Source organism: Streptomyces speibonae (assembly GCF_984686075.1).
On record NZ_OZ480260.1, the window covers coordinates 2,268,034 to 2,381,380 of the forward strand.

General features: G+C 72.1%; 104 protein-coding genes, 1 pseudogene and 1 riboswitch (2 of these 106 running past the window's edge). Of the genes and pseudogenes, 25 read left to right on the forward strand and 80 right to left on the reverse strand.

Translation table 11 applies throughout. From position 1 onward, the window contains the following. Window positions 1-123 carry the 5' end (the start) of a transcription termination factor NusA gene (nusA, locus tag AC5L3C_RS09855; protein ID WP_493648473.1) on the reverse strand. 888 nt of this gene lie to the left of the window's left edge, so 123 of the gene's 1,011 nt are visible here — the first part of the coding sequence; its start codon is at window positions 121-123; its stop codon lies off the left edge, out of view. A gap of 2 nt (window positions 124-125) precedes the next feature. After that, window positions 126-647, reverse strand: coding sequence for a ribosome maturation factor RimP (gene rimP / locus AC5L3C_RS09860; RefSeq protein ID WP_493648475.1), 522 nt, complete (start codon window positions 645-647; stop codon window positions 126-128). Window positions 648-858: 211 nt separating this feature from the next. Here rimP and AC5L3C_RS09865 point away from each other — a divergent pair, with 211 nt between their 5' ends. From AC5L3C_RS09865 to AC5L3C_RS09875, 3 genes are all read left to right on the forward strand, one after another. Next, a complete protein-coding gene (locus AC5L3C_RS09865; protein WP_493648477.1) occupies window positions 859-1,419 on the forward strand; it encodes a hypothetical protein in 561 nt (186 codons plus the stop codon). Then, window positions 1,416-1,889, forward strand: coding sequence for a ferritin-like domain-containing protein (locus tag AC5L3C_RS09870; protein ID WP_493648479.1), 474 nt, complete (start codon window positions 1,416-1,418; stop codon window positions 1,887-1,889). The genes AC5L3C_RS09865 and AC5L3C_RS09870 overlap by 4 nt, the downstream gene beginning before the upstream one ends. Window positions 1,890-1,957: 68 nt before the next feature. Next, a complete protein-coding gene (locus AC5L3C_RS09875) occupies window positions 1,958-2,863 on the forward strand; it encodes an aminoglycoside phosphotransferase family protein (RefSeq protein ID WP_493648481.1) in 906 nt (301 codons plus the stop codon). A gap of 394 nt (window positions 2,864-3,257) precedes the next feature. On the opposite strand, the gene AC5L3C_RS09880 is transcribed toward AC5L3C_RS09875, so the two are convergent. The 3 genes from AC5L3C_RS09880 to AC5L3C_RS09890 are packed head-to-tail and all read right to left on the reverse strand — an operon-like array spanning window position 3,258 to window position 4,989. Next, window positions 3,258-3,749, reverse strand: a complete 492-nt coding sequence (locus tag AC5L3C_RS09880; protein WP_493648482.1) for a hypothetical protein — start codon at window positions 3,747-3,749, stop codon at window positions 3,258-3,260. Further along, window positions 3,746-4,402, reverse strand: coding sequence for a BN159_2729 family protein (locus AC5L3C_RS09885; protein ID WP_493648484.1), 657 nt, complete (start codon window positions 4,400-4,402; stop codon window positions 3,746-3,748). The genes AC5L3C_RS09880 and AC5L3C_RS09885 overlap by 4 nt, the downstream gene beginning before the upstream one ends. Then, complete coding sequence (locus AC5L3C_RS09890) at window positions 4,399-4,989, reverse strand: RNA polymerase sigma factor (protein WP_493648486.1); 591 nt, start codon at window positions 4,987-4,989, stop codon at window positions 4,399-4,401. The genes AC5L3C_RS09885 and AC5L3C_RS09890 overlap by 4 nt, the downstream gene beginning before the upstream one ends. 336 nt (window positions 4,990-5,325) lie before the next feature. Between AC5L3C_RS09890 and AC5L3C_RS09895 the strand changes: the two genes are divergently transcribed. Together AC5L3C_RS09895 and AC5L3C_RS09900 are read left to right on the forward strand one after the other, a co-directional pair. Continuing rightward, the gene (locus AC5L3C_RS09895) at window positions 5,326-5,748 is read left to right on the forward strand and encodes a helix-turn-helix domain-containing protein (protein ID WP_125503950.1); all 423 of its coding nucleotides are present in this window, start codon (window positions 5,326-5,328) and stop codon (window positions 5,746-5,748) included. Window positions 5,749-5,893: 145 nt separating this feature from the next. After that, window positions 5,894-6,139 (forward strand): hypothetical protein, encoded by a 246-nt coding sequence (locus AC5L3C_RS09900; protein WP_493648488.1) that lies wholly within the window; start codon window positions 5,894-5,896, stop codon window positions 6,137-6,139. 103 nt (window positions 6,140-6,242) lie between these two features. Here the strand turns inward: AC5L3C_RS09900 and AC5L3C_RS09905 are convergent, their stop codons facing one another. The 11 genes from AC5L3C_RS09905 to AC5L3C_RS09955 form a co-directional block, all read right to left on the reverse strand. Next, window positions 6,243-7,946, reverse strand: a complete 1,704-nt coding sequence (locus tag AC5L3C_RS09905) for a proline--tRNA ligase (protein WP_493648489.1) — start codon at window positions 7,944-7,946, stop codon at window positions 6,243-6,245. A gap of 78 nt (window positions 7,947-8,024) precedes the next feature. Further along, on the reverse strand, window positions 8,025-8,591 hold the full coding sequence (locus tag AC5L3C_RS09910; RefSeq protein WP_125503953.1) for a GNAT family N-acetyltransferase: 567 nt from the start codon (window positions 8,589-8,591) through the stop codon (window positions 8,025-8,027). 27 nt (window positions 8,592-8,618) lie between these two features. Beyond that, window positions 8,619-9,467: a GNAT family N-acetyltransferase gene (locus AC5L3C_RS09915; protein WP_493653801.1), complete on the reverse strand. Its 849-nt coding sequence runs from the start codon at window positions 9,465-9,467 to the stop codon at window positions 8,619-8,621. A gap of 178 nt (window positions 9,468-9,645) precedes the next feature. Next, window positions 9,646-10,803: a flavodoxin-dependent (E)-4-hydroxy-3-methylbut-2-enyl-diphosphate synthase gene (gene ispG / locus AC5L3C_RS09920; RefSeq protein WP_493648491.1), complete on the reverse strand. Its 1,158-nt coding sequence runs from the start codon at window positions 10,801-10,803 to the stop codon at window positions 9,646-9,648. A 181-nt stretch (window positions 10,804-10,984) separates the two neighbouring features. Continuing rightward, entirely contained in the window at window positions 10,985-12,277 is a 1,293-nt protein-coding gene (locus AC5L3C_RS09925; protein WP_493653802.1) for a M50 family metallopeptidase, read from the reverse strand. Window positions 12,278-12,285: 8 nt separating this feature from the next. Next, window positions 12,286-13,548, reverse strand: coding sequence for a 1-deoxy-D-xylulose-5-phosphate reductoisomerase (gene dxr / locus AC5L3C_RS09930; protein WP_493648492.1), 1,263 nt, complete (start codon window positions 13,546-13,548; stop codon window positions 12,286-12,288). Between the two features lie 120 nt (window positions 13,549-13,668). After that, the gene (locus AC5L3C_RS09935) at window positions 13,669-15,618 is read right to left on the reverse strand and encodes an acyl-CoA dehydrogenase family protein (RefSeq protein ID WP_493648493.1); all 1,950 of its coding nucleotides are present in this window, start codon (window positions 15,616-15,618) and stop codon (window positions 13,669-13,671) included. A 346-nt stretch (window positions 15,619-15,964) separates the two neighbouring features. Next, complete coding sequence (locus AC5L3C_RS09940; protein WP_493648495.1) at window positions 15,965-17,410, reverse strand: aldehyde dehydrogenase family protein; 1,446 nt, start codon at window positions 17,408-17,410, stop codon at window positions 15,965-15,967. A gap of 169 nt (window positions 17,411-17,579) precedes the next feature. Beyond that, window positions 17,580-18,554: an alpha/beta fold hydrolase gene (locus AC5L3C_RS09945; RefSeq protein ID WP_493653803.1), complete on the reverse strand. Its 975-nt coding sequence runs from the start codon at window positions 18,552-18,554 to the stop codon at window positions 17,580-17,582. 190 nt (window positions 18,555-18,744) lie between these two features. Beyond that, entirely contained in the window at window positions 18,745-20,310 is a 1,566-nt protein-coding gene (locus tag AC5L3C_RS09950) for a PucR family transcriptional regulator (protein WP_493648496.1), read from the reverse strand. Between the two features lie 143 nt (window positions 20,311-20,453). Then, window positions 20,454-22,859, reverse strand: a complete 2,406-nt coding sequence (locus tag AC5L3C_RS09955; protein WP_493648497.1) for a type IV secretory system conjugative DNA transfer family protein — start codon at window positions 22,857-22,859, stop codon at window positions 20,454-20,456. A 238-nt stretch (window positions 22,860-23,097) separates the two neighbouring features. Between AC5L3C_RS09955 and gabT the strand changes: the two genes are divergently transcribed. Then, complete coding sequence (gene gabT, locus AC5L3C_RS09960; protein WP_493648498.1) at window positions 23,098-24,432, forward strand: 4-aminobutyrate--2-oxoglutarate transaminase; 1,335 nt, start codon at window positions 23,098-23,100, stop codon at window positions 24,430-24,432. Window positions 24,433-24,792: 360 nt separating this feature from the next. Here the strand turns inward: gabT and AC5L3C_RS09965 are convergent, their stop codons facing one another. Further along, window positions 24,793-25,605: a tetratricopeptide repeat protein gene (locus AC5L3C_RS09965; RefSeq protein ID WP_493648500.1), complete on the reverse strand. Its 813-nt coding sequence runs from the start codon at window positions 25,603-25,605 to the stop codon at window positions 24,793-24,795. Window positions 25,606-25,650: 45 nt separating this feature from the next. On the opposite strand from AC5L3C_RS09965, the gene AC5L3C_RS09970 reads away from it, so the two are divergent. Next, window positions 25,651-26,289, forward strand: coding sequence for a phosphatase PAP2 family protein (locus AC5L3C_RS09970; RefSeq protein ID WP_493648501.1), 639 nt, complete (start codon window positions 25,651-25,653; stop codon window positions 26,287-26,289). Here the strand turns inward: AC5L3C_RS09970 and AC5L3C_RS09975 are convergent. The 7 genes from AC5L3C_RS09975 to AC5L3C_RS10005 all read right to left on the reverse strand — a co-directional run bounded on the left by AC5L3C_RS09975 (window position 26,228) and on the right by AC5L3C_RS10005 (window position 35,323). Continuing rightward, the gene (locus tag AC5L3C_RS09975; RefSeq protein ID WP_493648503.1) at window positions 26,228-28,042 is read right to left on the reverse strand and encodes a chitinase; all 1,815 of its coding nucleotides are present in this window, start codon (window positions 28,040-28,042) and stop codon (window positions 26,228-26,230) included. The two genes, AC5L3C_RS09970 and AC5L3C_RS09975, sit on opposite strands and share 62 nt — an antisense overlap. An 84-nt stretch (window positions 28,043-28,126) precedes the next feature. Further along, window positions 28,127-29,545 carry an NAD(P)/FAD-dependent oxidoreductase gene (locus tag AC5L3C_RS09980; protein ID WP_493648504.1) on the reverse strand — a complete coding sequence of 473 codons (1,419 nt, stop codon included), beginning with the start codon at window positions 29,543-29,545 and terminating at the stop codon, window positions 28,127-28,129. 36 nt (window positions 29,546-29,581) lie between these two features. Beyond that, window positions 29,582-30,382: an ABC transporter permease gene (locus AC5L3C_RS09985; RefSeq protein WP_493648505.1), complete on the reverse strand. Its 801-nt coding sequence runs from the start codon at window positions 30,380-30,382 to the stop codon at window positions 29,582-29,584. Further along, window positions 30,383-31,315, reverse strand: a complete 933-nt coding sequence (locus tag AC5L3C_RS09990; protein WP_493648506.1) for an ABC transporter permease — start codon at window positions 31,313-31,315, stop codon at window positions 30,383-30,385. Beyond that, entirely contained in the window at window positions 31,315-32,487 is a 1,173-nt protein-coding gene (locus AC5L3C_RS09995; protein ID WP_493648508.1) for an ABC transporter ATP-binding protein, read from the reverse strand. Before AC5L3C_RS09995 ends, AC5L3C_RS09990 begins: the two co-directional genes overlap by 1 nt. A 4-nt stretch (window positions 32,488-32,491) precedes the next feature. After that, window positions 32,492-33,739 carry a polyamine ABC transporter substrate-binding protein gene (locus tag AC5L3C_RS10000; RefSeq protein WP_125503971.1) on the reverse strand — a complete coding sequence of 416 codons (1,248 nt, stop codon included), beginning with the start codon at window positions 33,737-33,739 and terminating at the stop codon, window positions 32,492-32,494. A 48-nt stretch (window positions 33,740-33,787) separates the two neighbouring features. After that, window positions 33,788-35,323: a gamma-aminobutyraldehyde dehydrogenase gene (locus AC5L3C_RS10005; protein WP_493648510.1), complete on the reverse strand. Its 1,536-nt coding sequence runs from the start codon at window positions 35,321-35,323 to the stop codon at window positions 33,788-33,790. A 221-nt stretch (window positions 35,324-35,544) separates the two neighbouring features. On the opposite strand from AC5L3C_RS10005, the gene ybiA reads away from it, so the two are divergent. Beyond that, the gene (ybiA, locus tag AC5L3C_RS10010; protein WP_493648514.1) at window positions 35,545-36,126 is read left to right on the forward strand and encodes a riboflavin biosynthesis intermediates N-glycosidase; all 582 of its coding nucleotides are present in this window, start codon (window positions 35,545-35,547) and stop codon (window positions 36,124-36,126) included. Here ybiA and AC5L3C_RS10015 read toward each other — a convergent pair whose 3' ends face one another. Further along, window positions 36,127-37,032 (reverse strand): hypothetical protein, encoded by a 906-nt coding sequence (locus AC5L3C_RS10015; protein ID WP_493648516.1) that lies wholly within the window; start codon window positions 37,030-37,032, stop codon window positions 36,127-36,129. Between the two features lie 121 nt (window positions 37,033-37,153). Between AC5L3C_RS10015 and AC5L3C_RS10020 the strand changes: the two genes are divergently transcribed. Both AC5L3C_RS10020 and AC5L3C_RS10025 read left to right on the forward strand, forming a co-directional pair. Then, entirely contained in the window at window positions 37,154-38,221 is a 1,068-nt protein-coding gene (locus tag AC5L3C_RS10020; RefSeq protein ID WP_493648518.1) for an adenosine deaminase, read from the forward strand. A gap of 20 nt (window positions 38,222-38,241) precedes the next feature. Then, window positions 38,242-38,961 carry a glycerophosphodiester phosphodiesterase gene (locus tag AC5L3C_RS10025; RefSeq protein ID WP_493648520.1) on the forward strand — a complete coding sequence of 240 codons (720 nt, stop codon included), beginning with the start codon at window positions 38,242-38,244 and terminating at the stop codon, window positions 38,959-38,961. A 284-nt stretch (window positions 38,962-39,245) separates the two neighbouring features. Here the strand turns inward: AC5L3C_RS10025 and AC5L3C_RS10030 are convergent, their stop codons facing one another. After that, window positions 39,246-40,139 carry an IS982 family transposase gene (locus tag AC5L3C_RS10030; RefSeq protein ID WP_493648522.1) on the reverse strand — a complete coding sequence of 298 codons (894 nt, stop codon included), beginning with the start codon at window positions 40,137-40,139 and terminating at the stop codon, window positions 39,246-39,248. A gap of 63 nt (window positions 40,140-40,202) precedes the next feature. After that, window positions 40,203-41,084, reverse strand: coding sequence for an alpha/beta fold hydrolase (locus AC5L3C_RS10035; RefSeq protein WP_493648523.1), 882 nt, complete (start codon window positions 41,082-41,084; stop codon window positions 40,203-40,205). A 135-nt stretch (window positions 41,085-41,219) separates the two neighbouring features. Here AC5L3C_RS10035 and AC5L3C_RS10040 point away from each other — a divergent pair, with 135 nt between their 5' ends. Next, a complete protein-coding gene (locus AC5L3C_RS10040) occupies window positions 41,220-43,205 on the forward strand; it encodes an AfsR/SARP family transcriptional regulator (protein ID WP_493653805.1) in 1,986 nt (661 codons plus the stop codon). Here AC5L3C_RS10040 and AC5L3C_RS10045 read toward each other — a convergent pair. Both AC5L3C_RS10045 and AC5L3C_RS10050 read right to left on the reverse strand, forming a co-directional pair. Continuing rightward, complete coding sequence (locus AC5L3C_RS10045; protein WP_493654201.1) at window positions 43,162-43,383, reverse strand: hypothetical protein; 222 nt, start codon at window positions 43,381-43,383, stop codon at window positions 43,162-43,164. The two genes, AC5L3C_RS10040 and AC5L3C_RS10045, sit on opposite strands and share 44 nt — an antisense overlap. Before the next feature lie 111 nt (window positions 43,384-43,494). After that, a complete protein-coding gene (locus tag AC5L3C_RS10050; RefSeq protein WP_493648525.1) occupies window positions 43,495-44,934 on the reverse strand; it encodes a gamma-aminobutyraldehyde dehydrogenase in 1,440 nt (479 codons plus the stop codon). Between the two features lie 203 nt (window positions 44,935-45,137). Between AC5L3C_RS10050 and AC5L3C_RS10055 the strand changes: the two genes are divergently transcribed. From AC5L3C_RS10055 to AC5L3C_RS10085, 7 genes are all read left to right on the forward strand, one after another. Next, window positions 45,138-45,656, forward strand: coding sequence for an Lrp/AsnC family transcriptional regulator (locus AC5L3C_RS10055; protein WP_493648527.1), 519 nt, complete (start codon window positions 45,138-45,140; stop codon window positions 45,654-45,656). A gap of 2 nt (window positions 45,657-45,658) precedes the next feature. Continuing rightward, entirely contained in the window at window positions 45,659-47,032 is a 1,374-nt protein-coding gene (locus AC5L3C_RS10060; protein ID WP_493648528.1) for an aspartate aminotransferase family protein, read from the forward strand. 225 nt (window positions 47,033-47,257) lie between these two features. Further along, window positions 47,258-48,007 carry an ABC transporter ATP-binding protein gene (locus AC5L3C_RS10065; RefSeq protein WP_125503980.1) on the forward strand — a complete coding sequence of 250 codons (750 nt, stop codon included), beginning with the start codon at window positions 47,258-47,260 and terminating at the stop codon, window positions 48,005-48,007. Next, on the forward strand, window positions 47,989-49,575 hold the full coding sequence (locus tag AC5L3C_RS10070; RefSeq protein WP_493648531.1) for a hypothetical protein: 1,587 nt from the start codon (window positions 47,989-47,991) through the stop codon (window positions 49,573-49,575). The genes AC5L3C_RS10065 and AC5L3C_RS10070 overlap by 19 nt, the downstream gene beginning before the upstream one ends. A 112-nt stretch (window positions 49,576-49,687) precedes the next feature. Continuing rightward, the gene (locus AC5L3C_RS10075) at window positions 49,688-50,095 is read left to right on the forward strand and encodes a VOC family protein (RefSeq protein ID WP_125503982.1); all 408 of its coding nucleotides are present in this window, start codon (window positions 49,688-49,690) and stop codon (window positions 50,093-50,095) included. A gap of 188 nt (window positions 50,096-50,283) precedes the next feature. Continuing rightward, window positions 50,284-51,405: an LOG family protein gene (locus AC5L3C_RS10080; protein ID WP_493648533.1), complete on the forward strand. Its 1,122-nt coding sequence runs from the start codon at window positions 50,284-50,286 to the stop codon at window positions 51,403-51,405. 158 nt (window positions 51,406-51,563) lie between these two features. Next, window positions 51,564-52,268: an LAETG motif-containing sortase-dependent surface protein gene (locus AC5L3C_RS10085; protein WP_493653807.1), complete on the forward strand. Its 705-nt coding sequence runs from the start codon at window positions 51,564-51,566 to the stop codon at window positions 52,266-52,268. A 65-nt stretch (window positions 52,269-52,333) separates the two neighbouring features. On the opposite strand, the gene AC5L3C_RS10090 is transcribed toward AC5L3C_RS10085, so the two are convergent. The 10 genes from AC5L3C_RS10090 to rpsB form a co-directional block, all read right to left on the reverse strand. Next, on the reverse strand, window positions 52,334-53,131 hold the full coding sequence (locus tag AC5L3C_RS10090; RefSeq protein ID WP_493648535.1) for a maleylpyruvate isomerase family mycothiol-dependent enzyme: 798 nt from the start codon (window positions 53,129-53,131) through the stop codon (window positions 52,334-52,336). Between the two features lie 24 nt (window positions 53,132-53,155). Beyond that, on the reverse strand, window positions 53,156-54,175 hold the full coding sequence (locus AC5L3C_RS10095; protein ID WP_493648537.1) for an ABC transporter ATP-binding protein: 1,020 nt from the start codon (window positions 54,173-54,175) through the stop codon (window positions 53,156-53,158). Further along, on the reverse strand, window positions 54,176-55,777 hold the full coding sequence (locus AC5L3C_RS10100; protein ID WP_493653809.1) for an ABC transporter permease: 1,602 nt from the start codon (window positions 55,775-55,777) through the stop codon (window positions 54,176-54,178). It lies immediately after the preceding gene. A gap of 47 nt (window positions 55,778-55,824) precedes the next feature. Continuing rightward, window positions 55,825-56,910: a thiamine ABC transporter substrate-binding protein gene (locus AC5L3C_RS10105; protein ID WP_493648538.1), complete on the reverse strand. Its 1,086-nt coding sequence runs from the start codon at window positions 56,908-56,910 to the stop codon at window positions 55,825-55,827. A gap of 81 nt (window positions 56,911-56,991) precedes the next feature. After that, window positions 56,992-57,097, reverse strand: a riboswitch (TPP riboswitch). 35 nt (window positions 57,098-57,132) lie between these two features. Beyond that, the gene (gene rlmN, locus AC5L3C_RS10110) at window positions 57,133-58,245 is read right to left on the reverse strand and encodes a dual-specificity RNA methyltransferase RlmN (protein WP_125503987.1); all 1,113 of its coding nucleotides are present in this window, start codon (window positions 58,243-58,245) and stop codon (window positions 57,133-57,135) included. A 163-nt stretch (window positions 58,246-58,408) separates the two neighbouring features. Further along, window positions 58,409-59,533 (reverse strand): phosphatidate cytidylyltransferase, encoded by a 1,125-nt coding sequence (locus AC5L3C_RS10115; protein WP_493648540.1) that lies wholly within the window; start codon window positions 59,531-59,533, stop codon window positions 58,409-58,411. Beyond that, on the reverse strand, window positions 59,533-60,090 hold the full coding sequence (frr, locus tag AC5L3C_RS10120; RefSeq protein ID WP_125503989.1) for a ribosome recycling factor: 558 nt from the start codon (window positions 60,088-60,090) through the stop codon (window positions 59,533-59,535). Before frr ends, AC5L3C_RS10115 begins: the two co-directional genes overlap by 1 nt. Before the next feature lie 121 nt (window positions 60,091-60,211). Continuing rightward, the gene (pyrH, locus tag AC5L3C_RS10125) at window positions 60,212-60,970 is read right to left on the reverse strand and encodes a UMP kinase (protein WP_125503990.1); all 759 of its coding nucleotides are present in this window, start codon (window positions 60,968-60,970) and stop codon (window positions 60,212-60,214) included. 189 nt (window positions 60,971-61,159) lie between these two features. Then, window positions 61,160-61,996: a translation elongation factor Ts gene (tsf, locus tag AC5L3C_RS10130; protein WP_493648543.1), complete on the reverse strand. Its 837-nt coding sequence runs from the start codon at window positions 61,994-61,996 to the stop codon at window positions 61,160-61,162. Window positions 61,997-62,149: 153 nt separating this feature from the next. Next, the gene (rpsB, locus tag AC5L3C_RS10135; protein ID WP_493648545.1) at window positions 62,150-63,034 is read right to left on the reverse strand and encodes a 30S ribosomal protein S2; all 885 of its coding nucleotides are present in this window, start codon (window positions 63,032-63,034) and stop codon (window positions 62,150-62,152) included. 281 nt (window positions 63,035-63,315) lie between these two features. Between rpsB and AC5L3C_RS10140 the strand changes: the two genes are divergently transcribed. Further along, window positions 63,316-63,915: a murein hydrolase activator EnvC family protein gene (locus tag AC5L3C_RS10140; protein ID WP_493648547.1), complete on the forward strand. Its 600-nt coding sequence runs from the start codon at window positions 63,316-63,318 to the stop codon at window positions 63,913-63,915. A gap of 482 nt (window positions 63,916-64,397) precedes the next feature. On the opposite strand, the gene AC5L3C_RS10145 is transcribed toward AC5L3C_RS10140, so the two are convergent. From AC5L3C_RS10145 to AC5L3C_RS10225, 17 genes and pseudogenes are all read right to left on the reverse strand, one after another. Then, entirely contained in the window at window positions 64,398-64,955 is a 558-nt protein-coding gene (locus tag AC5L3C_RS10145) for a TetR/AcrR family transcriptional regulator (RefSeq protein ID WP_493653810.1), read from the reverse strand. Window positions 64,956-65,046: 91 nt separating this feature from the next. Continuing rightward, window positions 65,047-65,889, reverse strand: coding sequence for an RNA polymerase sigma factor WhiG (gene whiG / locus AC5L3C_RS10150; RefSeq protein WP_125503994.1), 843 nt, complete (start codon window positions 65,887-65,889; stop codon window positions 65,047-65,049). Window positions 65,890-66,162: 273 nt separating this feature from the next. Further along, window positions 66,163-67,323: a DNA-processing protein DprA gene (gene dprA, locus AC5L3C_RS10155; RefSeq protein WP_493648549.1), complete on the reverse strand. Its 1,161-nt coding sequence runs from the start codon at window positions 67,321-67,323 to the stop codon at window positions 66,163-66,165. Continuing rightward, window positions 67,320-68,945, reverse strand: a complete 1,626-nt coding sequence (locus tag AC5L3C_RS10160; protein WP_493648550.1) for a YifB family Mg chelatase-like AAA ATPase — start codon at window positions 68,943-68,945, stop codon at window positions 67,320-67,322. Before AC5L3C_RS10160 ends, dprA begins: the two co-directional genes overlap by 4 nt. Before the next feature lies 1 nt (window position 68,946). Next, entirely contained in the window at window positions 68,947-69,318 is a 372-nt protein-coding gene (locus AC5L3C_RS10165; protein WP_493648552.1) for a YraN family protein, read from the reverse strand. 119 nt (window positions 69,319-69,437) lie between these two features. After that, a complete protein-coding gene (locus AC5L3C_RS10170; protein WP_003993268.1) occupies window positions 69,438-69,746 on the reverse strand; it encodes a DUF2469 domain-containing protein in 309 nt (102 codons plus the stop codon). A 53-nt stretch (window positions 69,747-69,799) separates the two neighbouring features. Beyond that, entirely contained in the window at window positions 69,800-70,327 is a 528-nt protein-coding gene (locus AC5L3C_RS10175) for an NUDIX hydrolase (protein WP_493648554.1), read from the reverse strand. Continuing rightward, complete coding sequence (lepB, locus tag AC5L3C_RS10180) at window positions 70,317-71,090, reverse strand: signal peptidase I (protein ID WP_493648555.1); 774 nt, start codon at window positions 71,088-71,090, stop codon at window positions 70,317-70,319. Before lepB (AC5L3C_RS10180) ends, AC5L3C_RS10175 begins: the two co-directional genes overlap by 11 nt. A gap of 33 nt (window positions 71,091-71,123) precedes the next feature. Further along, window positions 71,124-72,113 (reverse strand): signal peptidase I, encoded by a 990-nt coding sequence (gene lepB / locus AC5L3C_RS10185; RefSeq protein WP_493648557.1) that lies wholly within the window; start codon window positions 72,111-72,113, stop codon window positions 71,124-71,126. After that, window positions 72,004-73,092, reverse strand: a pseudogene (gene lepB, locus AC5L3C_RS10190) (signal peptidase I); the annotation flags it as partial. The pseudogene lepB (AC5L3C_RS10190) and the gene lepB (AC5L3C_RS10185), both read right to left, overlap by 110 nt. Further along, window positions 73,085-73,825 (reverse strand): signal peptidase I, encoded by a 741-nt coding sequence (lepB, locus tag AC5L3C_RS10195; RefSeq protein WP_493648558.1) that lies wholly within the window; start codon window positions 73,823-73,825, stop codon window positions 73,085-73,087. The gene lepB (AC5L3C_RS10195) and the pseudogene lepB (AC5L3C_RS10190), both read right to left, overlap by 8 nt. Before the next feature lie 45 nt (window positions 73,826-73,870). Further along, complete coding sequence (gene rplS / locus AC5L3C_RS10200; RefSeq protein ID WP_190098062.1) at window positions 73,871-74,221, reverse strand: 50S ribosomal protein L19; 351 nt, start codon at window positions 74,219-74,221, stop codon at window positions 73,871-73,873. 129 nt (window positions 74,222-74,350) lie between these two features. Then, window positions 74,351-75,184: a tRNA (guanosine(37)-N1)-methyltransferase TrmD gene (gene trmD, locus AC5L3C_RS10205; protein WP_493653811.1), complete on the reverse strand. Its 834-nt coding sequence runs from the start codon at window positions 75,182-75,184 to the stop codon at window positions 74,351-74,353. Beyond that, complete coding sequence (gene rimM / locus AC5L3C_RS10210) at window positions 75,184-75,762, reverse strand: ribosome maturation factor RimM (protein WP_493648560.1); 579 nt, start codon at window positions 75,760-75,762, stop codon at window positions 75,184-75,186. Before rimM ends, trmD begins: the two co-directional genes overlap by 1 nt. A 109-nt stretch (window positions 75,763-75,871) precedes the next feature. After that, entirely contained in the window at window positions 75,872-76,111 is a 240-nt protein-coding gene (locus AC5L3C_RS10215) for an RNA-binding protein (RefSeq protein ID WP_003973401.1), read from the reverse strand. A gap of 2 nt (window positions 76,112-76,113) precedes the next feature. Further along, window positions 76,114-76,542: a 30S ribosomal protein S16 gene (gene rpsP, locus AC5L3C_RS10220; RefSeq protein ID WP_493648563.1), complete on the reverse strand. Its 429-nt coding sequence runs from the start codon at window positions 76,540-76,542 to the stop codon at window positions 76,114-76,116. 286 nt (window positions 76,543-76,828) lie between these two features. After that, window positions 76,829-77,425 carry a hypothetical protein gene (locus AC5L3C_RS10225; RefSeq protein ID WP_037933313.1) on the reverse strand — a complete coding sequence of 199 codons (597 nt, stop codon included), beginning with the start codon at window positions 77,423-77,425 and terminating at the stop codon, window positions 76,829-76,831. Between the two features lie 637 nt (window positions 77,426-78,062). On the opposite strand from AC5L3C_RS10225, the gene AC5L3C_RS10230 reads away from it, so the two are divergent. Continuing rightward, window positions 78,063-78,914: a methyltransferase domain-containing protein gene (locus AC5L3C_RS10230; RefSeq protein WP_493648564.1), complete on the forward strand. Its 852-nt coding sequence runs from the start codon at window positions 78,063-78,065 to the stop codon at window positions 78,912-78,914. A gap of 60 nt (window positions 78,915-78,974) precedes the next feature. Here the strand turns inward: AC5L3C_RS10230 and ffh are convergent, their stop codons facing one another. From ffh to nsdA, 5 genes are all read right to left on the reverse strand, one after another. Further along, entirely contained in the window at window positions 78,975-80,522 is a 1,548-nt protein-coding gene (ffh, locus tag AC5L3C_RS10235) for a signal recognition particle protein (RefSeq protein ID WP_493648565.1), read from the reverse strand. A gap of 105 nt (window positions 80,523-80,627) precedes the next feature. Beyond that, entirely contained in the window at window positions 80,628-83,069 is a 2,442-nt protein-coding gene (locus tag AC5L3C_RS10240; protein WP_493648567.1) for a [protein-PII] uridylyltransferase, read from the reverse strand. Between the two features lie 29 nt (window positions 83,070-83,098). Further along, complete coding sequence (locus AC5L3C_RS10245; protein WP_030231663.1) at window positions 83,099-83,437, reverse strand: P-II family nitrogen regulator; 339 nt, start codon at window positions 83,435-83,437, stop codon at window positions 83,099-83,101. Then, the gene (locus tag AC5L3C_RS10250) at window positions 83,434-84,774 is read right to left on the reverse strand and encodes an ammonium transporter (protein WP_493648569.1); all 1,341 of its coding nucleotides are present in this window, start codon (window positions 84,772-84,774) and stop codon (window positions 83,434-83,436) included. Before AC5L3C_RS10250 ends, AC5L3C_RS10245 begins: the two co-directional genes overlap by 4 nt. A 344-nt stretch (window positions 84,775-85,118) precedes the next feature. Further along, on the reverse strand, window positions 85,119-86,615 hold the full coding sequence (gene nsdA / locus AC5L3C_RS10255; RefSeq protein WP_493648571.1) for a transcriptional repressor NsdA: 1,497 nt from the start codon (window positions 86,613-86,615) through the stop codon (window positions 85,119-85,121). Between the two features lie 446 nt (window positions 86,616-87,061). On the opposite strand from nsdA, the gene AC5L3C_RS10260 reads away from it, so the two are divergent. Next, window positions 87,062-87,727: a bifunctional DNA primase/polymerase gene (locus AC5L3C_RS10260; protein ID WP_493648573.1), complete on the forward strand. Its 666-nt coding sequence runs from the start codon at window positions 87,062-87,064 to the stop codon at window positions 87,725-87,727. A 190-nt stretch (window positions 87,728-87,917) separates the two neighbouring features. Here AC5L3C_RS10260 and ftsY read toward each other — a convergent pair whose 3' ends face one another. From ftsY to AC5L3C_RS10285, 5 genes are all read right to left on the reverse strand, one after another. Continuing rightward, window positions 87,918-89,120: a signal recognition particle-docking protein FtsY gene (ftsY, locus tag AC5L3C_RS10265; RefSeq protein WP_493648575.1), complete on the reverse strand. Its 1,203-nt coding sequence runs from the start codon at window positions 89,118-89,120 to the stop codon at window positions 87,918-87,920. Between the two features lie 332 nt (window positions 89,121-89,452). Continuing rightward, window positions 89,453-90,871, reverse strand: coding sequence for a sugar porter family MFS transporter (locus AC5L3C_RS10270; RefSeq protein WP_493648577.1), 1,419 nt, complete (start codon window positions 90,869-90,871; stop codon window positions 89,453-89,455). Between the two features lie 215 nt (window positions 90,872-91,086). After that, the gene (locus AC5L3C_RS10275; RefSeq protein ID WP_493648579.1) at window positions 91,087-94,800 is read right to left on the reverse strand and encodes an AAA family ATPase; all 3,714 of its coding nucleotides are present in this window, start codon (window positions 94,798-94,800) and stop codon (window positions 91,087-91,089) included. A gap of 266 nt (window positions 94,801-95,066) precedes the next feature. Next, window positions 95,067-95,270 (reverse strand): hypothetical protein, encoded by a 204-nt coding sequence (locus AC5L3C_RS10280; protein WP_030824772.1) that lies wholly within the window; start codon window positions 95,268-95,270, stop codon window positions 95,067-95,069. 377 nt (window positions 95,271-95,647) lie between these two features. Further along, window positions 95,648-95,929 (reverse strand): acylphosphatase, encoded by a 282-nt coding sequence (locus tag AC5L3C_RS10285; protein WP_493648581.1) that lies wholly within the window; start codon window positions 95,927-95,929, stop codon window positions 95,648-95,650. Between the two features lie 176 nt (window positions 95,930-96,105). Between AC5L3C_RS10285 and AC5L3C_RS10290 the strand changes: the two genes are divergently transcribed. Both AC5L3C_RS10290 and AC5L3C_RS10295 read left to right on the forward strand, forming a co-directional pair. Continuing rightward, the gene (locus tag AC5L3C_RS10290) at window positions 96,106-97,425 is read left to right on the forward strand and encodes a CAP domain-containing protein (RefSeq protein ID WP_493648582.1); all 1,320 of its coding nucleotides are present in this window, start codon (window positions 96,106-96,108) and stop codon (window positions 97,423-97,425) included. 60 nt (window positions 97,426-97,485) lie between these two features. Beyond that, on the forward strand, window positions 97,486-97,887 hold the full coding sequence (locus AC5L3C_RS10295; RefSeq protein WP_493648584.1) for a winged helix-turn-helix transcriptional regulator: 402 nt from the start codon (window positions 97,486-97,488) through the stop codon (window positions 97,885-97,887). On the opposite strand, the gene mutM is transcribed toward AC5L3C_RS10295, so the two are convergent. The 9 genes from mutM to AC5L3C_RS10340 form a co-directional block, all read right to left on the reverse strand. Next, a complete protein-coding gene (gene mutM, locus AC5L3C_RS10300) occupies window positions 97,860-98,720 on the reverse strand; it encodes a bifunctional DNA-formamidopyrimidine glycosylase/DNA-(apurinic or apyrimidinic site) lyase (RefSeq protein ID WP_493648586.1) in 861 nt (286 codons plus the stop codon). The genes AC5L3C_RS10295 and mutM overlap by 28 nt on opposite strands. A 66-nt stretch (window positions 98,721-98,786) precedes the next feature. Continuing rightward, on the reverse strand, window positions 98,787-99,605 hold the full coding sequence (gene rnc / locus AC5L3C_RS10305) for a ribonuclease III (protein WP_125510029.1): 819 nt from the start codon (window positions 99,603-99,605) through the stop codon (window positions 98,787-98,789). Between the two features lie 19 nt (window positions 99,606-99,624). Further along, window positions 99,625-99,798, reverse strand: coding sequence for a 50S ribosomal protein L32 (rpmF, locus tag AC5L3C_RS10310; RefSeq protein ID WP_003951102.1), 174 nt, complete (start codon window positions 99,796-99,798; stop codon window positions 99,625-99,627). A gap of 2 nt (window positions 99,799-99,800) precedes the next feature. After that, window positions 99,801-100,445 carry a YceD family protein gene (locus AC5L3C_RS10315; protein ID WP_493648587.1) on the reverse strand — a complete coding sequence of 215 codons (645 nt, stop codon included), beginning with the start codon at window positions 100,443-100,445 and terminating at the stop codon, window positions 99,801-99,803. Between the two features lie 149 nt (window positions 100,446-100,594). Continuing rightward, window positions 100,595-101,710, reverse strand: coding sequence for a F0F1 ATP synthase subunit B (locus AC5L3C_RS10320; protein WP_493648589.1), 1,116 nt, complete (start codon window positions 101,708-101,710; stop codon window positions 100,595-100,597). Window positions 101,711-101,820: 110 nt separating this feature from the next. After that, the gene (gene coaD, locus AC5L3C_RS10325; protein ID WP_493653812.1) at window positions 101,821-102,300 is read right to left on the reverse strand and encodes a pantetheine-phosphate adenylyltransferase; all 480 of its coding nucleotides are present in this window, start codon (window positions 102,298-102,300) and stop codon (window positions 101,821-101,823) included. A gap of 26 nt (window positions 102,301-102,326) precedes the next feature. Then, window positions 102,327-102,914 carry a 16S rRNA (guanine(966)-N(2))-methyltransferase RsmD gene (gene rsmD, locus AC5L3C_RS10330; protein WP_493648591.1) on the reverse strand — a complete coding sequence of 196 codons (588 nt, stop codon included), beginning with the start codon at window positions 102,912-102,914 and terminating at the stop codon, window positions 102,327-102,329. A gap of 49 nt (window positions 102,915-102,963) precedes the next feature. Continuing rightward, on the reverse strand, window positions 102,964-105,180 hold the full coding sequence (recG, locus tag AC5L3C_RS10335; RefSeq protein WP_493648593.1) for an ATP-dependent DNA helicase RecG: 2,217 nt from the start codon (window positions 105,178-105,180) through the stop codon (window positions 102,964-102,966). A gap of 97 nt (window positions 105,181-105,277) precedes the next feature. Beyond that, a complete protein-coding gene (locus AC5L3C_RS10340; protein WP_493648595.1) occupies window positions 105,278-106,987 on the reverse strand; it encodes a DAK2 domain-containing protein in 1,710 nt (569 codons plus the stop codon). Window positions 106,988-107,255: 268 nt separating this feature from the next. Here AC5L3C_RS10340 and rpmB point away from each other — a divergent pair, with 268 nt between their 5' ends. Then, on the forward strand, window positions 107,256-107,441 hold the full coding sequence (gene rpmB, locus AC5L3C_RS10345; RefSeq protein ID WP_003993230.1) for a 50S ribosomal protein L28: 186 nt from the start codon (window positions 107,256-107,258) through the stop codon (window positions 107,439-107,441). A 330-nt stretch (window positions 107,442-107,771) separates the two neighbouring features. On the opposite strand, the gene thiD is transcribed toward rpmB, so the two are convergent. Together thiD and AC5L3C_RS10355 are read right to left on the reverse strand one after the other, a co-directional pair. Then, the gene (gene thiD / locus AC5L3C_RS10350; protein WP_493653814.1) at window positions 107,772-108,569 is read right to left on the reverse strand and encodes a bifunctional hydroxymethylpyrimidine kinase/phosphomethylpyrimidine kinase; all 798 of its coding nucleotides are present in this window, start codon (window positions 108,567-108,569) and stop codon (window positions 107,772-107,774) included. A 14-nt stretch (window positions 108,570-108,583) separates the two neighbouring features. Continuing rightward, window positions 108,584-109,549: a thiamine-phosphate kinase gene (locus AC5L3C_RS10355; protein ID WP_125504027.1), complete on the reverse strand. Its 966-nt coding sequence runs from the start codon at window positions 109,547-109,549 to the stop codon at window positions 108,584-108,586. A gap of 206 nt (window positions 109,550-109,755) precedes the next feature. On the opposite strand from AC5L3C_RS10355, the gene AC5L3C_RS10360 reads away from it, so the two are divergent. After that, window positions 109,756-109,989 carry an Lrp/AsnC family transcriptional regulator gene (locus tag AC5L3C_RS10360; RefSeq protein ID WP_103543226.1) on the forward strand — a complete coding sequence of 78 codons (234 nt, stop codon included), beginning with the start codon at window positions 109,756-109,758 and terminating at the stop codon, window positions 109,987-109,989. Between the two features lie 383 nt (window positions 109,990-110,372). On the opposite strand, the gene AC5L3C_RS10365 is transcribed toward AC5L3C_RS10360, so the two are convergent. From AC5L3C_RS10365 to AC5L3C_RS10375, 3 genes are all read right to left on the reverse strand, one after another. Then, window positions 110,373-111,530, reverse strand: a complete 1,158-nt coding sequence (locus AC5L3C_RS10365; RefSeq protein WP_493648598.1) for a D-alanine--D-alanine ligase family protein — start codon at window positions 111,528-111,530, stop codon at window positions 110,373-110,375. Window positions 111,531-111,612: 82 nt separating this feature from the next. Continuing rightward, a complete protein-coding gene (locus AC5L3C_RS10370; RefSeq protein WP_493648600.1) occupies window positions 111,613-112,623 on the reverse strand; it encodes an NAD(P)H-dependent glycerol-3-phosphate dehydrogenase in 1,011 nt (336 codons plus the stop codon). Next, on the reverse strand, window positions 112,620-113,347 hold the 3' portion of the coding sequence (locus AC5L3C_RS10375; RefSeq protein ID WP_493648601.1) for a lysophospholipid acyltransferase family protein. Its footprint extends 70 nt past the window's final position; only the last 728 of its 798 coding nucleotides appear in the window; its start codon lies beyond the right edge, outside the window; the stop codon is at window positions 112,620-112,622. Before AC5L3C_RS10375 ends, AC5L3C_RS10370 begins: the two co-directional genes overlap by 4 nt.

Genomic DNA, 113,347 nt, shown 5'->3' on the forward strand with positions numbered 1-113,347 from the left:
GCGGCTTCCCTCGGTGCGGTGGTAGGCGATGAGGAGGGCCGACTCGATCGCCTCGACCAGCAGGTCGAAGGAGATCTCCTTCTCCCGTACCAAGCCCCGCAGGGCGCTCATGTCGATGTCCACGGCTACGCCTCCTCTTCCTTCTTGTCGTCCTTCTTCTCGGACGCGTCGTCCTTGCGGTTGAACTCGACCTGGACGCGCGCCCTGGTGATGTCGTCGAAGGCGAGCCTGCGCGCGGTGGCCTTGCGGCCCTTGACCCCGGGCACCTCGAGATCGAGGCCCTCGTCGTCGGCCTTGAGGATCCGGGCGACCAGTTCGCCGCCCTCGGCGAGCTGGAAGAGCACCAGGCGGCCGGTGGCGCGCACATAGTGGCGGTGCTCGGTGAGGAGGCGCTCCGCGCCCGGGGTGCCGACCTCGAGGGTGTACTCGGCACTGCCCATCGCGTCCGTGTCGTCGAGCTTCGCCGAGAGCGCGCGGCTCACATCGGCGATCCGGTCGAGGTCCGCTCCGGTGTCGGAGTCGACGACGACGCGCAGCACACGCCTGCGGCCGACCGAGTCCACGGCGATCTCCTCGAGATCCAGGCCCTGGGAGCTGACGAGCGGTTCCAGAAGTTCTCGAAGCCTCTCGCTCTGGGTGGTGCTCATCCGGGTGACTCCTCGGCCGCGTGTGCTGTTGTGGGACGGTGCGCGTGTCTGTACAAAGCGTATCCGGTCGCGGAGGGTGGTGCCGTCCACCCCGGTCACGGGGTGGGTGCCGCTGACGGTCACGGGGGATACTCCCGGGTACGGTGATCGCGGGCCATCGGCCCGCGTCGCTCCCGTAGCCCCGTCCGTACGAGCCCCGAGGACGTCTGCCGTGTCGTTTCCCTCGTCTCCGCGTGCCCGTTCGGGGCCGCACAGAAGGAGCCTGCTCGCCGTCGCCGCCCCGGCCCTGCTGGCGACGGGCTGTTCCGCCGGTTCCGCCGGTTCCGGCACGTCCGACGGCGGCGCCGGGCGTCCCTCCGCCGCCGACCGGGCACGCGCGCGTGCGGCCCGGGACAGTGCGGCGCTGGCCGCGCGGTACGACGCGGTCGTCGCCGGGCATCCGAAGCTCGCGGAGCGGCTGGGGCCGCTGCGTGCGGAGGTCCTGCGGCACGCGGAGGCGTTCGGGGGTGCGGGGAAGGGCTCGCCGTCCTCGTCGCCGTCGCCGTCGCCCTCGCCGTCGGGTTCCGGGGCGGCGGCCTCGGGGCCCACCCCTCGCCCGGTGCCCGCGAAGGCGCAGGACGCCCTCGCCGAACTCGCCGCCGCCGAGCGGGAGCTCGCCGACCGGCGGACGGAGGCGCTGCTGGACGTGCCGGGTGAGCTGGCCCGGCTGCTGGCCTCGGTGGCGGCGGCGGGAGCGGCCCATGTGTATCTGCTGACGGAGGCGGGACGGTGACGCGGGCGCGCGAGGCGGAGAACAAGGAGCTGCGGGCCCTGCAGGGGGCGCTGGCCGCGGAGCACGCGGCGGTCTACGGCTACGGGGTGGTCGGCGGCCGGATCGGCAAGGAGCGGCGCGCCGAGGCACGCACGGCGTACGACGCGCACCGGGCGCGCAGGGACGCACTGGTGCGGGCGGTGAAGGACGCGGGGGGCGCGCCGGTCGCCGCCGCGGCGGGTTACGCGCTGCCGTTCCCGGTGCCGGACGCGGCCGCGGCGGTCCGGCTGGCGGCCGAGCTGGAGGCCCGGGTGGCCGGGGTGTACGGCGACCTGGTGCGCGCGAGCTCCGGCGGCCGGCGCCGGGGGGCCGCCGAGGCGATGCGGGAGGCGGCGGTGCGGTCGGTGCGCTGGAGTGGGGAGAGCGTAGCCTTCCCTGGGCTCGCCGAGCGGGGCGGTACGGCGTCACGGACCCCGGCGCCGTCCGCGTGAGGTGACGTCCCGGGCACGCGTGACGGGGCGGCAGGCACCGCGTACAGCAGGAAGGGAACGACTCGCGCATGGTTTTCGAACCGCCCAAGCGCCTGGTGCGGGCGCTCGGTGAGACGGCGCCCGAGGGTGACGACTGGCTGGAGAAGCTGCCGGAGACGGCGCACGAGGCGGTCGCACGGCGCGAGTTGACCGTGGAGCGGATGCAGGTGCCGGGCGGGCGCAGCAGCCTGGTCGTGCTCGTGCGGACGGCCGACGGCACTCCCGCGGTGCTGAAGCTGGCGCCGCGCCGGGCGCGCCCGGAGAGCGAACGGGCCGCGCTGGCGCACTGGGGCGGGCTGGGAGCGGTACGGCTGCTGGAACCGGTCCCGGACGCGACGCAGGGGGTGCTGTTGCTGGAGCGGCTGCATCCGGACGTGTCGGTGCGGTCGCTGCCGGAGGCGAAGGCACTGCTGGAGGCGGCGGGGACGCTGCGCAGGCTGTGGGTGGATCCGCCCGAGGGGCACGGCTTCGAGACGGTGGCCGAGCGCACGGAGCGGCAGGCGCGGGCGATGCGGGCGAGTGCGGCGGCCGACACGGAGCTGGCCGCGCTGGTGGGCGCGGCGCTGGCGGTGCGCGAGGAGCTGCTGGCGGCTCCGCCCGAGCACCGGCTGCTGCACGGGACGTTCCGGCAGAGCAAGGTGCTGGCCGGGGAGCGCATGCCGTGGCTGGCGGTGGGACCGGACCCGGTGGTCGGCGAGCAGGCGTTCGACCTGGCCCGGCTGGTCCGTGACCGGGTGGAGGACCTCATCGCCCAGGCGTCCGGCGCCGCGACCACCCGCCGGCGGGTGAAGCGGCTGGCGGAGTCCCTGGAGGTCGACCGCGAACGCCTTCGGGGGTGGACCCTGTTCCGCGCGGTGGAGTCGGGCGTCCGCGCGCGCCGCGTGGGCCGCGAACAGGACGCGGAACTCCTCCTGGAATTCGCCAGCTGGCTGTAGCTCCGCCGGCAGCTTCCGTGAGCCGACGGGGGCGGGCGGGCGTCGCCGCCCCGGTACCCGACCACGGCAGCCCGAACACCGGCCCCGGCCCGCGCATGCAGGGTGCCTTCCGCACTCTCGGCTTCGCTCGAGCGGGAGGCACGACTGCCCGCGGCCGCGTACCCGGGGCAGCGCCCCCGGCTTGCCCGGCCCGCCACCCGGACACCACGCCCCCGCCCGCCAGGGACCGGAGTGCGGGGGTGGGCCGGTGCGGGTGGGTGTGGCTCGCGGGTCGGCGGCGTGGTGAAGGGCTCCGGCTGGGTGGAAGGGCGGGTGCGCCCCCCTGCGCGCGGGTGGGTGCAGGGGGGCGCTGGGGGTCCGGTCGGCGTGCCTCCCGAGCTTGCTGACCGGAGTTTCACGGGCCCGCCGGAGGAGCCGCTCCGGCGGGCCCGTGATGTGCGGTGGCTTCACAGGCCAGCAGCCATGTGTGCCGGCGAATGAGCGACCCCTGGTCGGGGCCGTCGTCGAGGTCGGTCGCGTCGTGCGCGGCGGAGTGCTCCGGGTAGGAGGGCACGTGCGTGAAGAGGGCGAGGTCGCCGGGCGGCACGCGCCACGACAGATGCCATCCGCCGGCCACCAGGCACAGGCGCTGCGTCCCTTCGGCGTCGAGCGGGCTGAGGACGGCACTGGCCGGATGCAGCGCCGCGAGCCAGGCCAGGAGGTGCGCCCGCTCCCGGTGCGTCCGGACCGCCTGGCGTTCGTAGGAGTCGGCGTGCTGCTGCCAGCGCGCCAGCCGCTGTCTGCTCACGGCGAGTTCGTGTTCCAGGCGCAGCCTGTCCTCGGCCTCCCGCGCCCGGGCGGCGGCCCGGCGCGGCAGGAACCTGCGCAGCACGGTCGGCGGATTCATCCGGACTCCTCCGACGCGGACGGGGGCAGGGGGGTCAGCGGGCCCGCGTACTCGGCCACGTTGGCGAGGGAACAGCGCTCCGCGCGGCCGTCCACCGACATCAGGGGCATTCCGTCGTCGGCCCGCTGTCCCTGGAAGTACCAGATGACGCCGTGCGCGTCGCGGTACGGGACCGCGAGGTCGTAGAGGGTGTCGCCGAGCCGGAAGGGCCGCGCCGCTGCGGCCGCCTGCCGGACGAGGACGCTCATCCGGACTCCGGCACGCCGCCCTTCACCGGCCGGTGTGCCGTCTCCGGCCGGCTCGTCGGCCACGGTGATGCCGAAGTACTCGCACCAGCCGGCCCATCGCGCGAACGGGGGCGCGAGTTCGAGGAGGACGCGCACCGCGTCGCCGTCGGCCCACACCTTGCGCACGTCCGGGTGGGTTCCCACCTCCCTCTCGACCGCCCGGGCCACGATCCTGGCGTGCTCGCGGGCGGCGTCCCAGGCGAGTGCCTCTTGTTCGAGTTCGGTCGGCGGGGGTGCGCCGGGCGACGGCACGGGGGCGTCCGGTTCGGCCGGCGCGGGGAGCGTCGTGGCGGCGGGCTGGTCGCGGTGGGGTGCCACGACGGTCACGCGGACGAAGGACGGCGCACGTACGACGGGTCCGTTCACGCGGCCATCGCCCCCGCCGCCCAGCGCAGCTTGCACATGGCACGGTGCGTCAGGGCTTTGACGGCACCGACGGTGCGGCCCATGGCGGAGGCCGTCTGCTCGATCGACAGCCCTCCGATGAACCGCAGTTCGACGCAGTGCCGCTGGGAGGGGGCCAGCGCGCACAGGGCGCGGTGCACCGTCTCGCTGGCCTCGATGACGTCCAGTTCCCGCAGCACCAGGGACTCGGTGCCGGGACCGGGCTGCTCCGGGTCCCCGAAATCGGAGACCAGCGTCTCCCGCCGGGTACGGCTGCGGCCCAGTTCGTCCAGGTGCAGGTTCTTGGCGATGGTGGTCAGCCAGGCGGCCGGGTCGGTGCCCCGCCAGGCGAAGCCGCCGATGCTCCGCAGGGCACGCGTGAAGACCTCCTGGGTCAGGTCCTCGGCCAGGTGCCGGTCGTGGGTGCGGCTCAGCAGGTAGCCGTGCACGAGCCGGTAGTGCTCGCGGTAGAGGAGGCCGAACGCCTCCCGGTCCCCGTTGCGGGCACGGGCGAGCCACTCCGGCTCCGGGGCGTACGGGGCGGTTCTCGTGGGGGTGGGTAAGGACACGCTCGGTACTCCTTCGATCTCGTCCGCGTCGGTGCGCAGGTGCGGGTCCGGGTGTCGTCGGGGGCCGGTGCCCCACCCTGTGCGGGCGGGTCGCCGACAGCGGAAGCATCTTGTATCTACATGTAGATGTAGATACCTGGACGCGACAGCTCCGCTCAACCCACCACCGGGGGCCGCCTCCCGAGGACATACACAGTCTGCATGTAGATGTAGATCGCGTCAAGGGGCGCGAGTTGTGCGGCGACCGTACGAACGCTCCGGCGCACACCACCCGATCCCCGCCTCGATCTGCAATCTACTTGCGCTTGTAGATGGGCATGGCACATCCTCTGACGCGTGACGAACCGACAGACGCCCCCTCCCGCACCGGACGCCGGTGACGATCCGGAGCGCCCGGGCGAGGATCTGGCGGCGCTCCTCGAGCGCCTCCTCGCGCTGCCCCAGAGCGGGACCCAGAAGGACCTGGCCAAAGAGGCGGGCATCTCCTACCAGACGCTCAACGCCTGGATGAACCGCACCCGCGGCACCTCCCGGATCGCGCCGGAGAAGCTGCGTGCCATGGTCGAGGTGTTCCGGCGGTGGGGTGTGCGGACGACACCCAAGGAGTTCTTCGAGGCCGTCGGGCGCCCCGTGCCGGGGCCCAGCAAGGACGAGCGCGAGGCGCGGCTGCTGAAGCTCTACCGCCAGCTGCCGGAGGCCCGGCAGCGCGCCCTGATCAAGGACGCGGAAGCGATGCTTCAGGTCAGCAGGATCACCTGAACGACCGCGCACCGAGGACTGCCGATCCGCCGTCACGGAATGCACAGAAAGCCTCACAGGTACTCACAGGCATCGATACCATCGGGAAGCCGCTGGCCTCCCGAAGCGGAACATCATGCCGTAGTGCATCCCTGGGGAGACAGTCATGTGCATCCACGTCGCCGTTGCGGACGATCTGCCGGACATCGTCGTATGGGATCCGAACGAAGTCAGCATCCTCGTCGCGAGGGGTTCCCACCTACTTGAAGTGGTCCGGGAACTGCATGCCCTCCTGACGGTCGACCTTGGAGCACCCGGGGGGACCGGCTGCACGTTGCTGTGCTTCTGCGGCGCGCGGCTGGAGCTGCCCGCCGAACTGATCGGCCACCCTGTGACGGCTCAGGCCTGCTGACGCCGTCACGCACGCCGGTCCGCCCCGCCGCCTCCGGGTACGTACCGTCCGGGGCAGGCCGCGGGCCCGCCCCGGGCGGTGGTGCCGTACTCCCAGCCGCCGGTCAGCGGCCGGTGAGACGGGTGATCGCCTCGTCGACGGTCACTTCCTCGCGCTCTCCGGTCCTGCGGTCCTTCAGCTCCACCACGCCCTCGCCGGCGCGGCGGCCCGCGACCAGGATCCGCGGCACGCCGATCAGCTCCGAGTCGGTGAACTTCACGCCCGGGGAGACACCCGCGCGGTCGTCGACCAGGACGCGGACGCCGGCGGCGGACAGCTTCTCGGAGACGTCGAGGGCGAGCTCGGTCTGCAGGGCCTTGCCCGCGGCGACCACGTGGACGTCGGCCGGAGCGACCTCCGCGGGCCAGCACAGGCCCTTGTCGTCGGCGGTCTGCTCGGCGAGGGCGGCCACCGCGCGGGAGACACCGACGCCGTAGGAACCCATGGTGACGCGGACGGGCTTGCCGTTCTGGCCGAGGACGTCGAGCTTGAGGGCGTCGGTGTACTTGCGGCCCAGCTGGAAGATGTGGCCGATCTCGATGGCGCGGTCCAGGCGCAGCCCGGTGCCGCACTTCGGGCAGGGGTCGCCCTCCTGCACCACCACGACGTCCACGTACGCGTCGACCTCGAAGTCACGGCCGACGACCACGTTCTTGGCGTGCGTGTCCGACTTGTTGGCGCCCGTGATCCAGGCGGTGCCGGGCGCGACCCGCGGGTCGGCCAGGTACCGGACCTTGTCCAGGCCCTGCGGTCCGACGTAGCCGCGCACCAGGTCGGGGCGGGCGATGAAGTCGGCCTCGGTGACCATCTCCACCGCGGCCGGGGCGAAGTGCGCCTCGAGCTTGCCCATGTCGACCTCGCGGTCACCGGGCACGCCCACGGCGACGATCTCACCGTCCACCTTGACCAACAGGTTCTTCAGCGTGGCCGAGGCGGGCACGCCCAGCGAGTCGGCGAGCGTCTCGATGGTCGGGGTGTCGGGGGTGGGGATGTCCTCCGCGGCCGGGACACCGGTGGCGTCGACCGGCTTCAACTCGTAGGAGATCGCCTCCGTGTTCGCGGCGAAGTCGCAGTTCGGGCAGTCCGCGAAGGTGTCCTCGCCGGCCTCGGCCGGGGCAAGGAACTCCTCCGACCTGGAGCCGCCCATGGCGCCCGCGGTGGCCGCGCAGATCCGGTGGTCGAGGCCGAGGCGCTCGAAGATCCTCTGGTACGCCTGGCGGTGCAGGGCGTAGGACCGCGCCAGGCCCTCGTCCTCCAGATCGAAGGAGTAGGAGTCCTTCATGAGGAACTCGCGGCCGCGCAGGATGCCGGCCCGCGGGCGGGCCTCGTCGCGGAACTTGGTCTGGATCTGGTAGAGGATCACCGGCAGGTCCTTGTAGGAGGACGCCTGGTCCTTCACCATCAGGGTGAAGATCTCCTCGTGGGTGGGGCCGAGGAGGTAGTCGCCGCCCTTGCGGTCCTTCAGCCGGAACAGCTCGGCGCCGTACTCGTCCCAGCGGCCGGTCGCCTCGTAGGGCTCACGCGGCAGCAGCGCGGGCAGCAGGACCTCCTGGGCGCCGATGGCGTCCATCTCCTCGCGGACGATCCGCTCGACGTTGGCCAGGACCTTCTTGCCCAGGGGCAGCCAGGTCCAGATGCCGGCGGCGGTGCGGCGCACGTAGCCGGCCCGGACCAGCAGCTTGTGGCTGAGGACCTCGGCGTCCGCCGGGTCGTCGCGCAGCGTCTTCGCCATCAACTGGGACATGCGCTGGACCGGTGCGTTCGCCATGGTTCTCGTACTCCTGCTGCGTCTCGGTGATGACAGGAGGTTAGCCGGGCGGGCGGGGGCGGCGGAAATCGGTTGTCCCTACCGGCGCCGGAGGGGCAGCGGCGCGCCCATGACGGCGTACGGCCTGGGGGCGCTGGGGAAGTGGACCTGGCGGGCGAGGTCCTGGTAGCCGAGCGAGCGGTACAGCCGGCGGGCGGGGCTCTCCACGTCGATCGCGGAGAGGATCGAACGGGGCTGTTCGGCGCCGTCGGTGATGGTGGTGATCAGGGCCCGGCCGATGCCGCGCTGCTGGTGCCGGGGGTGGACGTGCAACTCGGTGATGACGAAGGAGTCGTCGAGCCAGTCGTCGTGGCCCCGGGCGCGCAGATAGGGCTCCACGACGGTGGACCACCAGTGGGCGCGGTCGTTGGGCATGCCGTAGACGAAGCCGGCCAGGCGGCCCCGGGTGGTCGCGCCGAAGGCCCGGGCACCGGGAAAGCTCATGTGGCGCAGCACGATCTGCCGGCGCACCGCCACCTCGTCGGGTCCGAGACCGAACGCCACCGCCTGCACCGCCAGCGCCTCGTCGACGTGGCCGGGGAGGTCGAGGGGGCCGATCACGATGTCGTCGGGCTGTGAGCGGCCGTGACCGGGAAAGCGCAGCATGCCGGGGAGACTACAGGGCGGTGCCGGTCAGAACAGCACGCTCATGAAGGCCCCGACCTCCTGGAAGCCGACCCGTTCGTACGTCCTGCGGGCGGGGAGGTTGAAGTCGTTGACGTAGAGGCTGACCACGGGGGCGATGTCCGCCAGGGCGTAGCGCAGGACGGCCGCCATGCCGGGGGCGGCGACCCCTTTGCCGCGGTGCTCGGGGGCGACCCAGACACCCTGGATCTGGCAGGCCCGGTCGGTCGCGGCACCGATCTCGGCCTTGAAGACGACCTTGCCCTCGTCGTCGAAGCGGGCGAAGGAACGGCCGGCGCCTACGAGCTCGGCGACCCGTGCCTGGTAGAGCAGTCCCCCGTCGCCGGCCAGCGGGGAGACGCCGACCTCCTCGGTGAACATCGCCACGCACGCCGGCATGATCGTCTCGAGTTCGTCCTTGCGGACGCGGCGTACGTACGGGTCCGGGGCGACGGTGCCGGGCATGCGGTCGGTGACCATCAGCGGCTGGTGGGAACGGACCTCGCGGGCCGGGCCCCACTGGGGTTCCAGCAGCCGCCACAGATCGGCGGTGGGACCGGCCTGGCCGACGATGGAGGAGCAGCGGCGGCCGGCCCGCCGGGCGCGGTCGGCGAAGGCGCGCACGGCCCGGGGGGTGGCGCAGATGGGCACCAGGTTGGCCCCCGCGTAGCACAGGGAGGTCAGGACGCCGCCCTCGTACCAGCCCCACATCTCGCCGCCGAGCCGCCAGGGGTCGAGGCCGGCGATCCGGACCCGGGCCGCCACGAAGACGTTCGCGACCGGCTCGCGGTCGAGTACGGCGAGCGCGGCGTCCAGGTCGCTCGGTTCGAGGACCCGGGAAGTGGTCTGCGTCAACAAATGCGGGGGCCTCACACAATGGGGTCTGCCTGATTTCCGCACTGTACCCGCGCGGGCCCCGAGGTGCCGCCCCGGTCCGGGCCCGGACGTCCCGCGTGCGGCGCCGGTCCGGGCCCGGACGTCCCGCGTGCGGCGCCGTACGGGCCGGGTCGTCCCGTACGGCGCCCGGGGCGTCGCGTCAGCCGGCGACGGAGACCTCGGGCTCGCCCGAGGCCACGCCGTCCTTCTCCATGTCCTCGGCGATCTTCATCGCCTCTTCGATCAGCGTCTCGACGATCTTCGACTCGGGGACGGTCTTGATGACCTCGCCCTTGACGAAGATCTGGCCCTTGCCGTTGCCCGAGGCGACGCCGAGGTCGGCCTCGCGGGCCTCGCCGGGGCCGTTGACGACGCAGCCCATGACGGCGACGCGCAGCGGGACGTCCATGCCGGTGAGGCCGGCGGTGACCTCCTCGGCGAGCTTGTACACATCGACCTGGGCGCGGCCGCAGGACGGGCAGGAGACGATCTCCAGGCCGCGCTGGCGCAGGTTGAGCGACTCCAGGATCTGGATGCCGACCTTGATCTCCTCGACCGGCGGGGCGGACAGGGAGACGCGGATGGTGTCGCCGATGCCCTGGGAGAGCAGCGCGCCGAAGGCGACGGCGGACTTGATGGTGCCCTGGAAGGCGGGGCCTGCCTCGGTGACGCCGAGGTGGAGCGGGTAGTCGCACTGGGCGGCGAGTTGGCGGTACGCCTCGACCATGACGACCGGGTCGTTGTGCTTGACGGAGATCTTGATGTCGCGGAAGTCGTGCTCCTCGAAGAGGGACGCCTCCCACAGGGCGGACTCGGCCAGCGCCTCGGGGGTCGCCTTGCCGTACTTCTGGAGCAGGCGCCGGTCCAGCGAGCCGGCGTTCACGCCGATGCGGATCGGGGTGCCGTGGTCCTTGGCCGCCTTGGCGATCTCCTTGACCTGGTCGTCGAACTTCTTGATGTTGCCCGGGTTGACGCGGACCGCCGCGCAGCCCGCCTCGATCGCGGCGAAGACGTACTTGGGCTGGAAGTGGATGTCGGCGATGACCGGGATCTGCGACTTCTTGGCGATCACCGGGAGGGCGTCGGCGTCCTCCTGGGTGGGGCAGGCGACGCGGACGATCTGGCAGCCGGACGCGGTGAGTTCGGCGATCTGCTGGAGGGTCGCACCGATGTCGGACGTCCGCGTGGTCGTCATCGACTGCACGGAGACGGGTGCGTCGCCGCCGACGGCCACCGACCCGACCTGGATCTGCCGGCTCCTCCGGCGTTCGGCGAGCCTGGTCGGAACGGACGGCATGCCGAGAGAAATCGCAGTCATCTGCTGTGCAACCCCAAGTCGTGGATCAAGGTCCGGTTCCCCGTGAACGGCGGGCTCCGGGGTCCGAGATTACGGCAATGGCCCACGCCCGGGCACATCGCGTCGGTAACCCACCCAAAGGACGGCCCGGAACGAAAGGGTTCCGGGCCGTCGTGCACGGCGGATGCCGAGGCGGGAACCTCTAGGAGATCCGTACCGGGTTCACCACGTCCGCGATCAGGACGAGGATGGTGAAGCAGACGAAGATCCCGGCCACCACGTAGGCCACGGGCATCAGTTTCGCCACGTCGAACGGGCCCGGGTCGGGCCGGCGCAGCACTCTGGCGAGGTTGCGGCGCAGCGACTCCCACAGCGCGCCCGCGATGTGTCCGCCGTCGAGCGGCAGCAGCGGCAGCATGTTGAACAGGAACAGGGAGAGGTTGAAGCCGGCCAGCAGCATCACGAACATGGCGAGCTGCTGCGAGGCGGGGATGTCGAGCGTGGCGATCTCACCGCCGACCCGGGCCGCGCCGACGACGCCCATCGGGGAGTCGGGTTCTCGCGGGCCGTCGCCGAAGGCGGCGTCCCACAGGGCGGGGATCTTGGAGGGCAGGGCGGCGAGGGAGTCGACGGCGTCGCCGACCCGGTCGGTCATCCAGGTCACGGAGTCGTCGAAGTCCTGTTTGACGACTCCGGTGGCGGCACTGAAGCCGAGGAAGCCGGCCTTGACGTACTCGCCCTCGACGTAGGCGCCGCTGCCGTCCTTCTTGGCGACCAGGTTGGTGGCGATCGTCGCCTGGAGGGTGACCTCCTTGCCGTCGCGGTCGACGACGATCGGCACGCTCTTGCCGGCGCTGTCGCGGATGAGGTCGGACAGGGTGCCCCAGTCCTCGGTGCGCACGCCGTCGAAGGCGACGATCCGGTCGCCGGCCTTCATGCCGGCGGCCTCGGCCGGGGACCGGGGGTCGGACGCCTTGCACTCGTCGCGGTTCTCGCTCTGCGAGATGACGCAGGGGGAGACGGAGCTCACGGTCGTGGTCTGCTGCTGGATGCCGAAGCCCATCAGCACGATGAGGAAGAGCACGACGGCGAGGATCAGGTTCATGAACGGGCCGGCGAACATCACGACGACCCGTTTCCACGGCTTGCGCTTGTAGAACAGGCGCTTCTCGTCGCCGGGCCTGAGCTCCTCGAAGGCGGCGGAGCGGGCGTCCTCGATCATGCCGCGCCACGGGGAGGTGGAGCGGGCCTCGAGGCGTCCGTCGGGGCCGGGCGGGAACATGCCGATCATGCGGATGTAGCCGCCGAACGGGATCGCCTTGATGCCGTACTCGGTCTCGCCCTTGTTCCGCGACCAGAGGGTCGGGCCGAAGCCGACCATGTACTGCGGCACGCGGATGCCGAACATCTTGGCGGTGGACAGGTGGCCCAGCTCGTGCCAGGCGATCGAGAACAGCAGGCCGGCCGCGAAGACGACTATGCCGAGGATGAACATCAGGGTCGTCATGCACGCGCCTCCGCGCTCGCCGTCCGGACTGTCAGTTCCCGGGCCCTCTCGCGGGCCCAGGTCTCCGCTTCGAGGACGTCCGGCACGGTCAGTGAGGTTCCCTTCGCCGGGGTGCCGTGTTCCTCGACCACCCGGGTCACGGTCTCCATGATCCCGTTGAACGGCAGCGCGCCGGCGCGGAAGGCCTCGACGCACTCCTCGTTCGCGGCATTGAACACCGCCGGGGCCGTTCCCGCGAGTTCGCCGACGTGCCGGGCGAGGTTCACCGAGGGGAAGGCCTCGTTGTCGAGGGGGAAGAACTCCCAGGTGGACGCCTTGCTCCAGTCGAAGACCGGGGCGGCGTCGGGGACCCTCTCGGGCCAGCCGAGGCCGATGGCGATGGGCCCGCGCATGTCGGGGGGCGTCGCCTGGGCCAGTGTCGATCCGTCCGTGAACTCAACCATCGAGTGGACATACGACTGCGGGTGCACGACGACCTCAATGCGGTCGAAGGGAATGTCGTACAGCAGGTGCGCCTCGATGACCTCCAGGCCCTTGTTGACGAGGGTCGCGGAGTTGATCGTGATCACCGGGCCCATGGCCCAGGTGGGGTGGGCGAGGGCGTCCTCGACGGTGACGTCGGCCAGCTGCGCCCTGGTGCGGCCGCGGAAGGGGCCGCCGGAGGCGGTGACGACGAGCTTGCGCACATCGGCGCGGGTGCCGGCGGCCAGCGCCTGGAAGAGGGCGGCGTGCTCGGAGTCCACCGGGATGATCTGTCCCGGCGCGGCGAGCGCCTTGACCAGCGGGCCGCCGACGATGAGCGACTCCTTGTTGGCGAGCGCGAGGGTGCGGCCCGCCTCCAGGGCGGCGAGGGTCGGGGCGAGTCCGATGGAGCCGGTGATGCCGTTGAGGACGGTGTGGCAGTCGGAGGCGGCGAGCCGGGTGGCCGCGTCGGGTCCGGCCAGGATCTCGGGCAGCGGCTCCCCCGCGCCGTACTGCGCGGACAGGGCCTCGCGCAGCGCCGGTACGACGTCCGCGCGGGCGACGGCGACCGTGCGCACCCGCAGACGGCGGGCCTGCTCGGCGAGGAGCGCGACCCGGCCGCCGTTGGCGGACAGGGCCGTGACCCGGAACCGGTCGGGGTTGCGCAGTACGAGGTCGATGGCCTGGGTGCCGATCGACCCGGTGGAGCCGAGGATCACCACGTCCTTCGGGCCGTCTCCCACCACGGGGTCGTACACCAGGTGCGGATCGGCGAGCGGGGCTGGAGCGTCGGTCATGGACCCCATTGTGTCGGGTCCCGCCCGCCGTCGGGGCCCCGCCCCGGCGGCCGGTACGTGTGGAGTTCCGCGCGCGGGGGCGTGTCCGGCGGCCGGTCACGCCCCCTTGGGCCGGGCGGGTCAGCGGATGGGGCGGTGCACGTTCTCCCGCCGGGTGGGTCCCGGGGTGGCGTCGGCGATCCACGGGCCGTCGTCCGAGGGGTCGATGACGCCCTGCTCGAGCCACTCGTAGGTACCGGAGAGCACGCCCTTGACGACCTTGCGGTCGAGGTCGTCGGTGTTGGTCCACAGCCGGCCGAAGAGCTCCTCGACGCGGATGCGGGCCTGGCGGCAGAAGGCGTCGGCGAGCTGGTAGGCCTCGCGGCCGTTCTCGCCGCGGCCGCGCAGCAGTTCGGCGCGGACGCAGGCGGCGCTCATCGCGAACAGTTCGGCCCCGATGTCGACGATCCGGCCGAGGAAGCCCTGCTTGGTCTCCATCTTCCCCTGCCAGCGGGACATGGCGTAGAAGGTGGAGCGGGCCAGCTTGCGCGAGGTGCGCTCGACGTAGCGCAGGTGCGGGGACAGGTCGATGCCGTGTTTGAACTCGTGGTACGAGCCGGGCAGCTGCCCCGGTCCGGCGACGAGCTTCGGCAGCCACTTGGCGTAGAACACACCGGCGTTGGCGCCCGCCCTGGCCTTGTCGCCGAGGGACTTCTCCGGGTCGATCAGGTCGCCCGCGACCGAGAGGTGGGCGTCGACGGCCTCGCGCGCGATCAGCAGGTGCATGATCTCGGTGGAGCCCTCGAAGATCCGGTTGATGCGCAGGTCGCGCAGCATCTGCTCGGCGGGGACCGCGCGTTCGCCGCGCGCGCGGAGGGAGTCGGCGGTCTCGAAGCCGCGTCCGCCGCGGATCTGCACCAGTTCGTCGGCCATCAGCCAGGCCATCTCGGAGCCGTACAGCTTGGCGAGGGCGGCCTCGATGCGGATGTCGTTGCGGTCCTCGTCGGCCATCTGGGAGGACAGGTCGAGCACGGCCTCCAGGGCGAAGGTGGTCGCCGCGATGAACGCGATCTTGGAGCCGACGGCCTCGTGCAGTGCCACCGGCCTGCCCCACTGCTCACGGGCCGCCGACCACTCGCGCGCGATCTTCAGACACCACTTGCCGGAGCCGACGCACATCGCGGGCAGCGACAGCCGTCCGGTGTTGAGCGTGGTGAGGGCGATCTTGAGCCCCTGGCCCTCCTCGCCGATGCGGTGGGCGGCGGGGACGCGGACCCGGTGGAAGCGGGTGACGCCGTTCTCGAGGCCGCGCAGACCCATGAAGGCGTTGCGGTTCTCGACGGTGACGCCCTCGGAGGAGGCCTCCACGACGAACGCGGTGATGCCGCCCCGGTGGCCCTCGGACTTCGGGACCCGCGCCATGACCACGAGCAGGTCGGCGACCACGCCGTTGGTGGTCCACAGCTTCACGCCGTCGAGGACGTAGTCGTCGCCGTCCGGGACGGCCGTGGTGGCGAGCCGGGCGGGGTCGGAGCCGACGTCCGGCTCGGTGAGCAGGAAGGCGGAGATGTCGGTGCGGGCGCAGCGCGGCAGGAACGACTCCTGCTGCTCCCGGGTGCCGAAGATCTTCAGCGGCTGCGGGACGCCGATCGACTGGTGCGCGGAGAGCAGCGCGCCGATCGCCGGGCTGGCGGAGCCGACCAGGGCGAGGGCCTTGTTGTAGTAGACCTGGGTGAGGCCGAGGCCGCCGTACTTGGTGTCGATCTTCATACCGAGGGCGCCGAGCTCCTTGAGCCCGGTGATCACCTCGTCGGGGATGCGCGCCTCGCGTTCGATCGCGGCTCCGTCGATCTGTGTCTCGCAGAAGTCGCGGAGCTTGGCGAGGAACTCCTCACCGCGCTGGACGTCCTCGTCCGCGGGGAGAGGGTGGGGGTGGATCAGGTCGAGCCGGAAGCGGCCGAGGAACAGTTCCTTGGCGAAGCTGGGCTTGCGCCAGTCCTGCTCCCGGGCGGCCTCCGCGACCTGACGGGCCTCCCGTTCGGTGACGGTGGGCCGAGACGGGAACGGGGGTGTCTCGGGTACTGCGGACATGAGGCTCACCTCGCCGCGAATCGGTGGGAGTCGTTCGTTACTGACGGGTGCTACCCGTTCGTATCTACCCGATTCGTAGCGACCCCACCACCCTTTGTGCGGCCGTTGGGACGACGCCGCGTACTCCGGGGCCCGGCACCGGGCGCAGCGGTGCCGGGCCCCGCCTCGTACCGGCCGCCCCCTAGTGCCGCGGCAGGCAACGTTTGCCCGTCAAGGAGCGGCGTCCGGTGCGTGCTCTCGGCGTGCCGGCCGGAAGTCCTCGTACTGGACGTACTTGGGCTTTCGGCCGGTGCGGCGAGAGTGCGTGCCGGGCGTCGCGACGGGGCGAACGTTGCCTGTCGGGGCACTAGAGGGCGAGGCCGGTGAGGACCATGACGCGTTCGTAGGTGTAGTCCTCCATGGCGAACCGCACGCCCTCGCGGCCCACGCCGGACTGCTTGGCGCCGCCGTAGGGCATCTGGTCGGCGCGGTAGGAGGGCACGTCGCCGACGACCACGCCGCCGACCTCCAGGGCGCGGTGGGCCCGGAAGGCGGTCTGCAGGTCGTGGGTGAACACCCCTGCCTGGAGGCCGTACTTGGAGTCGTTGACGGCGGCGAAGGCCTCGGCCTCGCCGTCCACCTTCCGCACGGTCAGCACGGGCCCGAAGACCTCCTCGCAGGAGAGCGTCACATCGGCGGGTACGCCGGTGAGCACCGTCGGCGCGTAGGAGGCGCCGTCGCGCTTGCCGCCGGTGAGGAGGGTGGCGCCCGCGTCGACGGCCTCCCGCACCCATGCCTCGACGCGCTGCGCGGCCTCCTCGCTGACCAGCGGGCCGACGTCGGTGGCGTCGTCACCGGGGTCGCCGGTGACCTGTGCCTCGACGGCGGCGACGATGCGCGGCAGCAGCCGGTCGTACACCGACGCGTCGGCGATCACGCGCTGCACCGAGATGCAGGACTGGCCGCCCTGGTAGTTGGAGAAGGTCGCGATGCGCTGCGCGGCCCAGTCCAGGTCCTCCTCGCTCGCGTAGTCGGCGAGGACGACGGCCGCGCCGTTGCCGCCCAGCTCCAGGGTGCAGTGCTTGCGCGGCACCGAGTCCATGATCGCGTAGCCGACCTTCTCGGAGCCGGTGAAGGAGATCACCGGCAGCCGCTCGTCCTGCACGAGGGCGGGCATGCGGTCGTTGGGGACCGGGAGGATGCTCCAGGAACCGGCGGGCAGTTCGGTCTCGGCGAGCAGTTCACCGAGGATCAGCCCGGACAGGGGCGTGGCGGGCGCCGGCTTCAGGACGATCGGGGCGCCGGCGGCGATCGCCGGGGCGATCTTGTGGGCGCACAGGTTCAGCGGGAAGTTGAACGGCGCGATGCCGAGCACGACGCCCTTGGGGAAGCGGCGGGTGAACGCGAGCCGTCCCTGGCCGCCGGCGTCGGTGTCCAGCCGCTGTGCCTCCCCGCCGTTGAAGCGGCGGGCCTCCTCGGAGGCGAAGCGGAAGACGGAGACGGCCCTTGCGACCTCGCCGCGGGCCCACTTCATCGGCTTGCCGTTCTCGGCGGAGATCAGCCGGGCGATCTCCTCGGTGCGCTCCGCGAGTCGCCGGCTGACGTGGTCCAGTGCGGCGGCCCGCACGTGGGCGGGGGTGGCGGCGAACTCGTCCCGTACGGCGTACGCGGCGGCCACGGCCTCCTCGACCTGGGCGTCGGTCGGCACGCTCACCGCGCCGACCACCCGGCCGTCCCAGGGGGAGGTGACGTCGAAGGCGGCCTCGCCGGTGGCCTGGCGGCCGGCGAGCCAGAAGGCGTGGGTGGAAGTCATGTGGAGTCCCGGCCCTTCCGCGTAGGGGGTGTCCATGGGTTTCTGGCTCCCACGGTAGGGGCGCCCCACCGGGCGGGCGTTTGTCCGGCGCGTACGGGTGCCGTACGGCAGTGTGCCGCTTCGGCGCAAAGAGCCGCCCCGTGTTCGCCGGGCGTCGTCCCGCCGTCCGTCAGGAGCCCGCTTCCACGGTGGGGGTCGGCTGCGGGGACTGTGCGGAGGCGCCGCCCGCGGCCTGCTCGGTGACGCGCTCGATCGCCTGGACGGCGAGGTCGGGCTGCTTCACATAGATCTCGTGGTCGCTCTTCTCGGCGGTGCGCAGCGTGCTGTTGCTGGAGACCTTGAGCCACTTGCGCTGGCCGTCGGCCCATCCCTGCTCCAGGTCGGGACCGTACTCGGGGACGGCGGCGAGGTACTTGACCCCGTGCTGGATGACCTCCACGGGGATGTCCCCGGCGGAGCGGACCTCGCCGTCGGTGACGGTCAGCTTCTCGTCGTTCTGGCCCTTGTTCACCGCGACGACCCCTGCCCGCACCTGGGCGCCCGGGCCGGTGGCCGACTCGGGGATCACCTCGGTGACGTCGGCGGTCGTCGTGGGCGAGGTGGCGTCCATCAGCACCAGCCCCTTGACCCGGTCCTGGTGGTCGGGGGCGTACCGGGCGGCGATGAGTCCGCCGAGGGAGTGACCGGCCAGCACCACGGGGGCGTCGCCGGCGACCCGGTCGATCACGGCGGTCAGGACCTCGCCGCTGTCGGCCACGGTCTGCGGACCGGCCGGCTTGTCGCTCGCGCCCTCGCCGAGCCGGTCGTAGGAGCAGACCCGGCCGTTCTCGCTCAGCGTCTTCTGGATGCCGGCCAGTTTGTCCAGGCCGTCGCCCAGACCGGCCATCAGGACGACGACCGGCCTGCCGTCCACCGCGTCGCCGGAGCAGGAGACGTTCACCGACTGGCCCCCGACGGGGATCTTCTGGGTGCCGGTGACCGGCTTCTCGCTGCCCTTGTCCGCCGAGTCCGCCTTCCCCGACCCTTCCGACGCGGCGGGCTCCGGGTCCGACTGCGTGTCGGTCTCGCAGCCGACGAGCCCTGCGGTCAGCGCGGCACAGCACAGCGCGGCCACAGCGGTCGCCCGGATCGTGCGCTTCACAATGTCCTCCAGAAGTGGGATTCGTGGAGGGGAGACGGCCGGCGTCGCCGGTGTCTCCCCTCCCCCGCGACCGGGGGTGCCGCGGTGTCCCGAACGCTACGGAGGCGGCCGTCCGGAATCGTCACCTCACGGTGGACACCCTCGCGTAGCTCGCATGGGGGACAGGCCCGGCGCTTGTAGTTCTCGGCGGCACTCAGCCGTTCTCGGTCGCCGTGGCCTTGAGGGCGAGCCACAGCTCCATGCGCACGTCCGGGTCGTCCAGGGAGCGGCCGAGGATCTCCTCGACCCGGCGCATCCGGTAGCGCAGGGTGTGGCGGTGGACGCCGAGGTCGGCGGCCGCGGCGTCCCACTGGCCGTGCCGGGAGAGCCAGGCGCGCAGGGAGGCCACGAGGTCGCCGCGGCCGGTGGCGTCGTGTTCGCGCAGCGCGCGCAGCAGCCCGTCGGCGAACGCCCGGACCGCGTCGTCGGCGAGCAGCGGCAGCACGGATCCGGCGGCCATGTGTTCGTGCTCGACCAGCACCCGGCCCCGCCGCCGGGCCACCGAGAGCGCCTGTTCGGCCTGTTTGTAGGCGGCGGACGCGGCGATCGGCCCGGCGGGCGCGGACAGACCGATCACCAGGCCGTCCTCGTCAGCCTTGCGGGCCGCCTCCCGCGCGGCGGCGTGGTCGCAGCAGGCGGCCACGGCGGCACCGCCGTCGGCGGCCAGGACGACCAGCCGGTCGCCCTCCGGCACGATCAGCACGGCCTCACCGGCGCGGGCGGCGGCGGACTCGGCGGCCTCGGCGAGTGCCCCGAGGGCGTCACCGTCCGCCTCTGCGCTCGCGACGGCGACGATGACGCGGAAGGGCGCGTCCAGGAGGGTGCCGTACAGGTCCCCGGCCACCGCGCGGGCGTGGTCCGGCTCGCCGGCGAGCAGCATGCGCAGGACGGCGGCGCCGATGCGCTGCTCGGCGGCGTGCAGGGAGCGGGAGCGTTCGGTGGTGAGGGTGAGCAGGGCGATGGCGGAGTGGACGGCGTACCGCTCGGCGGTGCCGAGGGCCGCCGCGGTGCCGACGGCGAGCGCCGCGCGGGGGCGCCGGCCGGTGCCCAGGGAGTGCAGTTCGACCCGGTCCTCGTGCTCCGGTCCGGCCACGACCGAGGAGGCGGGCGCGGGGCGTTCCCGCAGCCGGGTCACGTCCGGGGTGAACCGCGCGGCCCGCCGGACGGCCCAGTCCGGTGCGGTGGCGACGACGGCGCCCGAGGCGTCGTAGAGCGCGGCCCACCCGTCGACCTGCGCGGCGAGCACGGTCAGCAGCCCCTCCGGGCCGGCGGCCAGGGCCTGCCGGGTCAGTTCCCGCTGGGCGGCGAAGCCCGCGGTCACCGCGCGGTACTGGTCGGCGGCGATGGCGGCGGACACGGCCTTGCTGATGGCGAGGAACGGGGTGCGGCGCGGCACCTCCAGCAGCGGCAGGCCCTCCGCGCGGGCGGCGTCGACGAGGGCGTCGGGGATGTCGTCGTAGTGCACCCCGACGGCGAAGCCGAGCCCGACCACCCCGGCGCCGGCCAGCCGCTTCACATAGCGGCGCATCGCCTCCCGGTCCTCCGCGTCGAGCTTGAGCGCGGTGATCAGCAGCAGCTCCCCGCCCTCCATGTAGGGCACGGGGTCGGCGAGCTCACTGGCGTGCGCCCAGCGGACGGGCACGTCGAGGCGGTCCTCGCCCGCGCGCACGGTCAGTCTGAGCGCGGAGTGATGGACGAGCGAGGCGAGCGTCGGGGGCATCGGGGCCTTGAGCCTTCGGTCTGCGACGGGTGTGCGAGAGAACGGTGATCATTTGGCCGCGACGTATGAACGGCCTGTGTCAATTCTGCCTCACTGTACGGTCACCGGGACTGTACGGTCACCGGGGCGGCGACGGGGGTGACTCACCCCCGCAGGTCCACCAGCATCGGGGGCGCCTGCTCGCCCTCGACGGTCGTCAGCGACAGCACCGCGTGCCCGGGCGGCACCGCGTGCGCCAGCTGGGAGGCGGACCAGCGCTCCCGCTCGACCTGGCGGACGGTGACCGCCTCCGTCGTCACGGCCTCGCCCGTCACCCGCTTGCGCACCGCGTGGAAGAACCGCGTCATCGGCTGGTCGGCGAAGACGGTGTGGTGGGCCACCTCCGTGGTCTCCACCCACTCGGTGCCCCAGGCCTGCGCGAACCGGCTGCCGTCCCAGGTGGTGACGCCGCAGAAGGCCATACGGCAGCCCACCGCCCCGTAGAGCGGGCCGTGCAGCGCCTCGGGGACGTCGCCGATGGTCCGCAGGGTGAGCAGCACGCCCGCGTTGTGCGTCCGCAGCCGCTGGACGCGGCGCACGGACTCCGCGGTGACCGTGCCGGTGGCGTCGTCCAGGACCAGGCCGGCGAAGTGGGCGCGCCCGCTCACCCGGACCACGGCGTGGAACTGGGCGAGCACCAGCCGCGTGATCAGCCGGCCGGCCTCCTCGTGCCCGTGCTCGGGCAGGTCGACCCGGACCCGCACGGGGTGGTGGGCGACGGCACGCAGGGAGAAGGGGCGGGCCGGTCCGCCCCGGCCGAGGAAGCCCGCGAACACCGGCCGGTCCAGCAGCGCCAGCCGGCCGGCCAGGGCCCGGCCCGCGTCGCCCGGCGTGCCCGTCTGCCGGGCGCGCGCCTGAAGCTCACGGCGCATGAGCTCGTCGCCGGTCGGGGCCAGCGCCTCCCACAGGGTCTTCAGCGCCCCCTCGTCGCCCTCCAGCAGGGCGCGCAGCTCCGACAGGTCCGGGAAGCGTCCGTGCGCCGCCCGGTAGGGTCCGAGCAGCTGCGCGAGCGTGGTGGCGGCGCTCTGCGTGCCGACCGTGTCCAGGTCGCCCACCAGCGCCTCGGCGAGGATCTCGGCCGCCTCGTCCGGGTCCTCGGACTCGGCGTACGGGTCGAGGTCGTGCACCGAGGAGGGGTCGCCGATCCGCACGATCACGTCGAAGGAGTCGTCCGCGCCGAGCGGGCTCCCGGCGGCGGAGACGGCCACGACGGCACAGCCGTTGGTGAGCGCCTGGAGGGCGAGCGCCTCGGTGACCGGCTCGACGAGGGTGCGGGTCTTGCCGGACCCGGAGGGGCCGACGGCGAGCAGCGAGGTGCCGAGCACGTCGGGGCCGAGGGCCGCCCCGGCGCTGCGGTACGGCCGCGGCGCGTGCTCGTGCTCCGCCCAGCGGCCGATGCGCACCTGCCCGGCGAGCAGGTCGTGGCGGGCCGTGCGGCGCGGCAGGTCCCGCTTGCCGGAGGGGTGCGTCCAGGCCGCGCCGCCCTGGCTCCGGACGGTGTCGCGGAAGGCGCCCAGCGCGGCGGTGCGGCGGGCGGCGCCGAACGCGCGCTCGAGGCGGGCGCAGTCGACGTCGTTCATGCGTCCGCCGGCGACCTCGGCGGTGAGCAGGTCCGCGGGCTCGTACTGTCCGGCGTCGCGCAGGGCGGGCCACTGGGAACGGGGCAGCTCGGGAGCCTTCGGGGCGGCGGCCGGCTCGCGCGGGGCGAACAGCTTGCGCACGTAGGGCACCCAGCCGCCGAGACGGGCGAACGGCCACAGCACGAGCAAGGTGATGACCGTGTAGAGCGCGTTGGTGAACAGCGGGGAGGTCACCGGCTCGTAGCTGTTCGTGAGCAGAATGGTCAGGGAGAGCACGGCATTGGTGATCGGCACCGCGGACCACGGGACCGAGAAGGCTCCGGGGAAGACGAAGCTGAGGGTGACGACGGCGAGACCGGCGGAGATCAGGACCCGTTCCGCCGGGGACACCCGGTTCATGTAGTGGCGGGCGATGGCGCGCCAGCTGCCGAGCGCGCCGACCGCGACGACGAGGGCGCAGAAGAAGACGCCGTCGGCGACCAGGAGGTAGTGCTTCCCGGGGAGTTTCACCTCCCAGCCCTCGACCGGCCTGGGCACGAGCGTCGCCGCGTACCACCAGTCGTCCGGCGAGAAGATCCTGAGCAGCCGGCTCTTGAACGGGAAGGTGCCGCTGCTCCAGAACGACCACGCCAGGAGCCCCACGGCGACCGGGATGAGCATGCCCGCGGCCGTCATCGGAGTAGGGCGTTCCGTCTGCTGTTTCGGGGGCCGGTGGCCGTACCGCCAGATCCCCGGGCGGGCGGGCGGCCTCGCCGTGTCGAGCCAGGCCGCGACGGAGGACGCGGACCGGGGCGCCTGTGCGGGGACGGGCGGCACACCCGGCGCCCGGTCCGGCCGGGGCGGCGCGCTCGGTACGTCCTGTGGTCCCGCCGGGCGCGGTACGGGGCCGGCGTGCGCGCCCCGTGCGTCCTGGGTACCGTCCCTGTCCATCGCCCCTGCCCCCTGAGCAGCCGCTCCATCCGCCATCAGCGAGTCAATCTAACGCCCCGACAGGTGGAGTCCACCGATTGCGCGGCCGAGCCGCGGGCCGTCTCCCCCGCTATGTCCACCACGGACAACCCGGCCCCCCGGACAACGCCCACATGGAGCATGCCCAGCCCTCGCCCGCCGCCCTAGCCTGCGAGAAAAGAACGTGGAAAACGTCCGTTACACCCCCCAGGAGCCCCGCATGACCGCACTTCCGCAGGAGCGCCGCGTCGTCACCGCCATCCCCGGCCCGAAGTCGCAGGAGCTTCAGGCCCGCCGTACCGCCGCGGTCGCGCAGGGCGTGGGCTCCGTGCTGCCCGTGTTCACGGCGCGGGCGGGCGGCGGGATCATCGAGGACGTCGACGGCAACCGCCTGATCGACTTCGGCTCCGGCATCGCCGTGACCTCCGTCGGCGCCTCCGCCGAGGCCGTGGTGCGCCGGGCCTCCGCCCAGCTCGCCGACTTCACGCACACCTGCTTCATGGTCACGCCGTACGAGGGCTACGTGGCCGTCGCCGAGGCGCTCGCCGAGCTGACCCCGGGCGACCACGCCAAGAAGTCCGCGCTGTTCAACAGCGGCGCCGAGGCCGTCGAGAACGCCGTCAAGATCGCGCGTGCGTACACCGGGCGGCAGGCGGTCGTCGTGTTCGACCACGGCTACCACGGCCGCACCAACCTGACCATGGCGCTGACCGCGAAGAACATGCCGTACAAGCACGGCTTCGGTCCGTTCGCGCCCGAGGTGTACCGGGTGCCGGTGGCCTACGGCTACCGCTGGCCGACGGGTGCCTCGAACGCCGGTCCGGAGGCCGCCGCGCAGGCCGTCGACCAGATGTCCAAGCAGGTCGGCGGCGAGAACATCGCCGCGATCATCATCGAGCCGGTGCTCGGCGAGGGCGGCTTCATCGAGCCGGCCAAGGGCTTCCTCCCGGCGATCCGGAAGTTCGCCGAGGACAACGGCATCGTCTTCGTCGCCGACGAGATCCAGTCCGGCTTCTGCCGCACCGGCCAGTGGTTCGCCTGTGAGGACGAGGGCATCGTCCCGGACCTGATCACAACGGCGAAGGGCATCGCGGGCGGTCTGCCGCTGGCCGCCGTCACCGGCCGCGCGGAGATCATGGACGCCGCGCACGCGGGCGGCCTGGGCGGCACCTACGGCGGCAACCCGGTCGCCTGCGCGGGCGCACTCGGGGCCATCGAGACCATGAAGGAGTTCGACCTCAACGCCCGGGCACAGCACATCGAGACCGTCATGAAGGCCCGCCTGACCGCCATGGCGGAGAAGTTCGACATCATCGGCGACGTCCGGGGCCGGGGCGCGATGATCGCCATCGAGCTGGTGAAGGACCGCGGCACCAAGGAGCCGAACCCGGAGGCGACCGCCGCGCTGGCCAAGGCCTGCCACCAGGAGGGCCTGCTGGTCCTGACCTGTGGCACCTACGGCAACGTGCTGCGTTTCCTGCCCCCGCTGGTCATCGGCGAGGACCTGCTGAACGAGGGCCTGGACATCATCGAGCAGGCGTTCACCCGCGTCTGAGCCGGCCTCGAGGCAGGCAGAGGGTGTGAAGAAGGTGTGCGGGGTGGATGACAGGATCCCGTCGCCCCTGTCGCCGCGTCACCCCCTGCCGTAGCTTTGCACCCGGATGAGAGAAACACACCGCCCACAGGGGACTGCGGGCGGCTCAGGCCGGGGCCTCCCCAGCTTCGACCTGGTCGTGCCTCGCGCACACAACCGGAGCCCGGGGGCTCCGGATCTCCTCACGATCGGACGGTCGCCCGCCCCAAACCCCCCGGGGCGCGCGACGTTCCGGTCCGGACGGCCGTCCGGGCACCTCATACGGCATGCCGTTCCCCGAAGGGCCAGTGCATACCCCCCCTTGCGCTGGCCCTTCGGGGTTCACGGGCCGGGCTCCTCCCCCGTGACACGGGCCAGCAGCTCGCGGGCCTCGCCGAAACGGGGATGGGCGGGATGCAGGCGCCGCTCGCACTCGGACAGCGCCCGGCGGGCCGCGTCCTCCGCCTCCTCGCGGCGCCCCAGACCGAGCAGCGCCTCGGCCGTCACCAGGTCGGGGCGTCCGCTGTCCTTGCGGGCCGGGGACGGCGCGAAGTCCCGCGACTCGGCCAGGGCCTCCTCGTGCCGGCCCTGGCCGCTCAGGCTGCGCACCAGCGTGGCGCGCAGGCCGGTGGTGGCGGCGTCGGTGGCGCGCGGGAGGTTGCCGCGGGCGATGGCCTCCGCCTCCTCGAAGCGGCCCTGTCCGCACAGCGCCCCGGCCAGCACGTCCAGAGCGCTCAGCTCGAGCCCCGTCAGGGGGACGAGGTGGGCGAGGCGGGCGATGTCACCCAGGACGTCCAGGGCCTCCTTCTCCGCCTCCGCGTGCCGGTCCTGGCCGTCCAGGACCACCGCGCGGTTGCGGCGCGCCACCAGCCGCAGCACCTGCGCCTCGGCGTCGACCGGCGCCAGCTCGGCGATCAGGGTCTCCAGCTCGCCCAGCACCTCCGCCTGGCGCCCGTGGGCGAGGGCCGCCATCGTGGCCAGCGTCCGCGCCTGCCACTCGGCCACCGGCCGTTTGCGCCATCCGGTCCTGGCACCCTCGACGAGCGCGCGTGCCGTGGCCTCGACCTCTTCGTACTCGCCCTGCTTGAAGAGGTCTTCGAGCCGCGCGAAGATCTTGCGGCGGGTGCTGTCCCGTGTCGTTCGTATCAGCTTCACAGGCGGTGAGACTACGGGACCCGCCCACCTGCGAAGCTGGTCGGCATGCTGCTGCTCGGACCGCCCGTCGTCCTCTTCGCGCTGATCACCTGGCAGGTCGTCACCGACGGGCCGCTGGTGGATGCCGACGAGCGGCTGAGCGAGGCCCTGATCCGCCCGGACCGGGCGTCCGAGCTGCTCTCCGACCTCGGCAACGTGCAGGTGGCCGTGCCGGTCCTGCTGGCCGCGCTGGCGTATGTCGCGTGGCACGGACGTGCCGGCGAGCGTGAGCGGTGGTGGCTGCCGCCGCTCGCCGGGGTCGCGGCGATGGTGCTGGTGCCGGTGCTGGTGGCGCCCCTGAAGGAGTGGACCGACCGACCGGGCACCCCGGCCGTGCCGCCGGCGACCGGCTACTACCCCTCCGGGCACACCGCCACCGCCGTCGTGGCGTACGGCGCGGCGACGCTGCTGCTCCTGCGGCTGCTGCGGTCGCCGGCCGTACGCCGTGGACTGGTCGTGCTCTGTGGCGCCCTGGTGCTGGGCGCCTCGTACGGGCTGGTGCGCCGGGGCTACCACTGGCCGCTGGACGTCGCGGCCAGTTGGTGCCTCGGCGCGGTGCTGCTGACCGGACTGTGGCTGCTGGTCAGCCGAAGTAGCCGTCGAAGGTCCGCTGGAACTCCCAGCCGCCGAACCGGTCCCAGTTGATCGACCAGGTCATCAGCCCGCGCAGGCCGGGCCAGGTCCCGTGGGTCGCGTACGAGCCGCAGTCGGTCCGCTTCGTCAGACAGTCCAGGGTCTTGGTGACCTCGGCCGGGGACACATGGCCGTTGCCCGCGTTGGTCGTGGCCGGCATGCCGATGGCGACCTGGTCGGGGCGCAGCGGCGGGAAGACGTTGTCCGCGTCGCCCGCGACCGGGAAGCCGGTGAGCAGCATGTCGGTCATGGCGATGTGGAAGTCGGCGCCGCCCATGGAGTGGTACTGGTTGTCCAGGCCCATGATCGGCCCGGAGTTGTAGTCCTGGACGTGCAGCAGGGTCAGGTCGTCGCGCATCGCGTGGATGACCGGCAGGTACGCGCCCGCCCTGGGGTCCTGGCCGCCCCACTCGCCGGTTCCGTAGTACTGGTAGCCGAGCTGGACGAAGAAGGTCTCCGGGGCCATGGTCAGCACGAAGTCGTCGCCGTACCTGGCCTTGAGGGTCTTCAGCGCGGAGATCAGGTTGACGATCACCGGGGTCTTCGGGTTCTTGAAGTCCGTGTCGTCGGCGTTCAGGGAGAGCGAGTGGCCCTCGAAGTCGATGTCCAGGCCGTCGAGTCCGTACGCGTCGATGATGCGCGAGACGGAGGAGACGAAGGTGTCCCGGGCCGCCGTGGTGGCCAGCTGCACCTGTCCGTTGGCGCCGCCGATGGAGATCAGCACCTTCTTGCCGGCCGCCTGCTTGGCCTTGATCGCGGCCTTGAACTCGGCGTCGCTCTCGACGCCGGGGCACTCGGAGGCGGGGCAGCGGTCGAAGCGGATGTCCCCGGAGGTGGGCGAGGTCGGCTCGCCGAAGGCCAGGTCGATGACGTCCCAGCTGTCGGGGACGTCGGCCAGGCGGGTGTAGCCCGAGCCGTTGGCGAAGCTGGCGTGCAGATAGCCGACGAGGGCGTGGGGCGGGAGGTCGGAGGAGCCGCCGCCCGGGTCGCCCTCGCTCGTCGTCGCGGTCACGGTGGCCGAACGGGCCGACTCGCCCGCGTCGTTGACGGCCGCGACCTGGAAGGCGTACGCCGTGTCGGGGGTCAGTCCAAAGACGGTGGCGGAGGTGCCGGTGACGCTCCGCACCTTGGTGCCGTCGCGGTAGACGGCATAGCCGGTGGCGCCGGCCACCGGTGACCAGGACAGGGACACGCTCGTCGCGGTGACGGTCCCCGCCTTGAGGCCGGTGGGCGGGGCGGGCGGCTGTCCTGTCCCGCCGCCGGGTCCGACGAGGGTGATGTCGTCGGCGTGGTAGGCGCCGGTGCCGTACCAGCCGTGGGTGAAGATCGTGACCCGGGTGGTGCCGGGGCCGGTGCGGAAGGTGGTGGTGAGCCGCTGCCAGTCGGGGGCGGACTGGGTCCAGGTGGAGACGTCGGTGGTGCCGGTGCCGCTCGCGCCGAGGTAGACGTAGCTGCCGCGGACATGGCCGGTGAGCGTGTACTGGGAGTCGGGTGCGACGGTGACGGTCTGCGCGCAGCGGGCGTTGTCGGCGCCCGCCGGGGTCGCCTTCAGCGCCGCACTTCCGCTGTGCACGGGCGAGTTCACGGTCTCACCGGCGGTGCAGCTCCAGCCGTCGAGGCCGGCTTCGAAGCCGCCGTTGCGGGCGAGGTCCGCGTCGGCGGCGCCGGCGGGCGCGGAGAGCGCGGTCATTCCGGTCGTGGCGAGGGCGGTGGCGGTGAGGAACGCGACGAGGGGACGCCGCGCGCGAGGTCTGGAGCGGTCCACGGGGGCCTCCGGGCATGGGGGATTGGAGGGTGGAGCGCGCTCAATTTGGTCCAGACCAATTCGGTTGTCAAGCCCCCGCGCACGTCAGCTGTCGAAGCCCAGGCCCAGCCGGTCCATCGTCCGCAGCCAGAGATTGCGCCGCCCGCCATGGGCGTCCGCCCTGGCCAGCGACCACTTGGTGAGCGCGATCCCGGCCCACGCGAAGGGCTCCGGCGGGAACGGCAGCGGCTTGCCGCGCACCATCTCCAGCTCCGTGCGCTCGGTCCGCTCCCCCGCCAGCAGATCCAGCATCACCTCGGCCCCGAACCGGGTGGCACCCACGCCGAGTCCCGTGTAGCCGGCCGCGTAGGCGACCCGCCCCGCGTGGGCGGTGCCGAAGAACGCCGAGAAGCGGGAGCAGGTGTCGATCGCGCCGCCCCAGGCGTGGGTGAAGCGCAGGCCCTCCAGCTGCGGGAAGCAGGTGAAGAAGTGCCCGGCGAGCTTGGCGTAGGTCTCCGGCCGGTCGTCGTACTCGGCGCGCACCCGGCCGCCGTACGGATAGACCGCGTCGTAGCCGCCCCACAGGATCCGGTTGTCGGCGGAGAGCCGGAAGTAGTGGAACTGGTTGGCGCTGTCCCCGAGCCCCTGGCGGTTCTTCCAGCCGACCGAGGCCAGCTGTCCGGCCGTCAGCGGCTCCGTCATCAGGGCGTAGTCGTAGACCGGGACCGTGTAGGCGCGGACCCGGCGGACCAGGCTGGGGAAGACATTGGTGCCGAGCGCCACCCCGCGCGCGCGGACCGCCCCGTACGGGGTGCGTACGGCCATGCCGGCGCCGTGCGGTTTCAGGCTCAGGGCGGGGGTGTGCTCGTGGATGCGCACACCGAGGTCCAGGCAGGCCCGTTTCAGTCCCCAGGCGAGCTTGGCCGGGTGGAGCATCGCCACGCCCCTGCGGTCGTACAGGCCGGCCCGGAAGGTCGGTGAGTCCACCTGGTCGCGCACGGCGTCGGCGTCCAGGTACTCGATGCCCTCGGCGAGCCCCCTGGCCCGGATCTCCTCGTAGTGACCGGCGAGCTCGCGGACCTGGTGCGGCTCGGTGGCGACGTCGATCTCACCGGTGCGCTCGAAGTCGCAGTCGATGGAGTGGCGGGCGACCGTCTCCTCGATGGCGTCGAGGTTGCGGGCGCCCAGCCGCTCCAGGGTGTGGATCTCCTCGGGCCAGCGGGCCAGCCCGTTGGCCAGGCCGTGGGTGAGGGAGGCGGCACAGAATCCGCCGTTGCGGCCGGAGGCGGCCCAGCCCACCTCGCGGCCCTCCAGCAGCACGACGTCCCGGGAGGGGTCGCGTTCCTTGGCGAGCAGCGCGGTCCACAGTCCGCTGTAGCCGCCGCCCACGACGAGCAGGTCGCAGGTCTCGGCGCCGGTGAGGGCGGGCTCGGGTCCGGGCCTGCCGGGGTCGTCGAGCCAGTAGGACACGGGCCGGGTCTCGGAAAGGGATCGCGTCCAACGGCTCATGGCGCTCGGGGCCATGATGTCAACTCCCTACGGGGGACTGCGGTGTGGCTTCTATGCCTTGTGCCGGCCGCGGCGGTTGCCGATGAGCAACGAGGCCAGCACCAGCACGACGGCGACGACGAACATGGCCGTACCGATGACGTTGACCTGCACGGGCGTTCCGCGCTGGGCGGAGCCCCAGACGAACATCGGGAAGGTGACGGTCGAGCCGGCGTTGAAATTGGTGATGATGAAGTCGTCGAAGGAGAGCGCGAAGGCGAGCAGCGCGCCCGCCGCGATCCCGGGGGCGGCGATCGGCAGGGTGACCCGCAGGAACGTCTGGACCGGTCCGGCGTACAGGTCCTGCGCGGCCTGTTCCAGCCGGGGGTCCATCGACATCACGCGCGCCTTCACGGCGACCACGACGAAGCTGAGGCAGAACATGATGTGGGCGATCAGGATCGTCCAGAAGCCCAGCTGGGCGCCCATGTTGAGGAACAGGGTGAGCAGCGAGGCCGCCATGACCACCTCGGGCATCGCCATCGGCAGGAAGATCAGCGAGTTCACGGCGCCGCGGGCGCGGAAGCGGTAGCGGACCAGCGCGAAGGCGATCATCGTGCCGAGCAGGGTGGCGCCGAGCGTCGCCCACAGAGCGATCTGGAGGCTGAGCGACAGGGACGCGCACAGCCCGGAGACGCCGCAGGGGTCCTTCCACGCCTCGGTGGAGAATTCCTGCCACGTGTAGTTGAACCGCCCCTTCGGATGGTTGAAGGAGAACACGGTGACGACGACGTTCGGCAGGAGGAGATACGCGAGGGTGAACAGTCCCGCGAGGACGACGAGACGGCGTTTGAGCCAGTGAACGAAGGCCATTTAAACCAGATCCTCCGTGCCGGACTTGCGGATGTAGAGCGTGACGATGACGAGGATCGCGGCCATCAGGATGAACGAGAGTGCCGCGGCCGTCGGATAGTCGAGAATCCGCAGGAATTGGGACTGGATGACGTTGCCGACCATGCGGGTGTCGGTGGAGCCGAGCAGATCCGCGTTGATGTAGTCGCCGGACGCCGGGATGAAGGTCAGCAGCGTGCCGGAGACCACGCCCGGCATCGACAGCGGGAAGGTGACCCGCCGGAAGGTGGTCGACGGCTTGGCGTAGAGGTCGTTCGCCGCCTCGTGGAGCCGGGGATCGATGCGCTCCAGCGAGGTGTAGAGCGGCAGGATCATGAACGGCAGGAAGTTGTACGTCAGACCGCACACCACCGCCAGCGGGGTGGCGAGCACCCGGTCGCCGTCGGTCCAGCCGAGCCACGCCGTGACGTCCAGAACGTGCAGCGTGTTGAGGGCGTCGACCACCGGTCCGCCGTCCGCGAGGATCGTCTTCCAGGCGAGGGTGCGGATCAGGAAGCTGGTGAAGAACGGCGCGATCACCAGGATCATGATCAGATTCCGCCAGCGGCCCGCGCGGAAGGCGATCAGATACGCCAGCGGGTAGCCGAGCAGCAGACACAGCACCGTCGCCGAGGCCGCGTAGAGCACCGAGCGGACGAACTGCGGCCAGTACTCCGACAGCGCGTCCCAGTAGGTGGCGAAGTGCCAGGTGACCTTGTAGCCCTCCTCCAGGGAGCCCGTCTGCACGGATGTGGAGGCCTGGTAGATCACCGGCAGCGCGAAGAAGACCACCAGCCACAGCAGGCCGGGCAGCAGCAGCCAGTACGGCGTCCAGCGGCCCCGCCTGCGCGGCGGCCGCGGGGGTTTCGTCTCGGGGGCGGGCGCCAGGGGTGGCGCCTCGGTGGCCGTGGTCATCAGGCGACCTCTTCCTCGACCGTCTCGACACCCGCGTCGATGTCCTGGGCGGCATCGAGGCCGAAGGTGTGCGCCGGGCTCCAGTGCAGGACGACCTCGGCGCCGGGCAGCAGCCGGGGATCGCGGTCGACGTTCTGGACGTAGACCTCGAAGTCGGAGCAGACCGGGCTGTCGACGACGAACTGCGTGGAGACGCCGATGAAGCTGGAGTCGGCGATCTTGCCGGTGATCCGGTTGCGGCCCTCCGGTATCCCGCCGGCGTCCTCGGCGTGGGTGAGGGCGATCTTCTCCGGGCGCACCCCGAGGAGCACCTTGCCGCCGGCCGTCGTGGGCGCGCTGTTGCGGGCCCCGGGCAGCACCAGCTTGCCGCCGCCCGCCTTGAGCACGATCTCGTCGCCGGAGGCGGTGTCGACCTCGGCCTCGATGAAGTTGGAGGTGCCGAGGAAGTTGGCGACGAACGTGGTGCGCGGGTTCTCGTACAGGTCGGCGGGCGAGCCGAGCTGCTCGACCCGGCCGGCGTTCATCACCGCGACCGTGTCGGCCATGGTCATGGCCTCCTCCTGGTCGTGCGTGACGTGCACGAAGGTGATGCCGACCTCGGTCTGGATGCGCTTGAGCTCCAGCTGCATCTGGCGGCGCAGCTTCAGGTCGAGCGCGCCGAGGGGCTCGTCCAGGAGCAGCACCTTGGGGTGGTTGATCAGCGCGCGGGCCACCGCGACCCGCTGCTGCTGGCCGCCGGAGAGCTGGTGCGGCTTCTTGCGGGCCTGCTCGCCGAGCTGGACCAGCTCCAGCATCTCCTCGACCTGCTTCTTCACGCTCCTGATGCCGCGCCGGCGCAGTCCGAAGGCGACGTTCTCGAAGATGTCGAGGTGCGGGAAGAGGGCGTAGGACTGGAAGACCGTGTTCACCGGCCGCTTGTACGGCGGGAGCGCGGTGACGTCCTGGTCGCCGAGGTGGACGGTGCCCGCGGTGGGCTCCTCCAGGCCGGCGATCATGCGCAGGGTGGTGGTCTTCCCGCAGCCGGACGCGCCGAGCAGCGCGAAGAAGGAGCCCTGCGGCACGGTCAGGTCGAGCGGGTGCACGGCCGTGAAGGAGCCGTAGGTCTTGCTGATGCCGGTGAGGCGGACGTCCCCGCCGTGGCCGGCCGCGGTGGTGTCGGTCGTGGTCTTCATCTCGTCACGCCCCAGTGAGCTTCGCGAACTTCTCTTCGAATTCCGTCTCTTCCTCGGAGCTCAGGGAGCGGAAGGCACGGGACTTGGCCTGCATGGCCTTGTCGGGGAGGATCAGCGGGTTGTTCGCCGCGTCCTCGTCGATCTTCGCGAGGTCGTCCTTCACCCCGTCGACCGGACAGACGAAGTTGATGTAGGCGGCGAGTTCGGCGGCCGGCTGCGGCTCGTAGTAGTAGTCGATCAGCCGCTCGGCGTTCGTCTTGTGCCGCGCCTTGTTGGGGATCAGCATGGCGTCGCTGGAGGTCATGTAGCCGCTGTCCGGGATCACGAAGTCGATGTCCGGGTTGTCGGCCTTGAGCTGGACCACGTCCCCGGCCCAGGCGAGGCAGGCGGCGAAGTCGCCCTTGGCCAGGTCGGCGGTGTAGTCGTTGCCGGTGAAGCGGCGGATCTGCCCCTTGTCGACGGCCTTCTGCAGCCGGGCCACCGCCGCGTCGTAGTCGTCGGCCACGAACGCCGCCGGGTCCTTGCCCTGGTCGAGCAGGGTCATCCCGATGGTGTCGCGCATCTCGGTGAGCAGCCCGACGCGCCCCTTGAGCTTCGTGTTGTCCAGCAGGTCGGAGAGGGTCTTCACCTCGACGCCGTCGAGCGCCTTCTTGTTGTAGGCGATGACCGTGGAGATGCCCTGCCAGGGGTAGGAGTAGGCGCGGCCCGGGTCCCAGTCGGGGTCGCGGAACTGGGCGGAGAGGTGGGTGAAGGCGTTCGGGAGGTTGGCCGGGTCCAGCTTCTGCACCCAGCCGAGCCGGATCAGGCGGGCGGCGAGCCAGTCGGTGAGGACGATGATGTCGCGGCCGGTGTCCTGGCCCGCGGCGAGCTGCGGCTTGATCTTGCCGAAGAACTCGGTGTTGTCGTTGATGTCCTCGGTGTACTTGACCTTGATGCCGGTGCGTTCGGTGAACGCGTCCAGGGTGGGGTGGTTGCGGCCGCTGTCGTCGACGTCCATGTACTCGGTCCAGTTGGAGAAGCTGACGGTCTTCTCCTCCTTCGAGTGGTCCTCCGCCGGGACGCCGCCCTGGGTGTTCCCGGCGGCGGGGATGCCGCAGGCGCTCAGCGCGCCGAGTCCGCCCACCGCGAGCGCGCCGCCCGCGGAGGCGCGCAGCAGCGAACGGCGGGTCAGGGCCGCCCTGCCGGTGCGGAAACTGCGCCGTATCGCGGCTTCCTGGGCCGGTGAGAGGCGGTCGGGCTCGTACTGCTCCATGCGCGTGGTGACCTTTCGGGAGGTGGCCGCGGTCGGGCGGCCTGGCTGCTATCGGTCCCCGAAGACGGTGCGGTGCCAGTCCTTGCGGACCACCGCCGTGTTGTCGAACATGACGTGCTTGATCTGCGTGTACTCCTCGAACGAGTACGCGGACATGTCCTTGCCGAAGCCGGACGCCCGGTACCCGCCGTGCGGCATCTCGCTGATGATCGGGATGTGGTCGTTGATCCACACGCATCCCGCCTTGATCTCGCGGGTGGCCCGGCCCGTGCGGTACACGTCCCGGCTCCAGGCGGAGGCGGCGAGTCCGTACGGGGTGTCGTTGGCCAGCGCGATGCCCTCGTCGTCGGTGTCGAAGGGCAGGACGACCAGCACCGGACCGAAGATCTCGGACTGCACGACCTCGCTGTCCTGCGCCGCGTCGGCGATGAGCGTGGGGCGATAGTACGCGCCGTCCGCCAGCTCGCCCAGGGGTGTTTCGCCGCCGGTCACCACGCGCGCGTGGGCGCGCGCCCGGTCGACGAATCCGGCGACGCGGTCGCGCTGGGCGTGCGAGATCAGCGGGCCGAGGTCGGTGCCGGGGGCGAAGGGGTCGCCGAGCCGGACGGTGTCCATCAGGGCGGCCGTGCGCTCGACGAATGCTTCGTAGAGCGGGCGCTGTACATAGGCGCGGGTGGCGGCCGTGCAGTCCTGGCCGGTGTTGATCAGCGCGCCCGCGACCGCTCCGTTGACGGCGGCGTCGAGGTCGGCGTCGTCGAAGACGAGGAAGGGGGCCTTGCCGCCGAGCTCGAGGTGGAGGCGCTTGACGGTGGCGGTGGCGATCCCGGCGACCCGCTTGCCGACGGCGGTGGAGCCCGTGAAGGAGGTCATGGCCACGTCGGGGTGGCCGACCAGGTGTTCACCGGCCTCCTTGCCGGTCCCGGTGACGATGTTGATCACGCCGTCCGGGATGCCCGCGTCGGTCGCGGCCTGTGCGAAGAGCAGGGAGGTCAGCGGGGTGAGCTCGGCGGGCTTGAGCACGATGGTGTTGCCCGCGGCGATCGCCGGGAGGATCTTCCAGGCGGCCATCTGGAGGGGGTAGTTCCAGGGGGCGATGGAGCCGACGACGCCGATGGGCTCGCGGCGGACGTAGGAGGTGTGGTCGCCGGAGTACTCGCCGGCCGACTGGCCCTGGAGGTGGCGGGCGGCGCCGGCGAAGTAGGCGATGTTGTCGACCGTGCCCGGCACGTCGAACTCGCGGCTCAGCTTCAGGGGCTTGCCGCACTGCAGCGACTCCGCGCGGGCGAAGTCCTCCGCGCGGTCGGCGACCACGGCGGCGAACCGGTGCAGGGCGTCGGAACGCTCGCCCGGGGTGGCGCCCGCCCAGGCCGGGAAGGCCTCGCGGGCGGCGGCTACGGCCGCGTCGACGTCGTCGGCGCCGGCGAGCTCGTAGGTGTACACCTCCGCGCCGGTGGCCGGGTCGACGACCGCGTGGCTTCCGCCGGAGGTGCCCTTCGCGGGGCGGCCCGCGATGAACTGCGCGCCGTCGGCGAACCGATCCTGCGCGGGAAATCGTTCCGGGGTGGTGCGGCCCGGGTTGTGCATGTCGCTCTCCTCCGTGTCCCCGAGGGGGGCGGCGTGGCTCCAGCTCGATTTGAGTGCCGATCCTGACAGAGCAACGAGACGCCAACAAGGGATTCCGTTGTTGAATTTTGGTTACGCAACGGAATCTGTCGACCGAGTGTCGAGCCGCCACGGAAAAGGCAGGGCGGACTGTCAGTGGCCCCTGCCAGACTCGCGTGCATGGAGGAGATCAGGGGGCGGCGATGAGCGGGACGACGGAGGCGGTCGGTTCCAGGGAGGCGCTGATCGAGGCGCTGGCGGCCGGGACGCGGATCAAGTACGTGCACTTCTGGCGGCATACGGCGCTGTCCGACGGCCGGATCGGGGCGGGCTGTCTGAGCCAGTGGTGGCCGTCGCCGTTCACGGTGGACGGGGTGGAGTACGCGACCGCCGAGCACTGGATGATGGCGGCCAAGGCCCGGCTGTTCGCGGACCCGGAGGGCGAGCGGCGGGTGCTGGCGGCGGGGCATCCCGCACGGGCGCAGAAGGCCGGGCGGCTGGTGAAGGGCTTCGACGAGGACGTATGGCGCCGGGAGCGGTTCTCCATCGTGGTCGAGGGCAACGTGCACAAGTTCGCGGCCGACGCCGGCCTGCGGGAGTTCCTGCTGAACACCGGGGACCGGGTACTGGTCGAGGCGAGCCCCAAGGACCGGGTGTGGGGCATCGGCCTCACGGCGGACGACGAGCGCGCGGAGGACCCCGGGCGGTGGCGCGGGTCGAATCTGCTGGGCTTCGCCCTGATGGAAGCCCGGCGGCGGCTCCGGGCCGCCCAGGACAGACCCTAGCTAGGTAAGGGTGACGATGACGGCGAAGACGATGCCCAGGGAGGCTCCCACCGCGCCGCAGATGATGCCGGCCAGGGCCTGACCCGCGTTCGTGGCCTCGCCCCGGTGGGCCTTGCCCCGGCCGATCCCGCCGAAGATCAGGGCCAGCAGGCCCAGCAGGATGGCCAACGGCCAGAGGCAGAAGACGGCGGCCGAGATGATGCCGAGCACCAGCGCGGTGACGCCCAGCCCGTTGCTCGGCACCGGTGCCGTCCCGGACCATCCGGTGTACCCCGGTGCGGGGGCACCGCCGTACGCGGCGCCCGGATAGCCGTACGGGACCTGGCCCGGCCCCTCGGGGCCGACGGGCGGCGGCGGAACGGGCTCACCGCCGACCATGGGCGCGAACGGGCTGGCCGCGGGAGCGGGCGCGGGCGCGGGGGGCGGCACCGGAGCGGACGGGCCCGCCCACGGCTGCGGCTGGGGCTGCGCGGGGCCGCCGCCCGGCGCCGGGAAGGACGTCACCGTCTGCTGGTCGTGTACGGAAGGGGGCGGCGGGGCGGAGGAGGCCCCGGAGGGCGCCGTGGGAGCGGCGGGTCCGGGCCATGCCGGGGAGTCACCGGCCACGACGGTCTCGCCCGGGCCGCCGCCCGCGGGACGCGGGGCGTCGGGTCCGGGGCCGGACACCTGCGTACGGTCCGCGGGCGGCGCCCAGGGATCGGGGGCGCGGGTGACGGACGTCCGCACGTCCACCTGGGAGCCGTCCTGTGGTTCGGCGTCCCGCGCACCGCCGTCGGCCGGTGCCGGCCACGCGGCGGGTGCGTGCGGGTCGCCGGGCGGCGTGCCACCCGTGGCCTGTTCCCGTGCCTGAGGCGTCTGCGCGTCGTCGCCCATGCCCTGGGCCCCCTCCTTCGGACGTCCCGTCATGCTACGGCCCGTCCCGCCGTCGTGCGCGCCGGGCCTACGATGATCCCCGAACACCGATCAGCCGATCACCCGCGTCCCGCCCGCCACATGGCCCGCGGGACGCCGTTCCCGGGGAGGAACCTTGACCGACCACCTCGACACGGCCACCGCGGCGCCGGTCCGCGACCTGCACGCCTTCATCGCCGGACTCCCCAAGGCCGAACTGCACGTGCACCACGTCGGCTCCGCCTCCCCCCGTATCGTCTCGGAGCTGGCCGCGCGCCACCCCGACTCCAAGGTCCCCAGCGACCCCGAGGCCCTGGCCGACTACTTCACCTTCACGGACTTCGCCCACTTCATCGAGGTGTATCTGTCCGTCGTCGACCTGATCCGTACCCCAGAGGACGTCCGGCTGCTGACCTACGAGGTGGCCCGTGAGCTGGCACGGCAGCAGGTACGGTACGCCGAGCTGACGATCACCCCGTTCTCCTCCACCCGCCGCGGGATCGACGAGCGCGGCTTCATGGACGCGATCGAGGACGCGCGCAAGGCGGCCGAGACCGAGTTCGGGACGGTACTGCGCTGGTGCTTCGACATCCCCGGCGAGGCCGGCCTGGAGTCCGCGGAGGAGACCGCGCGCCTGGCCACCGACGACCGGCTGCGCCCCGAGGGCCTGGTCTCCTTCGGCCTGGGCGGGCCGGAGATCGGCGTGCCCCGCCCCCAGTTCAAGCCGTACTTCGACCGTGCCGTGGCCGCCGGACTGCACTCCGTGCCGCACGCGGGCGAGACCACGGGGCCGGAGACCGTGTGGGACGCGCTCAACGAGCTGGGCGCCGAGCGCATCGGGCACGGCACCAGCTCCGCGCGGGACCCGAAGCTGCTCCAGCACCTGGCCGAGCAGCGCATCGCGCTGGAGGTGTGCCCCACCTCGAACATCGCCACCCGCGCGGTGACCACGCTCGACGAGCACCCGATCAAGGAGTTCACCCGGGCCGGAGTCCTGGTGACGATCAACTCCGACGACCCGCCGATGTTCGGCACCGACCTCAACAACGAGTACGCGGTCGCCGCGCGGCTGCTGGGTCTCGACGAACAGGGCCTGGCCGCCCTCGCGAAGAACGCGGTCGAGACGTCGTTCCTGGACGCCGCCGGCAAGCGGCGGCTGGCCGCCGAGATCGACACCTACACCGCCTCCTGGCTCGCCTCCTGACCGCCCCGCGAAGGTCCGCCATGCAGAACGTGACCGCCGTGGCCCACCGCGGCGACCCCTACCGCGTCCGCGAGAACACCCTCGCCTCGCTGCACTCCGCGCTCCGCCGGGGCGCGGACGCGGTCGAGATCGACATACGGCTCACCCGGGACGGTGTGCCGGTGCTGCTCCACGACGGCACCCTGAAGCGGCTGTGGGAGCACGACCGCCCGCTGCTGTCGCTGTCGTGGGAGGAGGTGCGCGGGGTGACGGACGGCGGGGTGCCCACCCTCGCGGACGCGCTGGCGGCGACGGCCGGCCGCCGGGTGATGATCGACCTGCCCGGCACACCGGACCTGCGCGCCGCGCGCCGGGTCGTGAACGTCGTGCGCGACAGCGGCGCCCAGGACCGCGTGTACTACTGCGCGGGTGCCCCCGCCATGCTCGCGGTGCGCGCGGCGGACCCGTCCGCCGAGATCGCCCTCACCTGGACCAGTCTGGCCCCGCCGCGCGCCGGCCTGCTGGAGGCGGTCCGCCCGCGCTGGCTGAACTACCGCTTCACCCTGGTCGACCGGGCCCTCGCCGAACGCGTCCACCGCGAGGGCCATCTGCTGTCCGTCTGGACCCCGGACACCCGCCGCTCCATGCGCCGGCTGCTGGCCATGGGCGTGGACTCGATCACCACCAACCGCATCGACGCCCTGTGCGCCCTGCGCGACGCCGGGGCGCGCTCCGACGCGGCCGCGCCCGCCCGTCGCTAGGGTCCGTCGTCCGGATCACGCGGCCGGACACCGGCGGCGCCCTGCCGGCACCGTGAGGACCCGCGTCAGCGGCGTGATCCGGACGACGGACCCCGGCCAGTGCCGCGTCAGCCAAGGTCTGCCCGTCAAGGAGCGGCGTCCGGTGCGTGCTCTCGGTGTGCCGGCCGGAAGCCCGTGTACGGGACGTACGTGGGGTTTCTGCCGGCGCGGCGAGAGGGCGTGCCGGACGTCGCGACGGGGCGGCCCTTGGCTGCCGCGGCACTAGACGAGTCATTCCGATGTGATCAGTGGTCGTAGGCGATCAGGGATCGCATGACCGGCTGTCCGGTCTTGTGGTTGTGCCAGATCGCCGCAGCCAGCGCGAGGACGCGCTGAGCGACGCGGGTAGCGACGCCCTCGAAGGTCCGGCCGCCGTGTTGTTCCAGGTCGAGCTGGCCCTTGAGGGTGTCGTTCACCGACTCGATCAGCTGCCGCACCGACTTCAGCAGCGACTCGCCCGCGCGGCGCTTCTCCCGTTTGAACGACGGCCGCAGCAACGCCGCCCCGCGCAAGGCCAGATCGGCCTCGAACTCCTTGGAGGCGAAGCCCTTGTCCGCGATGAACAGCAGGCCGGGCCGGCCGGTGACCGCGTCCGGCTCGCGATCCAGCATCGCCATCAGCACTTCGCGCTCGTCCAGCTTGGGGTTGGCCAAGGCCCACAGGATCGGCATGCCGGTCGGGGTGCACACCAGGTACAGCCGCAGGCCCCAGAAGAACCGCGAGTGGCTGGCGCAGTATCCGTATCCGGCCCAGCCGGCCATGTCCGACCGCTTCACCGTGGGCCGCGAGCGGCCGCACTCCACCGGGGTCGAGTCGATGATCCAGTGGTTGTCGAACCAGAAGTCGGTGTCCGCTGCAAGGAGTCGTATCACGCGCTTGACCAGCGGCAACGCTGCCCGCAGCCGCTTGTTCCAGCCCGGCTGCTTCGGCACGTACAGGAACATCGCGCCCAGCCGGGAGTGGACGAACCGCAGCCATCTGGACTCCGAGGCGAAACCCAGCATGGCCTGGGCGACGGCGAGGCAGACGAGTTCGGAGTCCGTCAATCGCGGCGGGCGGCCCAGCCATCGGGTATCTCCAATCTCGTCATCGATCTTCACGTACAGTGCGGTCAGCAGGGCGTCCAGGTCATTCGTCACAGATCGATCTTGGACGCCCTGTCTGTGTTCCCGGACGCACCGTCAGCATTCGGAATGACTCGTCTAGCGCTTCAGGAGGTCACGGAGAGCGGCGGTGATGTCGCGCGGCGCCTCCTCGGCCATGAAGTGCCCGCAGTCCACGGTGGAGTGGCGCAGGTCGGCGGCCCAGGCGCCCCACAGGGCGGCCGCCTCGTAGCCGAGCGCGGCTCCCCAGTCCTGCTGGAGCACGGAGACGGGCATGGTGAGCCGGTTCCCGGCCGCGCGGTCGGCCGTGTCGTGGTCCGCGTCGATCCGGGCGGAGGCACGGTAGTCGGCGACGATCGAGGGGACCGCGTCCCGGCAGGCCGCGAGGTAGGCCGCGCGGACCTCCGCCGGGATCGCGCCGGGGTCCTTCGACCAGACGTCCAGGAAGTGGCCGAAGAAGGCGTCGGCGCTCGCCACGATCATCCGCTCGGGCAGTCCGGGCGGCTGGGCCATCAGATAGAGGTGGAAGCCGACGGCGGCGGAGGTGCCGTGCAGCGCCTCCCACATGTCGAGGGTGGGCAGGACGTCCAGGCAGGCCAGATGACTGATCGCGGCCGGGTGGTCGAGCCCGGCCCGGAAGGCCACCAGGGCTCCCCGGTCGTGCCCGGCGAGGGCGAACCGCTCGTGTCCGAGGCGGCGGGCGAGCGTGACCACGTCCCGGGCCATGGTCCGCTTGGAGTAGGTGCCGGGCCCGTCCTCGGCGGGCTTGTCGCTGGCGCCGTAGCCCCGCAGGTCGGGGCAGATGACGGTGTGGTCGGCCGCGAGGTCGGCGGCGACGTGCCGCCACATCAGATGGGTCTGCGGAAAACCGTGCAGCAGCACGACCGGGGAGCCGGTGCCGCCGACGGCGACGTGCAGCTCGACCGACTCGTCGACGGGGACGCGACGGTGGGTGAACCCGGGGATGGTGGGATGGGACATGGCTGGTCTCTCTCCTCGGAGGGCGGCGCCCGGCGGATCACCCGGGCGGTGTCCCCCACCTTCCGGGGCGCGGATCAGCAGCCGATGAACAGCGGCGCGGGCCGGCGCGTCCGGCCGGGAGGGACGGGCACCGTCGTGCACGTGACGTTCGGAGTGCTGGGCGCGGTGACGGCCTGGGACCAGACCGGTGAACCGCTCGGGCTGCGCGGGCCGAAGCACCGCGCGGTGCTGGCCCGGCTCGTGGTCGCGCGGCGGCGGGTGGTGCCGGTGGCGCGGCTGGTGGAGGACCTCTGGGAGGAGCCGCCGGAGCGGGCGGTGGGCACGGTGCGGACATTCGTCGCCGGGCTGCGCCGGGCACTGGAGCCGGACCGGCCGCCCCGGACCCCGCCGCGCCTGCTGGTCACCGAGGGACCCGGGTACGCGCTGCGGGCGGCCACGGAGGACGTCGACGCCTGGCGCTTCGAACGGGCGGTGTCCCTGCCGGCGGACGCCCACCCCGCACGGGCGGTGACGGTGCTGACGGAGGCGCTGGAGTGGTGGCGCGGGCCGGCCTTCGCGGACTTCGGCGAGGAGCACTGGGCCGCTGCGGAGCGCGCCCGGCTGGCGGAGCTGCGGCTCCAGGCCGTCGAACGGCGGGCCGAGGCGCGCATCGCGCTGGGCGAGGCGGCGCGGGCGGTGCCGGATCTGGACGCCCATGTGGCGGAGCATCCCTGGCGCGAGGACGCCTGGCGGCTGCTCGCCCTGGCCCTGTACCGGTCCGGGCGGCAGGCCGACGCGCTGTCCGTGCTGCGCAGGGCGCGCGGCATGCTCGGCGAGCACCTGGGCGTGGACCCCGGCCCGCGGCTGCGGCGGCTGGAGGAGGACATCCTGCGGCAGGAGCCCCGCCTGGACCCGGGGACGGAGGCGGACTCGGCCGTCGACCGGGTGTGGGCGGACGCGACCGCCGCGTACGACAGTGCCGTGTCCGCGCGCGCCCGGACCCGCCTCGAGTCGACCGCCGGGCTGATGCGCGATCTGGCCGTGACGGGCGGCGGCGGCCTGGAAGCGGCGCGCCGGCACCGGGCCGCAGCCGTCGCCGCCGCCGAGCAGCTGGGCGAACCGGGGCTCACGGCACGGGTGATCGGGGTGTACGACGTACCGGCGGTCTGGACCCGCTCCGACGATCCCGAGCAGGCCCGCCGGCTGGTGGCCGCGGCGGAACGGACCCTGCGGCTGCTGCCCCCGGACGGCGACGACGCGGCCCGCGCCCGCCTGCTGGCGACGATCGCGGTGGAGTCGCGCGGGACGGTGCCCGGCGGCCGGCCGCTCCGGGCGGCGCGCCGGGCCGAGGAGATCGCCCGCCGGCTGGAGGACGCCTCGCTCCTCGCGTTCGCCCTGAACGGCGTGTTCATGCAGACGTTCCACCGCACGGGTCTGGCGGCCCGGCGGGACGCGATCGGCGCGGAACTCGTCGCCCTGTCGGCGCGCAACGGGCTCCCCCGCTACGAGGTGCTCGGCCATCTCGTACGGATCCAGGCGCGCTGCGCCCTGGCCGATCTCGCGGGGGCCGACCGCCACGCGGCGGCCGCCGACGCCCTCGCCGCCCGGCACGACCTTCCCCTGGTCGCCGTGTTCACCACGTGGTACCGCGCGCTGAGAACGTCCCTCACGGCGCCGCCGGATGCCGCCCTGACCGCCTACGACCGGGCGGCGGACCTCCTGCCCGGCTCCGGCATGCCGGGGCTGAGCCACGGCCTGCCGCCGCTGGCCCGGCTGAGCGTCGCGCTGCGCCACGACCGGCCGGTCACCGCCGACGCGGACACCGACTGGGGCCCCTACGAGCCCTGGGTCCGCCCGCTCCTGCTCGCTGGCGGGGGCCGTCGCGACGAGGCCCGTGCGGCGCTGCGCACGGTTCCCGACCCGCCCCGGGACCTGATGTGCGAGGTGCTGTGGTGCCTGGTGGCCCGTGCCGCCGTCGCCGTGGACGACCGGGAGGCGATGTGCCGCGCCCGCACCGCCCTCCTCCCGGCGGCGGGCGAGGAGGCGGCGGGCAGCGGGCTGCTGACGGCAGGCCCGGTCTCCGGCCACCTGGAGCGGCTCACTGCGGCACTGGAACGGTCCCGGGGCGGGCATACGGGCTGAGCGCCTCCAGCCGCTTGATCTTCCGGCGTACGACGTACAGCGGGATGACGCCGAAGACGCCGAACGCGTAGGGGCCGTAGAAGGCGACCGCGATCACGAGATGGGCGAAGGCGAGCCAGTCGGTGCCGTGGAACGTGCGCCAGGGGGGAAGGCCGTGGCGCCGCTGAGCACCAGGCACATGGCGTCCGCCGGAAAAGGAGTTCCCCGCACCCACCCAGGAGTGCGGGGAACCACGCGGCCGGCCGCGGCGGGCCCGCAGGGGCCTACGACGGGCCGGGCCGGCGAGGCATCACGCGTCCAGGGACGTCATCACGTGCTTGACGCGCGTGTAGTCCTCGAAGCCGTACGCCGAGAGGTCCTTGCCGTAGCCGGACTTCTTGAAGCCGCCGTGCGGCATCTCGGCGACCAGCGGGATGTGGGTGTTGATCCAGACGCAGCCGAAGTCGAGCCTCTTCGACATCCGCATCGCGCGCGCGTGGTCCTTGGTCCACACCGAGGAGGCCAGCGCGTACTCGACGCCGTTGGCGTACTCGACGGCCTGGTCCTCGTCCGTGAAGGACTGGACGGTGATGACCGGCCCGAAGACCTCCTTCTGGATGATCTCGTCGTCCTGCTGGAGCCCGGAGACCACGGTCGGCGCGTAGAAGTAGCCCTTCTCGCCGACCCGCTTGCCGCCCGCCACCACGCGCGCGTGCGCGGGCAGCCGCTCGATGAAGCCCTCGACCTGCTTGAGCTGGTTGGGGTTGTTGAGCGGACCGTAGAGGACGTCCTCGTCGTCGGGCATGCCGGTCCTGGTGTCGCCCGCGGCCTTGGCCAGCGCCGCGACGAACTCGTCGTGGATCGCCTCGTGCACGAGGACGCGCGTGGCGGCCGTGCAGTCCTGGCCCGCGTTGAAGAAGCCCGCCACCGAGATGTCCTCGACGGCCTTGGCGATGTCGGTGTCCTCGAAGACGACGACCGGGGCCTTGCCGCCCAGCTCCAGGTGGACCCGCTTGAGGTCCTTGGACGCGGACTCGGCGACCGACATGCCGGCGCGCACCGAGCCGGTGATGGAGGCCATCGCCGGGGTGGGGTGCTCGACCATCAGACGGCCGGTGTCACGGTCGCCGCAGACGACGTTGAAGACGCCCTTGGGCAGCACCGAGCCGAGGATCTCGGCGAGCAGGACCGTGGAGGCCGGGGTGGTGTCCGAGGGCTTGAGGACCACGGTGTTGCCCGCCGCGATGGCCGGGGCGAACTTCCACACGGCCATCATCATCGGGTAGTTCCAGGGGGCGACCTGCGCGCAGACGCCGATCGGCTCACGGCGCACGAAGGACGTCAGCCCCTCCATGTACTCGCCCGCGCCCCTGCCCTCGAGCATCCGCGCCGCACCCGCGAAGAAGCGGATCTGGTCCACCATCGGCGGGATCTCCTCGGTGCGGGTCAGCCCGGTGGGCTTGCCCGTGTTCTCCACCTCGGCAGCGATGAGTTCCTCGGCGCGCTCCTCGAAGGCGTCCGCGATCTTCAGCAGGGCCTTCTGCCGCTCCGCCGGGGTGGTGTCGCGCCAGCCGGGGAACGCCTCGGCGGCGGCCGCCATGGCGGCGTCCACATCCGCCGGCCCGGACAGCGGAGCGGTCGCGTACGCCTCGCCGGTCGCGGGGTTGACCACCTCGGTGGTCCGTCCGTCGGCGGCGTCCCGGAACTCCCCGCCGATGTAGTTGCGCAGACGACGCAGCTCGGTGCTCACTGCAGGCCCTCCTGGTGTTCCTTGTGGGTGTCCGAGGTGTCGGCTCGAAGGTGTCGAGCTGTCCAATACCTGAGACACCCACCCTAAACCGACGGCTGACGTTTTCAACACCCCCACCCCATCCGCGTCTGCGAAATCCGCAATACTCGGGCCCACAGACAACGAATTTCATCGATCAGGCCTTGCGAAACTGTCGATACGTCGTGCAGAGTGGCCCCGTGGCCAGTCGAAGCGCAGACGCGAAGGACTCCCGCGAGTCCAAGAACGGCGGCGGTCCCCATCTGGACGCCGTGTCCCTCGCCATCATCGAGCAGCTCCAGGAGGACGGCCGCCGGCCGTACGCCGCCATCGGCAAGGCCGTGGGCCTGTCGGAGGCGGCCGTGCGCCAGCGCGTCCAGAAACTGCTCGACCAGGGCGTGATGCAGATCGTCGCCGTCACGGACCCGCTCACCGTGGGCTTCCGCCGGCAGGCGATGGTCGGGGTCAACGTCGAGGGCGACGTGGAGTCCGTGGCCGACGCGCTGGCCGCCATGGACGAATGCGAGTACGTGGTGATGACCGCGGGCTCCTTCGACCTGATGGTCGAGATCGTCTGCGAGGACGACGACCACCTTCTGGAGGTCATCAACACACGCATCCGGGCCGTCCCCGGCGTGCGCTCCACCGAGAGCTTCGTCTATCTCAAGCTCAAGAAGCAGACCTACATGTGGGGAACCCGATAATCGTGAGTACCGACAGCCCCAAGGACCTCAGCAAGTCCGCGTACGACCACCTGTGGATGCACTTCACCCGCATGTCCTCGTACGAGAACGCACCCGTCCCCACCATCGTCCGGGGCGAGGGCACCCACATCTACGACGACAAGGGCAAGCGCTACCTCGACGGCCTCGCGGGCCTGTTCGTGGTGCAGGCGGGCCACGGCCGTCAGGAACTCGCGGAGACGGCCTCCAAGCAGGCCCAGGAGCTGGCCTTCTTCCCGGTGTGGTCCTACGCCCACCCCAAGGCCGTGGAGCTCGCGGAGCGGCTGGCGCACGAGGCGCCGGGCGACCTCAACAAGGTCTTCTTCACCACCGGCGGCGGTGAGGCGGTGGAGACCGCCTGGAAGCTCGCCAAGCAGTACTTCAAGCTCACCGGCAAGCCGACCAAGTACAAGGTGATCTCCCGCGCGGTGGCCTACCACGGCACCCCGCAGGGCGCCCTGTCCATCACCGGACTGCCGGCCCTGAAGGCCCCGTTCGAACCGCTGGTGCCGGGCGCGCACAAGGTGCCCAACACCAACATCTACCGCGCCCCGGTCCACGGGGACGACCCCGAGGCGTTCGGCCGCTGGGCCGCCGACCAGATCGAGCAGCAGATCCTCTTCGAGGGCCCCGACACGGTCGCCGCGGTCTTCCTGGAGCCGGTGCAGAACGCCGGCGGCTGCTTCCCGCCCCCGCCCGGCTACTTCCAGCGGGTGCGCGAGATCTGCGACCAGTACGACGTGCTGCTCGTCTCCGACGAGGTCATCTGCGCCTTCGGCCGTCTGGGCACGACGTTCGCCTGCGACAAGTTCGGCTACGTCCCGGACATGATCACCTGCGCCAAGGGCATGACCTCGGGCTACTCCCCCATCGGCGCGTGCGTCATCTCCGACCGCCTCGCCGAGCCGTTCTACCAGGGCGAGAACACCTTCCTGCACGGCTACACCTTCGGCGGCCACCCGGTCTCCGCCGCCGTCGGCATCGCCAACCTCGACCTGTTCGAGCGCGAGGGCCTCAACCAGCACGTGCTCGACAACGAGGGCGCCTTCCGCGCCACCCTGGAGAAGCTGCACGACCTGCCGATCGTCGGCGACGTCCGCGGCAACGGCTTCTTCTACGGCATCGAACTGGTCAAGGACAAGAACACCAAGGAGTCCTTCGACGCCGAGGAGACCGAGCGCGTCCTGTACGGCTTCCTGTCGAAGAAGCTCTTCGACAACGGCCTGTACTGCCGTGCCGACGACCGCGGCGACCCGGTCGTCCAGCTCGCCCCGCCGCTGATCTCCGACCAGGGGACCTTCGACGAGATCGAGCAGATCCTGCGCGCCACCCTCTCCGAGGCGTGGACCAAGCTGTAGTCCGTTACGCCACCCGAGGTTCCGATCTTCCTTCTGGATGATCAACACCGGCCCCGGAGCAGCCCGTTCGAGTGAGAAACGGGGGCCCGGGGCCGCGTACTGTCCGGCCCGCCGCCATGGCCTGCCTAGCGTGCCAGTGACCGATCGGCCGCGCCTTCGTTCCCCCGGACGGGGGACTTACCCGAATCGCGCACGGCATTTCCGATCCGAACCGAGGTGTACGCCATGGTGGCCCCACCGGACAACGACGTGCTCTGGGCGCGCGCCCTGCACTTCCGGCACGACGACGACTCGCCCGGGCTGAGCGGGGTCTCGCTCGGCGTCCGGGAGAGCGAGATCCTCGCCGTCGGCGGCCCGCGCGGCAGCGGCAAGACGACCCTGCTGCGCTGCCTGTCCGGACTGCTGCCCGCCGGCAGCGGCGAGATCTGGTTCAACAGCGTGCCCGTGCACACCATGACTCCGGCGGCCCGCGAGCGGCTGCGCCGGGACCGCTTCGGCTGGATCGACCCGGCCCCGCTGCTGGTCGACGAGCTGAACGTCTGGGAGAACGCCGCCCTGCCGCTGATGCTGCGCGGCACCGGCCGGCGCCGCGCCAAGACGGCGGCCCTGGAGTGGCTGGAGCGCCTCGACATCGGGGACAAGGCGCGCAAGCACCCCGTGGAGCTGACCCACGCGGAGCGGCAGCGGGTGTGCATCGCCCGCGCCCTCGCCCCGGCGCCCACGGTGCTGTTCGCCGACGAGCCGACCGCGCCGCTGCACCGCGTCGACCGCGCCCACGTCCTGCGCACGCTCACCACCGCCGCCCGCTCGCACGGCATCACCGTCGTCCTCGCCACCCACGACGCGCAGACCGCCGCGCTAGCCGACCGCACCGTGTCGCTGCTCGACGGGCGGCGCGTGCACACCGTCCACCTGCCGCCGGTTCCCGGGACGGCCGAGACGGAAGGCCGGGCGGCGTGCTCGCTCTCCGTCTAGGCCTCGGCGCCCATCCGGCCCTCCAGCTGCGCCGGCTGCTGGTCGCGGCCGCGTCGGCGGGCACGGGCTTCCTGCTGCTGAGCGCCCTCGGCCACGCCCTGGGCAACCTCGACCCGGCCGCCTCGGCGCTCCGGCTGGCCTGGTGCGCGGCCCCGCTGGCGGCCACGGTGTACTTCGCGGTCGCGGTCGCCCGCAGCGATCCGGGCACCCGGCCCCGGCCCGGTCTGTCGGCGATCGGTCTCGGGCCCGTCCGGCTGATGCTGATCTCCGTGACCACCACGGCCCTGTCCTGCCTGCTGGGCTCGGCACTGGCCCTGCTGGCCTTCCTCCAGCTGCGCGGCGACCTCACCGGCATGCCCCTCGACGACGCCTCGACGGACTTCCTCGCCGTCGGCCGGCCGCTTCCGATGCCGGCCGCCCTGACGCTGCTGTCCCTGGTGCCGCTGAGCGCGTCGGCCGCGGTGGCGTTGGCCCTGCGGCCGCGCGAGCCGGCGCCGGGCGCGCCCCGCGCGGCCCGGACGTACGGCAGGTTCGGCGCGTACCGGAATGCGCCGGTACGGGAGTCGTTCGGGGCGTACGGACGCTTCGGCAAGCAGCTGGGGGCTCCGGTGCGCGGGCGGCGCACGGCGGGGGCGGCGGAGGAGGACGGCGCGGCGGCCGGCTCCGTCGCCGGCGCGATGGCAGGTGCGGGGACCGCCGTGGCGGACGGCGTGGCGAAGGGTGCCGGGGGCGTCGCCGCACCGGCCGGCGGGCCGGACGCCGCATCCGCCGAGCCACTCGAATCCCGAGCGGCTGCCGAGCCCGCCGCCTCCGGCGCCACCGCGGAACCCACCGTGTACGCCGCGTCCGACGCGTCCGACGCGTCCGACGCGACCGGCACGACCGGCACGACCGGCACGACCGGCGCGACCGGCGCGACCGGCACGACCGGCACGACCGGTCAGCCCGTCGCCTCCGCCGACGTGCCGCACGCCGTGCCGCACGCGCCGCCGTCCGGGCTGCCCTGGGGCATCGCGGTGCTGGCGGTGGGGCTCGCCGTGGAGGCCCTCGCGAGCCGTACGGCCGCCGGGGGCGAACCGGTCGACCGGCCGGTCGCGCTGCTCGGGCTGGCCCTGGCCTGCGTCGGACTCGCGCTCGCCGGCCCGGGGCTCACCCACCTGTGCGGCCGGCTGCTCCAGACGGTCCGCCCGGGCGCGGTCCGGCTGCTCGCCGGGCGGGTGCTCATGACGGAGGCCACCCGTATCGGCCGTCCGCTGGGCGTGGTCTGCGCGGTCCTGGCAGCCCTGTACGCCATGGCCTCGCTGCACGACCGGGAGGACACCTCCTCCGCTCCGCTCGTCGCGCTCGGGGTGCTGCTGGTGGCCGGCTGCACGGTGGCGACCCTGCTGACGGCCGCCGTCGAGGCGAAGCAGGCCCGCTCCGAGACCACCGCCGCGCTCCGGCGCCTCGGGGCGCCCGCCGCTACGCTGCGCCGGGCCGCCGCGCTCCGCGCGGGGGCGCTGCTCGCCCTGTTCGGGCCGTTGTCGCTGGTCGTCGCCGAGTTGTCGGCGTGGCCGCTGACCGGCTGAGGACCCCCTGCGGAAACTGATCCGACGAAAATCTCCGCGCGCCGATGAGTTTCGCGCGGGCCGCCTGTCCACCCTCTCGAACGCTACGGAACGGACCGGGAGAGGCCCAGCCATGTACCAGCAGATGATCTTCGTGAACCTGCCCGTCAACGACATCGACGCGTCGCGGACGTTCTTCACGGAGCTCGGCTACTCGATCAACGCACAGTTCAGCGACGAGACCACCGCGTCGGTCGTGATCAGCGACACCATCGTGGTGATGCTGCTGGCGCGGGAGAAGTACGCGGAGTTCACGAAGAAGGAGATCGCGGACGCGACGAAGACCAGCGAGGTGCTGATCGCGCTGAGCGCCGAGAGCCGTGAGAAGGTCGACGAGCTGGTCGACAAGGCCCTGGCGGCGGGCGGGACGGCCGCCGGTGAGACTCAGGACCTCGGCTTCATGTACGGCCGTTCCTTCGACGACCTCGACGGCCACACCTTCGAGGTCGTGTGGATGGACCCGGCGGCCGTCGAGGGCTGATCGACACGGCCTAGTGCCCCGACAGGCAACGTTCGCCCCGTCGCGACGCCCGGCACGCACTCTCGCCGCACCGGCCGAAAGCCCAAGTACGTCCAGTACGAGGACTTCCGGCCGGCACGCCGAGAGCACGCACCGGACGCCGCTCCTTGACGGGCAAACGTTGCCTGCCGCGGCACTAGCATGGGCGGGTGCAGACCAGTCCCGCCCATGCCGTCCATCACGGGGACCGCGAGATCGAGACGCTCGAGGAGTTCGACGCGATCGTCTCGGCACGCGGCACGCTCTCCGGCTTCCGCGTCCAGGCCGTCGATCTGACCGACCGGACCCGGGAGTTGCTCACCACCGACACCGCCGAGGCGGTGTTCCTCGGCTGCCGGATGCGCCCCGACGCGGCGGAGAAACTCCGCGCCGACGGCGCCCTGGTCCTGCCGCCGGTGCCCGGACTGCCCTTCGACCCGTACCGGGGGCATCTCTACACGCCCGGCGACCTGTTCGCCTCGCTCGACAAGGGCTACGAGGCGACTCCGGACGCGCTGGCCTACGCGTGGTTCCAGCGGACGAAGGCGAACGGCGACATCTTCGCCTCCATGCTGCGCGCGGTCCACGACGACTCCATGTCCGACGCCCTCGACGAACTCCTGCGCGGCGCGCGGGTGGTGGGGGTGATGGGCGGTCACGCGATGGCCCGCGGCACCCGGCAGTTCCTGGGCGCCGCCCGGCTCGGACGGGCGCTGTCGCTGGCCGGCTTCACCGTGGCGACGGGCGGCGGCCCGGGCGCGATGGAGGCGGCGAACCTCGGCGCCTACGCGACCCCCTACGACGAGGCAATGCTGGACGAGGCCTGCCGACTGCTGGCGGCCGCGCCCTCGTTCACGCCGTCGATCACCGACTGGGCGCGGGCCGCTTTCGAGGTGCGCACCCGCTGGCCGAAGGGCAACCACTCGGTCGGGATCCCCACCTGGTTCTACGGCCACGAGCCGCCGAACGCCTTCGCGTCCCACATCGCGAAGCACTTCGCCAACGCCACGCGTGAGGACGGACTGCTGGCCCGCTGCAACGCCGGTGTGGTCTTCCTGCCGGGCGCCGCCGGCACCGTACAGGAGATCTTCGACAACGCGACGCCGAACTACTACGAGTCGCGCGGTGAACCCACGCCCATGGTCCTGGTGAACCGGGCGCACTGGACGGAGAAGCTGCCGGCCTGGCCGCTGCTGCGGTCCCTCGCCCGGGAGCGTTCCATGGACGCCCGGATCGCCCTCGTGGACCGGATCGAAGAGGCTCCGGAGGCGTTGAAACGTCTGGGTGGTTAACGAAAGAGCAAAGCCCAGGCCTGCGGTAGGCATATGCGTTGACACTACTTATGCGCTGCTTATAGACCTGAGAGCCACATGGGAGTGTTGATACATCGTCAACCCTCCCTCAACCCCCCGCATTTGCGCATCTTCCGTAAAGGACAAACGTGGCAGTTCTGTCCGTATCACGTCGTACCGTCGCGCGCTCCGTGCGCGCCATCGGTGTCGTCTCCGCGTCCGCCGCGCTCACGCTCGGCATTGCCGGCAGCGCGGCGGCCTGCAACATCAACGAGTTCTCGGCCGAGGCCGAGTGTGACGGTGACAAGGGTGTCATCACCGTCACCGACGTCGACCCGGCCGGTGTCCCCGCGACCGTCACCGTGTTCCTGCAGAACAACGGCGCCGACATCAAGAAGATCGGCGAGCAGGTGGTCAAGGGCAGCCGTGAGGGCACCACCATCACCTTCGAGGAGGACTGGAAGCCGAACGCCGAGTACCGCATCCACGTCAAGGCCAAGCCCTATGTCGACGAGGACATCAAGCCGAACCTGACGACCCCGTCGACCCCGTGCAAGGAGACGGAGGAGGAGCCCCCGGCTTCGACGCCTCCTCCCGCGACTCCCTCGACCCCGGAGGACGAGGAGTCCGAGTCTCCGACCCCGTCGGCTTCCGAGTCGGAGCCGGCGGCGGAGACCGGGAGCACCCCGCCGGCGGACACGTCGGGCAACGCGCCTTCCCCGGCCGGTGAGTCCAACCTCGCCGAGACCGGCGCCAACTCCAACACCGGCCTGATCGCCGGTGTCGCGGGCGCGCTGGTCGCGATCGGCGGTGGCGCGGTCTTCTTCGGCATGCGCCGTCGCGGGGCGAACAGCGAGCACTGATCCCGCACGGACACAGGAGCGGCCCGTCCCCCTCGGGGGGCGGGCCGTTGCGTCGTGCCGGACGCTCAGCCGAACGTCGCCCGCTCCAGCCAGAACTCCAGCAGCTCCCGGTCGCCGAGCACCTCCACCTCGGGGGCGTCCAGCGGCACCCGGCGGCAGAACGCCAGCAGCACCGCGGTGAGCGGCCCGCGCAGGGCGACCGTGGCCTTCTCATGGTCCCGGCGCCAGGAGACACCCTCCTCGGTGAGCTCGATCAGCCACTCCGCGTGGGTGTCCGCGCCGGTGTCCGTGGCGTGCAGATGGAGGGTGCGCCGGGGCCCGCGCAGCTCGTGCACCGAGTCCTCCGGATCCGTGCGCTGCGCCCACACGACGATCTCCAGCCATTCGTCGATCGCGTCGGCGGCGGCGTCGGGCGCGACCTCGAAGGGCAGTCCCGCGGCGAGGGCCGCGTCCGCGCGGTGGACGATCAGCTCGTGCGTCATACGGCGGGCCCAGAACCCGGCGTGGGGCAGGTCCGCCCAGCTCCACACCTTCGCGTCCGGCCCGGCCGTGCGCAGGTCGCCGACGATCAGCTCGCCGGACCGGGCCAGCCAGGCGTCCAGCGCGCCGCGGTCGCCCCACTCCTCCGGCCCGTCGTACTCGGGCACCCGCTCCTCGGGTATCTCGTCCTCGGCCCCGGTGCGCACCATCAGCGCGGCCCAGCGCAGGGAGCCGCCGACGTGCCGTACGAGCTGCTCCAGGGACCACTCGGGGGTGGTCGGCACCGGTGCGGACAGATCGGCGCCGGACGTCACCACGGTCCGCAGCAGCGCCACCTGACCGGCGATCTCCTGGCAGTAACGGTCGTACGCGAGTTGAGTCATGACGCACACCCTAGGCAGCCGCCGTCACCCCAGCACGGCGATTTCCGCCTCGTCGAACTCCACGCCGACCTCGTCCCCGACCTCCGGCGCGGCCCGCAGCGGGCAGGCCGCCTCCAGCCTGGGCGCGTCCTCGGGCTGGAGGTGCACGGCGACATGGGTGCCCCGGAAGGTGCGCGCCGCCACCGTGCAGCGCAGCCCCTCCTCGACCGGGACCAGACGGACCCCCGCGGGCCGCACCAGCAGCGCCCGCGTGCCCTGCGGGGCGCCGTCCGGCACGGGGACCTTGCCCCAGGGGGTCACGGCGGCCCCGTCCCCGACGGCCGCCTCGACGACGTTCTCGAAGCCGAGGAAGCGCGCCACGAAGGCGTCGGCCGGGCGCTGCCACACCTCGAGCGGCGTGCCGGACTGGGCGATCCGCCCGTCCCGCATCACCACCACCCGGTCGGCAAGCGCGAACGCCTCACCCTGGTCGTGGGTGACGGCGAGCACGGTGGTGCCCAGCCTCCCGAACAGCTCGCGCAGTTCGACGACGAGCCGTTCCCTGAGCGACCGGTCGAGCTGGCCGAGCGGCTCGTCCAGCATCAGCAGCCGGGGGCTGGGGGCCAGGGCGCGGGCCAGCGCGACGCGCTGCTGCTCGCCCCCGGACAGCGCGGCGACGGCCCGCCCGGCCGCCCCGGGCAGCCCCACCAGGTCCAGCAGCTCCGCCACGCGCTCCGCCTGCCGGGCCCGTGACGCGCCGTGCATCCGCAGCCCGAACGCCACGTTGCCGCCCACGTCACGCTGCGGGAAGAGCTGGTGGTCCTGGAACATCAGCCCCACCCCGCGCCGGTGCGGGGGCACGCCCGACTGGTCCTGCCCGTCGAGCAGGATCCGCCCGGCGTCCAGGGGCTGCAGACCCGCGACGGCCCGCAGCAGCGTCGACTTGCCGCTGCCGCTGGGCCCGAGCACACACACGATCTCCCGCTCGGCCACCGCCAGGTCGACCGCGTCCAGCACCGCCCGGCCGCCGAAGCGGACGGTGGCGCCCTGAAGGCTCAGCAGCATCTAGAACTCCCCGGTCCGGTCGGTCCGCAGCCGCTCCAGCACCAGCAGCGCCACCGCGCACACGATCATCAGAATCGTCGACAGGGCCATCGCCTGGCCGTAGTTGAGGTCTCCGGGCCGCCCGAGCAACCGCTCCACGGCCACCGGCAGCGTGGGGTTCTCCGGCCGCGCGATGAACACCGTCGCCCCGAACTCCCCCAGCGACACCGCGAAGGCGAACCCGGCCGCGACGAGCAGCGCCCGCCGCACCATCGGCAGGTCCACCTCGCGCCAGGCCCGCCACGGCGACGCCCCGAGCACCGCCGCCGCCTCCCGCAGCCGCACGTCCACCGCCCGCAGCACCGGCAGCATGGTCCGCACGACGAACGGCACGCCCACGAGCGCCTGGGCGAGGGGGACCAGGATCCAGGAGGCGCGCAGGTCCAGCGGCGGCTCGTCGAGGGCGATCAGGAAGCCGAACCCGACGGTCACCGCCGACACCCCGAGCGGCAGCATCAGCAGGGCGTCGAACCCGCGCACCAGCCGTCCCGCGTCCCGCCGGGTCAGCGCGACGGCCGCGAGACCGCCGATCACCACGGCGATGGCGGTGGCGGCGAGGGCGTACTGGAGCGAGTTGCCGACCGCCTCGACCGGCGGGACCAGGAACACCCCGCCGTCGTCCTCGGTCAGCGCCCGGTAGTAGCCGAGGCCGGCGCCCTCGAAGGAACGCTGCACCAGCACCGCGAGGGGCAGCAGGAGCAGTACGGCGACGGTGGCGACGACTCCGCCCAGCAGCGCCCACTGCCCGGCGCCGCGCGGCCGGCGGGCGGTCACCGAGGCGTCCACCAGCCGCAGCGCGGTCTCCCGGCGCCGGACGGTCCAGGCGTGCAGGGCGAGGATCGAGCCCACGGCGAGGAACTGGATCATCGTCAGCACGGCGGCCGTGGACAGGTCGAAGATCTCGGAGGTCTGCCGGTAGATCTCCACTTCGAGCGTGGAGAAGGTCGGTCCGCCGAGGATCTGCACCACGCCGAAGGAGGTGAAGGTGAACAGGAACACCATCAGCGCGGCGGCCGCCACGGCGGGCGCGAGCGCGGGCAGGGTGACGGTCCGCCAGGCCGCGAACCGGGAGGCGCCGAGCATCCGTGCGGCCTCCTCCTGCCGCGGGTCGAGCTGGGCCCACAGGCCGCCCACGGTGCGCACGACGACGGCGTAGTTGAAGAACACGTGCGCGAGCAGGATCGCCCACACCGTGGTGTCCAGGCGCACCCCCCACACCGCGTCGAGGAGCCCGCCGCGCCCGACCAGCGCCATGAACGCCGAACCGACGACGACCGTGGGCAGCACGAACGGCACCGTGACCACGGCCCGCAGCACCTGCTTGCCGGGGAAGTCGAAGCGGGCGAAGACATAGGCGCCGGGCAGGGCGATCAGCAGGGTGAGGGCGGTGGAGACGACGGCCTGCCAGGTGGTGAACCACAGCACCTGCCGGACGTCGGACTGGGCCAGTACCTCCCCGATCCGCCCGAGCTGCCAGCTCCCGTCCGTCTTCAGTCCGCGCGCGACGATCGCGGCGACGGGATAGGCGAAGAAGACGGCGAAGAACGCGACGGGCACGGCCATCAGACCGAGCCGCGCCGCGTTCCCGCGCCGTCCGGCCGCGGCTCGCGTCACTTCAGTACGAGCGAGGTCCACGACTTGACCCACTGGTCACGGTTCTCGGCGATCTTCGCCGGGTCCATGGTCTGCGGCTCCTTCGCCTGCGGCCCGAACCGCGTGAACTCCTCGGGCACCTCGGCGCCCTCCACCACCGGGTACACGAACATGTTGAGCGGCATGTCCTCCTGGAACCGCTTACCGACCATGAAGTCGAGCAGCGCCTTCGCGCCCTCGGGGTTCTTGGCGTTGGCCAGCAGGCCCGCGTACTCGACCTGGCGGAAGCAGGTGCCCTCGGCCACGCCGGTGGGCGCCGTCTCCGGCCTGGGGTCGGCGTAGATCACCTCGGCGGGCGGCGAGGAGGCGTAGGACACGACGAGCGGACGGTCGGCCTTGGCCTTCCTGCCGCCGGCCGAGCCGGAGAACTCCTCGTTGTAGGCCTGCTCCCAGCCGTCGACCACCTTGACGCCGTTGGCCTTGAGCTTCTTCCAGTACTCCGGCCAGCCCTCGTCGCCGTACTTCGCGGCGGTGCCGAGCAGGAAGCCCAGGCCGGGTGAGGAGGTGGAGGCGTTCTCGACGACGAGGAGGTCCTTGTACTCGGGCTTGATCAGGTCGCCGAAGGTCTTCGGCGGGGTCAGGTCGTTCTCGTTGAACCACGCCTTGTCGTAGTTGACGCAGATGTCGCCGGTGTCGACGGGGGTGACCCGGTGCTTGTCCCCGTCCGCGCGGTAGCCGGGCAGGACCTTGTCCGCGCCCTTGGCCTCGTACGGCTGGAACAGCCCGTTGTCGAGGGCGCGGGAGAGCAGGGTGTTGTCGACGCCGAAGAAGACGTCGCCCTGGGGGTTGTCCTTGGTCAGGACGGCCTTGTTCACGGCCTGCCCGGCGTCGCCGTCCTCGAGGACCTTCAGCTTGTGGCCGGACTCCTTCTCGAAGGCGGCGACGACGTCCTCGGACACGGCCCACGAGTTGTGACTGACGAGGGTCACGGTGCTCGACCCGCCGCCGCCGGCGCTGCCGCCGTCGTCGGACGACCCGCACGCGGACAGCGTGACCAGTCCCAGCCCGACGGCCAGGACGGTGACCTTCTTGGTGATGCCCACTTGATTCCTCCTGGGGGTGACCAGGAAGAGACGCGGCCCTGCCCGGGACCCCTGGGCGGAGTCCCGGGCAGGGCGCAACAGCTCGAGTGATGACCGATCTCCCTACCCAGAATGACCTGGGCCAGGTTCGGAGGGTCTGCGGCCGGTGCCGCACTCTCAGCGCTGTGGCGCTCCCCTGTCGGAATATGAGGTTGTACTTACCTAGGACTTACTCGGGTCACCTTACCGCTCGGTCGCGGCGAGCTGACCGCACGCCCCGTCGATCTCCTGTCCACGGGTGTCCCGGATCGTCACCGGCACACCGTGCGCGGCGATCGCCTCCACGAACGCCTTCTCGTCCTCGGGGCGGGAGGCGGTCCACTTGGAGCCGGGCGTCGGGTTGAGCGGGATGAGATTGACGTGCACGGGGCGGCCCTTGAGCAGCCGTCCCAGCCGGTCACCGCGCCACGCCTGGTCGTTGATGTCCCGGATGAGCGCGTACTCGATGGACAGCCGCCGCCCCGACCTGGCCGCGTACTCGAACCCGGCGTCGAGCACCTCGCGCACCTTCCACCGCGTGTTCACCGGGACGAGGGTGTCGCGCAGCTCGTCGTCGGGGGCGTGCAGCGAGATCGCGAGCCGGCACTTGAAACCCTCGTCGGAGAAGCGGTGGATCGCCGGGACGAGGCCCACGGTGGACACGGTGATCCCTCGCTGCGACAGCCCGAGCCCGTCCGGCTCGGGGTCGGTGAGCCGCCGGATGGCGCCCACCACCCGGTTGTAGTTGGCGAGCGGTTCCCCCATGCCCATGAACACGATGTTGCTCAGCCGCGCCGGCCCGCCGGGCACCTCGCCGTCCCGGAGCGCCCGCATGCCGTCCACGATCTGGTGCACGATCTCGGCCGTCGACAGGTTCCGGTCGAGACCCGCCTGCCCCGTGGCGCAGAACGGGCAGTTCATACCGCACCCGGCCTGCGAGCTGATGCACATGGTCACCCGGTCCGGGTAGCGCATCAGCACGGACTCGACGAGCGTGCCGTCGAACAGCTTCCACAGCGTCTTGCGCGTCGTCCCCTGGTCGGTCGACAGATGCCGTACGACCGTCATCAGCTCCGGCAGCAGCGCCTCCCGCAGCTTGCCGCGCGCGCCGGCCGGGATGTCGGTCCACTGCTCCGGATCGTGCGCGTACCGCGCGAAGTAGTGCTGCGAGAGCTGCTTGGCACGGAACCCCTTCTCACCGGCCGCGACGACCGCCTCCTTGCGCTCGGCGGGCGTGAGATCGGCAAGGTGCCGCGGCGGCCGTTTCGCTCCGCGGGGTGCGGCGAAGGTGAGCTCACCGGGGGCGGGTCGGGCCACGGTCGGGCAACTCCTCTGAAAGACGGGGTCCGGTCGTTCTGCGGGCGCGGACGGCGGCACGGCCGTGCCGCCGGCCCGGGGACCGGATGCCTCCCGCGGGTGGCGGGGACGTACGAAAGGGCCCGCGTTCCCACGCGAGCCCTTCCAGAGTACCTGTTCGCCGTCAACCCGATCCGACGAAGATCACCAGCAGCAACCACACCACCGGCGCCGTCGGCAGCAGGGAGTCCAGGCGGTCCATGATGCCGCCGTGGCCGGGCAGGAGCGTGCCCATGTCCTTGATGCCCAGGTCGCGTTTGATCATGGACTCGCCGAGGTCGCCCAGGGTGGCGCTGACCGCGACCGCGAGGCCCAGCAGCACGCCCTGCCACCAGCGGCCGTCGTCGATCAGGAACTGCATGCACAGGGCGCCCGCGGCCATCGCGAAGGCGATCGCGCCCAGCAGGCCCTCGCGGGTCTTGCCGGGGCTGATCCGCGGGGCGAGCTTGTGGCTGCCGAAGCGCCAGCCGACCGCGTAGGCGCCCGTGTCGCTGACCACGGTCAGCAGGAGGAAGGTGAGGACGCGCCACGAGCCGTCGTCGGCGGTGAGCATCATCGCGACGAAGGTCGCCAGGAACGGGACGTAGAACGCCGCGAAGACGCCCGCCGTGACGTCCCTGAGGTAGCCCTCGGGCGGCGCCGTCATCCGCCAGACGAGCACCGCCAGCGTGGTGAGCGCCATGGCGACCCACGCGCCCTCGGCACCCCGGGCGTACCCGGCGACGACCATGGCCGCGCCGCCGAGCGCGAGCGGGACGAGGGGCGCCTTGATGTCCTTGCGCTCCTCGAGCCGCGTCGTCAGCTCCCACAGGCCGACCACGACGGCGACGACGATCACCCCGACGAAGACGGCCTTGACGACGAACAGCGACGCGACGATCACCGCGCCGAGTCCGACGCCGACGCCTATCGCGGCGCCGAGGTCGCGGCCCGCGCTCTTCTTCTGCGGGGCGGGCGCCGGCTGCGGGGCGTCGGGCATGGGCTCCGGATTCTGCTGCACCTCCCCGGGGTGGGGCCGTGCCTGCGGCGTCTCGTCTCGGAACAGAGGACCGCTCAGCCGAGCGGCCCCCCGGCCCGCATCCTGGTCTCCGCCGTGGTCGGGCACGTCGGGCACGAGGGGCAGGGGGCGAGTCTGCTGCGCGTAGTGCGCATCGTACGCGGGACCCGCCGGGACAGCCCCCTGGCCGGGCCCGTGGTCGGCAGGCCCCCAGTACCCGGTCTGCGGCGTCCCCCAGGAAGAGTCGTTCATCAGACCTCGAGCAGTTCCGCTTCCTTGTGCTTCAGGAGCTCGTCCACCTGGGCGACGTACTTCGCCGTGGTGTCGTCGAGCTCCTTCTCCGCACGGCGGCCCTCGTCCTCGCCGACCTCGCCGTCCTTGATCATCTTGTCGATCGCGTCCTTGGCCTTGCGGCGCACGGCGCGGATGGACACCTTGGCGTCCTCGCCCTTGGCCTTGGCCACCTTGATGAACTCACGCCGGCGCTCCTCGGTCAGCTCGGGGAACACCACCCGGATGATGTTGCCGTCGTTGCTCGGGTTGACGCCCAGGTCGGAGTCGCGGATGGCCTGCTCGATGTTGCGCAGCGCGCTCTTGTCGAACGGCGTCACCACGGCCATGCGCGGCTCGGGCACGGAGAACGAGGCCAGTTGGTTGATCGGCGTCGGCGCGCCGTAGTAGTCGGCCACGATCTTGTTGAACATCGCCGGGTGCGCACGGCCGGTGCGGATCGCGGCGAAGTCCTCCTTGGCGACCACGACGGCCTTCTCCATCTTCTCCTCGGCCTCGAGGAGGGTCTCTTCGATCACCACTTGCTCCTGCGTGTCTTGAGTAGGCCCGGCTGCGGTTCCTTGATCGGGGCGGCGGCCGGCTGCGTCGCGTCTTCTTCCTGCACGGTTCCCGACCGGCAGGACATTGTCCATCCCCCGGTCAGTTGCGTCCCGCGTGGTCACCCACAAGCGTGCCGATCTTCTCACCCTTGACCGCGCGGGCGATATTGCCCTCCTTCAGAAGCTCGAAGACGACGATCGGCAGGCGGTTGTCACGGCAGAGCGTGACGGCCGTGGCGTCGGCGACCTTCAGGTCCCGGGTGATGACCTCGCCGTAGCCGAGCGCGTCGAACTTCACGGCGTCGGGATTGGTCTTGGGGTCGGAGTCGTAGACCCCGTCCACGCCGTTCTTGCCCATGAGCAGCGCTTCGGCGTCGATCTCCAGGGCGCGCTGGGCGGCGGTGGTGTCGGTGGAGAAGTACGGCATGCCCATACCGGCGCCGAAGATGACCACGCGGCCCTTCTCCAGGTGGCGCACGGCGCGCAGCGGAATGTAGGGCTCGGCGACCTGTCCCATGGTGATGGCGGTCTGCACACGGCAGTCCACGCCCTCCTTCTCCAGGAAGTCCTGGAGGGCGAGGCAGTTCATCACGGTGCCGAGCATGCCCATGTAGTCGGAGCGGGCCCGGTCCATGCCGCGGACCTGGAGCTCCGCGCCGCGGAAGAAGTTGCCGCCGCCGATGACGATCGCGATCTGCGCCCCGTCCCGTACGACGGCCGCGATCTCACGTGCGATGGCGTGCACCACGTCGGGGTCGACACCCAGTCCCCCGCCACCGGAGAAGGCCTCTCCGGACAGCTTCAGCAGAAACCGGCCGCGTACTTTGCCGTCGTCGCTCTTCTCAGCCTTGGTGGTCATGGGGGATTCCGCCTCTTTCGCGTGTTGCACATGCGAGAAGGCCATTGCCGGTGGGGCGTGGTTCGCATCCCATGCGGCAATGGCCTCCTCGTCAGATCTGCTGTCGTCCGGCACGCGCGCATGCGCGGACGCCTGTCCGAACGACTGCTGTCGACCCTATCGGGGTCGCACGCCCGTCGCGGTACGGACTCAGATGCCGACCTTGATGCGCGTGAAGCGCTTCAGGGTGACACCGGCCTCGTCCAGGACCTTCTGGACGGACTTCTTGTTGTCGAGCGCGTAGGGCTGGCCGAGCAGCGTGGCGTCCTTGAAGAAGCCGTTGAGGCGACCCTCGACGATCTTCGGCAGGGCGGCCTCGGGCTTGCCCTCGGCGCGGGTGGTCTCCTCGGCGATGCGGCGCTCGGCCTCGACGACCTCGGCCGGGACGTCCTCCTTGGAGAGGTACTTCGGCGCGAAGGCAGCGATGTGCTGGGCGACGCCCTTGGCGATCTCGGCGTTGGGCTTGTCCAGCTCGACGAGCACACCGATCTGCGGGGGCAGGTCGGGCATCGTGCGGTGCATGTACGCCGTCACGTAGCCGTCGGCGAACTGCGCGAAGCGGTCCAGGACGATCTTCTCGCCCAGGTTGGCGTTGGCCTCGTCCACGAACGCCTGGACGGTCTTGCCGGGCTCGATCTCGGAGGCGAGCAGGGCCTCGAGGTCGGCCAGGGAGGTCTTCGCGACGTGCTCGGCGATGGCGGTGGCGACGCCCTGGAACTTCTCACCCTTGGCGACGAAGTCCGTCTCGCACTTCAGCTCGACCAGGACACCGGAGGAATTGTCGGCGGCGATGATCGAGACCACGGCGCCGTTCTCGGCGGAGCGGCCCTCGCGCTTGGCGACGCCCTTCTGGCCCTTGATGCGGAGCGCCTCGACGGCCTTGTCGACGTTGCCGTCGGCCTCGTCCAGCGCCTTCTTGCAGTCCATCATGCCGGCGCCGGTGAGCTCCCGGAGCTTCTTGACGTCGGCGGCGGTGTAGTTCGCCATGAGTCTGTGAATCTTTCTCGAAGTCTGGAGGTTCGGAGATCCGCGGGTCGGGGCCCGCCTGCGGGCGGGCCTCCGGCTCGCCGCTGACCTACGGGTGGACGGCGGGGGCGGCGAGTGCCGCCGCTCCCGCCGTCAACGGCTCGGACGGGGCGGTCAGGCCTGCTCGGCCTCGGCGGCGGGAGCCTCGGCCTTCTTCTCACTCTCGGCCTTCTCGCCCTCGGCCTTCTCGCCCTCGGCGGCGGCCGGAGCGGCCTCCTCGGCCTTCTTCTCGCCCTCGAGCAGGTCGCGCTCCCACTCGGCCAGCGGCTCGCCGGCGGCCTTCTCGCCCTTGCCCTCACCGGCGGCACCGGAACGGGCGATGAGGCCCTCGGCGACGGCGTCGGCGATCACGCGGGTGAGCAGGGTGACGGAGCGGATCGCGTCGTCGTTGCCCGGGATCTTGTAGTCGACCTCGTCCGGGTCGCAGTTGGTGTCGAGGATGGCGACGACCGGGATGTTGAGCTTCCGGGCCTCGCCGACCGCGATGTGCTCCTTCTTGGTGTCCACGATCCAGACGGCGCTGGGCACCTTCTGCATCTCGCGGATACCGCCGAGGGTCTTCTCCAGCTTGGCCTTCTCGCGGGAGAGGACCAGCAGCTCCTTCTTGGTGAGGCCGGAGGCGGCCACGTCCTCGAAGTCGATCTGCTCGAGCTCCTTGAGGCGCTGCAGACGCTTGTAGACGGTCGAGAAGTTGGTGAGCATGCCGCCCAGCCAGCGCTGGTTGACGTAGGGCATGCCGACGCGGGTGGCCTGCTCGGCGATGGCCTCCTGCGCCTGCTTCTTCGTGCCGACGAACATGACCGTGCCGCCGTGGGCGACGGTCTCCTTGACGAACTCGTAGGCGCGGTCGATGTACGACAGCGACTGGAGCAGGTCGATGATGTAGATGCCGTTGCGCTCCGTGAAGATGAAGCGCTTCATCTTCGGGTTCCAACGACGGGTCTGGTGACCGAAGTGGACGCCGCTCTCCAGCAGCTCCCGCATCGTGACGACGGCCATGGCCGTATCTCCTTGAATTTCTCGGTTGTGCCGCGGATGCCGGACGGCCTCCGCGCCTGACGCCCACGACGCGCCGTTGCCGCAAGGACCGAGGGGCGCTGACATCGGGTTTCCGGCTGTGACCGGGCCCGATGCCGGGGCGTGCGAAGTCGACCCGGTGGCCCGGGTCGCCACCAGAAGTGTACGGGACCCGCGGGGCCGCGGGTGACGCCGTTGTCCACAACCCGGGCGGTCGTCCACAGGTCCCTGCGGTGAGCGCCCGTTGGCGGCACGCTGCGGGCATGCGAAAGAGGCGAGGGGCGAGGGCGGCGGTACGGCTGACCCTGCTGGTGATCATGACCGTGGCGGCGCTGCTGGCCCCGCCACCGCCGTCCTGGCTGCCGACGGCGGCGGTGGGGCCGGTGCGGGACGACGGCACGGTCCCGGCCGTGGGACGGACCTGGCCGGTGGGGACACGGCCCCCGGTGCTGCGCGGCTGGGAGCCCCCGGCGACGGCGTACGGGCGCGGGCACCGGGGCGTGGACCTGGCGGCCGCGCCGGGGGCGCCGGTCCGGGCGGTGGCGGCGGGCCGGGTCTCCTTCGCCGGCCGGGTGGCCGGACGGGGCGTCGTCTCGGTGGAGCTGGCGGGCACGGGCGACCCGCCCCTGCGCACGACCTACGAACCGGTCGGCGCCTCGGTGGCCGAGGGCGACGAGGTGACGGCCGGCGAGACGATCGGCACGGTGGAACCGACGGGCTCCCACTGCACGGCCCCGTGCGTCCACTGGGGCCTGCTACGAGCCGACGCCTACCTCGACCCCCTCACCCTGCTCCCCCCATGGCTGCTCCACAGAGACCCACCACGGCTCCTCCCGGTCCTGTCGGCCCCGGCACCCGATTGAGCCCCCACCCCGCGCGGCCCCCGACGGTGCGCCACGCCCCTGCCTACCCACCCACCACGGCCGACTCCACCCGGAGTGGCACGCGGGGCCGACGGACGCGGCTCGCCGTCCCACCACAGGAGGCAACAACTCCGAGTGCGGCCCCACACGCGGGCGGGGCACGCCCCGGCACACCGCCGCCGCCCCAACTGGCCCACCCGCCACGGCTCACCTCACCCGGAGACGCGCGAAACCGGCGGACGCGGCTCCCTGTCCCACCGCAGGAGGCAACAACTCCGAGTGCGGCCCCACACGCGGGCGGGGCACGCCCCGGCACACCGCCGCCGCCCCTACCGGCCCACCCGCCACGGCCCCACTCCGACCGCGGGGGAGCGGGGCCGACGGACGCGGCTCGCTGTCCCGCCGCAGGGGGCAGCAGCTGCGGGACGGCGTGCCCCGGTGTGGGGGCTCCGGCGGGGCCGGAGGTTGGCGGGTGGCGGGGGTCAGCCCCGGGCGCCCTTGAGGGCCATGGTGACCGCTGCTTCCGTGATCTCGTCGGGGTGTTCCGCCGCGCCCAGTTCGATGCGGCGCACCGCGGCGTCGACCACGCCCTGGAGAAGCATGGCCGCGAGGCGGGGCTGGGTGTGGCCCAGGCCTGCCAGCGCCTCACCGATCATCGTGACCAGACCGCCGTGCGCGGCGCGGATCTTCTCGCGTGCGCCCTCGTCGAGCTCGCTCGCGGAGATGGCGACCACGGCGCGGTGCCGCCGGTCCCCGACCAGCCGCAGCTGGGTGCGCACATACGCCTCGATCTTGGCCTCGGCCCCGTCGGCGGCCGCCATCGCGGCCTCGACCTCGGCCGCCCAGACCGGGAAGTCGACCTCGCACAGCTCCTCGACGACGGCCGCCCGCGAGCGGAAGTACTCGTACACGGACGAACGCGCGAGGCCGGTGCGCTCGGCGAGGGCCGGGAAGGTCAGTGCCTCCGTACCGCCCTCGGACAGCAGGGAGCGAGCCGCGTCCAGCAGGGCGGCTCGCTGCATCGACCGGTGCTCGGCCACGGAGGCCGCTCGAATCCTTGGCACGCCGTCCACTTTACGGAGGCGCGGCCCGCGGCGGCCAGAGGATCGGCCGGCTCTGAGCCGGACGGGCTCAGCGGCCGAAGCTCGCCAGCTTCGCGCGCAGCTGGAGCACGGACTTGGTGTGGATCTGGCTGACCCGGCTCTCGGTCACGCCCAGCACGTTGCCGATCTCGGCGAGCGTGAGGCCCTCGTAGTAGTACAGCGTGACCACGGTCTTCTCCCGCTCGGGGAGCGTGTTGATGGCCCGGGCGAGGAACCTGCGCAGCTCCCGGTCCTCGGCCACCTCCACCGGATTGTCGGCGGCGGTGTCCTCCAGGGTGTCCATGAAGCTCAGCTGGTCGCCGCCGTCGCCCCCGGCGTGCAGCAGTTCCTCCAGGGCGACGACGTTCGCCAGCGACAGCTGGCTGAAGACCGCGTGCAGCTCGCCCACCGTGATGCCCATCTCGGCGGCGACCTCGCTCTCCGACGGCGTGCGCCGCAGCCGCGCCTCCAGCGTGGCGTAGGCGCGCTCCACGTTGCGCGCCTTCTGCCGCACCGAGCGGGGGATCCAGTCCAGCGCCCGCAGCTCGTCGATCATCGCGCCCCGGATGCGGGTGATCGCGTAGGTCTCGAACTTGATCTCCCGGTCGACATCGAACTTCTCGATGGCGTCGATCAGCCCGAAGACCCCGGAGGAGACGAAGTCCGCCTGCTCGACGTTGGGCGGCAGCCCCACACTGACGCGGCCGGCGACGTACTTCACCAGCGGCGAGTAGTGCAGGATCAGCTGCTCCCGCAGTCGTTCGTCCCCCGTCGCCTTGTACGACCGCCACAACTCGTCGAGCGTCGAGGGAGCGGGCGGCCGCACGCTGCCACCGTCGCGGGCGGCTGGGGGGATCGCCGCCCGGTCGGACCCGGAGGTGTGCTGGGGCATTCGTCGCCTAGTGCCGTTCTGCCGTGGGCTGGTGCTGGCTGGGTGCGTTGTCTGTCCGATGTCGAGTTGCCTGTCCGTGTCGGGAATCCTCGTGAGCGTAGCGTGACTACGGCGTCGCGGTGTGCGAAGAACCGAGGTGGGACCGTGCGCAGATTCGTTCCTGGGGCCGTCCCACCGGGGCACGCCGATCGCTCTGAGTGATCACCGGGGTCCCTCAACTGGCGTATCCACCAAGGGGTGTCGGGGTTCCCTCGGACGGCCGAACACGCTCCGTCAACGGGTGTCGCGGCCGTCGCGGACCGACATCACGGCGTGGCGCGTCAACTTCCAGCCGTCGCCGTGTCGTTCGACGTGACCAAGTGCTCGTAGTTCGTACAGTCTCGCGATCGCGTCGTCCGGCGTGGTCTGCGCGGCCCGCGCGATCTCGTCCGGCCGGGCCGTTCCGCGGGCGGGGAGCGCGGCGAGGACCTGGCGCCCCGCCGGGTCGAGGAGGTCGCGGGGCAGCACCGGTCCCCGTCGCTCGGGGGCGAGCTCGCCCATGTCCCCGACCAGTTCGACGACCTCGTCGGCGTCGGTGACCAGGACGGCGTCCTGGCGCAGCAGCTCGTGCACCCCGGCGGAGAGCCCGCTGGTGGCCGGTCCCGGGACTCCTATCGTGTGCCGGCCCAGCCGCCGGGCCGCCCGGGCGGTCACCAGCGAGCCGCTGCGGTGGGCGGCCTCCACCACGACCGTGCCCCGGGTGAGGGCGGCGATCACCCGGTTCCGCAGGATGAATCTGCTCGGTGTCGGGTGATCACCGGGCGGCAGCTCGCCGACGACGAGTCCCTGGTCGGCGATTCTGCCGATCAGTCCGGCGTGTCCGCGCGGATAGGGCCGGTCGAGGCCGCAGGCGAGGACGGCGACGGTGGCGCCGCCCGATCCCAGTGCGCCGCGGTGGGCGGCGCCGTCGACCCCGTAGGCACCGCCGGAGACCACGATCCAGCCGCGCTCGGCCAGTCCCGCGGCGAGGGTGGCGGCCATGTGCGCGCCGTACTCGGTGCAGGCGCGGGCGCCGACGACGGCGACCGAGCGCAGCGCCCACATGCGCAGGTCAGGGCCGCCGCGCACCCACAGTCCGAGCGGCCGGGCGTCCCCGAGGTCGTCGAGCTGAGCCGGCCATTCGGCGGTCCCGGGACGGACGAAGCGCACCCCGGCCTCCCGCGCGACAGCGAGGTCGCGGCCCGGCTCGGCGCGCTCGGCCCGGGCGGTCAGGCCGGCCCAGCGCCGGTCGCTCACCCCGGGCAGCGGCTCGGTCCGCCGTCGCAGTCGGCGCACCACCTCGTCCACGCCGAGTTCCCTGACCCAGCGCCCGCCGGTCTCGTCGCCGGGTTCCAGGACCCGGGTGAGGAAGATCCGGCCGAGCAGTTCCCCCTCTCCCCCGGCCGCGGCGCTCATACCGCCGCCCCGACCGTCATGGGCACCCCGCGCGGGACGCCGGTGCGCAGTTGCAGGGCGAGGGCGACGTCCCCGGCGTCGGGCCGGTCGTGTCCGCCGAGGTCGGCGACGGTCCAGGCGACCCGCAGCACCCGGTCCAGGCCCCGGGCGGTGAGCACACCGCGCTCCAGGCCGCGCTCGGCGTCGTCCATGGCGCCGGGTGCGGCGTGCCAGCGGCTGCGCAGCTCCCGGCCGGGGACCTCGCTGTTGGTCCGCCACGGTGTGCCGGCGAGCCGCGCCGCCGCGCGCTCCCGGGCGGTGTGTACCCGTGCGGCGACCGTGGCGGTGGTCTCGCCGCGGGCGCCGCTCGCCGTCAGCTCGGTGCGGGTGACGCGGTCGACCTCGACGCGCAGGTCGACCCGGTCGAGCAGCGGCCCGGACAGTCTGGCCTGGTAGCGGCGGATCGCCGAGGGCGGGCATTCGCACTGGTCGCCGGTCCCCGAGAAGCGCCCGCAGGGGCACGGGTTGGCGGCGAGCACCATCAGGAACCGCGCCGGGAAGCGCACGACGCCCGCACTGCGCGCGATGACCACGTGCCCGGCCTCCAGCGGCTGGCGCAAGGCGTCCAGGGCCCGGCTGCTGAACTCCGGTGTCTCGTCCAGGAACAGCACGCCGCGGTGCGCGAGGGAGACCGCTCCCGGCCGGGCCGTGCCGGGGCCGCCGCCGACGAGTGCCTGCATCGTGGCCGAGTGGTGCGGGGCGCAGTAGGGTGCCGTGTCGATCAGAGGCTTGCCCGGGGGCAGCAGGCCCGCCACCGAGTGCACGGCCGTCACCTCGAGGGACGCCTGCCGGTCCAGCGGCGGCAGGATCGGCGGCAGCCGCTCCGCCAGCATGGTCTTGCCGGCGCCGGGCGGCCCCTCGAGGAACAGGTGGTGTCCGCCCGCCGCGGCGACCTCCACCGCCGTCCGCGCCGAGAGCTGGCCCACGACGTCCGCGAGGTCGTGGCCCTGGTGGTGCTGTGCCGCGTCGGCGCTGTGCACGCCGGTGGCCGCTCCGGTGCCGGGGACCCGCAGCCCGGCGAGCAGCGGATCGGGGCGCGACGGTTCCTCGGCCGCCTCCTCGGGCACCGGCTCGTCGGTGAGCACCGCGATCAGCTGGCGCAGGCTGCGGATGCCCAGCACGGACACGCCGGGCACCAGGGCGGCCTCGGCCGCGGCGCACTCGGGCACCACCACCTGCTCGTAGCCCGCGTCGGCCGCGGCCAGCACGGCGGGCAGGATGCCGCGCACCGGCCGTACCCGGCCGTCCAGGCCGAGTTCGCCGATCATCACGATGTCGGCGAGCACCCGGGGGTCGATCCGCTCGGCGGCGCCGAGCACGGCGCACGCGACGGCCAGGTCGAACCCGCTCCCGGCCTTCGGGACCGAGGCCGGGCTGAGCCCCACGGTGAGCTTCTTCTGCGGCCACTCCCCGCCGGAGTTGACCACGGCCGCCCTGACCCGGTCCCGGCTCTCGGTCAGGCTCTTGTCCGGCAGCCCCACCAGCGTGAACGCCGCGACCCCCGGTTCCAGGTCGGCCTGCACCTCCACGACGACGCCCTCGACGCCCACCAGCGCCACCGAGCACGTACGGGCGAACCCCATGTCAGGCCACCCCCCGCACATGCTCGACGACGGGTGCGCCGCGGGCCGGAAGGAGCACGCCGACCACGTCGATGCGGACCCCGCCGGGCGGCGCTCCCCCGTGTTCCTGCAGCCAGCGTTCCGCGAGCCTGCGCAGCCGGCCCGCCTTGGCCGGCGTGACGGCCGCCATGGGGTGCTCGAAGGGCCCTGCCCTGCGGGTCTTCACCTCGCAGACGACCAGGGCATCACCGTCCCTGGCCACGATGTCGATCTCACCGGTCCTGCCGCAGCGCCAGTTGCGCTCCAGGACCGTCATGCCTGCCTGTGCCAGCCGTCGCGCGGCCAGTGTCTCGCCGTACCTGCCGAGTGCGCTGCGTGCCCGTTGTCCGGTCATGTCGAACACCACCTCCGGGGCCAACGGTCACGCAGACCGCTCCGCGGTGTGGGGCCCGGTGCAGAACTCGGCGGCTGTGGACAACTCCGTCACCCGTCCGAGCGAGCGGCGTGCCCGGCTCAGCCGCTCGGGAGCTCCAGATCGCTCTTGTTGAGCTCCTCGATGTTCACATCCTTGAAGGTCAGAACACGTACCTGCTTCACGAAGCGGGCCGGCCGGTACATGTCCCAGACCCAGGCGTCGGCCATGGACACCTCGAAGAACACCTCACCCTGGACCGAGTGCACCTGCATCTCGTAGTCGTTGGTCAGGTAGAAGCGCCGCTCGGTCTCGATCACGTATTTGAACAGCCCGACGACATCGCGGTACTCCCGGTAGAGCTTCAGCTCCATCTCGGTCTCGTACTTCTCGAGGTCCTCGGCGCTCATGGCATGTTCCCCTTCAGCCGTGCGATCCCCCCATTGTGCGCCAGTCCCGGGGGTCACCGGACGATTTCGGTGTCCAGGGTCACGGGCCCGGCAGGGGGACCTTCGTCGAGCAGTGTCCGCAGCAGCCCGGCGAGTCTGGTCGGATACACCGTCTCATGGGCGCGTGCGAGTTCGGACCATGTCCACCACCGGGATCCAGCGACGCTGCGGCGCTCCAGCTCGGTCAGGGCCGTGGCCGCGGTCGCGGTCTGCGCGGTGCGGGCGATGTAGTACCACTCGTCCTGGTCCCAGCGGCGCCCGGCGAACGGGAAGGAGCACCTCCGCCGCCAGAGCACGGGCCCCAGCTCGACGTCCGTGATGCCGGTCTCCTCGGCGAGCTCCCGCAGCGCGGCCTGCTCGCGGGTCTCCTCGCCCTCGACACCACCGCCGGGGGTGAACCACCAGTCGTCGGCGGGATCGTCCGGTTCATGGCCGTGCATCAGCAGGATGCGGTCGTGCGGGTCGAGCAGCACGACCCGGGCGACCCTGCGCAGCCCTCCGGTGTAGGAGTCCTCCCCGGCGGGGACCGGTTCAGCGGCCACCGGCGGTCCCTTCGCCCGCCCGGGCCCGGGCGGCGCCCGCCCGCTTGGCGAGGGGGCCGTACGCGGCCCCGCCGAGCACGAGCACCGCGCCGCCGATCACCAGCGCCACGACGGTCCTGAGCGGGCCGGGTGAGGAGAGCGCACCGAGCTGTTCGAAGCCGGTGGGGGCCGCCAGCATGCCCTCCATCGGCCAGGCCACGGCGTCGACCCGGGCCTGGACCGCGCCGCGGGAGACGGTGCCACTGGCGGCGTCGGTCAGATGGGCCGTGGAGTCCACCGACCCGGAACGCTCGTCACCGAGCAGGAACAGCCGCCCCTTGGGAACGGTCACCTCGGGAAAGTCGGCGAACCCGTTCACCTCGTCCTCGGGGAGATACGGTTCGTCGATCTCCTTGCCGTTCACCTTCAGCCTGCCGTCCTGGCAGCAGGAGACCTTGTCGCCGCCCACGGCGACCACCCGCTTCACCATGGGGGCGTTCGACCAGGTCGCGTCCTTGAAGACGACGACGTCACCGCGGCGGACGTCGCCGCCGTCGATGCGCTGCGCCAGCACCCGGTCGCCGGCGCCGATGGTCGGCGCCATCGAGGTGGTGGGCACGGTGTACGGCCGGTAGACCACCGCGCCCCAGACGAATCCGCCGAGGAAGAGCACCATGCCCAGGGCCACGGCCACGTTGGACAGGAGTTGTCCGGTCCTGCCCGTCCGGGTGCCGCCCGTGCCGCTGCTGCCGGGGACCGTGCGCGTCGTGCTCCGACCACTCATGCGCCGCACCCTACCGGGCAGTACCGGACGGGGTCAGCCCTCCCGGCGCTCGGCTCCGACCCGGTGCCGCCCGCGCCGCCAGAGCACCAGCGGCACCGCCCCCGCGAGCACGAGTCCCTGCGGCGCGGCCGGCAGCACCGCGGCGGACGGCCCCGAGGCGTTCAGGCCGGGCTGGTCGAAGGTGTCCGGGACCGGCAGGTTGGTCCAGCGGTTGATCGGCCAGGCGATGACGATGGCGCGGCCGACGACCTTGTCCACGGGGACGAAGCCGCTGTTCTTGTCGGCCTGGTTGTACCGCGAGTCGCGGGAGTTCTGGCGGTGGTCGCCCATGACCCAGATGTGGCCCTCGGGGACCTTCACCTTGAACTGGCCGCCCTGGTCGTCCTGGCTGCACGGGGTGTTGCCCGGGTACACGTACGGCTCGTTCAGCGCCTTGCCGTTGACCATGAGCGGGCCGGTGCCCTTGCACTCGATCGTGTCGCCGCCGACGCCGACGACCCGCTTGATCAGGTCCTTCTCCTCCGCGGACGGCATCAGGCCGATCCAGCTGAGGACCTTCTGCAGGGGGTTGGGGTCGGGGGTGGGCTCCCCCGCCAGCCAGTTGTCGGGGTCGTGGAAGACGACGACCTCGCCGCGCTCGGGCTCGGAGCCGAACCAGGGGGTGAGCTTGTCGACCAGGACCCGGTCACCCTGCTGGAGGGTGTTCTGCATCGAGTCGGACGGGATCGAGAACGCCTGCACCAGGAAGGTCTTGATCAGCAGCGCCAGGACCAGCGCGATGCCGATCAGGATGGGCAGCTCCTTCCAGAAGGAGCGGGGCTGCTTCGCCCGGGGGGTGTCGTCGCCCGACCCGCCCTCCTCCGTCGGGGGCCGCTCCTCCCCGGAACCGTCGCCGCCGCCCGCCGGGGAGTGATTCCCGGAGGCCACGGGGTCGTCCGCCGCCGGATGGCCCGCTTCCGCGGGTCGTCCGCGGTGCTCCTCGCCCTCGCGTCCGGACCGTGCGCCAACCGCCGCGTCCCCCACACCAACTCCTTAGTCTCTGCCGCCGCCCGCGCCATGACCGGCGCAGGCCCACCACTCCCATAACGAGCGGGAGTTCCGCAGGGGTCGGGAGCCGGACGATTCCGTTGCCGTCGTCCGGGGCAACCCTATGCGACAGCGGGGCGGCAGCGGTCGAACCCGGCGCCCGGTCCGACACGGACGCGTAGGTCGTGGGTTCATCCAGCGTGTTCCAGTGGGCGAACGGCCAGGCGATGACCATGGCCCGGCCCACCACCTCGTCCTCGGAGACGGTGCCCCCGTAGTCGGTGTCCTGGTGGGAGCGGGAGTCGGCCGAGTTGGACCGGTGGTCGCCCATCACCCACAGCCGTCCCTCGGGCACGGTGACGTCGAAGGGCGTGTTGGAGGGGACGTTGCCCGGGTAGAGGTAGTCCTCGTTCAGCGGTACGCCGTTGACGGTGACCCGGCCCTGCTTGTCGCAGCACTGGACCCGGTCGCCGCCGACGCCGACGACCCGCTTGATGAGGTCCTTCTCGTTCTCGGACGGCAGCAGTCCGATGAAGGTGAGCCCCTCCTTGATCTGCTTGATCCCGACCGGGTCCTCCTTCTTCGGAGTGGTCCGCTCGTCCCTCAGCCAGCCGCCGGGGTCCTTGAACACGACGACGTCCCCGCGCTGCGGCTTGGAGCCGAACCAGGGGGTCAGCTTGTCGACCAGGACCCGGTCACCGATCTGGATCGTCTGCTCCATGGAGCCGGAGGGGATGACGAAGGCCTGGACGAGGAACGTCTTGAGCACCAGCGCGATCAGCACGGCCACGCCGATGAGGAGCGGGATCTCCTTGACCGCGCTGCGCCTGCGGCGCCGCTTGACCTTGCGCTGGAGCTTGCGCCGCTCGGCCCGGGTGCGCCCGGAGCCGGGCGCGGCCGCGCGCCGGGAGCCGGTGGGCAGCAGGTTCTCCGTGGGGCTGTCCGGAACGCCGCGGGGCTTGCCGCGGTTACCCATGGGCGCCCCCTGCCGCGCGGGACGCGTCCGCTTCCCCGGCCGGCACGCGCGCGTAGGCGTCGGGCCGGTGCAGCCGGGTGGCGCGGTCGAACGGCCATACGATCCCGTCGGCGCGGCCGATCACCTCGTCCACGGGGATCATGCCTCCGCCGGGCGAGCCGAGGTGGTCGCGGGAGTCGCTGGAGTCGCTCCGGTGGTCACCGAGGACGAACAGCCGCTCGTCGGGCACGACGAGGTCGAACGGCACCGTGGAAGGACTGTCACCGGGGAACAGGAAGCCCGACTCGTCGACCGAACGGCCGTTCACCCGGATCCTCCCCTCCCCGTCGCAGCAGACCACGTGGTCCCCACCCACCCCGACGACCCGTTTGATGTAGTCCGCGTCACCGAAATACCCGGTGCCGTCGAACACAACCACGTCGCCGCGCTCCGGCCCGTCGCCGAAGCGGTATGCCAACTTATTTACGAGTACGCGGTCCCCCGGCCTCAATCCGCGCTCCATCGATCCACTGGGGATCTCGAACGGCCGCGCCACGAAGAGGTTGACGGCCAGCAGGAACAGCAGACAGAGCAGCAGGGTCAGCGTAATGCGCCCGCCGGGCAGCCACCGCGTGATGTGCGGCACCAACGCGGAACGCGACCGCCCCCGCGGCCCCGGCCTCCCCGAGGTGTTCTCGGGTCCGGCCGGGGGCAGGGAACGGTCGCGCTCCGTCGGCTGTGCTTCGGTGTCCATCGGGGCCAGATGCTATCCGGCCGCGACGCGACGCCGGTGAAGCGCTCAGTTCTCGCGCTTCTCCTTGATCTTCGCCGCCTTGCCGCGCAGCTCGCGCAGGTAGTACAGCTTGGCGCGGCGGACGTCACCCTTGGTGACGAGCTCGATCTTCTCCACGATCGGGGTGTGCACCGGGAAGGTGCGCTCGACGCCGACGGAGAAGGAGACCTTGCGGACCGTGAAGGTCTCGCGGACGCCGGCACCCTGGCGGCGGATCACCACGCCCTTGAACTGCTGCACACGGGAGCGGTTGCCCTCGATGACGCGCACGTGGACGTTGACGGTGTCGCCGGGGCGGAACGCCGGGACGTCGCTGCGCAGCGACGCGGAGTCGACGGAGTCGAGCAGGTGAGACATTTCGTCTGCTTTCTTCGCTGATGCCGCAGGTCATCAACGGCAACTAGGGTTCGGATCAGAGGTGCGATGCCGGCGGGCGTCGTGTCCCCCTGCGGCAGGGGCGCACGCCGGTCGGCGCACAACAGCGGCCTATTCTTCCACGCCGCCGGTCCTGCGCCAAAATCGGCCGTACGGCTCGCCCGCGGGGTCCGGTTCCCAGCCCAGGATGGACAGCATCTCGCGGTCCTTCTTGTCGAAGGCCTTGGGATCGCAGCGCTCGATGAGGTCGGGCCGGTGGGCCGTGGTCCGGCGCAGCGCCTCGTCGCGCCGCAGGCGGGCGATCTTCCCGTGGTGGCCGCTGAGCAGCACGTCCGGCACGCCCCGGCCGCGCCACAGCGGGGGCTTGGTGTACACGGGGCCCTCCAGCAGGTTGGCCATGGCGCCGGGCGCGAAGGAGTCGTCGCGGTGCGATTCGGCGTTGCCCAGGACACCGGGGAGCAGGCGTGCCACGGCCTCGGTGACGACGAGGACGGCCGCCTCGCCGCCGGCCAGGACGTAGTCGCCGATGGAGACCTCGTACACGGGCATCCGGGTGGCGTACTCGTCGACAACTCGGCGGTCGATGCCCTCGTAGCGCGCCGGGGTGAAGATCAGCCAGGGGCGCTCGGAGAGGTGGACGGCCAGTTCCTGGGTGAAGGGGCGGCCGCTGGGGGTGGGGACGATCAGGGCCGGTTCGCGGGAGCCGGCCTCGTAGCCGTCGGCCAGCACCGAGTCCAGCGCCTCTCCCCACGGCTCGGGCTTCATGACCATGCCGGGGCCGCCGCCGTACGGGGTGTCGTCGACGGTGTGGTGCCGGTCGTGCGTCCAGGAGCGCAGGTCGTGGACGTGGACGCCGAGCTGCCCGCGGGCGCGCGCCTTGCCCACGAGGGAGACGTTCAGCGGCTCCAGGTACTCGGGGAAGATCGTGACGACGTCGAGCCGCATCACGCCTCTTCCTTGCCGGCGTCCCGGGCGGAGACGCTGTGCCCGTCGGCGGCGTCGTCGTGGACGGCACGGTCGTCGATCAGGCCGGGCGGCGGGTCGATGACCGCGCGCTGCTCCTCCAGGTCGATCTCGGTGACGATCTCCTGGACGAACGGCACGTACACCTCGGTGCCGTCGGGGCGTTCGACCACGAAGAGGTCCTGGGTGGGCAGGTGCGAGATCTCGGTGATCCGGCCCACCGCGGTGCCGTCCACAGTCACCACGTCGAGGTCGATCAGCTGATGGTCGTAGTACTCGTCCTCGCCCTCGGGCCGCTCGTCCGGGTCGACGTCGGCGATGAGGAGGGTGTTGCGCAGCGCCTCGGCGCCGTTGCGATCGTGCACGCCCTCGAAGCGCAGCAGGAGACGGCCGCTGTGCACCCGGCCGGTCGCGATGGTGAGCGGGCCGGCGGAGGCGGGGTCGGTGCTCAGGGCGGCACCGGGCCCGAGCCTCAGCTCGGGTTCGTCGGTGCGGACCTCGACGGTGACCTCGCCCTTGATGCCATGGGCGCGGCCGATGCGAGCGACTACCAACTGCACTGTGCTTGATCTCCTGTCGGACTGCGACGAGCCGCTGACGGCTCCGACGACTGCGGGCCGGGGACGGCCCGAAAGCCTTCCCCGGCCCGAGCCGGTGCTGCGTTTGGCGTCAGCGGACGTGGTCCACGTCGACGAGGTCGACACGGACACCGCGGCCGCCGATGGCGCCCACGACGGTGCGCAGAGCGCGTGCGGTGCGGCCGTTGCGGCCGATCACCTTGCCGAGGTCGTCCGGGTGCACCCGGACCTCGAGCACACGTCCACGCCGCAGGTTGCGCGAGGCGACCTGCACATCGTCGGGGTTGTCGACGATGCCCTTCACGAGGTGCTCGAGAGCCTCCTCGAGCATGCTCAGGCCTCGGTCGGCGCAGACGCAGAGGACGCAGCGGCGGCCTCGTCCTTCTTCTCAGCCTTCTTCTTCTGGGTGATCGCCTCACCCTTGCCCTCGTCGTCGCCGCCGATCGCCTCGAACGACGGACGGGCGGGCTTCTCGGCCTGCTGGAGCAGCGGGGCGGGAGCGGGCTCGCCCTTGAACTTCTGCCAGTCGCCGGTCTTCTTCAGGATGGCGAGCACGGGCTCCGTCGGCTGGGCGCCGACACCGAGCCAGTACGCCACGCGCTCGGCGTCGACCTCGATCACCGACGGGTGGTACGTCGGGTGGTACTTGCCGATCTCCTCGATGGCCCGGCCGTCACGGCGGGTACGGGAGTCGGCGACGACGATGCGGTAGTGAGGCGAACGGATCTTGCCCAGACGCTTCAGCTTGATCTTGACTGCCACGGGAGTGGATTCTCCTGGATTTGACGTGGTTGGGCACGGCGGGAACGCCGCGTGGGGTTGCGGTACCCGAGTGCCCGATGGACGCGTCAGCCGGAGGAGAGAGGGGTCCTGTGCGGCTGTCGAGTACAGCTGCCCATTCTGCCACACCCTGCGGGCCCCGATGGCCGCGGGGCGTCCGCATGCGGGCACGCCTGCGCGGCACCCGGCGTTCCGGCGCGCGAACGACCGGGTGCGCGGCCCTGACGCGGCGGCGGAGCCGGCCCGGCACCCACGAGGTGCCGGGCCATCAGCTCGCCGCCGCGACCTCCGGGATCCGGAAGGGCTTGCCGCAGCCGCCGCAGACGATGGGCGCCTGCGCCAGGACCGAGGGGACGACACGGACGTTGCGCCCGCAGTCGCAGACGGCCTTGACGCGGACGCCGCCTCCGGAGGAACCGTGCCGTGCGGCCGGCCCGCGGAAGCTGCGGGCGGTGTCGCCCGCGGTCGCCGCGGTATGGGCCTTCAGGGCGCGATGGAGGCGTTCCGTCGTCGGACGGTAGCGCCGCTTCGCCTCGGGAGTGAGCGTGACCAGTGAGAAGCCGCTGCTCGGGTGCGGCTCCTCGGGATGGTCCAGGCCCAGCTCCTCGGCGATCGCGAGGAATCTGCGGTTGTGGTAGCGGCCGGCGCGGGATGTGTCGCGTACGCCGCGCGCGGCGGCGACGCCGTGGACTGCCTCGTGCAGCAGTCGTTCGAAGGAGAGCTCGTGACCGCATGCGGACGACGACTCCCCGATCAGGGACTCGGGCGCGGCAAGGTCGGGCAGTTCGGGGTGGTACCGCTGAATGTCGGCCCACGCCTGTGCCAGCTCTGCGGCGAGAACAGGTGGTGTCTGTGTCGTGCTCACGTAATGACAACGAGCCGGGACGCCTGTGTGTTCCGATTCCGGGGCATCCCAAATAATTTGCACGTACCCGTCAGTTGCCGCTGATGCGTCCTGACGAGGGCGGGTGCGCTGATCTGCGGAGAAGCCTCACAGCTCACCTCAAGGTGGTGCGTAGGCTGACGTACGCCCACCCGTCTCCCACCGCCACCCTCATGGGAGACCCTCACGGGCCACGCCTCTTCCCGGCGTGTAAGCGGTTTCTGTACGCCGGTGGGCGTAAGCCCCCCGGGTACGCAAGAGGCGTTTCGGCCCCTCTCGCGGTGACCCCGCGCGACCGGCCCGCCACAGGCGCCACGACCGTGAACCTACCGCGTCCCCCACTGGCCACTCGCACCACCCCACCCCCACGGCCGAGACCCTCGCCCCCTGGCCGGAACCGGCCCCCGGAGGCCTTCCCGACGACCGGGCGCACGACCCCCGATTACCGGAATGTGAATTCTTGCCACTGGCACGAGCAACTACCAAACGGCGCCCGCATTCCACTGGACGACACGTCGAGTGCGGAGTTACCTGGCATACGGGGGGTGTGCGGGCGCACTGCACGGGGGCCAGGGAATCGGGCATTGCGGCAACTCTCGGCTGATTGGGGCGCTTACCTATGACACCTACGCTCGTGCGGCAGTACCCGCCCCACGCGGGGGCCGCCCCCCGCGTGGACCTGCGTGCACGCGCGCGTGACTGGTCCGAGATCCAGGAGCGCATGCTCGTACCGCTCTACGAGGCCGTCTACCAGCGGCTGGACGTGGGTCCCGCGACACGGCTGCTCGGCCTCGGCTGCGGCTCCGGACTGGCCCTGCTGATGGCGGCCTCGCGCGGTGCCACGATCACCGGTGTCGACACCTGCGCCGACCGGCTGGCCCTCGCGCGGGAACGACTGCTGCCCGAGGAGCGCGAACCCCACGCGGACACCGGCACCCGGATCGTGCGGGGCTCACCGGCGGACACCGCCCGCGCGGACGCGGACACGTACACCGTGGTGACCGCGTTCGAACCGATCGGCTGCCTCGCCGGGGACGCGGAGGGGCTAGGCGAGCTGCTCGCCGAGGCGCTGCCGCTCGCCGGACGCGGAGCGGCCGTGGTGCTGGCCGGCTGGGGCCCGCCGGAGCGGTGCGCCACGGCGTCGGTGCTCCGCGCGGCCGCCAAGCTCGCCGAACCGCTGCCCGGCGGCACCTGGCGACCCGCCGACCGCGACGACCTGGAACGCGTCGCCGAACGGGCGGGGCTGCGGCCGGACGGCTCCGGTCGGGTGGCCTGCCCCTTCGGCTACGCCGACGCCGACAGCGCCCTGCGGGGGCTGAAATCGACCGGGCTGTTCGACCCCGCGATCAGCGCGACGGACCAGGTGCAGGTCGACAAGGAGCTGACTGAAGCCGTGCACCCCTATCAGCGGCCGGACGGGACCGTGTGGATGCCCAACGTGTTCCGGTACCTCGTCGCGCGCACCCCCTGAAACACGACGCCGGGGCGCCCCCATGTGGAGGGCGCCCCGGCGTCGTGCACCGCGTGGGCCTCAGCCCATGAACTTCTTGAACTCGTCGGGCAGCTCGAAGTCCTTGCCGCCCTGCTGCGGCAGCCCGAAGGCACCGCCCTCGGCCGCCGCCGCGCGGCGCGCCGCGGCCTCCTGCTCCTGCTGCTTGCGCTTCATCGGGTTGCCGGAGCGCTGCTTGCCCTTGGCCTGCTTCTGCTTCTTCTTCTGCCGGCCCGGACCGCCGCCCGTGCCCGGCATCCCGGGCAGCCCCGGCATGCCGCCGCCCTGCGCCATGCGGGACATCATCTTGCGGGCCTCGAAGAACCGCTCGACCAGGTTCTTCACCGCGCTGACCTCGACACCGGAGCCCTTGGCGATACGGGCCCGGCGCGAGCCGTTGATGATCGTCGGCTCCTGGCGCTCGGCCGGGGTCATCGACTTGATGATCGCCGCGGTGCGGTCGACGTCCCGCTCGTCGAGGTTGTTGATCTGATCCTTGATCTGGCCCATGCCGGGCAGCATCCCCAGGAGCTTGGAGATGGAGCCCATCTTCCTGACCTGCTCCATCTGGGCCAGGAAGTCGTCCAGGGTGAAGTCCTGGCCCTTCTTGGACGCCAGCTTGGAGGCCATCTTCTCGGCCTCGTCCTGGCTGAACGTCTTCTCCGCCTGCTCGATCAGGGTGAGCAGGTCACCCATGTCGAGGATGCGGGAGGCCATCCGGTCCGGGTGGAAGGCGTCGAAGTCGTCGAGCTTCTCGCCGTTGGAGGCGAACATGATCGGCTTGCCGGTGATCTGCCGGATCGACAGGGCGGCACCACCGCGCGCGTCACCGTCGAGCTTGGAGAGCACCACGCCGTCGAAGCCGACGCCGTCACGGAAGGCCTCCGCCGTGTTGACGGCGTCCTGACCGATCATCGCGTCGACGACGAACAGGATCTCGTCGGGCGAGACCGCGTCCCGGATGTCCGCGGCCTGCTGCATCATCTCCTGGTCGATGCCCAGGCGGCCGGCGGTGTCCACGATCACGATGTCGTGGACCTTGCTCTTCGCGAACTCGATGGAGTCCTTGGCGACCTTCACCGGGTCGCCCACACCGTTGCCCGGCTCGGGCGCGTAGACGGCGACTCCCGCGCGCTCGGCGACGACGCTCAGCTGGTTGACGGCGTTGGGGCGCTGGAGATCGGCGGCGACCAGCACCGGCGAGTGGCCCTGCTCCTTCAGCCAGCGGCCGAGCTTGCCCGCGAGGGTGGTCTTACCGGCACCCTGCAGACCGGCCAGCATGATCACGGTCGGCGGCTGCTTGGCGAACCGCAGACGGCGGGTCTCGCCACCCAGGATCGTGACGAGCTCGTCGTTCACGATCTTGAGAACCTGCTGGGCCGGATTCAGCGCCTTGGAGACCTCGGCGCCGAGCGCCCTCTCCTTCACGTTCTTGATGAAGGTCCGGACGACGGGCAGGGCCACGTCCGCTTCCAGGAGGGCGATGCGGATCTCACGCGCCGTGGCGTCGATGTCCGCTTCGGACAGCCTGCCCTTGCCCCGGAGGGATTTGAAAGTGGCTGACAAGCGGTCGGAGAGAGTATCGAACACGGCGGCGTAGGTCCTCGCGTCGGCAGTGGTGTAGGTCGCCCTCCAGGGTATCCGCCTCGGCAAGCAAAGCGTCTCCGCCGTTCACCGCGGACCCCGCGCACACGGTCACGCCCTCAGCGTCTCCTCCAGTTTGCGGGCCACCGCCACGGCCTCCTCGGCGGGGAGCGGGGTGCCCTCGGGGCCGGTGACGTAGAAGGCGTCGACGGCGTTGGCGCCCAGGGTGCTCGCATGGGCGCTGCGGACCCGTACGGCCGCGTCCTCCAAGGCCCGCCCGATGCGGAACAGCAGCCCGGGGGCGTCCTGGGCGCGGACCTCGATCACCGTGGCGTGCCGGGAGGCGGCCGGGGCGACCGTCACGCGGGGCGGGGGCGGCACCACGCCCCGCCGCCTCGGGTACGCGGCGTCGCGCTCGGCGAGGCGGCTCGCGATGTCGAGGCTGCCGTCGAGGGCGCGTACGAGGTCGGCGCGGAGCCGGGTGGCCTGGGGCAGGGAGCCGTACTCGGCGGCGACCCGCCAGTCCAGCAGCAGCACGGAGCCGTCGACGCCGTCGGGGAGGGCCAGGGTGCGCAGCTCGGCGGTCCGCACGGTCAGCCGGTGCACGGCCAGCACGCCGGCCACCGCGGGCAGCACGCCCTCCTGGTCGGGTACGGCGATGAGCAGTTCCACGCCCAGCGGTTCGGGGTCGCCGGTGGGCTCGGCGGGCGGTGCGGTCTGGGCGCGCAGGGACAGCACGGGAGCGCCCGTGGCGGCGGCCTCGAGGGCGAGCCGCTCGTGCTCCGCGGTGGGCGTGGCCTCCGCGGGGTCGGCCGGGATCTCTCCCGACAGCACGGCGGAGACCCGTTGGACCAGGTCGGCGACGAGGGAGGCGCGCCACGACGACCAGGCGGCGGGCCCGGTGGCCAGGGCGTCCGCCTCGGTGAGGGCGTGCAGGAGTTCGAGGGTGCCCTGGGTGCCGACCGCCTCGGCCACCGCGCGCACCGTGGCGGGGTCGTCCAGGTCGCGCCGGGTGGCGGTCTCGACGAGCAGGAGGTGGTGGCGTACGAGGGTGGCGATCACGGCGACGTCGTGGTGGTCGAAGCCGATGCGGGCGGCCACGTCCTTGGCGATGACCTCGCCGGCCACGGAGTGGTCGCCGGGCCAGCCCTTGCCGATGTCGTGCAGCAGCGCGGCGACGAGCAGCAGGTCGGGCCGGTGCACGCGCCGGGTGAACTCGGAGGCGCGCACGGCGGTCTCGATGAGGTGCCGGTCCACGGTCCACAGGTGGACGGCGTTGCGCTGGGGGCGGCAGCGGACCCGTTCCCAGTCCGGCAGCAGGCTGTTGACCAGGCCTTCCGCCTCGAGTGCCTCCCAGACCTGGACGGTGGGCCGGCCGGAGCCCAGCAGGGTCACGAGCTGTTCGCGTGCCTCGGCGGGCCAGGGCGCGGGCAGCGGGCGCGCGCCGGAGGCCATGCGCCGTACGGCGTGCAGGGAGAGCGGCAGTCCGGCCTGTGCGGCGGCGGCCGCGGCGCGCAGGGGCAGCACGGGGTCGCGTTCGGGGCGTGCGGCGCGGGCGAGTACCACCTCGCCGTCGTGTTCCACGACCCCTTCGGCCAGCGGGGAGCGCTCGGGGGCCGTGCGTCCGCCGCCCAGTATGGCGCGCAGCCGGGGCCGCGCCGCGCGGGAGCGCAGGACGCGTCCCACTTCGCGCCAGGTGACGTCGCCGGCGTAGGCGATGACCCGCGCGGCCTCGTAGACCTGGCGCAGCAGCGCGTCGGCGTCGAGCAGGCCGAGTCCGTCCGCGACCTGGTCCTGTTCCTGGAGCGCCAGGCGGTCGGTGGCGCGTCCGGTCGCCAGGTGCAGGGCGTCCCGTACGTCGAGGAGCCGGCGGCGGGCGTCGGTGAGACCCTCGCGCGGGGCGTCGGCGAGCCAGGACGCTGCCACCGCGCGCAGGGCGGTGACGTCGCGCAGTCCGCCGCGGGCCTCCTTGAGGTCGGGTTCGAGGAGGTATTGCAGTTCACCGTGGCGTGCGGCGCGCTCCTCGCACAGCTCCCGCAGCGCGGGAAGGCGTTTGGGTGCCTGGTTGCGCCAGTCGGCGAGCACCGCCGTGCGCAGGGCGGTGGTGAGGCCGAGGTCACCGGCGATGTGCCGGGCGTCCAGCAGTCCGAGCTGGACCTTGAGGTCCTCGCCCGCCGTCCTGCGGGCCTCGGCGGGGGTGCGGACGGAGTGGTCGAGGGCGAGGCCCAGGTCCCAGACGGGGTACCAGAGCCGGTCCGCGAGGGCGGCGACCGCCTCGGGGTCGCCGCCCTCGTGCAGCAGGAGCAGGTCGAGGTCGCTGCGCGGGGAGAGTTCCGCGCGCCCGTAGCCGCCCACGGCGACCAGGGACACTCCGCGCGCCCCCTGGCTCCCGGCGGCGAAGAGCCCGGCGAGCCACCGGTCCGTGAGGTCCGCCAGGGCGGCACGGCGCGGCGGCCCGGGCCGCGCCTTCTCGTTGAGAAGGTGCAGCCGGGCCGCCGCGTAGCCGCTGGGTCCCGAGTCCTCTGCCTCGTTGCGCATGTCCGTCCCCGTCACCCGGCGGCTCCTGTTCCGTCCGTCTGCTGTCAGAGCGCGTCCGGGCCGCGCTCGCCGGTCCGGACCCGTACGGCGGTCTCGACCGGGATCGACCAGACCTTGCCGTCACCGATCTTGCCGGTGCGGGCGGCCTTGACCACGACGTCGATCAGCTGCTCGGCGTCGTCGTCCTCGACCAGCACCTCGATGCGGATCTTGGGCACCAGGTCGACGGTGTACTCGGCACCGCGGTAGACCTCGGTGTGGCCGCGCTGACGGCCGTAGCCGCTGGCCTCGGTGACCGTCAGGCCGTGCACTCCGAAGGCCTGCAGGGCCTCCTTGATCTCGTCGAGCCGGTGCGGCTTCACGACGGCGGTGATGAGCTTCATGCGTCCACCTTCTTGCTCTCGGCCTGGGCGGCGGGGGCGGTGACTGCGGTGCGGGCCGCGCCGCCGCCGGCGCCGCTGAAGTCGTATGCGGTCTCGGCGTGCTCGGCCTGGTCGACACCGGCCACCTCGTCGTCCTCGGAGACTCGCATACCGATGGTCTTGTGCAGGACGAAGGCGAGGAGCGCGGAAACGACCAGGGAGTAGGCGAGGACGCCGAAGACACCGGCGCACTGCTTCCAGAACTGGTCCAGGCCGCCGCCGTAGAAGAGGCCCGCGACGTCGGACTGGCCCTTGCCGGTGGCGAAGAAGCCGATGAGCAGGGAGCCGATGATGCCGCCGACGAGGTGGACGCCGACGACGTCGAGGGAGTCGTCGTAGCCGAACTTGTACTTCAGGCCGACGGCCATGGCGCACAGCACACCGGCGATGAGGCCGACCGCGATGGCGCCGAGCGGGGAGACCGCGCCGCCCGCGGGGGTGATGGCGACCAGGCCGGAGACGGCACCGGAGGCGGCGCCGAGCGTGGTGAAGGCGCCGTGGCGGATCTTCTCGTAGGCGAGCCAGCCGAGGACCGCGGCTCCGGTGGCGACCTGGGTGTTGACGAACATCAGTGCGCCGACGCCGTCGTCGTTGCCGAGCCAGGAGCCGGAGTTGAAGCCGAACCAGCCGAACCACAGCAGGGCGGCGCCGAGCATGACCAGCGGGAGGCTGTGCGGGCGCATCGGGTCCTTCTTGAAGCCGATGCGCTTGCCGATGACCAGGATCACGCCGAGCGCCGCGGCACCGGCGTTGATGTGGACGGCCGTGCCGCCGGCGAAGTCGATGACGCCGAGTTCGAAGGCCCAGCCGCCGGATCCCCAGACCCAGTGGGCTACGGGGAAGTAGACGACGGTGACCCACAGGGCGATGAACAGCGCCCAGGCGGTGAACTTCACGCGGTCCGCGAGGGCGCCGCTGATCAGCGCGGGCGTCAGGATGGCGAACATCATCTGGAAGACGAGGAACACGAAGAGCGGGATGGTGGTGCCGTCCCACAGCTCGGTGAGGCCGATGTCGCTGAGGCCGACCCAGTCCGAGTTCCAGCCGATGACGCTGCCGGAGTCGGTGCCGAACGCCATGGAGAACCCGTACAGCACCCACAGGACGGTGACGATGCCCAGGCTGATGAAGCTCATCATCAGCATGTTCAGGGTGCTCTTGACGCGGACCATGCCTCCGTAGAAGAAGGCGAGGCCCGGGGTCATGAGCATGACTAGGGCGGAACAGATGAGCATGAACCCTGTGTTGGCGGCGGACAGCGTGGGCGCGTCTGCGGCCAGGGTGATGGCTGGTGCCATCGGCGTCTCCTCGTCGTTGGTACGGCCCCGTGCGGGCGAAGCCTTGAGCGGATTGAGGGGTGGGCCGGTTATGCGCCATGAGATTGGCGCAGCGCCGTTTCGGTGGAAGCCCCTCGTTGTTTCGCCGCCGTGACGAAGACACCCGGCGTGTTACGGGTCGATGAACTGCCGGTCCCGGGGCCCGCCGATCGTTATCGTGGCGCAACCTTCGGTGTTCGGCCGGGAGCCGTGGCCGGAGAGCGAAAAAGCCGGCCGCGACCGGCCTCCGAATGACTGGCATGGGGGAGCCGAGTCGGGCAGTTCGGGAGGGCCGGCCGCGGCCGGGGCAGGGTGGCTGTGCGGGGTCAGACCGCCTCGGCGGTCTCGGGCAGCTCGATCGCGAGCCGCTCGGTGAGTTCCACGACGTCGGCGAGGTCCCCGTAGTCGCGTACGGCGGTGTCGACCGTCTTTCGGATACGAGTGTTGACGCGCTCGGAACGGACCTTCTTGGCCGCCTTGATGGCCTCGGTGGCCAGAACCGTGCTCTGCTCGGGCTCACGCTGGAGCAGGTGGACGGTGGCCATGCCGATCAGGTTGAGGGCGTAGGAGCGCTGGTGGGCGCCGCCCTCCAGGGAGAACAGTTCCACCGCCCGCTTCATCAGCGGCTCGGCGAGCGAGGCGTAGGTGGGGCTGCGGCCCGCGACGTAGGCGAGGTCGCGGAAGGAGTGCGAGTTCTCGGCGTAGAGCTCGGCCTCGGAGAAGAAGTGGATCCAGTCGGCGTCGGGCTCGTCCCACTCGTCGGCCTCGGCGAAGGTGTCCTCGGCCATCCGCACGGCCCGCTTGCACCGGCCGGGCTGGCCCATGTTGGCGTAGGCGCGGGCCTCCATCGCATACAGCATGGACTGGGTGCGCGGGCTCGCGCAGTCGCGGCTGCCGTACTGCGCGAGGTGGATCAGCTCCAGGGCGTCCTCGGGCCGGCCCAGGTGGATCATCTGACGGCTCATGCTGGAGAGCACGTAGGAGCCGAGCGGCCGGTCGCCCGCTTCCTTGGCGGCGTGCAGGGCGAGCACGAAGTACTTCTGGGCGGTGGGCTGGAGCCCGACGTCGTACGACATCCAGCCGGCCAGTTCGGCGAGTTCGGCGGCGACCTTGAACAGCCGCCGGGTGGCGGCCTCGGGCTGGGGTTCCTGGAGGAGGTCGGTCACCTCGTGCAGCTGGCCGACGACCGCCTTGCGGCGCAGTCCGCCGCCGCACTGGGCGTCCCACTGCCGGAACATGACGGTGGTGGTCTCCAGCAGGTCCAGCTCGGGCCGGGAGAGCCGCCCGCGCGCGCGGGCGGAGGAGGAGACGGGCTCGGGCTCGGGCCGGGGCAGCGGGGCGGGCGGGGTGGGCACGAGCCAGCGCTGCATGGGCTCGATGAGGGACGGGCCCGCGGAGAGGGCGAGCGAGCTCCCGAGGAAGCCGCGCCGCGCCAGCATCAGGTCGCTGCGCGAGAACTCGCTGATGAGGGCCACGGTCTGCGGACCCGTCCAGGGCAGGTCGACGCCGGTCGCGGAGGGTGCTGGGCGGGCGGTGCGCAGGCCCAGGTCCTCGACGGAGACGACGACGCCGAAGCGCTCGGAGAACAGCTCGGAGAGGATTCTGGGGATCGGCTCGCGCGGGTTCTCACCGTCGAGCCAGCGGCGCACACGGGAGGTGTCGGTGGAGATGTGGTTGGCACCCAGCTGGCGCGCTCTGCGGTTGACCTGCCGGGCGAGCTCGCCCTTGGACCAGCCGCTGCGGACGAACCACGAGGCGAGAAGCTCGTTCGGACGCTTCTCCGGACCCGCCGCGCTCGCCCCGCCACCGCCGTTGCCGCTCACTGGAACGCCCCCATCCCTGAAGACCACTTGTCGCTGAGTGCGCCAAGCCCTATCAGAATGCCGGTTGTCGGGGCCGCTCGTCCGGCGGTTGCCGCCCTTCGAACGGAGAGCCGAGTTGCCTCCGGCATACCCGCGAGTGCATGTGCCCCAAGAAGCCGTGCACACAAAGTAACCCTACGATCACCCGTCTCACCATGGCGGAACCGCAATCGCCACCATTCGCCACCCCTTCGAATGAACTCACGGTCGCCGTACCGCGATTCACTTGACACAGGACAGCCAAGAGTGGATGCAGCGATGCACGCAGGGGCGCGCATCGCCCGACGCACCACCCTCGACACGTCGAAGCGCCGGTTGGGCGACAGGGTGCGGGGAAGTCGGAAACAGAGCGTCACATTCGGCGTCCGCTACGTAACCGCCGATACGTCGGACCCGTTGGAGGGGGCATGGGCTTCACGATCGGTATCAGTCGGGGCATCCGCGACATCCGGTCCGGTTCGCGCCGCCGCGGCCGCTCGTCGGACGGCACGGTCGTGGCGGAGTACACCGGGCTGTGGGGCTGGGACGTGGTGCCGGGCGTACGGGCCGCCGCGGGCGCCTGCTCCTGCGGACACCCCGACTGCCGGGCACCGGGCGCCCATCCGCTCGGCCACGCCCCGGTGGTCCGGGCGGGAGCGTCCCTGGACGAGGTCACCTCGGTCTGGTCCGAGTTCCCCGGGGCCGCGCTGATGCTGCCGGTGGGGCGGGCGTTCGACGTGATCGAGGTCGCCGAGCCAGCCGGGCGCCACGCGCTGGCCCGGCTGGAGCGCATGGGCCTGCCGGTCGGGCCGGTGGCCGCCACGCCGGACGGCCGGGCGCACTTCCTCGTCGCGCCCGGGGCCGCCGTCGCCCTGCCCGATCTGCTCTACCGCATGGGCTGGGACGACCCGGCCGCGCTGGACGTCCACGGCCTCGGTCCCGGTGCGTACATCACGGCGCCGCCGTCGGACCGGGGCGGACTCGGGCCCGTCCGCTGGCTGCGCTCCCCCGCGCTGGACTCGGCCACGCGCCCTCCGGAAGCCCGGCTCCTGCTGGGCACGCTGGCCTACGTGGCCCACCGGTCGGGAATGTAGCCGGTCGCTCCAGCGGGCCATCGTGCCTCCCCCAGTGCCTCAAGGGCCTGGGAGGCACCCCGAAAGCACCGGGCTGCGCGAACACCCCCGGCCCGCACCGACGCGTCTCGGCGCACAGCGAAGCGCCCGTCCCCCGGAGGTACCGGGTGGGCCGGGCGCTTCGTCAGGTCCAGGACCGCTGAAAGGAACGTCACTCCCCAATGAGCGCATCCACGAACGCCTCCGGCTCGAACGGCGCCAGATCGTCCGCCCCCTCCCCGAGCCCGATCAGCTTGACCGGCACCCCGAGCTCCCGCTGCACGGCGATGACGATGCCCCCCTTGGCCGTCCCGTCCAGCTTGGTCAGCACGATGCCGGTGATGTCCACGACCTCGGCGAAGACCCGGGCCTGCACCAGCCCGTTCTGACCGGTCGTGGCGTCCAGCACGAGCAGCACCTCGTCCAGCGGCGCCTGCTTCTCCACCACCCGCTTGACCTTGCCCAGCTCGTCCATGAGACCGGTCTTGGTGTGCAGCCGCCCGGCGGTGTCGATGAGCACCGCGTCGGCGGCCATGTCCTTGCCCTCCTTGACCGCGTCGAACGCGACGGAGGCCGGGTCGCCGCCCTCCGGGCCGCGGACGGTGTGGGCACCGACCCGCTCGGCCCAGGTCTGGAGCTGGTCGGCGGCCGCGGCACGGAAGGTGTCGGCGGCGCCGAGGACGACGGTGTTGCCGTCGGCGACGAGAACGCGGGCGAGCTTGCCCATGGTCGTGGTCTTGCCGGTGCCGTTGACGCCGACGACCATCACGATCCCGGGGCCGCCGTCCTCGTTCTCGGTGTGCACGGTGCGGTCCATGTCGGGACCGACGAGGGTGACCAGCTCCTCGCGGAGCAGTCCGCGCAGTTCCTCGGGGGTGCGGGTGCCGAGCACCTTGACCCGCTCACGCAGGCGCTCGACCAGTTCCTGGGTGGGCTGCACACCGACGTCGGCGGTGAGCAGGGTGTCCTCGATCTCCTCCCAGGTGTCCTCGTCGAGGTGCTCGCGGGACAGCAGGGTGAGCAGGCCCTTGCCCAGAGCGTTCTGCGAACGGGAGAGACGGGCGCGCAGCCGGACCAGCCGGCCGGCGGTGGGCTCCGGGATCTCGATCTCGGGAGCCTCGGCGGCGGGCGGTTCCTCGATGACGACGGGGCCGGCGCCCGCCGGAAGATCAACCTCCTCGATGGTGCGCCGCGGTTCCTCCCGCGGCGTCTCGGCCTCTTCGCCGACATGCGGCTCGGCCGGAGGGGCGGTGATGTCGGGCGCGGCGGGCGGCGGCGGGGGCAGCGGCTTCTTGCGCCGGGTGCCGATGACGAGCCCGCCGAGCGCGCCGAGCACGACCACGGCGATGACTACAGCAAGGATGACGATGTCCATAACCCGTCCAGTATCGGCCATGGGTACGGCGCCCGGCCCGAACGCGGCCCGCGCCGGTCGGTCCGTGCCGCGCGGGGCCGCCATGTGCGGGCCGGGCGTGTGCGGGCCGCCATGTGCGGGCCGGACGTGTGCGGGCCGCCATGTGCGGGCCGGACGTGTGCGGGCCGCCATGTGCGGGCCGGACGTGTGCGGGCCGCCATGTGCGGGCCGGGCGTGTGCGGGTATGCCGCCGCCCCGGCGCGGACGGTGCCGGGCCGGGGCGGCGGGTGGGGGGTTGCGGGGAGAGGGGCAGCGGGGAGGTGAACCCTTCCCCCCGGGTTCGGCGGGGCCGGTCAGCCCATCTCCTCCAGCGACTTGCCCTTCGTCTCCTTCACGAACTTCAGGACGAACGGGATGGAGAGCGCGGCGAAGACGGTGTAGATCACATAGGTGAGCGACAGGTTCCAGTCGGCCAGCGAGGGGAAGCTCGCGGTGATGGCCCAGTTGGCGATCCACTGCGCGGCGGCGGCGACACCGAGGGCGGCGGCGCGGATCCGGTTGGGGAACATCTCGCCGAGCATGACCCAGACCACGACACCCCACGACAGGGCGAAGAAGAGGACGAAGACGTGCGCGGCGATCAGGGCGACCCAGCCCTGGGTGGCCGGCAGCTGCCCGTCGACCAGGTCGGAGGAGAAGGCCCAGGCCTCCAGCGCGAGACCGATCACCATGCCGACGGAGCCGATGACGGCGAGCGGGCGGCGGCCGATGCGGTCCACGAAGATCATCGCGATGACGGTGCCGACGATGTTGATGATCGAGGTGGTGAAGGAGTAGAAGAACGAGTCCGACGGGTCGACGCCGACCGACTGCCACAGGGTCGCCGAGTAGTAGAAGGCGACGTTGATGCCGACGAACTGCTGGAACACCGACAGGCCGATACCGACCCAGACGATCGGCTTGAAGAAGAAGCTGCCGCCGAGCAGGTCCTTGAAGCTGGACTTCTCCTCGCGGTGCATCGCCGTCTCGATCTCGGTGACGCGGGCGTCCAGGTCGGTGTCGTTGCCCTCGACCTCCTGCAGGATCCCCCGGGCGCGCTCGTGCTTGCCGACGGAGATCAGGTAGCGGGGGGACTCGGGGATGGCGAAGGAGAGCAGGCCGTAGAGGACGGCCGGGACGACCATGACGCCGAGCATGAGCTGCCAGGCCTCCAGGCCCATCAGCTCACCGCGCTGGTCGCCGTCGGCGGCGTTGAGGATGCCCCAGTTGACGAGCTGCGACACGGCGATGCCGATGACGATGGCGGCCTGCTGGAAGGAGCCGAGGCGGCCACGGTAGGCGGGCGGGGCGACCTCGGCGATGTAGGCCGGGCCGATGACGGAGGCCATGCCGATGGCGAAGCCGCCGACGATCCGCCAGAAGGCGAGGTCGTACAGCGAGAAGGGCAGCGCGGAGCCGACGGCGCTGATGGTGAACAGCACGGCGGCGATCTGCATGCACCGGATGCGGCCGATGCGGTCGGCTATGCGGCCGGCGGTCGCGGCGCCGATGGCACAGCCGATCAGGGCGACGGCGATGACCTGGGCGAGCGCGGCGGAGCCGATGTCGTAGCGGTCCCGGACGGCCTCGACGGCGCCGTTGATCACGGAACTGTCGTAGCCGAAGAGGAAGCCGCCCATGGCGGCGGCCGCCGCGATGAAGATGACGTGCCCGAGATGTTCGGGATGAGCCGTACCGGCTCCTGTTGTGTGTGCCTGCGTGGTGCTGGTCACGTGTACTCCTCGGGCCACCGGCAGCATCGCCGGATGGGGGGTCAGCCCTTCGAGGTCCACTTGAAGGTACCTGAAGGTAAAAACGACTCTGGAGAGACCATGTCTTCAACTTTTGAAGTCAATAGGCCCGGGTGGATCGGTTTGGAGACGTGGCGAGTTGCACAGCGTTCAGAACTTGAAGGTTTTGTGATGCCCCGGCGCAAGGGCCGGTCGCTCTAGCGCAGGCGCTGGCTGATGACCTTGGACACGCCGTCGCCCTGCATGGAGACGCCGTAGAGCGCGTCGGCGACCTCCATGGTGCGCTTCTGGTGCGTGATCACGATCAGCTGCGAGGCCTCCTGCAGCTCCTGCATGATCCGGATCAGCCGCTGGAGGTTGGTGTCGTCGAGGGCGGCCTCGACCTCGTCCATGACGTAGAACGGGCTGGGCCGCGCCTTGAAGATCGACACGAGCAGCGCCACCGCGGTCAGGGACCGTTCGCCGCCGGAGAGCAGCGAGAGCCGCTTGACCTTCTTGCCGGGCGGACGCGCCTCGACGTCCACGCCCGTGGTGAGCATGTTGTCGGGGTCGGTCAGCACCAGCCGGCCCTCGCCGCCCGGGAACAGGCGGGAGAAGACGCCCTCGAACTCGCGGGCGGTGTCCCGGTAGGCCTCGGTGAAGACCTGCTCGACGCGTTCGTCGACCTCCTTGACGACCTGGAGCAGATCCGCGCGGGTCTTCTTCAGGTCCTCCAGCTGCTCGCTGAGGAACTGGTGGCGTTCCTCCAGCGCGGCGAACTCCTCCAGGGCGAGCGGGTTGACCTTGCCGAGCTGCTGGTAGGCGCGCTCGGCGGCCTTCAGGCGCTTCTCCTGCTCTGACCGTACGAAGGGGCGGGGCCTGTTGCGCGGGTGCTCCCCCGCGGCGGAGCCGCTTTCGGAATCAGCCTCCGGGAGCTGTTCTCCCTCGGCGGGGGGCGAGGGCGGCACCAGCTGGTGCGGGCCGTACTCCGCCACCAGCCCCGCCGGCTCGACACCCAGTTCCTCCAGCGCCTTGGTCTCCAGCTGCTCCACCCGCAGCCGCTTCTCGGCGCCGAGTACCTCGCCGCGGTGAACCGAATCCGTCAACTTGTCGAGTTCCGCCTTGAGATCGCGCCCCTCGGTGCGGGCCCGGGCGAGATCCTGCTCGCGGCGGGCCTTGGCGGCCTCGGCGGCGGCGCGCTCCTCGTCGGCGCGGGCGAGGGACACCTCGACGTGGGCGAGCAGCCGGCGGGCGCCCTGCGCGACCGCTCCGGCGACGGCGGCCTCGTGGCGCAGCCGGGCCCGGCGCTGCTCGGCACGCGTCCGTGCCTCGCGCTCGGCGCGGGCGGCGCGGTCGAGGGAATCGGCCCGTCCGGCCAGGGCCTTGACCCGTTCCTCGTGCGTACGGGCCTGGAGGCGGGCCTCCATCTCGGTCTGGCGGGCGTTGGCGCCGTCGGCGGCGAGCCGGTCGCGTACGGAGGTGTCGGGCTCCTCCTCGAACGGCATCTCCTCGGCGACCGCGAGCCGTTCGGCGAGTTCCTCGACATCGGCGAGGGCCTTGTCGAGGGCATCCTGCGCGCGGGCCGCGGCGGCGTCGGCGCGCTCCGCCTCTCCGGCTGCGCCGCGCGCCTGTCCGGCGAGGCGGCCGAGCTGCTGGGCGACGGAGGACTTCTCCCGGTCGGCGGCCCGGCGCCGTTCACCGAGCTCCTCGACGAGGGCCGCGCACTCCTTGCGCCGGGCGGACGCGGCTTCCTGGGCCCCGGTCAGCTCCTCGCACCGTACGGCCAGCTCCTCCAGCTCGGCGGCGGCCTCGTCCACGGAGGCCTGCACCTCCAGCAGGCTGGGGGCGCCCGCGGAGCCACCGTGCGCGAAGTGGGCGCCGAGGAGGTCGCCTTCGGCGGTGACGGCGGTGAGGTCGGGGTGGGCGTAGACGAGTTCCTCGGCGTCCTCCAGGGTGCCGACGACCACGATGCAGTGCAGAAGCCGCCGCACGGCCGGCATGAGCTCGGCGGGGCCGCTGACGAGGCGCTCCGCGGGGAGGGGGGTGGAGCGCTCCTCGGGGAGGGGGGTTGCGGAGGGGGTGGCGGGTGCGGGTGCGTCGGGGCTGGGCGCGCCGTTCCCCGCGCCCCTGGAGGGGGTGGCACCTGCGGTGCCGGTACCGGGGGCGCCGTCCCCCGTGCCGCTGGGGGGCGTTTCGATGGACGTGGTGTCCGGGGTGCTGGTCAGGAGGAGGGCGGCGCGGCCTGCGTCCTGTTTGCGGAGGAGGCGGATGGCGTCGGCCGCCGTGGCCGGGGAGGAGACCGCGAGGGCGTCCGCCGCCGCGCCGAACGCGGCCGCGAGCGGCACCTCGTAGCCGGGTGTCACCGTCAGCAGTTCCGCGGCCGGGCCCAGCAGCCCGGTGAGGCTGTCCTTCGCGCCGAGCAGGGCGCCGGTGCCGTCCTTGCGGCGCAGGCCGAGGGCGAGGGCCTCGTGCCGGGCCCGGGTCGCGGCGCGTTCGCGTTCCGCCGCGGTGAGCGCCTCGCGGGCGGCGACGAGGGCGGCTTCCGCCTCCGCGAGCCCGCGCTTGGCCTCCTCGTGCCGCTCTCCGAGTTCGGCGTCGCCGGCGTCGAGGCCGTCGACCTCGGCCTGGAGGGTCTCGTACTCCTCCTGGGCCGCGGCGGCCCGCTCGCGGGCCTCGTCCCGGGCGAGGGCGAGCCGCTCGATCTCGGCCTGGGCCGCGGCGGCACGGGAGCGCGCGGCGCCCACCTGCCCCTTGAGCCGGGCGAGCCCCTCGCGCCGGTCGGCGATGGCCCGTGCGGCGTCCTTCAGGCGCCGTTCCTCCTGGGCGAGTTCGCGTTCCAGCTCCGCGCGGTGGGCGACCGTGTCCTCCAGGGCGCGTTCGGCCGCCTCCAGGGCGGCCTCCAGCTCGGCCTCCTGTTCCCGGATGCGGGCGGCCTCGCGCTCCATGTCCTCGGGGTCCCGGCCCCGCCGCTCCTCGGGAGGCGCCGAGGAGGCGCTCTTCACGCGGGCGTCGGCCAGCGAGATGGTGCCGCGCACCCGCTCGGCGAACTGGGAGAGTTCGTACCAGGTCTGCTGGGCGTTCTGGAGGCGCGGGGTGAGCCGGCGGACCTCGTCCTCCAGCCGGCCCTCGCGCTGGAGCGCCTTCTTCAGCTCCAGCTCGGCGGCTTCCTTGCGCTCCTTCAGGGCGGCCTCGTCGGCGATCTCCGCCTTGAGCGCCTCGCGCAGCCGTACGAGGTCGTCGGCGAGGAGGCGCAGCCGCGCGTCACGGAGGTCGGCCTGGATGACGGCGGCCCTGCGGGCGACGGCTGCCTGCCGGCCCAGCGGCTTGAGCTGGCGGCGCAGCTCGTCGGTGAGGTCCTGCACGCGCGCGAGGTTGGCCTGCATCGCGTCCAGCTTCCGCAGCGCCTTCTCCTTGCGCTTGCGGTGCTTGAGGACGCCGGCCGCCTCCTCGATGAAGGCGCGGCGGCCGGTGGGGTCGGCGTGCAGGACGGAGTCGAGCTGGCCCTGGCCGACGATGACGTGCATCTCGCGGCCGATGCCGGAGTCGGAGAGCAGTTCCTGGATGTCCAGGAGACGGCACGTGTCACCGTTGATCTGGTATTCGCTGCCGCCGTTGCGGAACATGATCCGCGTGATGGTGACCTCGGCGTACTCGATGGGGAGGGCGCCGTCGGAGTTGTCGATGGTGAGCGACACCTCGGCGCGGCCCAGCGGGGGCCGGCCGGTGGTGCCGGCGAAGATGACGTCCTCCATCTTGCCGCCGCGCAGCGACTTGGCACCCTGCTCGCCCATGACCCAGCTGAGCGCGTCCACGACGTTGGACTTGCCCGAGCCGTTCGGGCCGACGACGCATGTGATCCCCGGCTCGAACCGGAGCGTGGTCGCGGATGCGAACGACTTGAAGCCGCGGAGGGTCAGGGCCTTGAGGTGCACGCCGCCGGACTCTACCCGCCGGGGGACGTCTCACTCCATGAACGAGCGGTTTCGCGGGTGAACGCGAAGGGCACACCAGACGTTGAAGACGGTGAAAGGATGCGCGGGACAACAAGGAGCACCGTGCGTGGGGGTCGCGGGGGCGAGGACACACGGAGGGGCAAGAAAGAAGGGACGCCGTGGCGTCCCTTGCAGTTTCTTACTGCTTGGCGGTTGTGACGGGCGGTCCCGACCACTGCCGTGCTGGTTGTGGAGCGGTGCAGTGATCAGGTGAGCGCAGGCTCCGCCTGGTGTGCGTCAACGCTCTCCATGATCCTGTCGTGAGAAGCGGCAGCCGCCAGCGCGTCCTTCTCCGCCTGGATCCGTACGAGCTCGGATTCCAGGTCCTGGACGCGCTGCTGGAGCCGTCGCATCTCGGCGAGGAGTCGAGGGTCGGAGCCGCCGACGTAACCGAGAAGCGCCTTTGCCATGATGGATGGTCCTCCACACTGAGTGACCGACCGATGCGGTGTGGGTCGTGAGGGATTCGCACCCGCGGTGCTTGGCAGGCCTGGAGTTGTGCTGCCGTTCAGCCATGCCAAACAGCTAAGGTGCGCGGGGCTTTCAGCGTCTCACCAAAAAGTTTGAGGGTCAACACGATCACGCCCCGTATTGGCGGACAACGGGGTGCGCACGGCCGGGAAGCGGCGGCGGCGCGACTCTCTCGGGTCCTCGGGACGTGGCGATCATCCTGGCGGGCGGCGCGCCCCATGGCAAGCCGTTTGCCGCAATCACCAGGACGTTTTCGTCGGCGAGGGGCCGCGACGCGGACCGGACGGGCCGAGCGGAGGCGCCGCGGCGGGCTGGATCAGCGGATCGCGAAGCCGTCGTAGCCGCCTCTGGGTGTGTCCCAGATCTCGGTGACTCCATCCACGCGCCCGGGCGTGTCGCCGGCCCGGAGCCAGTCGAGCAGACCCTCGCAGCGGTCGCGGGGACCCTCGGCCACGACCTGGACCCTGCCGTCGCCGAGATTGAGAGCAAAACCACTCAGCCCGCCGATCTCCAGTGCCTTGGCCCGGGTGAACCAGCGGAAACCCACACCTTGGACATGTCCGCGCACCCAGGCGACCAGTCGCACATCCTCGCTCATGGCTGCAACCTAACCGGACAAAGTCACACCGGGCACTCCGGCCCCTGGCGTCATGCGGTACCGTCCCGACCCATGAATCTCATATGAAACTCACTCCTTCGTGTGAGTTTCGTGATCATCCAGTTTCGGTCTGGTCGCGAGACGGGTCGACCGCAAGGACGAGGAAGGCCAGAAACATGGGACGCCACCGACGCTCCGACGCCGGCCGCGCCGCCACGGGCCGCGCCACGGGGGTCACTCACCACGACGGCCCCTACGACGGGGGCGTGGATCTCCTGGGCGAGCGGACGGACGGCCCGCCCACGATGGGGACGGCTCCGTATCTGAACCCGGAGGCCTACGCCGAGACCTACGCGCGCAGCGAGGCGTACCTCTACGCGACGGACGAGTACGCCGCGGACGACGCCGGCGCGTACTCCGCCGCCCACGACTTCACCCGGGGCGGCTTCCCCGACTTCTCCGACGCGGGCTTCCCGACGGTGCAGGACCGGCCCGGCCCCGCCTTCGCCGGTGACGGCTTCCCGGACGACGGCGGCACCGGCCACCGCGACACCTTCACATCCTCCGAGGGGCTCCCCTCCCCCCGCCGCTCGCCCGAGGGCGAGATCGGGCGGCCCGCGAGCGGTCACCGGCGGCGCAAGAAGAAGGCCGCGACACCGGTCCGCACCGGCCTGCTCGGCGTCTCGGCCGCCGTGGCGATCGGCACGGTCGCGGTGGCCACGGGCGCGGTGCCCGGCCTGGAGAACTACAAGCTCGGCGGCGACAGCAGCCCCGGCGAGGAGGTGCAGGCCGGCGACACGGTGACGAGCCTGCCCACCGAGCAGGGCGGCGCGTCCGGCAGCGTGGAGTCGCCCGGCCGGGACGCGGGCGCCCCCGCGAGCCGCGACGGCGAACGCTCCCAGGCCGCCGAGCCGTCCGCGTCGCCCTCCTCCTCCGCCGCTCCGACGAAGACCCCGGAGGAGGACAAGGAGCGGGAGCGGGAGCGGGCGCAGGACGAGGAGAAGCCGCAGGACAAGAAGCCCGCGGCGACTCCGGAGAAGACCGCGGAGAAGGCGCCGTCCCGCAAGGCGACACCCGAGCCGGAGAAGAAGACGAACAACCCCGTGCCCAGTTCCGCGGAGGCCGCGGCCGGGGCGGAGGTGCTCCGGCTGGTCAACGTGGAGCGCGCCAAGGCGGGCTGCACCCCGGTCACCGCCAGCAGCGAGCTGGCCGCGCTGGCCACGGCGTTCAGCGACGACATGGCCAAGCGGGGCTTCTTCGACCACACCGACCCCGACGGCGATACGCCCTGGGACAGGGCCCAGGCGGCCGGCATCAGCAGCCTCGGCGGCGAGAACATAGCCCGGGGCCAGGCCGACGCCGAGGCCGTGATGAAGGCCTGGATGGACAGCCCCGGCCACAAGGCAAACATCCTGAACTGCGACTTCAAGACCCTGGGCGTGGGCGTCCACATGGGCCCGGGCGGCCCCTGGTGGACCCAGAACTTCGGCTACTGAGCACTAACCCTGGGTTAGCGCGAGCTGTTGGTTGGTGTGGGGCTGGCTTAGGCTGGAAGGATGACGTCCACCGAACAGCGGCCGGAGGGGCAGGAGCTTCCCTTCAACGTGTTCGCCAAGGCCTGCCCCTCGCGCGGCACGCTCGAGCACGTGACCGGTCGTTGGGGAGCGCTCACGCTGGGCGCGCTGTACGAGGGCTCGCTCCGGTTCAACGAGCTGCGCCGCCGGGTCGACGGCGTGAGCGAGAAGATGCTGTCCCAAACGCTGCACGCGCTGGAGCGGGACGGTCTGGTGCTGCGGGAGGCCCAGCCGACCAATCCGCCCCGCGTGGACTACGAACTGACCCCGCTGGGCCGCGAAGTGGCCGAGCGGCTGCTGTCCCTCATCCGTTGTGTCGAGGACGGCATGGACGCCGTGCTCCAGGCGCGTGACCGTTACGACGCGACGCGCGGCGCCCGCTGACAGCGCGGGCAGAAGTAGCTGGAGCGGTTCATCCACGCCCGTCGGCGCATCGGCGTGCCGCAGCGGCGGCAGGGCAGGCCCTCACGGCCGTACGCGTCCAGGGAGCGGTCGAAGTAGCCGGACTCGCCGTTGACGTTGACGTAGAGGCTGTCGAAGCTGGTGCCGCCGACGGACAGGGCGGCGTTCATGACGTCCCGGACGTGGCCGAGCAGGAGCAGGGTGCGCGGGCGGGTGAAGCCGGCCGTGGGGCGTTCGTAGTGGATGCGGGCGCGCCACAGCGCCTCGTCGGCGTAGATGTTGCCGACGCCGCTGATCAGTGATTGGTCGAGCAGGGCCCGCTTGATGGTGGTCCGCTTGCGGCGCAGGGCCTGGTGGAAGGTCTCGTCGTCGAAGAGCGGGTCGAGGGGGTCCGGGGCGATGTGCGCGATCACGTCGGGCAGGCCGTCGGGGGTGGTGTCGTGCAGCGAGAGGCCGCCGAAGGTGCGCTGGTCGACGAAGCGGAGCTCGGTCTCCCGGGCGTCGGTGAAGCGGACGCGGACGCGCAGGTGCTTCTCGTCCGGCGCGGTGTGCGGCTGGACCAGCAGCTGCCCGCTCATGCCGAGGTGGGCCAGCACGGCCTGGCCGGTGTCCTCCAGCGGCAGCCAGAGGTACTTGCCGCGGCGGCTGGGCACTCCGACACGGTGGCCCTTGAGCCGGTGCGTGAAGTCGTCCGCGCCGGCGAGATGACGGCGTACCGCGCGCGGGTGGAGCACTTCGGCCTCGGCGACGGTCCGGTGGGCGACCCAGCGCTCGAGTCCGCGCCGTACCACCTCGACCTCGGGCAGCTCGGGCATGGTCTCCCTCCAGGGGCGCCGGGCGCCCGCCCCGGGCCGGGGCGGGCGCTCGGATCGCGCTGTGCGTCAGGCGGAGGCCGACGGGGCGTCGGCGCTCGTGCCGGAGGCGTCGGCCTCGGCGGTCCGGACGGCCTCCTCGGCCTCCGCCGCCGCCTTGGCCCGCTCGTCCGCCGCGGCCCGGATGGACCGCCATGCGGACTCGGCGGCCTGCTGCTCCGCCTCCTTCTTGCTGCGGCCGGTGCCGGTGCCGTACGAGACGCCTCCGACGCGGGCGGCAGCAGTGAAGGTCTTCTCGTGATCCGGTCCGGTCTCCGTGACCAGGTACTCGGGGACACCGAGGCCTTCGGTCGCGGTGAGCTCCTGGAGACTGGTCTTCCAGTCCAGGCCGGCACCGAGATTCGAGGACTTCTCGATCAGGGGGTCGAACAGGCGGTGCACCAGCTCAGCCGCCGAGTCCAGGCCCTGGTCGAGATAGACGGCGCCGATCACCGCTTCGAGGGTGTCGGCGAGGATGGATGCCTTGTCCCGGCCCCCCGTGCCCTCTTCACCCCGGCCGAGCCGGATGAAGGAGCCCAGTTCGAGCCCGCGGCCCACTTCCGCCAGCGCACGCGAGTTGACCACCGCGGCCCGCAGCTTGGCCAGCTGGCCCTCGGGCAGGTCGGGGTGGGTGCGGTACAGCGTGTCCGTGACGACGAGGCCGAGCACGGAGTCCCCGAGGAACTCCAGCCGCTCGTTCGTCGGCAGACCGCCGTTCTCGTACGCGTAGGAACGGTGGGTCAGTGCACGCACCAGAAGGGCGGACTCGACGTGGTAGCCGAGCCGCCCTTCCAGAAGCGTGTGGGACGAGGCCTGGTTGTCCGCAGAGTTTTTCTTCGGCGTGGACACAGTGCCTCTCACCAGCCGCTCAGACCTCGAGGACCTGGCGCTTGTTGTAGGTGCCGCAAGACGGGCACGCGATGTGCTGCTGCTTGGGCTCGTGGCAGCGCTCGCACGCAACCAGGGTGGGGACCGCAGCCTTCCACTGCGACCGGCGGTGGCGCGTGTTGCTGCGCGACATCTTCCGCTTCGGAACAGCCACGGCTACTTCTCCTGCTTCTCGTCGACGCCCGGTTCGGCGCCGCTCATCTCGTCCTTCTCGCCGTCCTTCATGGTGTCGGCGAGTCCCTGCAAAGCCGCCCAACGGATGTCGACGGCATCGTGGTGGTGGTCCGGGTCGTCCGCCAGCCGCGCTCCGCACTGGGAACACAGGCCCGGGCAGTCTTCCTGGCACACCGGCTGCATCGGCAGTGCGAGCACCACCGCATCACGCAGCACCGGCTCGAGGTCGAACAGGCCGTCCTCGAGAAAGAGCCGGTCCTCGTCGTCCTCGGCGTCGTCGCCCGGTTCCGCGGTCACGCGGCCCCGGTCGTCGGCGTCAGGGTACGAGAACAGCTCCTGGAAATCCGCTTCGAGCTGCTGCTCCAGCGGCTCCAGACACCTTACGCACTCCCCCTCGGCCTTGGCACGGCCGGTGCCTGTGACGAGCACACCTTCCATGACCGACTCGAGGCGGAGTTCGAGCTCCACCAGGGCGCCCTCCGGCACTCCGATGACCCCCTTGACACCGAAGTCCTTGGGGGCGTCGACCGTACGGGACAGACGCTGCAGCACACCGGGCCGCCGCCCCAGCTCGTGCGTGTCGAACACGAGGGGGTTGCGGTGGTCGAGGCGGGCGTTCAGGGTCATTCCTGCTTTCGGTCTACGCGCTCAGGGGTACCGCTGCCGTGCGGGATTCCCGGGCAGCTCGGATCACGGGCGTATACGGAGACAGCGCAAGCGCACACGCGACCGAAGAGCCAGGATACTGGACCTTTCGCTCTCGGCCCAATCCGCCCCTACAGGCCCCGCTCGCGCTCGTACGCCTGCAACTGCTCGGGCGTGATCATGCTGGTGTCGAAGAGGCTGGTCTCGTCCAGCGCGTAGCCCTGCTGCGGCTGCTGGGTCTGCTGCGGCTGCTCCATCTGCTGGGCCTGCTGCGGCTGGTTCGGGTCGTACGTCTGCTGCTGGGCGTCGTAGCCCTGGTAGGCGGCGTACGGGTCGGCCTGCTGGTAGCCGTAGGGGTCCTGCGCGCCGGCGTACTGCTGCTGGTAGCCGGCGTAGGGGTCCGGCTGCTGCTGATAGCCGTACGCGGGCTCCGGCTGGGCGTAGGGCTGCTGCGGGGACTGTTCGGGCTGCGGAGGCTGCTGGGGCTGCTGCGGCTGCTGCGGCTGCTGCCGGGCCGGGGCGCCCTGGTCGGCGACCGCCGCGAGGTCGGCGAGGTAGTCGGCGTCGCTGGAGTGCTGGACGGTCGAGGCGTCGTCGGCGAGGGCGCCGAGGTCGTCGGTGGCGATCCTGCCGTGCAGCTTCTGCCGGCCCCGGCCGACCGCGTCCAGCGTCTTGGCGAGGACCGCCTCGAAGGCGCCCAGCTTGGCGTCGACGTACTGGTCGGCGGTGCGGCGCAGGGTCTCCGGGTCGTGACTGCGCTCCGGGGCGTCCTCGTCCTCGTAGCCCTGCTCGTCGAGTCCGGGGCCGGTGCCGAGCAGCTTCTCGCGGCCGCGGCCGACGGAGCCGAGGGTCTTGGTGAGGACGACCTCGAAGTTGGCGAGCTTGGAGTCGACGTAGTCGTCGGCCTCCGCGCGGATCTCCTCGGCCTCCTTGCGGGCCTCGGCGAGGATCCGGTCGGCCTCGGACTGGGAGCGGCGGGCGATCTCGGTGTCGGAGATCAGGGAGCCGCGCTGGGCGTGGGCGCTCTCGATGATCCGCTCGGCCTCCTGGCGGGCCTGCTCGACCATCTGCTCCCGGTCCCCGATCAGCTCCTGGGCCTGGGCGAGGGAGTCGGGCAGCGCCTCGCGCACCTCCTCCAGCAGGGAGAGCAGTTCGGCGCGGTTGACCACGCACGAGGCCGACATGGGCATCGACCGGGCACCGGAGACCGCGGCGACGATCTCGTCGAGCTTCTTCTGCACGTCCACCTGTGCTCGCCACTCTCTACAGCTGTGTTGGAGACGGACGGGACGACTGTACGGCCCCGGGGCGCCCGGTGGACACCGCAGTGGCCCCGCGACAGCGGCGACGGGCCGGGTCAGTCCTTGCGCAGGCGTGCGGTGAGGGCGTCCAGGACCTCCGGCGGCACCAGGTGGGAGACGTCGCCGCCCCAGGCCGCGACCTCCTTGACGAGGGAGGAGGACAGGAAGCTGTAGGTCGGGTTGGTAGGGACGAAGAGGGTCTCCACGCCGGAGAGGCCGTTGTTCATCTGGGCCATCTGCAGTTCGTAGTCGAAGTCGCTGACCGCGCGCAGGCCCTTGACGATGGCGGGGATGTCGCGCTGCTTGCAGAAGTCGACGAGGAGGCCGTGGAAGGCCTCGACACGGACGTTGCCGTACTCGGCGGTGACCCGGCGGATCAGATCGATCCGCTCCTCGATCTCGAACAGCCCTTTCTTGGACTGGTTGATCATCACCGCGACGAAGACCTCGTCGTACAGCCGGGAGGCCCGGGCGATGATGTCGAGGTGTCCATTGGTGATCGGGTCGAACGACCCGGGGCATACGGCGCGGCGCACTGGTGATCCCTCGCTCTCCGGTCCGGTCATCGTGCGTCTTCGCACGTAGAGGCGGCGCGACCGTACCAAAACGTTCCCTCGCCGTAGCGACGGGCCCGGATCGCCTCGAACCCCGGCGGCCAGACGAATTCCCCGCCTCTGGTGCTGCGCTCCACGGTGACGAGGGCGTCCTCCGTGAGCCACCCCTCCGAACGGAGTGTGAGCAGAATCTCGCGAAGATCGTCGTCCACGACGGCGTAGGGCGGGTCGAGGAAGGCGATGTCGTACGGCTGCCGCGGGGGCGCCGTACGGATGATCTGTTCTGCTTTGCCCGATCTGACCTCGGCACCGGGGAGTTGGAGCGACGTCACGTTCTCCCGGACGGTGCGGGCGGCGCGGGCGTCGGCCTCGACGAGCAGGACGTGTCCGGCGCCCCGGGAGAGGGCCTCCAGTCCGACGGCGCCGGAACCGGCGTACAGGTCGAGGACGCGTTCGCCGTCCAGCGGGCCGCCGAGCAGCGACTGCCAGGTGGAGAAGAGGCCTTCGCGCGCCCGGTCGGAGGTCGGGCGGGTCCCCTGTCCGGGCGGAACGGCCAGGCGGCGTCCGCCGGCCGCGCCGGCGATCACGCGGGTCATGTCCTCGGTCCTTGTCGGTGGGTGCGGGTCGGTGGCCGTTCCCAGTCTGTCAGCCCTTTTCCAGGTACTGCTCCCGCTCCTCGTCCAGCAGGGCGTCCAGGGCCGTGCGCAGGGCGGGCAGGCGGGTCAGGTCCGGGTCGGCGGCGACGATCCGCGTCGCCTCCTCCCGGGCCTCGGCGATGATCTCCTCGTCCTCGATGACGGCGAGCATGCGCAGGCTGGAGCGGGTGCCGGACTGGGCCTGGCCCAGTACGTCGCCCTCGCGGCGCTGCTCCAGGTCGATACGGGAGAGCTCGAAGCCGTCGAGGGTGGAGGCCACCGCGTTCAGCCGCTGGCGGGCCGCGCTCGCCTCGGGCATCTCGGTGACCAGCAGGCACAGTCCGGGGGCGGAGCCCCGGCCGACGCGGCCGCGCAGCTGGTGGAGCTGGGAGACGCCGAAGCGGTCGGCGTCCATGATCACCATCGCGGTGGCGTTCGGCACGTTGACACCGACCTCGATCACGGTCGTGGCGACCAGGACGTCGGTCTCGCCGGCGGCGAAGCGGCGCATGACGGCGTCCTTGTCGTCGGGCTGCATGCGCCCGTGCAGGACCTCGACCCCGAGTCCCCGCAGCGGACCCCGGGCGAGCTGGTCGGCGATGTCCAGGACGGCGAGCGGGGGCCGCTTCTCGGCCTCGTCCTCGGGGGACTTCTTCTTCGCGGCGCCCGCGGCGCCCTTGGGGGCGTCCTCCTCGTCGCCGATGCGCGGGCAGACCACGTACGCCTGGTGGCCGTTCGTGACCTCCTCGCGGACCCTTTCCCAGGCGCGGGCGAGGAAGTGCGGCTTGTCGGCGGCCGGTACGACATGGCTGGCGATGGGCGAGCGGCCGGCCGGGAGCTGGTCGAGGACGGAGGTCTCCAGGTCGCCGAAGACCGTCATCGCGACCGTGCGCGGAATGGGCGTGGCGGTCATGACGAGCAGGTGCGGGGGCTGTTTGCCCTTGCCGCGCAGGGCGTCGCGCTGCTCCACACCGAAGCGGTGCTGCTCGTCGACCACGACCAGGCCCAGGTCGTGGAACTGCACCTTGTCCTCGATCAGCGCGTGTGTGCCGATGACGATGCCGGCTTCGCCGGTGGCCAGGTCGAGCAGGGCCTGGCGGCGGGCCGCCGCGCCCATGGAGCCGGTGAGCAGCACCACCTTGGTGGCGTGGTCCGCTCCCCCGAGCATGCCCCCCTCGGCGAGCTCCCCCATCATCTCGGTGACCGACCGGTGGTGCTGCTGGGCGAGCACCTCGGTCGGGGCGAGCATCGCCGCCTGCCCGCCCGCGTCGACGACGGCGAGCATGGCGCGCAGGGCGACGAGCGTCTTTCCGCTGCCGACCTCGCCCTGGAGCAGGCGGTGCATGGGGTGTTCGGTGGCGAGGCCGGCGAAGATCTCCTCGGAGACCTTCCGCTGGCCCTCGGTGAGGGTGAAGGGGAGCCGGGCGTCGAAGGCGGTGAGGAGGCCGTCGGGCCGCGGACGGCGGGCGACGGCGGGCAGTTGGGCGTCGGCGTGCCGGCGGCGGGCGAGGGCGGTCTGCAGGACGAAGGCCTCGTCCCACTTCAGGCGCGCGCGGGCGTCCTCGATGTCGGCCTTGGTGTGCGGTCGGTGGATCTTCAGCAGGGCCTCGGGGAGCGGGACGAGGCCGCGGTCGGCGCGCAGGGAGTCCGGGAGCGGGTCGAGCGCCTCCTGGGCGCTGGGCAGGACCGTCTGGAGCGCCTTGCCGATCTTCCAGGACTCCATCTTCGCGGTGGCGGGGTAGATCGGGATGAGGGCTCCGGCCCAGGTCTCGACCGTCTCCTCGGTGTCGCCGCGCAGCAGTTCGTAGGCGGGGTGGGCCAGTTGCAGACGGCGGTTGAAGACGGAGACCTTGCCGGCGAACATCGCCCGGGTGCCCGGCAGGAGTTCCTTGTGCGGCTTGTGGACGCCGGCGCCGAAGAAGACCAGTCGCAGCCGGCCGCTGCCGTCCGTGATGGTCACCTCCAGGCGCTGGCCCTTGCCGCGCGGGGCCTTGGCGGAGGCGAACGTGTGCAGGCGGGCGTCGGCGACCTGGGCGACCACCGTGACGTGCTCGTCCATGGGCAGGTCGGCGAGGTGGGTGAGCCGGCCGCGCTCCTCGTACCGGCGCGGGTAGTGGTGGAGGAGGTCGCCGACGGTCTGCAGGCCGAGATGCTCGGCCATCACCTTCGCGGTGGCGGGGCCGAGCACCTTCTTCAGTGGTTCGTCCAGTGCGGGCACGGGATCCATTGGACACCACGGCACTGACATCGCGGGACGTGCGGACACGGACGCGTCGGTCCGCGGCGGGTGGTGCGGATCACGCGGGCCGCCGGTGTCGCGCGGGTCACTCGACGCCGATGAGGAGGACGGCGCCCTGTCCGCCGCCGTGGTACACGACCGTGTCGACGGCGAGGTAGCCCTCGCGGACGCGGTTCTCCAGGCGGGCGGCGACGGAGGCCGGGGCGCCGTCGCCGAGGACCAGGGTGACCAGTTCGCCGCCGGCCGCGAGCATGCGGTCGAGGACGGCCTCGGCGGTGGCCGTGACGTCCTGGCCGATCACGGCGACGTCGCCCTCGACCAGGCCGAGGACGTCCCCGGCCTGGCAGATGCCCGCCATGGTCCAGGACTGGCGCTCGGCGACGGTGACCTCGGCGTAGCGGGTCGCGCCCGCCGCCGACGTCATCGACACCACGTCCTCGTCGAAGCGGCGCCCCGGCTCGTGCACGGCGAGCGCGGCGATACCCTGCATGGCCGAGCGGGTCGGGATGAGGGCCACCCTGATGCCCTCGGCCCGCGCCTGTTCGGCCGCCGCGGCGGCGGTGTGGCGCAGGTCCGCGTCGTTCGGCAGCAGCACCACCTCGCGCGCGTGCGCCCGCCGAACGGCCTCGACGAGCTCACCGCTGGCGGGCGGCTCCCCGGGGCGGGCGAGCACCGTGGTCGCGCCCGCCTCGGTGTACAGCCCGGCCAGGCCCTCGCCCGGCACCACGGCGACGACGGCCCGCTCGGCGCGTTCGCCCTGGTCCCGCCCGGCCGCCGCCGACGCGTGGGCGTCCCCGGCGGCGAAGTGGGTGATCCGGATCCGGTACGGCCGGCCGGCCTCGACACCCGCCTCCACGGCGGCGCCCGCGTCGTCGACGTGCACATGGACGTTCCACAGGCCGTCGCCGCCGACCACGACGAGCGAGTCGCCCAGGGCGTCGAGCCGTTCCCGCAGCCGGGCCACGGCCGTGTCGCCGGCCTCCAGGAGGTAGATCACTTCGAAGGCGGGTCCGCCGGTGCCCGGGGGCGCCGCGGCGGCGTCCGCGCACTCGGGTACGGCTCGTGACGTGCCCTCGCGGGCCTCCGCGCGCCTCACCTGGTCACGCGGCGGTTCCCCGGTGAACGTCGCCACCAGGGCCGCGAGCACCGCGAGAAGCCCTCGGCCGCCGGCGTCCACCACCCCCGCCTGCCGGAGGACGGGCAGCCGGTCCGGTGTCTCGGCGAGCGCCGCGCGGGCGCCCTCGTGGGCCGCCCGGGCCACCGCCGCGCAGTCGCCCTCCGCCGCTCCCGCGGCGTCCGCGGCGGCGGAGGCGACGGTCAGGACCGTGCCCTCGACGGGGTGCGCCACCGCCTGGCGCGCGGAGTCGGCCGCCCGGCGCAGGGCGAGCCGCAGCCCCTGGCCGTCGGCGTGGCCCGGGGCCTCGTCACCGGCCAGGACCTGGGCCATGCCGCGCAGCAGCTGCGCGAGGATCGTGCCGGAGTTGCCGCGGGCGCCGATCAGCGCTCCGTGGGCCATCGCCCGCAGCGCGTCGGCCAGGGTCGGGCCGGGTCCGCTGTTCCCGCCGGTGTTCACGCCGGTGTTCCCGCCCGCTTCGTGGCCTTCGAAGACCGCCTCCACCGCCGCGGCCGCCGACTCGACGGTCAGATAGAGGTTCGTCCCGGTGTCGCCGTCCGCCACGGGGTAGACGTTGATCGCGTCGATCTCCTCGCGGGCCCGCCCCAGCGCGTCGAGGGCGAGACCGCACCAGGCACGCACCGCGACAGCATCGAAGAATGTCTGCGGCACCTGCGCCACCTGCGCCTCCCTGAGCTGCCGGCCGTGTCCCGCAGCGTAGACCGTGGGGCCCCGCGCACCGGAAGTGGGCCGCGGGCGGGGCCCTGAGCTGCCGTGGTAGTTTCGTTCTACGGGTGCAGCCGTTGTATGCTGCTCCGGTTGCCCGATCCGATCGGGCCTCTCCCCTGGCAACGCCACTCAGATTCCAACAGGGCTCCCCGAGCCCGGGATCTTGATCCCGGCATGCCGGGATCAACCGTAAGTGCATCTGAAGTCTTTGGAGTGACCCGTGGCTGCCAACTGCGACGTCTGCGGCAAGGGGCCGGGCTTCGGCAACAACATCTCGCACTCGCACCGCCGTACGTCCCGTCGCTGGAACCCGAACATCCAGCGTGTGCGTACCGTGGTCGGCGGGACGCCGAAGCGCGTGAACGCCTGCACCTCGTGCATCAAGGCCGGCAAGGTCTCGCGCTGACGCTTTCGCTGAGCGCGCGGCCACGTAGTACGCCGGTTTCGCCGCAACGGCCGGTCCACCTCGGGGTGGGCCGGCTTTTTGCTGTGCGCGTGTTCTCCCCCACTCTCGGCTTCGCTCGAGCGGAGGGGAGGCACGACTGCCGCGGGAGCGGCAGCGGCGGCGGCCCTAGTGCCCCGACAGGCAACGTTCGCCCCGTCGCGACGCCCGGCACGCACTCTCGCCGCACCGGCCGAAAGCCCAAGTACGTCCAGTACGAGGACTTCCGGCCGGCACGCCGAGAGCATGCACCGGACGCCGCTCCTTGACGGGCAAACGTTGCCTGCCGCGGCACTAGTGCAGGTTCCAGGCGTGATTCACCGGGCCTATGCCCCTGCCCAGGGGGTAACCCGTATCGATTGCTCCGGTTACATAGGTCTTCGCCGCCCGGACCGCTTCCGGGACCGGGGTGCCCTTGGCCAGGTGGGAGGCTATGGCCGAGGCCAGGGTGCAGCCCGTGCCGTGGGTGTGCCGGTTGTCGTGCCGGGGCGCCCGCAGCCAGTGCTCCTCGGACCCGTCGGTGAGCAGGTCCACCGCGTCGCCGGACAGATGGCCGCCCTTGATCACCACCCAGCGCGGCCCGAACTCCAGCATCGCCCCGGCCGCCCGGCGCAGATCGCGCTCCGAGCCGACCCGGACGCCGGTGAGCTGCCCCACCTCGTCCACGTTCGGTGTGGCCACGGTGGCCACGGGCAGCAGCCTGGTCCGTACGGAGTCCAGCGCGGAGGCCGCCAGCAGCGGGTCGCCGTGCTTGGAGACGCCCACCGGGTCGACGACCGCCGGCGCGTCCGTACCGGCGAGCAACTCGGCCACCGTCTCGACGAGTTCGGCGGAGGACAGCATGCCCGTCTTGATCGCCTGCACCCCGATGTCGTCGACCACGCTGCGGTACTGGGCCCGCACCGCCTCCACCGGCAGCTCCCAGGCCCCCTGCACGCCCAGCGAGTTCTGCGCGGTCACCGCGGTGAGCACGCTCATGCCGTGCACGCCGAGCGCGAGCATCGTCTTCAGGTCGGCCTGGATGCCGGCGCCGCCGCCGGAGTCGGAGCCGGCCACCGTGAGCACCCGGGGCGGGGCGGTGCGGCCGCTCATGACCGTGTCCGCGCTCATGACTCGATGTCCCCGAAGTGGTCCCAGCCGCCCTGCTTGGTCCAGGGCGCCCCGTCGACCGTCACCTGGGGCAGCGCCGAGGGATTGAGCACCTCGCCGATCACCTTCCAGCGGGCCGGCAGCTTCACGTCCGGCGGGAAGGTCGCCACGATCGCGTGGTCCTCTCCCCCGGTCAGCACCCACTGCATGGGGTCGACGCCGACCGCCTGGCCGATGTCGTTCATCTGCGAGGGGATGTCGACGGCCGCGGAGCGGATGTCGATGCGCACCTTGCTGGCCTCGGCGATGTGTCCGAGGTCGGCGATCAGGCCGTCGCTCACGTCGACCATCGAGGTGGCGCCGAGCCCGGCCGCGGCGGGGCCCGCGTGGTAGGGCGGTTCGGGGCGCCGGTGTGCCTCGACGAAGGCGCGCGGTGAGCGGAATCCGCGGGAGAGCACCGCGTGTCCGGCCGCGGACCAGCCCAGCCAGCCGGTGACCGCGACGAGGTCGCCGGGCTGGGCCCCGCCGCGGGTGACGGGTTCCTGGTTGCGCAGATCACCGAGCGCGGTGATCGACACCATGATGGCCTCGCCGCGTACGACGTCGCCGCCGACGACCGCGGCGCCGGCCACCTGGCACTCGTCCCGCAGCCCGTCCATCAGCTCGCTCGGCCAGGTCACCGGCAGTTCCGCCGGGACCACGAGGCCGAGCAGCAGCGCGGTCGGCACGGCGCCCATGGCCGCGATGTCGGCCAGGTTCTGCGCGGCGGCCTTGCGGCCGACGTCGTAGGCGGTGGACCAGTCGCGCCGGAAGTGCCGGCCCTCCAGCAGGATGTCGGTGCTGGCCACGACCCTGCGGTCGGGCGCGGAGATCACCGCGGCGTCGTCGCCGGGGCCGACCCGGACCGCCGGAGTGGTGGTGAGACGGGAGGTGAGCTCCCTGATGAGCCCGAACTCACCGAGCTCACCAACAGTGCCCTTCATTGCCCTTTCGCCCCTTCTCTCCCTGTGCGTGCCCGGTCGCGGGTCGTCCGAGTCCTCGCTACGGTCGATATGACCGTCAACTTCTCTCGTGCCTGTACCCCGGCGCGCAAGGCCCGGTTCCCGCAGGTCTCCCCGCGACGAGCGGCAACGCGATACCGTGGCGTTCCTTTTCCCCACATGATCCTCGTGGCCGCCCTGGAGGTTCCGTGGTACAGGCGTACATCCTGATCCAGACGGAGGTCGGCAAAGCGTCGACCGTCGCCGAGCTGATCGGCAAGATTCCTGGAGTCATCCAGGCCGAGGACGTGACCGGACCGTACGACGTCATCGTGCGCGCCCAGGCCGACACCGTGGACGGCCTGGGCCGTATGGTGGTGGCCAAGGTCCAGCAGGTGGACGGCATCACCCGCACCCTGACCTGCCCGGTCGTCCATCTGTAGCCCCCCGTCCCCGTCTTCCCTGTCGCCCGCCGCGGTCCCCCCGCCGCCGGCACCCCGTGTTCCGCGTCCGCGGCGCCGATCACCGCCGCGGGCTGCTCCTCGGCAGACGACGGCGCGGCCGCGGCGGTTCCCGTTCCGGCGCGGAGGCCGGCGGGCCGTGCCGGAACCCGGACAGGACCCTGCCGACGGCGTGGACGGTGAGCGTCGCGACGGTCCCGGACCGAGCCGGAACCGGCCGCGGGCCGGGGCGGCGTGGCGATCATACTGTGGTGCGTGTCCGGTGACGTCCGGAAGACCTCCGGCGGAGACATGACCGGATGCCGCCGCGCGAGAAGGCGATCCCCGCGGGGATCGCCCTGTGGTGTCCGTACGGCTCGCGCGGCTCAGCGCAGTCCGGTCGACCGGCGCAGCGCCGCCTGCACCAGACGGTCCACCAGCTCGGCGTAGCCCACGCCGGTGGCCTGCCACATCTGCGGATACATGGAGATGGGGGTGAAGCCGGGCATGGTGTTGATCTCGTTGATCACGAACTCGCCGTCCTCGGTGAGGAAGAAGTCCGCGCGCACCAGCCCTTCGCAGGACGCCGCGTCGAACGCCTCGACCGCGAGCCGGCGCACCTCGGCCGTCTCCTCGTCGGTCAGCGGCGCCGGCACGATGCCGGGGGTGGAGTCGATGTACTTGGCCTCGAAGTCGTAGTACGCGTGCGCGTCGGGCGGCGGGATCTCGGCGGGCAGCGACGCGCGCGGGCCGTCCTCGAACTCCAGCACGCCGCATTCGATCTCGCGGCCGCGCAGCGCCGCCTCCACGAGGATCTTCGGGTCGTGGCGGCGGGCCTCGGCGATGGCCTCGTCCAGGCCGGCGAGGCCGTCGACCTTGGTGATGCCGATCGAGGAGCCCGCCCGCGCGGGCTTCACGAACAGCGGCCAGCCGTGCTCCCCGGCGAAGTCGACGATCCGCTTGCGGGCGGCGGGCTCCTCGCGCTCCCACTCGCGCGGCCGGATCACCAGGTACGGGCCGACCTTGAGCCCGAAGGAGGTGAACACCCGCTTCATGTACTCCTTGTCCTGGCCGACGGCCGAGGCGAGCACGCCCGAGCCGACGTAGGGGACGCCGGAGAGCTCCAGGAGGCCCTGGAGGGTGCCGTCCTCGCCGTAGGGGCCGTGCAGCACCGGGAAGACGACGTCGACCTCGCCCAGGGCCTTGGGCACCGAACCCGGCTCGCTGTAGACGACTTCGCGGTCGGCGGGGTCGACGGGGAGCACCACACCGCCCTCCGTCGACTCGGCGAGCTGGTCGACGCTGGGCGTGCGGCGGTCGGTGATCGCCATGCGTTCCGGCTCGTCGGCGGTGAGCGCCCAGCGGCCGTCCTGCGTGATGCCGATCGGCAGGACGTCGTACGTGTTCCGGTCGATGGCCTTGAGGACGGCGCCGGCCGTGACCACGGAGATCCCGTGCTCGGAGCTGCGCCCGCCGAACACGACGGCCACACGCGGCTTGCGGGACGGCGGCTCGGGGCTCTGGGGGAGGTTCTCGGTGCTCATATCGCGATGAGAGTACCCGTTGGCGGAGCCTGGAGTCAGCGCCCGCAACGCCGTGCGTGGGCCGAACGGCGGGGGCTGTCGCTCAGCGTCGTTCGGGCTTCGCGCTGCGCGACATCAGCTCCTTGAGGGCGACCACCGGGGGTTTGCCCTCGTGCACGATGGAGACGACCGTCTCGGTGAGCGGCATGTCGACGCCGTGCCTGCGGGCGAGATCCAGCACCGATTCGCAGGACTTGACGCCCTCCGCGGTCTGCTTGGTGACCGCGATGGTCTCCTCCAGGGTCAGGCCCCTGCCGAGGTTGGTGCCGAAGGTGTGGTTGCGGGACAGCGGCGAGGAGCAGGTGGCCACCAGGTCGCCCAGCCCCGCCAGTCCGGAGAAGGTCAGCGGGTCGGCGCCGAGCGCGACCCCGAGCCGGGTGGTCTCGGCGAGGCCCCGGGTGATGAGCGAGCCCTTGGTGTTGTCGCCGAGCCCCATGCCGTCGGCGATGCCGACGGCCAGCCCGATCACGTTCTTCACGGCGCCGCCCAGCTCGCAGCCGATGACGTCGGTGTTGGTGTACGGGCGGAAGTACGGGGTATGGCAGGCGGTCTGGAGCCGCCGGGCGACGTCCTCGTCGGTGCAGGCGACCACGGAGGCGGCCGGCATGCGGGCGGCGATCTCCCGGGCCAGGTTGGGGCCGGTGACCACGGCGATCCGCTCCCGGCCGACCTTGGCGACGTCGTCGATGACCTCGCTCATCCGCATCGCGGAGCCGAGTTCGACGCCCTTCATCAGGGACACGAGCACCGTGCGGGGCGCGAGCAGGTCGGCCCACTCGGCGAGGTTGCCGCGCAGCGTCTGCGAGGGGATCGCCAGGACGGTGAAGTCGGCGCCGCGGGCCGCCTCGGCGGCGTCGGTGGTGGCCCGCAGGTTCCCGGGGAGTTCCACACCGGGCAGATAGTCCGGGTTGGTGCGGGTGGAGTTGACCGCGTCGGCGAGTTCGGGGCGCCGCCCCCACAGCACGACGTCGCAGCCCGCGTCGGCGAGGACCATGCCGAAGGCCGTCCCCCACGATCCGGTGCCGAAGACGGCCGCCTTGACCGGCTTGCTCACGTACCCAGCCCCTCTTCCCGTGCGGTGGGCCTGGTGCCCCGTGTCCGGTCGTGCCGCCGCTGCGTGTGTGTCTTGCGGCGCTGTTCGATCCGCTCCTGGCGCGGGTCGTAGGGCGTCTCGGGGGCCCTCTCGCCGCGGACCTGCTCCAGTTGGGCGGTGACGGCCGCCATGATGGCCTCGGTCGCCTCCTTGAGCAGTTCGGGGGTCATCTCCCGGTCGTAGAAGCGGTCGAGGTCCACCGGCGGCCCGGCCAGCACCCGGCTGGTCTTGCGCGGCCAGATGTTCGGCTTCTTCGCGTACGGCGGCAGGAGCTCGTTGGCGCCCCACTGGGCCACCGGGATCACGGGGCACTTGGTCTGCAACGCGACGCGGGCGGCGCCGGTCTTGCCGGTCATCGGCCAGCCGTCCGGGTCGCGGGTGAGGGTGCCCTCGGGGTAGAAGGCGACGCATTCGCCGCGCTCGACGGCGTCGATGGCGGCCCGGAAGGCGCTGAGCGCGTCGGTGCTCTCGCGGTAGACGGGGATCTGTCCGGTGCCCCGCATCGCGGCGCCGACGAATCCCTTGCTGAATAGCCCGCTCTTCGCCAGGAATCGCGGAACGCGTCCGGTGTTGTACTGAAAGTGCGCGTAGGCAAAGGGATCGATGTGCGAATTGTGGTTCACCGCGGTGATAAATCCGCCCTCGGCCGGAATGTTCTCCATTCCGCGCCAGTCCCGCTTGAGCA

Excerpts from the sequence above, each read along its gene's own strand:
- rimP (WP_493648475.1), bottom strand. The coding sequence starts at position 647 with ATGAGCACCACCCAGAGCGAGAGGCTTCGAGAACTTCTGGAACCGCTC.
- AC5L3C_RS09875 (WP_493648481.1), top strand. The coding sequence starts at position 1,958 with ATGGTTTTCGAACCGCCCAAGCGCCTGGTGCGGGCGCTCGGTGAGACG.
- AC5L3C_RS09880 (WP_493648482.1), bottom strand. The coding sequence starts at position 3,749 with ATGAATCCGCCGACCGTGCTGCGCAGGTTCCTGCCGCGCCGGGCCGCC.
- AC5L3C_RS09900 (WP_493648488.1), top strand. The coding sequence starts at position 5,894 with ATGTGCATCCACGTCGCCGTTGCGGACGATCTGCCGGACATCGTCGTA.
- AC5L3C_RS09905 (WP_493648489.1), bottom strand. The coding sequence starts at position 7,946 with ATGGCGAACGCACCGGTCCAGCGCATGTCCCAGTTGATGGCGAAGACG.
- AC5L3C_RS09910 (WP_125503953.1), bottom strand. The coding sequence starts at position 8,591 with ATGCTGCGCTTTCCCGGTCACGGCCGCTCACAGCCCGACGACATCGTG.
- ispG (WP_493648491.1), bottom strand. The coding sequence starts at position 10,803 with ATGACTGCGATTTCTCTCGGCATGCCGTCCGTTCCGACCAGGCTCGCC.
- AC5L3C_RS09925 (WP_493653802.1), bottom strand. The coding sequence starts at position 12,277 with ATGTTCATCCTCGGCATAGTCGTCTTCGCGGCCGGCCTGCTGTTCTCG.
- dxr (WP_493648492.1), bottom strand. The coding sequence starts at position 13,548 with ATGACCGACGCTCCAGCCCCGCTCGCCGATCCGCACCTGGTGTACGAC.
- AC5L3C_RS09935 (WP_493648493.1), bottom strand. The coding sequence starts at position 15,618 with ATGTCCGCAGTACCCGAGACACCCCCGTTCCCGTCTCGGCCCACCGTC.
- AC5L3C_RS09940 (WP_493648495.1), bottom strand. The coding sequence starts at position 17,410 with ATGACTTCCACCCACGCCTTCTGGCTCGCCGGCCGCCAGGCCACCGGC.
- AC5L3C_RS09950 (WP_493648496.1), bottom strand. The coding sequence starts at position 20,310 with ATGCCCCCGACGCTCGCCTCGCTCGTCCATCACTCCGCGCTCAGACTG.
- AC5L3C_RS09955 (WP_493648497.1), bottom strand. The coding sequence starts at position 22,859 with ATGGACAGGGACGGTACCCAGGACGCACGGGGCGCGCACGCCGGCCCC.
- gabT (WP_493648498.1), top strand. The coding sequence starts at position 23,098 with ATGACCGCACTTCCGCAGGAGCGCCGCGTCGTCACCGCCATCCCCGGC.
- AC5L3C_RS09970 (WP_493648501.1), top strand. The coding sequence starts at position 25,651 with ATGCTGCTGCTCGGACCGCCCGTCGTCCTCTTCGCGCTGATCACCTGG.
- AC5L3C_RS09980 (WP_493648504.1), bottom strand. The coding sequence starts at position 29,545 with ATGGCCCCGAGCGCCATGAGCCGTTGGACGCGATCCCTTTCCGAGACC.
- AC5L3C_RS09985 (WP_493648505.1), bottom strand. The coding sequence starts at position 30,382 with ATGGCCTTCGTTCACTGGCTCAAACGCCGTCTCGTCGTCCTCGCGGGA.
- AC5L3C_RS09990 (WP_493648506.1), bottom strand. The coding sequence starts at position 31,315 with ATGACCACGGCCACCGAGGCGCCACCCCTGGCGCCCGCCCCCGAGACG.
- AC5L3C_RS09995 (WP_493648508.1), bottom strand. The coding sequence starts at position 32,487 with ATGAAGACCACGACCGACACCACCGCGGCCGGCCACGGCGGGGACGTC.
- AC5L3C_RS10000 (WP_125503971.1), bottom strand. The coding sequence starts at position 33,739 with ATGGAGCAGTACGAGCCCGACCGCCTCTCACCGGCCCAGGAAGCCGCG.
- AC5L3C_RS10005 (WP_493648510.1), bottom strand. The coding sequence starts at position 35,323 with ATGCACAACCCGGGCCGCACCACCCCGGAACGATTTCCCGCGCAGGAT.
- ybiA (WP_493648514.1), top strand. The coding sequence starts at position 35,545 with ATGAGCGGGACGACGGAGGCGGTCGGTTCCAGGGAGGCGCTGATCGAG.
- AC5L3C_RS10015 (WP_493648516.1), bottom strand. The coding sequence starts at position 37,032 with ATGACGGGACGTCCGAAGGAGGGGGCCCAGGGCATGGGCGACGACGCG.
- AC5L3C_RS10025 (WP_493648520.1), top strand. The coding sequence starts at position 38,242 with ATGCAGAACGTGACCGCCGTGGCCCACCGCGGCGACCCCTACCGCGTC.
- AC5L3C_RS10035 (WP_493648523.1), bottom strand. The coding sequence starts at position 41,084 with ATGTCCCATCCCACCATCCCCGGGTTCACCCACCGTCGCGTCCCCGTC.
- AC5L3C_RS10065 (WP_125503980.1), top strand. The coding sequence starts at position 47,258 with ATGGTGGCCCCACCGGACAACGACGTGCTCTGGGCGCGCGCCCTGCAC.
- AC5L3C_RS10075 (WP_125503982.1), top strand. The coding sequence starts at position 49,688 with ATGTACCAGCAGATGATCTTCGTGAACCTGCCCGTCAACGACATCGAC.
- AC5L3C_RS10090 (WP_493648535.1), bottom strand. The coding sequence starts at position 53,131 with ATGACTCAACTCGCGTACGACCGTTACTGCCAGGAGATCGCCGGTCAG.
- AC5L3C_RS10095 (WP_493648537.1), bottom strand. The coding sequence starts at position 54,175 with ATGCTGCTGAGCCTTCAGGGCGCCACCGTCCGCTTCGGCGGCCGGGCG.
- AC5L3C_RS10100 (WP_493653809.1), bottom strand. The coding sequence starts at position 55,777 with ATGGCCGTGCCCGTCGCGTTCTTCGCCGTCTTCTTCGCCTATCCCGTC.
- AC5L3C_RS10115 (WP_493648540.1), bottom strand. The coding sequence starts at position 59,533 with ATGAACGACTCTTCCTGGGGGACGCCGCAGACCGGGTACTGGGGGCCT.
- pyrH (WP_125503990.1), bottom strand. The coding sequence starts at position 60,970 with ATGACCACCAAGGCTGAGAAGAGCGACGACGGCAAAGTACGCGGCCGG.
- tsf (WP_493648543.1), bottom strand. The coding sequence starts at position 61,996 with ATGGCGAACTACACCGCCGCCGACGTCAAGAAGCTCCGGGAGCTCACC.
- rpsB (WP_493648545.1), bottom strand. The coding sequence starts at position 63,034 with ATGGCCGTCGTCACGATGCGGGAGCTGCTGGAGAGCGGCGTCCACTTC.
- AC5L3C_RS10140 (WP_493648547.1), top strand. The coding sequence starts at position 63,316 with ATGCGAAAGAGGCGAGGGGCGAGGGCGGCGGTACGGCTGACCCTGCTG.
- whiG (WP_125503994.1), bottom strand. The coding sequence starts at position 65,889 with ATGCCCCAGCACACCTCCGGGTCCGACCGGGCGGCGATCCCCCCAGCC.
- dprA (WP_493648549.1), bottom strand. The coding sequence starts at position 67,323 with ATGAGCGCCGCGGCCGGGGGAGAGGGGGAACTGCTCGGCCGGATCTTC.
- AC5L3C_RS10160 (WP_493648550.1), bottom strand. The coding sequence starts at position 68,945 with ATGGGGTTCGCCCGTACGTGCTCGGTGGCGCTGGTGGGCGTCGAGGGC.
- AC5L3C_RS10165 (WP_493648552.1), bottom strand. The coding sequence starts at position 69,318 with ATGACCGGACAACGGGCACGCAGCGCACTCGGCAGGTACGGCGAGACA.
- AC5L3C_RS10170 (WP_003993268.1), bottom strand. The coding sequence starts at position 69,746 with ATGAGCGCCGAGGACCTCGAGAAGTACGAGACCGAGATGGAGCTGAAG.
- lepB (WP_493648555.1), bottom strand. The coding sequence starts at position 71,090 with ATGAGTGGTCGGAGCACGACGCGCACGGTCCCCGGCAGCAGCGGCACG.
- lepB (WP_493648558.1), bottom strand. The coding sequence starts at position 73,825 with ATGGACACCGAAGCACAGCCGACGGAGCGCGACCGTTCCCTGCCCCCG.
- rplS (WP_190098062.1), bottom strand. The coding sequence starts at position 74,221 with ATGTCTCACCTGCTCGACTCCGTCGACTCCGCGTCGCTGCGCAGCGAC.
- trmD (WP_493653811.1), bottom strand. The coding sequence starts at position 75,184 with ATGCGGCTCGACGTCGTCACGATCTTCCCCGAGTACCTGGAGCCGCTG.
- AC5L3C_RS10215 (WP_003973401.1), bottom strand. The coding sequence starts at position 76,111 with ATGCTCGAGGAGGCTCTCGAGCACCTCGTGAAGGGCATCGTCGACAAC.
- AC5L3C_RS10230 (WP_493648564.1), top strand. The coding sequence starts at position 78,063 with ATGACACCTACGCTCGTGCGGCAGTACCCGCCCCACGCGGGGGCCGCC.
- AC5L3C_RS10245 (WP_030231663.1), bottom strand. The coding sequence starts at position 83,437 with ATGAAGCTCATCACCGCCGTCGTGAAGCCGCACCGGCTCGACGAGATC.
- AC5L3C_RS10250 (WP_493648569.1), bottom strand. The coding sequence starts at position 84,774 with ATGGCACCAGCCATCACCCTGGCCGCAGACGCGCCCACGCTGTCCGCC.
- AC5L3C_RS10260 (WP_493648573.1), top strand. The coding sequence starts at position 87,062 with ATGGGCTTCACGATCGGTATCAGTCGGGGCATCCGCGACATCCGGTCC.
- ftsY (WP_493648575.1), bottom strand. The coding sequence starts at position 89,120 with ATGGACATCGTCATCCTTGCTGTAGTCATCGCCGTGGTCGTGCTCGGC.
- AC5L3C_RS10280 (WP_030824772.1), bottom strand. The coding sequence starts at position 95,270 with ATGGCAAAGGCGCTTCTCGGTTACGTCGGCGGCTCCGACCCTCGACTC.
- AC5L3C_RS10285 (WP_493648581.1), bottom strand. The coding sequence starts at position 95,929 with ATGAGCGAGGATGTGCGACTGGTCGCCTGGGTGCGCGGACATGTCCAA.
- AC5L3C_RS10290 (WP_493648582.1), top strand. The coding sequence starts at position 96,106 with ATGGGACGCCACCGACGCTCCGACGCCGGCCGCGCCGCCACGGGCCGC.
- AC5L3C_RS10295 (WP_493648584.1), top strand. The coding sequence starts at position 97,486 with ATGACGTCCACCGAACAGCGGCCGGAGGGGCAGGAGCTTCCCTTCAAC.
- mutM (WP_493648586.1), bottom strand. The coding sequence starts at position 98,720 with ATGCCCGAGCTGCCCGAGGTCGAGGTGGTACGGCGCGGACTCGAGCGC.
- AC5L3C_RS10315 (WP_493648587.1), bottom strand. The coding sequence starts at position 100,445 with ATGACCCTGAACGCCCGCCTCGACCACCGCAACCCCCTCGTGTTCGAC.
- rsmD (WP_493648591.1), bottom strand. The coding sequence starts at position 102,914 with ATGACCCGCGTGATCGCCGGCGCGGCCGGCGGACGCCGCCTGGCCGTT.
- recG (WP_493648593.1), bottom strand. The coding sequence starts at position 105,180 with ATGGATCCCGTGCCCGCACTGGACGAACCACTGAAGAAGGTGCTCGGC.
- thiD (WP_493653814.1), bottom strand. The coding sequence starts at position 108,569 with ATGAGCGGCCGCACCGCCCCGCCCCGGGTGCTCACGGTGGCCGGCTCC.
- AC5L3C_RS10355 (WP_125504027.1), bottom strand. The coding sequence starts at position 109,549 with ATGAAGGGCACTGTTGGTGAGCTCGGTGAGTTCGGGCTCATCAGGGAG.
- AC5L3C_RS10365 (WP_493648598.1), bottom strand. The coding sequence starts at position 111,530 with ATGAGCACCGAGAACCTCCCCCAGAGCCCCGAGCCGCCGTCCCGCAAG.